This is a genomic window from Terrabacter sp. LjRoot27, from assembly GCF_964254175.1.
In the GTDB taxonomy this organism is placed as follows: domain Bacteria; phylum Actinomycetota; class Actinomycetes; order Actinomycetales; family Dermatophilaceae; genus Terrabacter.
Window position 1 is genome coordinate 3,690,510 of the sequence record NZ_CAXUSS020000001.1, and the last position, 113,904, is coordinate 3,804,413.

General features: G+C 72.6%; 105 protein-coding genes and 1 tRNA gene (1 of these 106 cut by a window edge). 48 read left to right on the forward strand and 58 right to left on the reverse strand.

Annotated features, from left to right (window positions below; translation table 11 throughout):
- The first annotated feature begins 66 nt into the window (after positions 1–66).
- The 7 genes from ACSQ2D_RS17015 (at position 67) to ACSQ2D_RS17045 (ending at position 8,567) form a co-directional block, all read left to right on the forward strand.
- Positions 67–987 carry a hypothetical protein gene (locus tag ACSQ2D_RS17015; RefSeq protein ID WP_435987105.1) on the forward strand — a complete coding sequence of 307 codons (921 nt, stop codon included), beginning with the start codon at positions 67–69 and terminating at the stop codon, positions 985–987.
- Positions 988–1,252: 265 nt separating this feature from the next.
- Positions 1,253–3,871: an ATP-dependent Clp protease ATP-binding subunit gene (locus tag ACSQ2D_RS17020; RefSeq protein WP_435987106.1), complete on the forward strand. Its 2,619-nt coding sequence runs from the start codon at positions 1,253–1,255 to the stop codon at positions 3,869–3,871.
- Positions 3,872–4,037: 166 nt separating this feature from the next.
- Positions 4,038–4,985 carry an ABC transporter ATP-binding protein gene (locus ACSQ2D_RS17025; protein ID WP_435987107.1) on the forward strand — a complete coding sequence of 316 codons (948 nt, stop codon included), beginning with the start codon at positions 4,038–4,040 and terminating at the stop codon, positions 4,983–4,985.
- Positions 4,982–6,316: an FtsX-like permease family protein gene (locus ACSQ2D_RS17030; protein WP_435987108.1), complete on the forward strand. Its 1,335-nt coding sequence runs from the start codon at positions 4,982–4,984 to the stop codon at positions 6,314–6,316. The genes ACSQ2D_RS17025 and ACSQ2D_RS17030 overlap by 4 nt, the downstream gene beginning before the upstream one ends.
- Before the next feature lie 145 nt (positions 6,317–6,461).
- The gene (locus ACSQ2D_RS17035; RefSeq protein ID WP_435987109.1) at positions 6,462–6,749 is read left to right on the forward strand and encodes a hypothetical protein; all 288 of its coding nucleotides are present in this window, start codon (positions 6,462–6,464) and stop codon (positions 6,747–6,749) included.
- A gap of 136 nt (positions 6,750–6,885) precedes the next feature.
- The gene (locus ACSQ2D_RS17040; RefSeq protein ID WP_435987110.1) at positions 6,886–8,064 is read left to right on the forward strand and encodes an LCP family protein; all 1,179 of its coding nucleotides are present in this window, start codon (positions 6,886–6,888) and stop codon (positions 8,062–8,064) included.
- On the forward strand, positions 8,061–8,567 hold the full coding sequence (locus ACSQ2D_RS17045) for an amino-acid N-acetyltransferase (RefSeq protein WP_435987111.1): 507 nt from the start codon (positions 8,061–8,063) through the stop codon (positions 8,565–8,567). The genes ACSQ2D_RS17040 and ACSQ2D_RS17045 overlap by 4 nt, the downstream gene beginning before the upstream one ends.
- A gap of 296 nt (positions 8,568–8,863) precedes the next feature.
- Here ACSQ2D_RS17045 and ACSQ2D_RS17050 read toward each other — a convergent pair whose 3' ends face one another.
- The 3 genes from ACSQ2D_RS17050 to ACSQ2D_RS17060 are packed head-to-tail and all read right to left on the reverse strand — an operon-like array spanning position 8,864 to position 11,320.
- A complete protein-coding gene (locus ACSQ2D_RS17050; RefSeq protein WP_435987112.1) occupies positions 8,864–9,796 on the reverse strand; it encodes an ABC transporter ATP-binding protein in 933 nt (310 codons plus the stop codon).
- Complete coding sequence (locus ACSQ2D_RS17055; RefSeq protein ID WP_435987113.1) at positions 9,793–10,608, reverse strand: ABC transporter permease; 816 nt, start codon at positions 10,606–10,608, stop codon at positions 9,793–9,795. The genes ACSQ2D_RS17050 and ACSQ2D_RS17055 overlap by 4 nt, the downstream gene beginning before the upstream one ends.
- A complete protein-coding gene (locus tag ACSQ2D_RS17060) occupies positions 10,601–11,320 on the reverse strand; it encodes an ABC transporter permease (RefSeq protein ID WP_435987114.1) in 720 nt (239 codons plus the stop codon). The genes ACSQ2D_RS17055 and ACSQ2D_RS17060 overlap by 8 nt, the downstream gene beginning before the upstream one ends.
- Here ACSQ2D_RS17060 and ACSQ2D_RS17065 point away from each other — a divergent pair.
- Positions 11,292–11,888, forward strand: a complete 597-nt coding sequence (locus ACSQ2D_RS17065) for a PPOX class F420-dependent oxidoreductase (RefSeq protein ID WP_435987115.1) — start codon at positions 11,292–11,294, stop codon at positions 11,886–11,888. The two genes, ACSQ2D_RS17060 and ACSQ2D_RS17065, sit on opposite strands and share 29 nt — an antisense overlap.
- A gap of 247 nt (positions 11,889–12,135) precedes the next feature.
- Here ACSQ2D_RS17065 and ACSQ2D_RS17070 read toward each other — a convergent pair whose 3' ends face one another.
- From ACSQ2D_RS17070 to radA, 3 genes are read right to left on the reverse strand one after another with little or no spacing between them, the layout of a single operon-like run.
- Positions 12,136–13,029, reverse strand: a complete 894-nt coding sequence (locus ACSQ2D_RS17070; protein WP_435987116.1) for an A/G-specific adenine glycosylase — start codon at positions 13,027–13,029, stop codon at positions 12,136–12,138.
- Between the two features lie 26 nt (positions 13,030–13,055).
- The gene (disA, locus tag ACSQ2D_RS17075; protein WP_256793399.1) at positions 13,056–14,132 is read right to left on the reverse strand and encodes a DNA integrity scanning diadenylate cyclase DisA; all 1,077 of its coding nucleotides are present in this window, start codon (positions 14,130–14,132) and stop codon (positions 13,056–13,058) included.
- A 55-nt stretch (positions 14,133–14,187) separates the two neighbouring features.
- Complete coding sequence (gene radA, locus ACSQ2D_RS17080) at positions 14,188–15,603, reverse strand: DNA repair protein RadA (RefSeq protein WP_435987117.1); 1,416 nt, start codon at positions 15,601–15,603, stop codon at positions 14,188–14,190.
- 83 nt (positions 15,604–15,686) lie between these two features.
- Here radA and ACSQ2D_RS17085 point away from each other — a divergent pair, with 83 nt between their 5' ends.
- A complete protein-coding gene (locus ACSQ2D_RS17085; protein WP_435987118.1) occupies positions 15,687–15,893 on the forward strand; it encodes a hypothetical protein in 207 nt (68 codons plus the stop codon).
- A 220-nt stretch (positions 15,894–16,113) separates the two neighbouring features.
- Positions 16,114–16,446: a histone-like nucleoid-structuring protein Lsr2 gene (locus tag ACSQ2D_RS17090; protein WP_435987119.1), complete on the forward strand. Its 333-nt coding sequence runs from the start codon at positions 16,114–16,116 to the stop codon at positions 16,444–16,446.
- Positions 16,447–16,597: 151 nt separating this feature from the next.
- On the opposite strand, the gene ligD (ACSQ2D_RS17095) is transcribed toward ACSQ2D_RS17090, so the two are convergent.
- Positions 16,598–17,482 (reverse strand): non-homologous end-joining DNA ligase, encoded by an 885-nt coding sequence (gene ligD / locus ACSQ2D_RS17095; RefSeq protein ID WP_435987120.1) that lies wholly within the window; start codon positions 17,480–17,482, stop codon positions 16,598–16,600.
- Positions 17,482–18,429, reverse strand: a complete 948-nt coding sequence (gene ligD, locus ACSQ2D_RS17100) for a non-homologous end-joining DNA ligase (protein ID WP_435987121.1) — start codon at positions 18,427–18,429, stop codon at positions 17,482–17,484. Before ligD (ACSQ2D_RS17100) ends, ligD (ACSQ2D_RS17095) begins: the two co-directional genes overlap by 1 nt.
- A gap of 18 nt (positions 18,430–18,447) precedes the next feature.
- Here ligD (ACSQ2D_RS17100) and ACSQ2D_RS17105 point away from each other — a divergent pair, with 18 nt between their 5' ends.
- The 3 genes from ACSQ2D_RS17105 to ACSQ2D_RS17115 all read left to right on the forward strand — a co-directional run bounded on the left by ACSQ2D_RS17105 (position 18,448) and on the right by ACSQ2D_RS17115 (position 21,684).
- Positions 18,448–19,419: a Ku protein gene (locus tag ACSQ2D_RS17105; RefSeq protein WP_435987122.1), complete on the forward strand. Its 972-nt coding sequence runs from the start codon at positions 18,448–18,450 to the stop codon at positions 19,417–19,419.
- A 93-nt stretch (positions 19,420–19,512) separates the two neighbouring features.
- The gene (locus tag ACSQ2D_RS17110) at positions 19,513–20,739 is read left to right on the forward strand and encodes an acetyl-CoA hydrolase/transferase family protein (protein ID WP_435987123.1); all 1,227 of its coding nucleotides are present in this window, start codon (positions 19,513–19,515) and stop codon (positions 20,737–20,739) included.
- A gap of 180 nt (positions 20,740–20,919) precedes the next feature.
- Entirely contained in the window at positions 20,920–21,684 is a 765-nt protein-coding gene (locus ACSQ2D_RS17115; RefSeq protein WP_435987124.1) for an SDR family oxidoreductase, read from the forward strand.
- A gap of 112 nt (positions 21,685–21,796) precedes the next feature.
- Here ACSQ2D_RS17115 and ACSQ2D_RS17120 read toward each other — a convergent pair whose 3' ends face one another.
- The 6 genes from ACSQ2D_RS17120 to ACSQ2D_RS17145 form a co-directional block, all read right to left on the reverse strand.
- Positions 21,797–22,594, reverse strand: a complete 798-nt coding sequence (locus ACSQ2D_RS17120; protein WP_435987125.1) for a sugar phosphate isomerase/epimerase family protein — start codon at positions 22,592–22,594, stop codon at positions 21,797–21,799.
- A gap of 70 nt (positions 22,595–22,664) precedes the next feature.
- Positions 22,665–23,594 (reverse strand): Ppx/GppA phosphatase family protein, encoded by a 930-nt coding sequence (locus ACSQ2D_RS17125; RefSeq protein ID WP_435987126.1) that lies wholly within the window; start codon positions 23,592–23,594, stop codon positions 22,665–22,667.
- A 186-nt stretch (positions 23,595–23,780) separates the two neighbouring features.
- Positions 23,781–24,515 carry an ABC transporter permease gene (locus ACSQ2D_RS17130; RefSeq protein WP_435987127.1) on the reverse strand — a complete coding sequence of 245 codons (735 nt, stop codon included), beginning with the start codon at positions 24,513–24,515 and terminating at the stop codon, positions 23,781–23,783.
- On the reverse strand, positions 24,512–25,273 hold the full coding sequence (locus ACSQ2D_RS17135) for an ABC transporter ATP-binding protein (RefSeq protein ID WP_435987128.1): 762 nt from the start codon (positions 25,271–25,273) through the stop codon (positions 24,512–24,514). Before ACSQ2D_RS17135 ends, ACSQ2D_RS17130 begins: the two co-directional genes overlap by 4 nt.
- A gap of 10 nt (positions 25,274–25,283) precedes the next feature.
- The gene (locus ACSQ2D_RS17140; protein WP_435987129.1) at positions 25,284–25,910 is read right to left on the reverse strand and encodes a TetR family transcriptional regulator; all 627 of its coding nucleotides are present in this window, start codon (positions 25,908–25,910) and stop codon (positions 25,284–25,286) included.
- A gap of 62 nt (positions 25,911–25,972) precedes the next feature.
- Positions 25,973–27,316 (reverse strand): ankyrin repeat domain-containing protein, encoded by a 1,344-nt coding sequence (locus tag ACSQ2D_RS17145; RefSeq protein ID WP_435987130.1) that lies wholly within the window; start codon positions 27,314–27,316, stop codon positions 25,973–25,975.
- 252 nt (positions 27,317–27,568) lie between these two features.
- Between ACSQ2D_RS17145 and ACSQ2D_RS17150 the strand changes: the two genes are divergently transcribed.
- The 3 genes from ACSQ2D_RS17150 to ACSQ2D_RS17160 all read left to right on the forward strand — a co-directional run bounded on the left by ACSQ2D_RS17150 (position 27,569) and on the right by ACSQ2D_RS17160 (position 30,382).
- Positions 27,569–28,369, forward strand: a complete 801-nt coding sequence (locus tag ACSQ2D_RS17150) for a hypothetical protein (protein WP_435987131.1) — start codon at positions 27,569–27,571, stop codon at positions 28,367–28,369.
- Complete coding sequence (locus ACSQ2D_RS17155) at positions 28,366–29,064, forward strand: class I SAM-dependent methyltransferase (protein WP_435987132.1); 699 nt, start codon at positions 28,366–28,368, stop codon at positions 29,062–29,064. Before ACSQ2D_RS17150 ends, ACSQ2D_RS17155 begins: the two co-directional genes overlap by 4 nt.
- A 199-nt stretch (positions 29,065–29,263) precedes the next feature.
- Positions 29,264–30,382, forward strand: a complete 1,119-nt coding sequence (locus tag ACSQ2D_RS17160; protein ID WP_435987133.1) for a flavin-containing monooxygenase — start codon at positions 29,264–29,266, stop codon at positions 30,380–30,382.
- 72 nt (positions 30,383–30,454) lie between these two features.
- Here ACSQ2D_RS17160 and ACSQ2D_RS17165 read toward each other — a convergent pair whose 3' ends face one another.
- The 6 genes from ACSQ2D_RS17165 to ACSQ2D_RS17190 all read right to left on the reverse strand — a co-directional run bounded on the left by ACSQ2D_RS17165 (position 30,455) and on the right by ACSQ2D_RS17190 (position 37,253).
- Entirely contained in the window at positions 30,455–32,095 is a 1,641-nt protein-coding gene (locus ACSQ2D_RS17165; RefSeq protein ID WP_435987134.1) for a LuxR C-terminal-related transcriptional regulator, read from the reverse strand.
- Positions 32,096–32,232: 137 nt separating this feature from the next.
- The gene (gene nadC / locus ACSQ2D_RS17170; protein WP_435987135.1) at positions 32,233–33,117 is read right to left on the reverse strand and encodes a carboxylating nicotinate-nucleotide diphosphorylase; all 885 of its coding nucleotides are present in this window, start codon (positions 33,115–33,117) and stop codon (positions 32,233–32,235) included.
- On the reverse strand, positions 33,114–34,937 hold the full coding sequence (locus ACSQ2D_RS17175; RefSeq protein ID WP_435987136.1) for an L-aspartate oxidase: 1,824 nt from the start codon (positions 34,935–34,937) through the stop codon (positions 33,114–33,116). Before ACSQ2D_RS17175 ends, nadC begins: the two co-directional genes overlap by 4 nt.
- Before the next feature lie 12 nt (positions 34,938–34,949).
- Positions 34,950–35,384 carry an aspartate 1-decarboxylase gene (panD, locus tag ACSQ2D_RS17180; protein WP_435987137.1) on the reverse strand — a complete coding sequence of 145 codons (435 nt, stop codon included), beginning with the start codon at positions 35,382–35,384 and terminating at the stop codon, positions 34,950–34,952.
- Between the two features lie 37 nt (positions 35,385–35,421).
- On the reverse strand, positions 35,422–36,348 hold the full coding sequence (gene panC, locus ACSQ2D_RS17185; RefSeq protein ID WP_435987138.1) for a pantoate--beta-alanine ligase: 927 nt from the start codon (positions 36,346–36,348) through the stop codon (positions 35,422–35,424).
- Positions 36,345–37,253, reverse strand: coding sequence for a Rossmann-like and DUF2520 domain-containing protein (locus ACSQ2D_RS17190; RefSeq protein WP_435987139.1), 909 nt, complete (start codon positions 37,251–37,253; stop codon positions 36,345–36,347). The genes panC and ACSQ2D_RS17190 overlap by 4 nt, the downstream gene beginning before the upstream one ends.
- 23 nt (positions 37,254–37,276) lie before the next feature.
- Between ACSQ2D_RS17190 and ACSQ2D_RS17195 the strand changes: the two genes are divergently transcribed.
- Both ACSQ2D_RS17195 and ACSQ2D_RS17200 read left to right on the forward strand, forming a co-directional pair.
- Positions 37,277–38,299, forward strand: coding sequence for an SAM-dependent methyltransferase (locus tag ACSQ2D_RS17195; RefSeq protein ID WP_435987140.1), 1,023 nt, complete (start codon positions 37,277–37,279; stop codon positions 38,297–38,299).
- 5 nt (positions 38,300–38,304) lie between these two features.
- Positions 38,305–38,838: a copper resistance CopC family protein gene (locus tag ACSQ2D_RS17200; protein WP_435987141.1), complete on the forward strand. Its 534-nt coding sequence runs from the start codon at positions 38,305–38,307 to the stop codon at positions 38,836–38,838.
- Positions 38,839–38,856: 18 nt separating this feature from the next.
- Here the strand turns inward: ACSQ2D_RS17200 and ACSQ2D_RS17205 are convergent, their stop codons facing one another.
- Positions 38,857–39,276: a VOC family protein gene (locus ACSQ2D_RS17205; protein ID WP_435987142.1), complete on the reverse strand. Its 420-nt coding sequence runs from the start codon at positions 39,274–39,276 to the stop codon at positions 38,857–38,859.
- A gap of 12 nt (positions 39,277–39,288) precedes the next feature.
- Positions 39,289–40,515, reverse strand: a complete 1,227-nt coding sequence (locus ACSQ2D_RS17210) for a cytochrome P450 (RefSeq protein WP_435987143.1) — start codon at positions 40,513–40,515, stop codon at positions 39,289–39,291.
- 81 nt (positions 40,516–40,596) lie between these two features.
- Here ACSQ2D_RS17210 and ACSQ2D_RS17215 point away from each other — a divergent pair, with 81 nt between their 5' ends.
- On the forward strand, positions 40,597–41,784 hold the full coding sequence (locus ACSQ2D_RS17215; protein WP_435987144.1) for an NADH-quinone oxidoreductase subunit D: 1,188 nt from the start codon (positions 40,597–40,599) through the stop codon (positions 41,782–41,784).
- 8 nt (positions 41,785–41,792) lie between these two features.
- Positions 41,793–42,020, forward strand: coding sequence for a hypothetical protein (locus ACSQ2D_RS17220; protein WP_435987145.1), 228 nt, complete (start codon positions 41,793–41,795; stop codon positions 42,018–42,020).
- A gap of 106 nt (positions 42,021–42,126) precedes the next feature.
- Here the strand turns inward: ACSQ2D_RS17220 and ACSQ2D_RS17225 are convergent, their stop codons facing one another.
- From ACSQ2D_RS17225 to ftsH, 5 genes are read right to left on the reverse strand one after another with little or no spacing between them, the layout of a single operon-like run.
- A complete protein-coding gene (locus tag ACSQ2D_RS17225; protein WP_435987146.1) occupies positions 42,127–42,606 on the reverse strand; it encodes a DUF3180 domain-containing protein in 480 nt (159 codons plus the stop codon).
- The gene (folK, locus tag ACSQ2D_RS17230) at positions 42,603–43,490 is read right to left on the reverse strand and encodes a 2-amino-4-hydroxy-6-hydroxymethyldihydropteridine diphosphokinase (RefSeq protein ID WP_435987147.1); all 888 of its coding nucleotides are present in this window, start codon (positions 43,488–43,490) and stop codon (positions 42,603–42,605) included. Before folK ends, ACSQ2D_RS17225 begins: the two co-directional genes overlap by 4 nt.
- Entirely contained in the window at positions 43,487–44,404 is a 918-nt protein-coding gene (folP, locus tag ACSQ2D_RS17235) for a dihydropteroate synthase (RefSeq protein ID WP_435987148.1), read from the reverse strand. The genes folK and folP overlap by 4 nt, the downstream gene beginning before the upstream one ends.
- 46 nt (positions 44,405–44,450) lie before the next feature.
- Positions 44,451–45,023, reverse strand: a complete 573-nt coding sequence (folE, locus tag ACSQ2D_RS17240; protein ID WP_435987149.1) for a GTP cyclohydrolase I FolE — start codon at positions 45,021–45,023, stop codon at positions 44,451–44,453.
- 3 nt (positions 45,024–45,026) lie between these two features.
- Entirely contained in the window at positions 45,027–47,129 is a 2,103-nt protein-coding gene (ftsH, locus tag ACSQ2D_RS17245; protein WP_435987150.1) for an ATP-dependent zinc metalloprotease FtsH, read from the reverse strand.
- 372 nt (positions 47,130–47,501) lie between these two features.
- Between ftsH and ACSQ2D_RS17250 the strand changes: the two genes are divergently transcribed.
- Entirely contained in the window at positions 47,502–49,640 is a 2,139-nt protein-coding gene (locus ACSQ2D_RS17250) for a GTP-binding protein (RefSeq protein WP_435987871.1), read from the forward strand.
- Positions 49,641–49,769: 129 nt separating this feature from the next.
- On the opposite strand, the gene ACSQ2D_RS17255 is transcribed toward ACSQ2D_RS17250, so the two are convergent.
- The 5 genes from ACSQ2D_RS17255 to ACSQ2D_RS17275 all read right to left on the reverse strand — a co-directional run bounded on the left by ACSQ2D_RS17255 (position 49,770) and on the right by ACSQ2D_RS17275 (position 55,381).
- A complete protein-coding gene (locus tag ACSQ2D_RS17255) occupies positions 49,770–50,594 on the reverse strand; it encodes a DUF1028 domain-containing protein (protein WP_435987151.1) in 825 nt (274 codons plus the stop codon).
- Positions 50,595–50,609: 15 nt separating this feature from the next.
- Positions 50,610–51,161 (reverse strand): hypoxanthine phosphoribosyltransferase, encoded by a 552-nt coding sequence (hpt, locus tag ACSQ2D_RS17260; protein ID WP_020145118.1) that lies wholly within the window; start codon positions 51,159–51,161, stop codon positions 50,610–50,612.
- Between the two features lie 350 nt (positions 51,162–51,511).
- Positions 51,512–52,510, reverse strand: coding sequence for a tRNA lysidine(34) synthetase TilS (gene tilS / locus ACSQ2D_RS17265; RefSeq protein ID WP_435987152.1), 999 nt, complete (start codon positions 52,508–52,510; stop codon positions 51,512–51,514).
- 21 nt (positions 52,511–52,531) lie between these two features.
- Positions 52,532–53,638, reverse strand: a complete 1,107-nt coding sequence (locus ACSQ2D_RS17270) for a zinc-dependent metalloprotease (RefSeq protein WP_435987153.1) — start codon at positions 53,636–53,638, stop codon at positions 52,532–52,534.
- Between the two features lie 123 nt (positions 53,639–53,761).
- Positions 53,762–55,381 carry a D-alanyl-D-alanine carboxypeptidase/D-alanyl-D-alanine-endopeptidase gene (locus ACSQ2D_RS17275; RefSeq protein WP_435987154.1) on the reverse strand — a complete coding sequence of 540 codons (1,620 nt, stop codon included), beginning with the start codon at positions 55,379–55,381 and terminating at the stop codon, positions 53,762–53,764.
- 166 nt (positions 55,382–55,547) lie between these two features.
- Between ACSQ2D_RS17275 and ACSQ2D_RS17280 the strand changes: the two genes are divergently transcribed.
- Positions 55,548–56,066, forward strand: coding sequence for an inorganic diphosphatase (locus ACSQ2D_RS17280; RefSeq protein WP_435987155.1), 519 nt, complete (start codon positions 55,548–55,550; stop codon positions 56,064–56,066).
- A gap of 230 nt (positions 56,067–56,296) precedes the next feature.
- On the opposite strand, the gene ACSQ2D_RS17285 is transcribed toward ACSQ2D_RS17280, so the two are convergent.
- Positions 56,297–57,802, reverse strand: coding sequence for an MFS transporter (locus tag ACSQ2D_RS17285; protein WP_435987156.1), 1,506 nt, complete (start codon positions 57,800–57,802; stop codon positions 56,297–56,299).
- An 8-nt stretch (positions 57,803–57,810) separates the two neighbouring features.
- Entirely contained in the window at positions 57,811–58,050 is a 240-nt protein-coding gene (locus ACSQ2D_RS17290; protein WP_435987157.1) for a hypothetical protein, read from the reverse strand.
- 231 nt (positions 58,051–58,281) lie between these two features.
- Here ACSQ2D_RS17290 and ACSQ2D_RS17295 point away from each other — a divergent pair, with 231 nt between their 5' ends.
- From ACSQ2D_RS17295 to ACSQ2D_RS17310, 4 genes are all read left to right on the forward strand, one after another.
- Complete coding sequence (locus tag ACSQ2D_RS17295) at positions 58,282–58,830, forward strand: TetR/AcrR family transcriptional regulator (RefSeq protein WP_435987158.1); 549 nt, start codon at positions 58,282–58,284, stop codon at positions 58,828–58,830.
- A 17-nt stretch (positions 58,831–58,847) separates the two neighbouring features.
- Positions 58,848–59,783 (forward strand): LLM class F420-dependent oxidoreductase, encoded by a 936-nt coding sequence (locus tag ACSQ2D_RS17300; protein WP_435987159.1) that lies wholly within the window; start codon positions 58,848–58,850, stop codon positions 59,781–59,783.
- A gap of 115 nt (positions 59,784–59,898) precedes the next feature.
- Positions 59,899–60,360 carry a MarR family winged helix-turn-helix transcriptional regulator gene (locus ACSQ2D_RS17305; RefSeq protein WP_435987160.1) on the forward strand — a complete coding sequence of 154 codons (462 nt, stop codon included), beginning with the start codon at positions 59,899–59,901 and terminating at the stop codon, positions 60,358–60,360.
- Positions 60,357–61,583 (forward strand): MFS transporter, encoded by a 1,227-nt coding sequence (locus ACSQ2D_RS17310; protein WP_435987161.1) that lies wholly within the window; start codon positions 60,357–60,359, stop codon positions 61,581–61,583. The genes ACSQ2D_RS17305 and ACSQ2D_RS17310 overlap by 4 nt, the downstream gene beginning before the upstream one ends.
- Positions 61,584–61,666: 83 nt before the next feature.
- Here the strand turns inward: ACSQ2D_RS17310 and ACSQ2D_RS17315 are convergent, their stop codons facing one another.
- The 3 genes from ACSQ2D_RS17315 to ACSQ2D_RS17325 form a co-directional block, all read right to left on the reverse strand.
- The gene (locus ACSQ2D_RS17315; RefSeq protein WP_435987162.1) at positions 61,667–62,029 is read right to left on the reverse strand and encodes a hypothetical protein; all 363 of its coding nucleotides are present in this window, start codon (positions 62,027–62,029) and stop codon (positions 61,667–61,669) included.
- 93 nt (positions 62,030–62,122) lie between these two features.
- Positions 62,123–63,454, reverse strand: coding sequence for an MFS transporter (locus ACSQ2D_RS17320; protein ID WP_435987163.1), 1,332 nt, complete (start codon positions 63,452–63,454; stop codon positions 62,123–62,125).
- Between the two features lie 16 nt (positions 63,455–63,470).
- A complete protein-coding gene (locus ACSQ2D_RS17325) occupies positions 63,471–64,919 on the reverse strand; it encodes an NAD-dependent malic enzyme (RefSeq protein ID WP_435987164.1) in 1,449 nt (482 codons plus the stop codon).
- Between the two features lie 181 nt (positions 64,920–65,100).
- Here ACSQ2D_RS17325 and ACSQ2D_RS17330 point away from each other — a divergent pair, with 181 nt between their 5' ends.
- A complete protein-coding gene (locus ACSQ2D_RS17330; protein WP_435987165.1) occupies positions 65,101–67,572 on the forward strand; it encodes an HAD-IC family P-type ATPase in 2,472 nt (823 codons plus the stop codon).
- A gap of 162 nt (positions 67,573–67,734) precedes the next feature.
- Positions 67,735–68,973 carry an MFS transporter gene (locus tag ACSQ2D_RS17335; protein WP_435987166.1) on the forward strand — a complete coding sequence of 413 codons (1,239 nt, stop codon included), beginning with the start codon at positions 67,735–67,737 and terminating at the stop codon, positions 68,971–68,973.
- Positions 68,974–69,105: 132 nt separating this feature from the next.
- Here ACSQ2D_RS17335 and ACSQ2D_RS17340 read toward each other — a convergent pair whose 3' ends face one another.
- The 3 genes from ACSQ2D_RS17340 to ACSQ2D_RS17350 all read right to left on the reverse strand — a co-directional run bounded on the left by ACSQ2D_RS17340 (position 69,106) and on the right by ACSQ2D_RS17350 (position 71,153).
- Positions 69,106–69,582, reverse strand: coding sequence for a GNAT family N-acetyltransferase (locus tag ACSQ2D_RS17340; RefSeq protein WP_435987167.1), 477 nt, complete (start codon positions 69,580–69,582; stop codon positions 69,106–69,108).
- Complete coding sequence (locus ACSQ2D_RS17345; protein WP_435987168.1) at positions 69,579–70,709, reverse strand: hypothetical protein; 1,131 nt, start codon at positions 70,707–70,709, stop codon at positions 69,579–69,581. The genes ACSQ2D_RS17340 and ACSQ2D_RS17345 overlap by 4 nt, the downstream gene beginning before the upstream one ends.
- A 370-nt stretch (positions 70,710–71,079) precedes the next feature.
- Positions 71,080–71,153 (reverse strand) — tRNA-Thr (locus ACSQ2D_RS17350).
- Between the two features lie 247 nt (positions 71,154–71,400).
- Here ACSQ2D_RS17350 and ACSQ2D_RS17355 point away from each other — a divergent pair.
- Complete coding sequence (locus ACSQ2D_RS17355) at positions 71,401–72,327, forward strand: NADP-dependent oxidoreductase (RefSeq protein WP_435987872.1); 927 nt, start codon at positions 71,401–71,403, stop codon at positions 72,325–72,327.
- A gap of 152 nt (positions 72,328–72,479) precedes the next feature.
- Here ACSQ2D_RS17355 and ACSQ2D_RS17360 read toward each other — a convergent pair whose 3' ends face one another.
- From ACSQ2D_RS17360 to ACSQ2D_RS17390, 7 genes are all read right to left on the reverse strand, one after another.
- Positions 72,480–74,234, reverse strand: a complete 1,755-nt coding sequence (locus ACSQ2D_RS17360; RefSeq protein ID WP_435987169.1) for an alpha/beta hydrolase — start codon at positions 74,232–74,234, stop codon at positions 72,480–72,482.
- Entirely contained in the window at positions 74,165–75,976 is a 1,812-nt protein-coding gene (locus ACSQ2D_RS17365; RefSeq protein ID WP_435987170.1) for an alpha/beta hydrolase, read from the reverse strand. Before ACSQ2D_RS17365 ends, ACSQ2D_RS17360 begins: the two co-directional genes overlap by 70 nt.
- Positions 75,970–77,526 (reverse strand): alpha/beta hydrolase, encoded by a 1,557-nt coding sequence (locus ACSQ2D_RS17370; protein WP_435987171.1) that lies wholly within the window; start codon positions 77,524–77,526, stop codon positions 75,970–75,972. Before ACSQ2D_RS17370 ends, ACSQ2D_RS17365 begins: the two co-directional genes overlap by 7 nt.
- Positions 77,527–77,721: 195 nt before the next feature.
- Positions 77,722–78,882, reverse strand: coding sequence for a DNA polymerase III subunit delta' (locus ACSQ2D_RS17375; protein ID WP_435987172.1), 1,161 nt, complete (start codon positions 78,880–78,882; stop codon positions 77,722–77,724).
- Positions 78,879–79,538 carry a dTMP kinase gene (gene tmk / locus ACSQ2D_RS17380; protein ID WP_435987173.1) on the reverse strand — a complete coding sequence of 220 codons (660 nt, stop codon included), beginning with the start codon at positions 79,536–79,538 and terminating at the stop codon, positions 78,879–78,881. The genes ACSQ2D_RS17375 and tmk overlap by 4 nt, the downstream gene beginning before the upstream one ends.
- 168 nt (positions 79,539–79,706) lie before the next feature.
- Complete coding sequence (locus ACSQ2D_RS17385) at positions 79,707–80,741, reverse strand: aspartate-semialdehyde dehydrogenase (protein WP_435987174.1); 1,035 nt, start codon at positions 80,739–80,741, stop codon at positions 79,707–79,709.
- 71 nt (positions 80,742–80,812) lie between these two features.
- Entirely contained in the window at positions 80,813–81,601 is a 789-nt protein-coding gene (locus ACSQ2D_RS17390; protein WP_435987175.1) for a MerR family transcriptional regulator, read from the reverse strand.
- Positions 81,602–81,786: 185 nt separating this feature from the next.
- Between ACSQ2D_RS17390 and ACSQ2D_RS17395 the strand changes: the two genes are divergently transcribed.
- The 9 genes from ACSQ2D_RS17395 to ACSQ2D_RS17435 all read left to right on the forward strand — a co-directional run bounded on the left by ACSQ2D_RS17395 (position 81,787) and on the right by ACSQ2D_RS17435 (position 89,992).
- Complete coding sequence (locus tag ACSQ2D_RS17395) at positions 81,787–82,761, forward strand: LysR family transcriptional regulator (RefSeq protein WP_435987176.1); 975 nt, start codon at positions 81,787–81,789, stop codon at positions 82,759–82,761.
- Positions 82,762–82,812: 51 nt separating this feature from the next.
- A complete protein-coding gene (gene ddaH / locus ACSQ2D_RS17400) occupies positions 82,813–83,583 on the forward strand; it encodes a dimethylargininase (RefSeq protein ID WP_435987177.1) in 771 nt (256 codons plus the stop codon).
- A gap of 72 nt (positions 83,584–83,655) precedes the next feature.
- Positions 83,656–84,495, forward strand: coding sequence for a TspO/MBR family protein (locus tag ACSQ2D_RS17405; RefSeq protein WP_435987178.1), 840 nt, complete (start codon positions 83,656–83,658; stop codon positions 84,493–84,495).
- A gap of 168 nt (positions 84,496–84,663) precedes the next feature.
- Positions 84,664–85,911 (forward strand): NAD(P)/FAD-dependent oxidoreductase, encoded by a 1,248-nt coding sequence (locus ACSQ2D_RS17410; protein WP_435987179.1) that lies wholly within the window; start codon positions 84,664–84,666, stop codon positions 85,909–85,911.
- Positions 85,912–86,029: 118 nt separating this feature from the next.
- The gene (locus ACSQ2D_RS17415; RefSeq protein ID WP_435987180.1) at positions 86,030–86,740 is read left to right on the forward strand and encodes a fasciclin domain-containing protein; all 711 of its coding nucleotides are present in this window, start codon (positions 86,030–86,032) and stop codon (positions 86,738–86,740) included.
- Positions 86,741–86,860: 120 nt separating this feature from the next.
- Positions 86,861–87,682, forward strand: a complete 822-nt coding sequence (locus ACSQ2D_RS17420; RefSeq protein ID WP_435987181.1) for a DUF4397 domain-containing protein — start codon at positions 86,861–86,863, stop codon at positions 87,680–87,682.
- A gap of 30 nt (positions 87,683–87,712) precedes the next feature.
- Complete coding sequence (locus tag ACSQ2D_RS17425) at positions 87,713–88,480, forward strand: sortase domain-containing protein (RefSeq protein WP_435987182.1); 768 nt, start codon at positions 87,713–87,715, stop codon at positions 88,478–88,480.
- Between the two features lie 23 nt (positions 88,481–88,503).
- Positions 88,504–89,076 carry an RNA polymerase sigma factor gene (locus ACSQ2D_RS17430; protein ID WP_435987183.1) on the forward strand — a complete coding sequence of 191 codons (573 nt, stop codon included), beginning with the start codon at positions 88,504–88,506 and terminating at the stop codon, positions 89,074–89,076.
- Entirely contained in the window at positions 89,060–89,992 is a 933-nt protein-coding gene (locus ACSQ2D_RS17435; RefSeq protein ID WP_435987184.1) for an anti-sigma factor domain-containing protein, read from the forward strand. The genes ACSQ2D_RS17430 and ACSQ2D_RS17435 overlap by 17 nt, the downstream gene beginning before the upstream one ends.
- Positions 89,993–89,995: 3 nt before the next feature.
- Here ACSQ2D_RS17435 and ACSQ2D_RS17440 read toward each other — a convergent pair whose 3' ends face one another.
- On the reverse strand, positions 89,996–90,568 hold the full coding sequence (locus tag ACSQ2D_RS17440) for a MarR family winged helix-turn-helix transcriptional regulator (protein ID WP_435987185.1): 573 nt from the start codon (positions 90,566–90,568) through the stop codon (positions 89,996–89,998).
- A 63-nt stretch (positions 90,569–90,631) separates the two neighbouring features.
- Between ACSQ2D_RS17440 and ACSQ2D_RS17445 the strand changes: the two genes are divergently transcribed.
- Together ACSQ2D_RS17445 and ACSQ2D_RS17450 are read left to right on the forward strand one after the other, a co-directional pair.
- On the forward strand, positions 90,632–92,758 hold the full coding sequence (locus ACSQ2D_RS17445) for an MMPL family transporter (protein ID WP_435987186.1): 2,127 nt from the start codon (positions 90,632–90,634) through the stop codon (positions 92,756–92,758).
- 108 nt (positions 92,759–92,866) lie between these two features.
- Positions 92,867–92,998, forward strand: coding sequence for a hypothetical protein (locus tag ACSQ2D_RS17450; protein WP_435987187.1), 132 nt, complete (start codon positions 92,867–92,869; stop codon positions 92,996–92,998).
- A gap of 139 nt (positions 92,999–93,137) precedes the next feature.
- On the opposite strand, the gene ACSQ2D_RS17455 is transcribed toward ACSQ2D_RS17450, so the two are convergent.
- Positions 93,138–94,736 (reverse strand): MFS transporter, encoded by a 1,599-nt coding sequence (locus ACSQ2D_RS17455; protein WP_435987188.1) that lies wholly within the window; start codon positions 94,734–94,736, stop codon positions 93,138–93,140.
- 102 nt (positions 94,737–94,838) lie between these two features.
- Between ACSQ2D_RS17455 and ACSQ2D_RS17460 the strand changes: the two genes are divergently transcribed.
- Positions 94,839–95,576, forward strand: a complete 738-nt coding sequence (locus ACSQ2D_RS17460; protein WP_435987189.1) for a TetR/AcrR family transcriptional regulator — start codon at positions 94,839–94,841, stop codon at positions 95,574–95,576.
- Positions 95,577–95,706: 130 nt separating this feature from the next.
- On the opposite strand, the gene ACSQ2D_RS17465 is transcribed toward ACSQ2D_RS17460, so the two are convergent.
- Both ACSQ2D_RS17465 and ACSQ2D_RS17470 read right to left on the reverse strand, forming a co-directional pair.
- Positions 95,707–96,306, reverse strand: a complete 600-nt coding sequence (locus tag ACSQ2D_RS17465) for a GNAT family N-acetyltransferase (RefSeq protein WP_435987190.1) — start codon at positions 96,304–96,306, stop codon at positions 95,707–95,709.
- Complete coding sequence (locus ACSQ2D_RS17470) at positions 96,306–97,736, reverse strand: serine hydrolase domain-containing protein (protein ID WP_435987191.1); 1,431 nt, start codon at positions 97,734–97,736, stop codon at positions 96,306–96,308. The genes ACSQ2D_RS17465 and ACSQ2D_RS17470 overlap by 1 nt, the downstream gene beginning before the upstream one ends.
- A gap of 168 nt (positions 97,737–97,904) precedes the next feature.
- Between ACSQ2D_RS17470 and ACSQ2D_RS17475 the strand changes: the two genes are divergently transcribed.
- Positions 97,905–100,127, forward strand: coding sequence for an NADP-dependent isocitrate dehydrogenase (locus tag ACSQ2D_RS17475; RefSeq protein WP_435987192.1), 2,223 nt, complete (start codon positions 97,905–97,907; stop codon positions 100,125–100,127).
- 145 nt (positions 100,128–100,272) lie between these two features.
- On the opposite strand, the gene ACSQ2D_RS17480 is transcribed toward ACSQ2D_RS17475, so the two are convergent.
- The gene (locus tag ACSQ2D_RS17480; RefSeq protein ID WP_435987193.1) at positions 100,273–100,977 is read right to left on the reverse strand and encodes a FadR/GntR family transcriptional regulator; all 705 of its coding nucleotides are present in this window, start codon (positions 100,975–100,977) and stop codon (positions 100,273–100,275) included.
- 159 nt (positions 100,978–101,136) lie between these two features.
- Between ACSQ2D_RS17480 and ACSQ2D_RS17485 the strand changes: the two genes are divergently transcribed.
- Positions 101,137–101,667: a gluconokinase gene (locus ACSQ2D_RS17485; RefSeq protein WP_435987194.1), complete on the forward strand. Its 531-nt coding sequence runs from the start codon at positions 101,137–101,139 to the stop codon at positions 101,665–101,667.
- The gene (locus ACSQ2D_RS17490; RefSeq protein WP_435987195.1) at positions 101,664–103,058 is read left to right on the forward strand and encodes a GntP family permease; all 1,395 of its coding nucleotides are present in this window, start codon (positions 101,664–101,666) and stop codon (positions 103,056–103,058) included. Before ACSQ2D_RS17485 ends, ACSQ2D_RS17490 begins: the two co-directional genes overlap by 4 nt.
- Positions 103,059–103,187: 129 nt before the next feature.
- Here the strand turns inward: ACSQ2D_RS17490 and ACSQ2D_RS17495 are convergent, their stop codons facing one another.
- The 6 genes from ACSQ2D_RS17495 to ACSQ2D_RS17520 form a co-directional block, all read right to left on the reverse strand.
- On the reverse strand, positions 103,188–104,402 hold the full coding sequence (locus tag ACSQ2D_RS17495; RefSeq protein WP_435987196.1) for an acyl-CoA dehydrogenase family protein: 1,215 nt from the start codon (positions 104,400–104,402) through the stop codon (positions 103,188–103,190).
- Positions 104,403–104,411: 9 nt separating this feature from the next.
- On the reverse strand, positions 104,412–104,879 hold the full coding sequence (locus tag ACSQ2D_RS17500; protein WP_435987197.1) for an SCP2 sterol-binding domain-containing protein: 468 nt from the start codon (positions 104,877–104,879) through the stop codon (positions 104,412–104,414).
- A 55-nt stretch (positions 104,880–104,934) separates the two neighbouring features.
- Positions 104,935–105,726, reverse strand: a complete 792-nt coding sequence (locus tag ACSQ2D_RS17505) for a PIG-L deacetylase family protein (RefSeq protein ID WP_435987198.1) — start codon at positions 105,724–105,726, stop codon at positions 104,935–104,937.
- Between the two features lie 12 nt (positions 105,727–105,738).
- Positions 105,739–106,203: an N-acetyltransferase family protein gene (locus tag ACSQ2D_RS17510; RefSeq protein WP_435987199.1), complete on the reverse strand. Its 465-nt coding sequence runs from the start codon at positions 106,201–106,203 to the stop codon at positions 105,739–105,741.
- A 234-nt stretch (positions 106,204–106,437) separates the two neighbouring features.
- Entirely contained in the window at positions 106,438–109,215 is a 2,778-nt protein-coding gene (gene topA / locus ACSQ2D_RS17515) for a type I DNA topoisomerase (protein ID WP_435987200.1), read from the reverse strand.
- 206 nt (positions 109,216–109,421) lie between these two features.
- A complete protein-coding gene (locus tag ACSQ2D_RS17520) occupies positions 109,422–109,880 on the reverse strand; it encodes a GyrI-like domain-containing protein (RefSeq protein WP_435987201.1) in 459 nt (152 codons plus the stop codon).
- Positions 109,881–110,032: 152 nt separating this feature from the next.
- Here ACSQ2D_RS17520 and ACSQ2D_RS17525 point away from each other — a divergent pair, with 152 nt between their 5' ends.
- From ACSQ2D_RS17525 to ACSQ2D_RS17540, 4 genes are all read left to right on the forward strand, one after another.
- Complete coding sequence (locus ACSQ2D_RS17525; protein WP_435987202.1) at positions 110,033–110,812, forward strand: dioxygenase family protein; 780 nt, start codon at positions 110,033–110,035, stop codon at positions 110,810–110,812.
- A 322-nt stretch (positions 110,813–111,134) separates the two neighbouring features.
- The gene (locus tag ACSQ2D_RS17530) at positions 111,135–112,394 is read left to right on the forward strand and encodes a toxic anion resistance protein (protein WP_435987203.1); all 1,260 of its coding nucleotides are present in this window, start codon (positions 111,135–111,137) and stop codon (positions 112,392–112,394) included.
- A 203-nt stretch (positions 112,395–112,597) separates the two neighbouring features.
- Positions 112,598–113,167 carry a hypothetical protein gene (locus ACSQ2D_RS17535; RefSeq protein ID WP_435987204.1) on the forward strand — a complete coding sequence of 190 codons (570 nt, stop codon included), beginning with the start codon at positions 112,598–112,600 and terminating at the stop codon, positions 113,165–113,167.
- 50 nt (positions 113,168–113,217) lie between these two features.
- On the forward strand, positions 113,218–113,904 hold the start of the coding sequence (locus ACSQ2D_RS17540) for an AAA family ATPase (protein ID WP_435987205.1). The gene runs 999 nt beyond the window's last position; 687 of the gene's 1,686 nt are visible here — the first part of the coding sequence; its start codon is at positions 113,218–113,220; the stop codon falls past the right edge of the window.

Here is a 113,904-nt window from a genome sequence, read left to right on the forward strand (position 1 = left end):
CCCTCAAACCGTTGGGGCTGTGGAGAGCGCGAGCAGGGGCCCCGGCTCCTGGGAGATGGTCGGGCCATGACCCTGAACGAGGGACGGCCGTTTCTCCGGTCCGAGGCGAGGCACCTGTCGGACGGCCGGCTGCGCCGCGACTACCGCCCGCTCTTCCACGGGGTCTACGTCAGGCGCCGGAGCCCGGTCGGGGACATCGAGCTGGCCGAGGCCGCCCTGAAGGTGGCCGAGCCGGGCAGCTATGTCTCACACCACACGGCTGCCCGGCTGCTCGGTGCCGTGGTGCCCGACGATCCCGACGTCCACGTCACCTCCCGGCGTCACCGGGTCAGGGGGGAAGGCCTCGCCGGCCACCGGGCGAAGGCGGTGCAGCAGGTCGTGCCGTGGCGCGGGATCCGGATGACGTCACCAGTGCAGACCTTCCTCGACCTCGCCCACTGCCTGGCGCTCGTCGACCTCGTCGTCCTCGGGGACTCGCTCGTGCGACGGAAGCGCACGTCACCCGAGCAGCTCGTGTCGGCGACCCGCGACCATCGGGGCCCGTTCTCCCGTTTGGCCCGTCGTGCAGCGGCGCTCGTCCGGGCGGGCGTCGACTCGCCGATGGAGACCCGACTGCGGCTGCTCATCGTCCTCGCCGGACTTCCCGAGCCAGAGGTGGACCACCGGGTGCACGACGAGGCCGGCACGCTGCTGCGGCGCTACGACCTCGCCTACCTCCCCTTCCGACTGATCATCGAGTACGACGGCCGGCAGCATGCGGAGTCCGACGAGCAGTGGCTCACCGACATCGCGCGCGACGAGGCGTTGGACGACGACCGCATCCGCCGGCTCGTGATCGTGTCCCGGGACGTCTACTCGTCCCCAGCGAACACGCTGGCGAGGATCACGCGGGCCATGCGCCAAGCAGGTATGCCGGTGCCCCGGCTCCGGGACGAATGGCGCCGACACTTCCCGAGCAGACCCGGCGACCTCGCCGTCCCGGCCTGACCCGACCTCGGCGACCCGCCCGACACGGGTGCGAAACGCGCCCGCAACAGTGCGGGCGGACACTGGACGGGTACGACACGGCATACGCAAGGATCACGACACGCCTCACGGCATCTGTCCGCTCACGGCGAACAGCGGCCGAACCTGAGCCGATCACGCTCAGGATGGGGAACAGGAGGGACACCACCGGCGTTGGTCGGGGTGTGCTCGTCCACAGCGGGCACGGATAGCATCGAGATGTCTCTCGATCAGTCAGGAGAAGAACATGTTCGAACGGTTCACCGACAGGGCCCGAAGGGTGGTTGTCCTCGCGCAGGAGGAAGCTCGCCTGCTCAACCACAACTACATCGGGACCGAGCACATCCTCCTGGGTCTGATCCACGAAGGCGAAGGCGTCGCCGCGAAGGCCCTCGAATCGCTCGACATCTCGCTCGAAGCGGTCCGGGCCCAGGTCCAGGAGATCATCGGCCAGGGGCAGCAGGCCCCGACCGGCCACATCCCCTTCACGCCCCGCGCGAAGAAGGTCCTCGAGTACTCGCTCCGCGAGGCTCTCCAGCTCGGCCACAGCTACATCGGCACCGAGCACATCCTGCTCGGCCTGATCCGCGAGGGCGAGGGCGTCGCCGCCCAGGTCCTCGTCAAGCTCGGCGCGGAGCTCAACAAGGTCCGTCAGCAGGTCATCCAGCTGCTCTCCGGCTACCAGGGCGGGCAGAGCGGCGAGAAGGCCGGCGCCGGCGTCGGCCAGAGCCAGGCCGAGGGCACGCCCGCGGGCTCCCTCGTCCTCGACCAGTTCGGTCGCAACCTCACGCAGGCTGCCCGCGAGGGCAAGCTCGACCCGGTCATCGGACGTGAGAAGGAGATCGAGCGGGTCATGCAGGTGCTGAGCCGCCGCACCAAGAACAACCCCGTCCTCATCGGCGAGCCCGGCGTCGGCAAGACCGCCGTCGTCGAGGGTCTCGCCCAGGACATCGTCAAGGGCGAGGTGCCCGAGACGCTCAAGGACAAGCAGCTCTACACCCTCGACCTCGGCTCGCTCGTGGCCGGCAGCCGCTACCGCGGTGACTTCGAGGAGCGGCTCAAGAAGGTCCTCAAGGAGATCCGCACCCGCGGCGACATCATCATCTTCATCGACGAGATCCACACGCTCGTCGGTGCGGGTGCCGCCGAGGGCGCCATCGACGCCGCGTCGATCCTCAAGCCGATGCTCGCCCGTGGCGAGCTGCAGACGATCGGTGCGACGACGCTCGACGAGTACCGCAAGCACATCGAGAAGGACTCGGCCCTCGAGCGGCGCTTCCAGCCGATCCAGGTGCAGGAGCCGACGCTGCCGCACGCCATCGAGATCCTCAAGGGTCTGCGTGACCGCTACGAGGCCCACCACCGCGTGACGATCACCGACGGCGCGCTCGTCGCGGCCGCCAACATGGCCGACCGCTACGTCAACGACCGCTTCCTGCCCGACAAGGCCATCGACCTCATCGACGAGGCCGGCGCGCGACTGCGCATCCGCCGGATGACGGCTCCGCCGGACCTGCGTGAGTTCGACGAGAAGATCGCCGCGCTCGTGCGCGAGAAGGAGTCGGCCATCGACGGCCAGGACTTCGAGCGTGCGGCCCGCGTCCGCGACGACGAGAAGCGCCTGCGCCAGGAGAAGGCCGCCCGTGAGGCCCAGTGGAAGTCGGGCGACATGGACGTCGTGGCCGAGGTCGACGAGGAGCTCATCGCCGAGGTCCTGGCTGCGAGCACCGGCATCCCGGTGTTCAAGCTGACCGAGGAGGAGTCCAGCCGCCTGCTCCACATGGAGGACGAGCTGCACAAGCGCATCGTCGGCATGGACGACGCCGTCAAGGCGCTGTCCCAGGCGATCCGCCGCACCCGTGCAGGCCTGAAGGACCCGCGCCGCCCCGGTGGCTCGTTCATCTTCGCCGGCCCCACCGGTGTCGGTAAGACCGAGCTCGCCAAGACGCTCGCCGAGTTCCTCTTCGGCAGCGAGGACGCGCTGATCCAGCTCGACATGTCCGAGTACTCCGAGAAGCACACGGTGAGCCGTCTCTTCGGTTCGCCCCCCGGCTACGTCGGTTACGAGGAGGGCGGCCAGCTCACCGAGAAGGTGCGCCGCAAGCCGTTCTCCGTCGTGCTCTTCGACGAGGTCGAGAAGGCCCACCCGGAGATCTTCAACTCGCTGCTGCAGGTGCTCGAGGACGGCCGCCTCACCGACTCGCAGGGTCGGATGGTCGACTTCAAGAACACCGTCATCATCATGACGACCAACCTCGGCACGAGGGACATCTCCAAGGCCAACATGGGCTTCTCGGCCGGACCCGACAGCCGTTCGGACTACGAGCGGATGAAGGCGAAGGTCACCGACGAGCTCAAGCAGCACTTCCGGCCCGAGTTCCTCAACCGTGTCGACGACACCATCGTGTTCCCGCACCTCAACCGGGCAGAGATCACGCAGATCGTCGACCTCGAGATCGCCAAGCTCGACAAGCGGCTCAAGGACAAGGACATGGGCATCGAGCTCACGCCCGCGGCCAAGGACCTGCTCGCCAAGAAGGGCTACGACCCCGTGCTCGGTGCGCGCCCGCTGCGCCGCACCATCCAGCGCGAGATCGAGGACGCCCTGTCCGAGAAGATCCTCTTCGCCGAGTTCGGCTCCGGCCAGTACATCCGGATCGACACGGAGGGCGAGGGCAAGGAGGAGAAGTTCACCTTCTCCGACATGGCCCACCCGGACGCCGCACGCCGACCGGCCGACGACCTCCCGGAGCTTCCCGAGGGCGCGGCCCTCGACGAGGCGCTCGGGGTCAACATCACGGCCGGACCGCCCGTGCCCGACGACCAGGTCTACCCCGACGCGGGGCTGACCGGCACGGAGCGCTGACCCCGGCGATCCACCAGCACGGCCGAAGGGGCCGGGGACATCACGTCCCCGGCCCCTTCGTCGTACGCCCTCGTCCCAGCCGTCATACCGGGGTCGTATGCCGCCCAGCCCGGGAGGCGACCACGGCCCGATGTGCGACCCGGCCCGCCGCGGCGAGGGTGGGTCCATGAGCTACTACGACCCAGCCCGTATGCCGGCCGGCGCGCCTGAGCGCCTCGCCTCTCCCCCCGCCTCCCCCGCCGCCTCCCCCGCCTCCCCCGCCGCGCCCGTCGCCCCGGTTGCCGCCGTCGCTCCCACGCGTCCGCCGCTTGCGGCGTCGGCCGACCCGGCGCGCGACCTCGTCGCCCGGGACGTCGTCATGACCTACGGCCGCTCCGGGGCGTCCGCCGGGCCTCCCGCCCTCGGCGGCGTCGACCTGACGATCCGCGGCGGCGAGAGCCTGGCCGTCATGGGCCCGTCGGGCTCGGGCAAGACGACGCTGCTGCACGTCCTCGCCGGCATCCTGCGACCCACCGGCGGCCAGGTGCTGTGGCGCGGCCGGGACATCGCGCGGATGTCGGACCGCGAGCGCACCGTGCTGCGTCGTGAGGACTTCGGCTTCGTCTTCCAGCAGGGCATGCTGCTGCCCGAGCTGCCGGCGATCGAGAACGTCGCCCTGCCGCTCATGCTCGGGGGCGTCAGGCGCTCGGAGGCGACGGCTCGGGCAGCCACGCTCTTCCCCCCGCTCGGCCTGTCGGGGCTGGAGAAGCGCCGTCCCGGTGAGCTCTCGGGCGGCCAGGCGCAGCGCGTCGCCATCGCCCGCGCGCTCGTGGCCCGCCCCGGTGTCGTCTTCGCCGACGAGCCGACCGGTGCGCTCGACCAGACGACGAGCGCCGAGGTGATGCACCACCTCACGCAGCTCGCGGCCCACACCGGCGCCTCGCTCGTCGTCGTGACCCACGACGAGAACGTCGCCCGGTGGTGCCACGGCATCGTCCGGGTCCGCGACGGCCGGATCGCGGCCAGCGCCGACGCCGACGCCGACGCCGACGCCGACGCCGACGCCGCCGCCGACGCCGCGGCCGACCAGCGCCACGCCGGCCCGGTGCAGGCACCCACGGCGGTGGTCCGGTGAGGTCCGCGACGGTGCTGTGGTGGCGCCTGCGTCGCGCGGGCGCCGCGGACAACCGGGTGCCCGGGATCCTCGCGGTCGTCTCGTTCGCCGTGTCGACGGCGGCACTGCTCGTCTGCGTCGCGGGGCTGCGCGCGTTCGAGGCACGCAACCCGCTCCCGCCCGGAGGGCTCGAGGGTCGGCTGACCGAAGAAGCGGCGCTCGGCAACCTCTACGTGACGCTCGCCTGGATCGCGACGACCTGCATGGTCATCCCGATCCTCACCCTCGGCGGGGTCGCGGCGCGTCTCGCCATCGCGCGGCGCGACCAGCGTCTGGCCGCGCTGCGGCTCGCCGGGGCCACGTCGGGGCAGGTCACCCTCATGACCCTGGCCGAGGCTGCGGCCCAGGCCGTCGTCGGCGCGCTGACCGGTGTCGTCGTCTACCTCGCGGCGCTGCCCCTCGTGGCCCGGCTCAGCTTCCAGGGCCGCCCGTTCGAGCTGAGCGAGCTCGTGCTCCCGCTGTGGCAGACGCTCGCCGTGGTCGCCGCCGTCGTCGTCGTGGCGGTCGTGTCCGGGGCGTCGAGCCTCGCGCGGGTGGCGATCAGCCCGCTCGGTGTCGCGGCCCGCACGAGCCCGAAGCGCCTCAGCGTCCTGCGGGTGCTCGTCGCGCTGGCCGCCGGCGCCGCGTGGGTCCTCGTCATCACCCCGATGAAGGAGCCGCAGCGGATGACGATCGTGCTCGTGCTCGGCGCCATGATCCTCGCCGTCAACGCGGTCGGGCCCTGGGTCGTCATGGTCGCCGGCCGCGTCGCGGCCCGGCTGGCCCCGACCGCCGCGACGCTGCTCGCGGCTCGGCGCATCGCCGACGACCCGAAGAGCACGTGGCGGGCGGTGGGCGCCCTCGGCCTCGCCGTCGTCGTCGTGGGCTTCACGAGCCTCGCGCAGGTCGAGGACCCGACGACCCCGCTCGAGCGCTACCTCGCCGACGACCTCGGCACGGGCGCCCTCGTCACCCTCGTCATCATCACCATCGTGGGCGCGACGTCGACCGGTGTCGTCCAGGCCGCTCGGGTGCTCGACCAGCGGGAGCAGTACCGCTCCCTGGCCCTCGCGGGCACGAGCGAGCGGTCGCTGCACCGGGCCCGCGCGCTCGAGGTGGCCTTGCCGCTGACGATGACGATCGCCCTGGCTGCGGGCTTCGTCCTCGTGCTCATGCTGCCGTTCACGAGCGCCCTCGACAGCGGCCTCGTCGTGCGATTCGTCGTCACGTCGGCCGTCGCCGGCGCCGTCGTGCTCGCCTCGGTGCTCGCCTCGCGGTCCCTCGTCCGGACGGCGGCCCGGGTGTCGTCCTGACCCTGGACGCGGCCGTTGCAGGAAGGTGCAGAACCGAGCAGGAGCGAGACCGCATCGAACATGCTGCCGTCGTAGCGCTGCTCGGGTCACCTCGGGCACGCGCGGCCGGCACCACGCCGGCCACTCACACAGATAGGGGAACTTTGTGAAGAAGATGCTCATCTCGCTGGCCTGCGCCGGCGTCGCCGCGGCCGGACTCGCGGTCGCCACTCCGACGAGCGCCTCCGCCGGCGACTGCGTCGTCGTCCAGGGCGGCAACTCCGTCACCGTCCACTGCTACCCGAGCGCCCCGGGCACCCAGTACCGCATCGTCGTGGCCTGCCCCGACGGACTGCGCTGGTCGCGCTGGGAGGACCAGGCGCCCTGGTACGTCGACAAGTCCATCACCATGCAGTGCACGAACATCCGCCTGCACGACATCCAGTACCGCTGACGCGGGCGGGCGACCTGCCCGGCCCGTGGACGACGAGCAGCCCCGACGCGCGAGCGTCGGGGCTGCTCTGCTGCGCCACCCGGACCACCTGCCGGGCGTCCGGTTGGCCGCACGACCGGTCCTCTAGGGTTGCAGCGTGATCCTCGGCAGCCCGCGCACCCGCTCCGCCACGGCCGCAGTGCTCGTGGTGGCGGCCCTCGGTGCCTGCACGTCCGAGGCACCGACGCCGTCCGGCTCGCCGTCGGGTTCAGCCCCCTCCAGCAGTGCGGGATCGGTCTCCCCGACCGACGGGGTCCGGGTCACCGGAGCGCCGGCACCGCTCGCCGCGCTCGTCGGGACCGTGTATGCCGGAGGCGACCTCACGCGTACGTCCTCCCCCTCCGCCGCGGCTGCGCTCAAGGCGCGCACCAAGGCGGCGGGACCCGTCGACGCCACGGCGAAGGTCGGGTCGTGGATGGGCACGCCCGTCGCCGTCGTCACCGCAGGCGACGACGTGACGCTCGCCGTCGGGCCGACGTGGAAGGTCGTGGGTGGCTGGTGGCCGTCGCTCGGCGTCGCGAAACCGAGCCTCGGCGGTGGCCCGCGCTGGGTCCTCGCCATCGGGTCGGACGCCCGGAAGGGACAGCCCCTCGAGGGCACCCGCGCCGACGTGCTCCAGGTCATCGGCATCGACGGGTCGGGTGGCGGCGGCGTCATGGGCATGGCCCGCGACCTGTGGGTCCCGCTGTCGACCGGCGGCAAGGGCAAGATCAACTCCGCCATGGTGTTCGGCGGCCCCCGCGCCCAGGTGAGCACCGTCAGGTCCGTGACCGGCCTGCCCGTCGAGGGCTATGTCGTGCTCGGGTTCAGCGGTTTCAAGAAGATCGTCGACGACCAGGGCGGGATCCCCATCGTCATCCCCAAGACCGTCGTCGCCTCGCACGCCAAGAACCTCGTCATCAAGGCCGGCGCCCAGACCCTGTCCGGTGCCGAGGCCCTCGCCTATGCCCGGGAGCGCAAGACCCTGCCCGACGGTGACTTCGGCAGGTCACGCCACCAGGGCGAGGTCATCCTCGCCGCCGCGATCAAGGCCAAGCTCGCCGGGCCGATCGCCATCCCGTCGGCGCTGTCGAGCTTCAGCAAGGTCGGTCGGAGCAACCTCTCAGCCGAGCAGATCCTCACCTTCACCGCGGGCCTGCACCAGCTGAGCCCGCTCAAGGTCGGCCGGGGTGTCGCCCAGGGGGCGTTCGGCTGGGCGGACCAGCAGTCGATCGTCGTCCTCGGCAGGCAGGCCCGTGGCCTCTTCGCCGAGTTCCGCGACGGGAACCTCTCGTGAGCGGCGGGACGCCCGTCATCCGGCGGGCGCGCACCTCCGACGTCCGCGCCATCCGGGCCCTCGTGGCGCCGCTGGCCGAGCGGCGGGTGCTCGTCAGCAAGGAGGCGGTGACCTACTTCGAGAGCCTCCAGGAGTTCCGCGTCGCCGACCTCGACGGACGCGTCGTCGGCTGCGGCGCCCTCCACGTCATGTGGGAGGACCTCGCCGAGATCCGCACCCTCGCCGTGGCGCCCGACCAGCTCGGGACCGGCCTCGGAGGGCGCCTGCTCGAGGCGCTCGTCGAGGACGCGCGCGAGATCGGCGTCGAGCGGCTCTTCTGCCTGACCTTCGAGACGGACTTCTTCGTCCGGCACGGCTTCGAGGTCATCGAGGGCCAGGCCGTCCCGATGGACGTCTACGCCGAGCTGCTGCGCTCCTACGACGAGGGCGTCGCCGAGTTCCTCGACCTCGAGCGGGTCAAGCCCAACACCCTCGGCAACACGCGGATGCTCCGCACCCTCTGACCCCGCCTCCTGAACCGTCGAAAGGCCACGAACCGGGTCCCGGTTCGTGGCCTTTCGACGGTCGGAGCGGCGCTCGAGCACCCCGCCGGGACGCCTCGACCTCACTCGAGTGGCCACCCCGCCCCACCCGTCACACGAAGGACGTGGCACCTGAGGTCACGGGGCCACTCGACGAGCCGGGACCGCATACGGCCGGGTGACTCGTGAGGTCACGAGGCCACTCGACGGGTGGGACGGCATACGCCCTGGGGCGCGTGAGGTCATGGGGCCACTCGACGGCGGAGGGAGTGGGCGCGTCAGGCTCGGCCGGAGGCGGCGTAGATGCGCCGCACGACGTCCTCGATGTCGGGCTCCTCGATCGTCAGGTCGCGCACCTCGTGGCGCGACGAGACGTGGGCGAGCACGGCCGCGACCGTCGTCGCCTCGGCGTCGAAGGAGAGCCGCTGGCGCAGGCCGTCGGACTCGCTCTCGACGAGGGTCGCTCCCGGGACGCCGCTGAGGTCGGGCGTCGGCTGCGCGAGGTCGATGACGAGGATGCGCTGCGCGCCGACCGTGCCGGCGAGACCGGTGAGCGTGCCGTCGAAGGCGAGCCGGCCGTGGTCGACGACGAGGACCCGGTCGCAGAGCCGCTCGATGTCGCCCATGTCGTGCGTCGTGAGGAGCAGCGTCGTGCCCTGCTCGCGACGCTCGGCGACGAGGAACTCGCGCAGTCGCTGCTTCGAGAGGACGTCGAGGCCGATCGTCGGCTCGTCGAGCACGAGCAGCTCCGGCGAGTGCAGCAGCGCCGCGGCGATCTCAGCGCGCATCCGCTGGCCGAGCGACAGCGACCGCACCGCCGTGCCGAGCTGCGGACCCATCTCGAGCTGCTCGACGAGCAGCTCGGTGCGCGCCCTCGTCGCCGCCTCGTCCATCCGGTGGATCGCCCCGAGGATCGCGAAGGAGTCGCGGAGCGGCAGGTCCCACCACAGCTGCGAGCGCTGGCCGAAGACGACCCCGACGCGGCGTGCGACCTCGACCCGCTGGCGCATCGGGTCGAGCCCGCACGTGCGCACGTGACCGGAGGTCGGCTTGAGGATGCCGGTCAGCATCTTGATCGTCGTCGACTTGCCGGCGCCGTTGGCCCCGATGTAGCCGACCGCCTCGCCGGGCTCGACCGAGAAGGTCATCCGGTCGACGGCACGCGTCTTCTTGAAGTCGCGCACGAGGTCGCGCGTCTCGATGATGCTCATCCGCCTGCTCCTTGGTAGTGACGGGTGCCGAGTCGCCAGCACGTCGCGGCGATGCCCCAGGCCAGCAGCCCGGCCACGGGGGTGAGCCACGCGAGCCAGGTGGGTGCGAGGGGGTCCTTCAGGTCGAGGATCGCGACGGCCGGGATGTAGGCGACGAAGGCCGTCGGCACGACGAACGTCCAGAAGATCCGGAGCGGGTCGGGGAAGACCTGCTGGCTCTGCTGGGCGCTGTAGGACCCGCCATAGGTGAAGGCGTTGGTGAACTCCGCACCGTCGACGAGGAAGAACTGGAGGCCGCCCGCGGCCGTGAACAGGGCCGAGAAGATCGCGGTGCCGCTCACCACGGTCAGCACGATGAGCGCCACGGTCGCCGGTGACCAGGCGATGTCGGCGGTCGTCAGGGCGACGCCGAGGGCGACCAGTGCCACGGACAGCCGACCGACCCTCCGCAGGGACAGGTCGCTCGTCATGAGCTGGGCGAGCAGCGGCAGCGGACGCACGTAGAACGCGTCGACCTGGCCGGCCCGGATGTAGCGCGGCAGCTGGTCGAGGTGACCGACGAACATGTCGGCGAGCGAGAACGCGAGGTTGGACAGGGCGAAGACGAGCAGCGCAGCCGTGAAGTCGAGACCGCCGAGCACGTCGACGTTGTGGAAGATCACCCACACCTCGGCGAACTCCGCGAGACCGACGCCGACCGTGCCGAGGATGTCGGTGACGAAGGATGCGCGGTACTGCATCTGGGCCCGGGCTCGGGACGCGAGCAGCACCCGGTAGGGGCGCAGCCGCTGGGCGAGGGTCACGTCAGCCACCCTGCACCTCCAGACGACGGCGGCCGGCGCGCAGCACGACCTGGCCGAGGACGAGCAGCACAGCGGCCCAGAAGACCTGCACCCCGACGGCCGACGCGATGTCGGCACCGACGACGCGTCCGGCGAGGATGTCGATGGGGTTCTGCAGCATCGACGGGAAGGGCGACCAGTTGGCGATGGTCCGCAGCCAGTCCGGGAACCACGGCACGGGCAGGTAGAGACCGCAGAGCAGGCCGCCGGTGATCATCCACAGCAGCGTGATGCCCCGGATCTCGACGAGCCAGAACGCGAGCAGGTTGATGACGAAGTTCCCGGAGAAGGCGACGACCACGGCGAGGACGACCGACACGGCCCCCGCAGCCCAGCTGACGGGCGAGGGCGGCCACGCCATGTCGAAGAGGAGGGCACCGAGCAGCAGCGCGGGGACCCCGCGGCCGACGAGGTTGATGCCTGCGCGCCCGAGATCGCCTGCGAGATAGGCAAGCTGCGGGTCGACCGGCCTCAGGAAGTCGACCGCGATGTCACCAGTGCGCACTCGGTCCTTGACCTCGGCGAAGCCCCAGAGGTTGACCGTGCCGAGCAGCGCCTGGCCCCACCAGACGAACGCGATGGTCGTCGGGGCGTCGTAGCCGCCGATGGCCGTGCCGGCCGACGCCAGCGCCGCGAGCAGGATCGAGGCGCGGATGAAGCCGAAGACGGAGTTCGTCGTCATCCCGGCGAGAAGGGCCAACCGGTACGTCGAGTGCCTCCTGAAGCCGGCTCGGACGAGCAGCCAGAAGGTCTTCACGACGCACGGACGAGGGCAGGCACAAGGGGCCACGCTACCGACGAGCCGGCCCATGATCAACGGGATGCGTGGCGACATGCCGGGCTCTCGTAGTCTGTCGCAGGTGGCCACCCTTCCCCGCGACCTCTCGCCCGAGGCCCTCGAGTTCATGTCGGTGCGTCACCTCGCGACGTTGACGACGCTCCGACCCGACGGCTCGCCCCACGTCGTGCCGGTCGGCTTCACGTGGGACCCGGCGACGTCGGTCGCGCGCGTCATCACCAGCCGCGGCAGCCGCAAGGCCCGCAACGCGCTCGCCGGGTGCGCGGCCGTGCTGTGCCAGGTCGACGGGCGCCACTGGCTCTCGCTCCAGGGCACCGCCCGCGTCCTCGACGACCCGGCCTCGGTCGCCGACGCCGAGCAGAGGTATGCCGCCCGCTACCGCGAGCCTCGCCCCAACCCCGAGCGCGTGGTGATCGCCATCGACGTGCGCTCCGTCCTCGGCAACGTCTGACCCAAGCGCGCCCCGCCCCACACGAGCGAGCCCCCCACCCCAGTCCAGGGAACGCCCCGTGCCGTTCGAGTGGCCGCTCGGTCCCACACGTCACACCCGTGCTGGGGACACGGGGCCACTCGACGATGGGAAGGCATCGACGGGTGGGGCCCGTGGGACGGAGGGACCACTCGAGTGGGGTTGCGCGCTCACGCGAGTGGGGTTGCGCGCTCACTCGACGGGGACGGTGGTCAGGCGCGGACGGTGGTCAGGCGGGGAGGCGGAACCGCTTGCGCGACAAGGGCTCCACGAGTCCGTCGGCGACGAGCGAGTCGAGGCAGCGCATCACCTGGTCCCGGTCGTCGGCGGAGTCCTCGAGGCGGGTGAGCGGCAGTGCCGCGTGGGCCTCGCGCAGCCGGCGCAGGAGCTCACCGCGGACCTGACGGTCGGTGCCGTGCCAGGACTGGCCCCGCCGCGGCGGTCCGTCGTAGGCCGGCCGACCGGCCAGGTTCCAGGCGCACAGGTCGGCGACGGGGCACTCGTCGCAGCGCGGACCCCGGGCGACGCAGACGAGGGCTCCGAGCTCCATGACGGCGACGTTCCACGTGTTCGCCGTCGCCTCGTCGGTCGGCATCGAGTCGGCGGCGAGCCGAGCCTCGGCCCGGTTGAGCGTGAGGTTCGGGAAGGCCTTGCCCTCGACGGTGCGGGCCAGCACGCGCCGGACGTTGGTGTCGACGACGACCTCGGGGATGCCGAAGGCGAAGCACGACACCGCCGCAGCCGTGTAGGCGCCGACCCCCGGCAGCGCCAGCAGCCCCTCGGGGGTGTCCGGCACCTCGCCGCCGTGACGCTCGACCATGACGCGTGCCGCCTCGTGCAGCCGGAGGGCCCGCCGGGGGTAGCCGAGCCGTCCCCAGGCGCGCACCGCCTCTCCCGGTGCAGCGGCCGCGAGGTCGGCCGGGGTCGGCCACCGCTCCATCCACTCGCGCCAGATCGGCTCGACCCGGGCCAGCGGGGTCTGCTGCGACATCACCTCGGAGAGGAAGACACCCCAGGGGCTGGCGTCGGGTGCCCGCCACGGCAGCTCCTTGCGCCCGGCCTCGGCGTACCAGGCGTTGACGCGCTCGTGGAGCAGCGACAGCGGGACCTCGCGGGACGGCATACGGCAGGAGACGGCGGCGGAGCCGGTCAGACGTAGCGCTCGAGGATGCTCGACTCGGCGAGCCGCGACAGTCCCTCGCGCACGGCGCGGGCGCGACCCTCGCCGACGCCCTCGACGAGCATGAGGTCCTCGATGCCGGCGGCGAGCAGGCGCTGGAGCGACTCGAAGTGCGACACGAGGCGGTCGACGATCGCGGTGGGCAGTCGCGGCACCTTGGTCAGGAGGCGGTAGCCCTGCGGAGACACGGGGGCATCGAGGCTGTCGCCGACGACCGAGAAGCCGACGGCGCGGGCACCCGCGGCGAGGTCGAGCAGCTCGACGGAGTTGAGGGCCTGGAGGTTGGCGAGCGCGTCACCGAGGGTGAGCCCCGACTTCGTCGCCGGCAGGTAGTCCCGGATGACGAGCTCGCGGTCGTTGCCGAGGCCGCCGACGAGCTCCTCGAGCTGCAGGCTCAGGAGGCGGCCGTCGGTGCCGAGCTCGACGACGTAGTCCTGGATCTCGGCCGAGATGCGCCGCACCATCTCGAGGCGCTGGAGCACCGCCGTGACGTCGCGGATGGTGACGAGGTCCTCGATCTCGAGCGCGGACAGGGTGCCGGTGACCTCGTCGAGGCGGGCCTTGTAGCGCTCGAGGGTCTGCAGGGCCTGGTCGGCGCGCGAGAGGGTCGTGGGCGAGCCCTCGATGACGTGCCGGAGGTCGCCGACGTAGAGCGCGACGACGCCCATCGACTGGCTGACGGAGATGACCGGGAAGCCGGTCTGCTTGGCGACCCGCTCGGCCGTGCGGTGGCGGGTGCCGGACTCGGTGGTCTCGATGCGGGAGTCGGGCACGAGCTGGGTCGCGGCGCGCAGGATGCGGGTGCCCTCACGGTCGAGCACGACGGCGCCGTCCATCTTGCAGAGCTCGCGCACGCGCGTCGCCGAGAACTCCATGTCGAGCACGAAGCCGCCGGTGCAGATCGAGTCGACGACGCGGTCGAAGCCGAGCACGATGAGGGCTCCGGTGCGTCCACGGAGGATGCGTTCGAGGCTGTCGCGCAGCTCCGTTCCGGGTGCCACGGCGGCGAGGGCCGCACGCAGCAGCAGCTCGTCGTTCCGGTCCATCACTTCCCTGTTCGCAATGGGGGCGCCGAGCGCGTCCACCCCGGTCGATCGCAGTCTAGACGGTGCCGACGGCCGGGGCGCTCGTTGACCGTCCACCGGCGAGGCGTCCCATCGCCTCGATGGCCCGCGGGACGTCGGCGACCTCGACGGCGCGGATCCCGGCGGGCACGGAGGAGTCGGAGAGGCTGCCCGCAGGCACGAGGGCATGGCGGAAACCGAGCCGGGCCGCCTCGGCGAGACGGCGGTCGAGACCGGTGACGCGTCGCACCTCGCCGGCCAGCCCGACCTCCCCGAAGGCGACGACGTCGCTGGCGAGCGGCTTGTCGATGACGGACGACGCGACGGCGCAGACGATGGCGAGGTCGGCGGCGGGCTCGGTGATGCGCACCCCTCCGACGGTGGCCGCGAAGATGTCGCGTGACCCGACCGGCGCCCCGGCCCGCTTGTCGAGGACGGCGATGATCATCGCGAGCCGCGAGGCGTCGAGACCGCTCGACGTGCGTCGCGGCGACGGCAGCGTGGACGGTGCGACGAGCGCCTGCACCTCGGCGACGAGCGGCCGGCGGCCCTCGAGCGTCACGGTGACGCAGGTGCCCGGCACCGCGTGGTCGCGCGTCGACAGGAAGAGCCCGCTCGGGTCGGCCAGCCCGGTGATGCCGACGTCGGACAGGTCGAAGCAGCCGACCTCGTCGGTGGGGCCGAAGCGGTTCTTGACGGCGCGCACGAGACGCAGCCGCGAGTGCCGGTCGCCCTCGAACTGGATGACGACGTCGACGAGGTGCTCGAGGACGCGGGGCCCGGCGATCGAGCCGTCCTTGGTCACGTGGCCGACGAGGAGCACGGCGATGCCGCGCGCCTTGGCCGCCGCGATGAGGGCGCCGGCCACCTCGCGGACCTGCGAGACGTTGCCGGCCTGGCCCTCGACGTCGGCACTCGCGATGGTCTGGACCGAGTCGACGACGAGCAGACCGGGCGAGCGCGCCTCGACGTGGCCGAGCACGGTCGCGAGGTCGGTCTCGGCGGCGAGGTAGAGCGTGTCGGCCATCGCCGAGATGCGCTCGGCGCGGGTGCGCACCTGCGCGGCCGACTCCTCGCCGCTGATGTAGAGGACCTCGGACCCCGACCTGGCCGCGCGGGCGGCGACGTCGAGCAGCAGGGTCGACTTGCCGACGCCGGGCTCACCGGCGACGAGGACGACGCCACCGGGCACGAGACCGCCGCCGAGGACGCGGTCGAACTCCGCCACGCCGGTCGGTCGGGCGGCCGCACGAGTCACGTCGACGTCGGCGATGCGCAGCGCGGGGGTGACGACGGAGGCCGCGGTGGTGCGGGCGGCCGTGGGCGCGCCCGTCTCGGCCACCGTGCCCCACGCCTGGCACTCGCCGCAGCGTCCGACCCACTTGGCGGTGGTCCACCCGCACTCACCGCAGCGGAAGCCGGGCGTGCGTCGGGTCGTCGTCCTCGTAGCCATGGCACGACCGTACGGCGGGGGTGCGACAGCACTCGTGAGGGGTGGCCGTGGCTCCGTGAGAAAATGTCGGCATGGAATCGGTCATGCCCTATGTGCTCGCCATCGTCCCGACGATCGGCGTGGGCGCGCTCTTCTACTTCGTCATCAAGAGCATCCTCGAGGGAGACCGTCGCGAGCGCCTCGCCCAGGCGCGGTGGGAGGCCGAGCACGACCGTCGCGAGGCTGCCGCGACGGACCCGTCGACGGCGGCGGCGCCGAGCGCCGACGCCGCTCCGACGAAAGAGCGCTGAGCGTCTGCGGGCCGAGCGTCGACAAAGGGCTCGCCACGGCAAAAACACGGCCTTTCCGTCATTCCAGCACGCGAGGGCACATCTCTTTCAGGACTCGAGCGGAGCCATTGTTTTGGATGGAAATGCATGTGCGGGTTCTTCGCGCTAAATTGATCCTGCCCGCGAGTCGCGTATTCGCGGAATCCCCTCCGAATAACGAACAAACTTCAGATGGAGAAACATGGCTCAGCGTGTCGAAGTGGTGTTGATCGATGACATCGACGGTGGAAAGGCTGCCGAGACGGTGACCTTCGCCCTCGATGGCGTCACCTATGAGATCGACCTGTCCGACAAGAACGCCCGCAAGCTTCGCGACGACCTCGCGACGTGGACCGGTCACGCACGTCGGGCGGGTTCGGCCAAGGCCGCCTCGCGTCGTCGCGCGGGTGCCGGCTCGGCCAAGCGGGGCGACCTCGGCGCGGTCCGCGAGTGGGCCCGCGCCAACGGCCACACCGTCTCGGACCGGGGCCGCATCTCGGCCGACGTCCAGGCGGCCTACGACAAGGCGCACTGACCGCGGTCAGCGGCGCAGCCAGAGGGCCCGGCACTCCACGTGCCGGGCCCTCTCGCGCGCCATGGGGACGCATGCCGTCGCGTCCTCGTGCGGCGACACCGCCCCACCCCCCGCCTCAGCGCCACACCGCGCATCTCCCTCACCGCAACGCTCAGCCGGTGATCTCCGCGGCCAGGTCACCGTCGCGCGCCACCCGGTCGAGCACCTCGTCGGCCGTCAGCTGCACGAGCTCGCCTCCCTCGGCACCCGACTCGATCTCGTCCCACGAGCGCGGTGCCGCGACCGTCGGACGGTCGCGCCCGCGCAGCGAGTAGGGGCAGACCGTCGTCTTGGCGGCGACGTTCTGGCTCCAGTCGAGGAAGATCTTGCCCGGCCGCAGCTCCTTGGCCATCTTCCACACGATGAGGTCCGGGTGGGCCTTGGTCAGCTCCTGCGCGAGCTGCTGGACGGTGTCGCGGATCTCGTCGCTCGTGTGCGCGCCGGGCAGGACGGCATACAGCTGGAGTCCCTTGCTGCCACTGGTCACCGGGATCGTGTCGAGCCCGATGCGGCCGAGGCGTTCGCGCACGACGAGCGCGACGCGGGCGCACTCGGGCAGGCCGGTGCCGGGACCGGGGTCGAGGTCGATGACGAGCCGGTCGGGATTCAGCGGCACGGCGTCGCGCCCCTCCCCCTCGTAGCGCCACTGGTGCACGTGCAGCTCGAGCGAGTTGAGGTTGGCGAAGAAGGTCAGCCCGGCGAGGTCGTCGATGAGCGGGAAGACGGGGTCGCGTCCCGCCCGCCGGATCCACGACGGCGTGCCCGCGGGGATGTTCTTCTCGAAGAACTGCATGTCACCGACACCGTGCGGGAAGCGAATCCGCGTCACGGCGCGGTCGCGCAGGTGCGGGAGGATCACGGGCGCGATGCGCGCGTAGTAGTCGATGACCTGGGCCTTGGTCGTGCCGGCCTTCGGGTACATCACCTTCTCGAGGCTCGACAGCTTCATCCGGCGGCCGTCGACCTCGACCGTGACCTTGGTCGGTTGGTAGGCCATCACTCACCGTCCCCGTGGTCGTCGACGTCACCGGGCGTGAGGTCGCTGCGCAGGCCCTTGTATGCCGGCTGGCGCAGGCTGCCCTGACCGCTGAGTCCCAGCGACTGCACGTCGGCGACGAGGACCGGGTGCACCCACGTCGCGCCGTTCGCGTCCTCGGCGGGAACCTCTGTGGCAAAAGGCGACTCGGCTGACGTGAGGGTCTGCAGGTCTCGCATCAGGGCCTGCCCCGTCTTGCCGGCGAGGCCGGAGCCGACGCGCCCCAGATAGCGCAGGCCGCCCGGCCCGGGGACGCCGACGAGGACAGCACCGAGGCGGCTGGAGACGGTGCCCGTGGCCTCCGGCCGCCACCCGCCGATGACGACGGAGACGGTGCCGCGGTGGGGCGACTTGAGCCAGTAGGGCGACCGGAGTCCGGGGACGTAGACGGAGTCGACGCGCTTGGAGACGATGCCCTCGAGGCCCTGCTCCTTCGTGGCGGCGTGGAGCGTCACCCCGTCGGCGAACGTCGGCGGCGTCTGCCAGCGCGCGGCCGAGAGCTCGAGGCGCTCGAGCGTGGCGCGCCGGTCGGTCCACGTGCGCGGCATGAGGTCGACGCCGTAGAGCCGCAGCAGGTCGAAGGTCATCAACGTGACGGGGGCCGCCTCGGCGAGCATCGCGGCCCGGCGCGCGTCGGTGACGTGGAAGCGCTCGGCCATCGCGGCGAACGACGGCACGCCGTCGCGCATCGAGACGATCTCGCCGTCGAGGAGCATGTCGGCGTACTCGTCGGCGAGCCCGCGCAGCTCGGGAAAGGCCACGGTGACGTCGCGTTCCGTGCGGGAGAAGAGGCGCATCTCGCCGTCCACGACGTCGGCCAGGACCCGCATGCCGTCCCACTTCACCTCGTGCTGCCAGCGGTCGCCGACCGGAATGGTCGTCGTGGGCGTCGCGAGCATGGGGCGCATGGGTGCATTCTTGTTCTCATGCGAGCCATCTGGAAAGGCGCCGTGTCGTTCGGCCTGGTCAATGTGCCGGTCCGACTCTTTTCGGCGACGGAGAACCACGACGTGCAGTTCCGGCAGGTCCACGAGAAGGACGGCGGCCGCATCAAGTACCAACGCGTCTGCTCGATCGACGGCGAGGAGGTGCCCTACTCCGACATCGCCAAGGGCTACGAGGCCGCCGACGGACAGATGGTCGTGCTGACCGACGAGGACCTCAAGAGCCTCCCGACGAGGTCGACGAAGGAGATCTCGATCGAGAAGTTCGTGCCGTCGGAGCAGATCGACCCGCTGCTCTTCGACAAGAGCTACTACCTCGAGCCCGACAAGACCGGCCTCAAGCCCTACGTGCTGCTCCGCGACGCGCTCGAGAAGGCCGACCGGATGGCGCTCGTCACCGTTTCGGTGCGCACCCGGATGACCCTCGCGGTGCTCCGGGTGCGCGACGGCGTCATCGTGCTCCAGACCCTGCTGTGGGCCGACGAGGTCCGGGCTCCCGAGTTCGAGTCGCTCTCGGAGGAGACGCACGCGACGGCCAAGGAGCTCGCCATGGCGTCCTCGCTCGTCGACTCGCTCTCGGGCGACTACGAGCCCGACGAGTTCGAGGACGACTACGCCGAGGCCGTGACGCAGCTCGTCGCGACGAAGATCGAGGGCGGCGACATCACCGAGACGCCCGAGGCCAAGGGTGAGGAGACCGAGGTCGTCGACCTGCTCGCGGCCCTGCAGCGCAGCGTCGACAAGGCCAAGGCCGCCAAGACCGGCGGCTCGTCCGGTGGTGCTGCCGCGGGTGGCTCGTCGGACGACGGCGCGGCGAAGAAGGCGGCGTCGTCGACGGCGAAGAAGGCGACGAAGAAGGCGACGACGACGAAGGCCGCGGCCAAGAAGACGACGGCGAAGAAGTCCACCGCCAAGACCGCGACGAAGAAGGCGGCCGCCAAGAAGGCCAGCTGACCCCGCGGGGGCCGGGTTCCCCGGCCGAGCGACGTTGGTCACGTCGGACGGCATACGCCCTCGTCGCGGCGCGCGCTGCGCGAGGATGAGGGAGTGCGGACGGCGACGATCGACGAGCTCACCCAGCGGCTTCGAACGCTCCCGGAGAACCCTCGTGCCGTCGTCAGCGGCAACATGGCGGTCCCGTGGGAGGCGGTCCGGGCGCTCGACGCGGCGCAGCCGACCTACGTGCTCCACGCGCTCAACGCGCCCGCCGGGCTGCCCGACCGTGAGGGCGTGACCGTCGAGACGTGCTTCGTCGGGCCCGGTATGCGGCGGCACCCCCGCCTGCGCTACGTGCCGTCGCGCCTGTCGCTCGTACCGCTGCTCTACGGCCGGGCCCTCCCGCCGGACGCCGTGCTGCTCCACTGCGCGCCGCCGCGCAACGGCCAGGTGAGCATGGGCCTCGAGGTCAACGTCCTGCCCGCCGCCCTCGAGGCGTGCCGCGCTCGTGGCGGCCTCGTCGTGGCCGTCGTCAACCCGCAGATGCCCTACACGTTCGGCGATGCGCAGGTGCCTCTCGAGCACGTGGACCTGCTCGTCGAGGTCGACGCGCCCATGCCTTCGCACGCCGCGACGGAGCCCGACCCCGAGAGTCGTCTCATCGGCGAGCGCGTCGCCGCCATGGTCAAGGACGGCGCGACGATGCAGCTCGGCATCGGCGCGGTGCCCGACGCGACGCTCTCGGCGCTCACCTCGCGCCGCGGGATCCGGATGTGGACGGAGATGTTCTCCGACGGGGTGCTCGCCCTCGACGAGGCCGGCGCCCTCGACCCGGACCACCCGCTCGTCACGTCGTTCAGCTTCGGCTCGACCGACCTCTACGCCTGGCTCGACGGGAACCCGCGGGTCCGGATGATGCGCACCGAGAAGACGAACGACCCCGGGCTCATCGCCTCGCAGCGACAGATGACCTCGGTCAACACGGCCCTCGAGGTCGACCTCTTCGGCCAGGCCAACGCCTCGCGGATCAACGCCCGGATCCACTCCGGCTTCGGCGGGCAGACCGACTTCATCGTCGGCGCCCTGCACTCCCCCGGCGGCCAGTCGTTCATCGCGCTGCGCTCGTGGCACCCCCGCGCCGACGTGTCGACGATCGTGCCGCTGCTCGACGAGCCGGTGACGAGCTTCCAGCAGAGCGCCATCGTCACCGAGCTGGGGGTCGCGCCGCTGTGGGGCCGCAGCGAGAAGGACCAGTGCCACGACATCATCGAGAACTGCGCCCACCCGCGCGTCCGCGACGACCTCTGGGAGGAGGCGCAGGCCCTGGGCCTCACCTGACCCCGCGCGCGCCCAAGGACGGCGTATGCCGCCCTCCCGCCCCCCCCCGCACGCACCCACCCTCCCCGTCGAGTGGCCCCGTCGTCCCACCTCCGCGGCATCCCACCCCGTCGAGTGGCCCCGTGGTCACGCCCCCGCCCAGCCCCTCGAGTGGGGGCGTGGGGCTCGTAGGGTGGCGGGATGAGCTCTGCGCCCACGTCCGACACCCCCGCATCCAACCTGGACGGGCGGCCGGTCGCCGTCGTCACCGGCGGCACGCGGGGCATCGGGCTCGCCCTGGCGCGGAACCTCTCCGACACGCACCACCTCGTCGTCGGCGGGCGCAGCGCCGACTCGGTCGCCGACGTCGTCGCGTCGCTCCCGTCGGCCGAGGGGCTCGTCGCCGACCTCGCCGACTGCTCGCCCGGAGGGTCGCTCGAGACCGCCCTCGAGGCCCTCGTCCCCCGCCTGTCCCGCGTCGACGTGCTCGTCCACTCGGCCGGGGTCCTGCGCAACGGGACCGTCGCCGACGCTCCCGTCAAGGACTGGCTCGACTCGATGACGGTCAACGTCGTCGCCGTCGCAGCGATCACGCGAGCCCTGCTGCCCGCGCTCCGCAGCGCCCACGGCCTCGTCATCACGGTCAACTCGGGCTCGGGCCTGACGGCGACCCCGGCCTCAGGCGCCTACTGCGCCTCGAAGTTCGCCCTGCGTGCCTTCAGCGACGTGCTGCGCCAGGAGGAGCGCGAGCACGGCGTCCGCGTCACCTCGCTGCACCCCGGTCGCGTCGACACCGACATGCAGCGCGAGCTCGTCGAGTTCGAGGGCGCGGAGTACGACTCGGGCTCCTACCTCGACGTCGCCTCGGTCGTCCGGGCCGCACGCCTGGCCATCGACGCCGGACCCGACGCGAGCGTCGACATGGTCTCGGTGCGCCCCCGCGGCTGGCGTCCCACGACCGCCTGAGCCGCCCACACCACCCCATCGTTGCGAGGCAACACACCGAGCAGGTCACGACCCACCGCGATCCGATGCCGCTGAGTTGCGACCTGCTCGGTGTGTTGCGGCTCGGGGGGCGTCAGATGCGGCTGGCGCCTCGGGTCGGGACGAGCGCGAGCCGGGCGAAGGCCAGCGCCTCGGCGAGGTCGACCTCGCGCTGGTCGCGACCCACCTTGCGCGTCGAGACCTCGACGACGACGTCGCCGCCCCATCCGCTGTCGGCGAGGTGCTCGAGCACGTCGCTGCACGGCTCGGCGCCGCGCCCCGGGACGAGGTGCTCGTCGAGGAAGGAGCCGAGGCCGTCGGCGAGGTGCAGGTGCGCGAGCCGGGACCCGAGCGACTGCGCCATGAGGAGCGCGTCCGAGCCCGCGGTCGCGGTGTGCGAGAGGTCGAGCGTCACGTTGTCGTAGGGCTGGCCGACCGGGTCCCAGTGCGGGAGGTAGGCCATGACCTCGCGGCGGGCCGTGCGCCAGGGGTACATGTTCTCCACCGCGAGCCTGATCCCCGACTCGCGCTCGCGCCGCGCCACCCCGTCGACGAACCCGGCGGCATACTCCCGCTGCCAGCGGAAGGGAGGGTGCAGGACGACGGTGCCGGCGCCGACCTCGAGCGCGAGGTCGATGGAGCGGTCGACCTTGCCCCATGGGTCGGCGCCCCAGACGCGCTGGGTCAGCAGCAGGGTCGGCGCGTGCACGGAGACGATGGGCAGCTCGTGCAGCTCCGACAGCGCCCGCAGCGCCCCGGCCTCCCGGGTGACCGGGTCGGTCCAGACCATGACCTCGATCGCGTCGTAGCCGAGCCGCGCGGCGGTCGCGAAGGCGGTCGCCGCGTTGTCGGGGTAGAGCGAGGCGGTCGACAGGCCGACCCGGATGGTCATGCGGCCATTCTGCGCCACGCACCCGGGGCGGGCCCGGGCCGGTCCCTGCGGGCGCCGTCGATCTACCGCATCACGACGTGAGGTGGTCGAGGCGACGGAGGATGAGGCCCTCACGCAGGGCCCACGGGCAGATGTCGAGCTGCTCGACCTGGAGCAGGTCGAGCGCGGCCTCGGCGACGAGCGCCCCGGCGTAGAGCTGGCGGGCCCGCCCTTCGGAGACGCCCGGCAGCTGCGAGCGCGCAGCCGTGTCGAGGAGCCCGACGCGGGCGACGATCGCGTGGAGGTCGTCGCGCGAGAGGGTCCGGGGCACGAACGGGCCGTCGGCGCGCGGCGCGGCACCGGCGATGCGCGCCAGTGAGCGCATCGTCTTGGAGGTGCCGACCGCGCGGTCGGGGCTGCCGGACGTCAGCAGCGGGCGCACCTGCTCGGCCAGGCTGGACCGGACGTGCGAGCGGAGCTCGCGAGCGGCCGCCTCCGTGGGCGGGTCGCCGGGCAGCCGCTCACGGGTCAGGCGTCCGGCGCCGAGGGGCAGGCTGAGGGCCACGTCGGGCTCCTCGTCGAGACCGCTCGCCAGCTCGAGCGAGCCGCCGCCGATGTCGACGACGAGCAGCCGCCCGCTCGACCAGCCGAACCAGCGACGCACGGCGAGGAAGGTCATCCGCGCCTCGTCCGCACCGCTCAGCGCCTCGAGCTCGACGCCGGTCTCGGTGCGCACGCGCTCGATGATCGCCTCGCCGTTCGGCGACTCGCGCAGCGCCGACGTCGCGAAGGCGAAGAGGTCGCTGACGCCCTGGTCCTCCGCGACGTCGAGGCACTCGCGGATGAAGGCGACGAGCCGGTCGGCCGTCGCGTCGCTGACCCGGCCGTCGGACTCGAGGCTCTCCGAGAGGCGCAGCTCGGTCTTGTGCGAGAAGGCAGGCAGCGGCTGCGCGCCGGGGTGTGCGTCGACGACGAGGAGGTGGACCGTGTTGGACCCGATGTCGATGACGCCCAGGCGCATGCCCCAACCCTAGTGCCGGGCAGGCCGGCGCCCGGGGCCCGCACCCTTCCCACCGAACGCGGCGTTCGACGGCGAACGCGCTGGCAGACCACTGAGTTCGCGACCGAACGCTGCGTTCGGTGGGCGGGGCGGGGCGGGGCTGCGTGGGGCTGGGCGGGGCGGGGCTGGGCGAAAGGGCGTATGCCGTCAGGCGGAGCGGCGGCTCAGCGTGAGCGAGGCGAGGGCGAGGGCTCCCGCGATGAAGGCCGCGACGATGCCGAGGTCGCCGAGCACCGCGGTCACGGGGTCGGCGTTGCTCGCGATCTCCTTCATCGCGTCGACGGCGTAGGACAGCGGCAGGACGTTGCTGACCCACTCGAGCACGGTGGGCAGCTGGTCGCGCGGGATGAGCAGCCCGCAGAGCAGGAACTGCGGCAGGATGAACGCCGGCATGAACTGCACGGCCTGGAACTCGGTGCGCGCGAAGCCGCTCGCGAGCAGTCCGAGCGCTGTGCCGAGGACCGCGTCGAAGACGGCCACGACGACGAGCAGCCACAGCGGTCCGGCGACGTCGAGACGGCACACCCACACGGCGAATCCCGTTGCGATCACGGCCTGCACGACGGCGAGCGCACCGAAGGCGACGGCATACCCGAGCATGAAGTCGCCCTTGCCCATGGGCGTGGTGAGCAGTCGCTCGAGGGTGCCCGACTGACGTTCACGCAAGGTCGCGACCGAGGTCACGATGAACATGACGATCATCGGGAAGACGCCGAGCAGGGCCGGCCCGATGGCGTCGAAGACGGGCGTGCCGTCGTAGATCCACGCGAGCAGGCCGAGCAGGACGCAGGGCACGACGATGATGAGCGCGATGGTGCGGTGGTCGGTGCGCACCTGGCGCAGGACGCGGCCGGAGGTGGCGGCGGTGAGACCGGCGTTCACGACGCGCTCCTCTCTCCGGACCGTGCGGTCTCGGCGTCGATGAGGGCGAGGAAGGCGGCGTCGGCGTCGACGGCGCCCGTCTGCTGGAGCAGCTCGGCGGGCGTGACGTCGGCGAGGACGCGACCCTCGCGCAGCAGGACGAGCCGGTCGCAGCGCGTCGCCTCGTCCATGACGTGGCTCGACACGACGAGCGAGTGGCCGCGCCCGGCGAGGTGGCGGAAGAGGTCCCAGAGGTCACGGCGCAGCACGGGGTCGAGACCGACGGTCGGCTCGTCGAGCACGAGCAGGCTGGGTCGACCGACGAGGGCGGCGGCGAGGGAGACGCGGGACTCCTGGCCGCCGGAGAGGTCCTGGACGAGCTGGTCGGCGTAGGACACGAGGTCGACCTCGGTGAGGGTGCGGTCGACGGCCTCGCGCAGCTCGGTGCCGCGCAGACCGATGGCCCGACCGAAGTAGGTGACGTTGTCGCGGACGCTGAGGTCGGCGTAGACGCTGGGGCTCTGCGTGACGTAGCCGACGCGGTCGCGCAGCACGGGCGAGCCCGCGGGGTGGCCGAGCACCGTGACGGTGCCCGACTCGACGATCTGCACGCCGACGATGCAGCGCATGAGCGTGGACTTGCCCGAGCCGGACGGGCCGAGCAGACCGACGACCTGGCCGCCGGGGATCTCGAGGTCGAGGCCCGGGATGACGCGACGCTTCCCGCGCACGACCTTGAGGCCGCTCACGGCGACCGCCGGGCCACTGTTATTCATCATGTGATGAAATCTACTCCCGCTCGGGCTCCCTGTCCACGAGATGGTGCTGGAGCACCGGGCCGATGCGCTCGACGAGCTCCTCGCGCGTCGCGTCGGCCAGCGCCGGCACCCGGATGACGTAGCGCGCCACGACGAGCCCGATCATCTGCGACGCGGCCAGGGCACCGCGCAGCTGAGGGTCGGCAGCCCCCGTGCTCGCGGCGATCCGCCCGAAGACCTCGCGCCCGAGGAACTCGCGCAGCATGCGCGCGGCCTCCTCGCTCGTCATGCTCGACCGGACGAGGGCCACGAGGGCGTCGCGGCGCTCCGGCGGCTCCCAGACCGTCAGGAAGGTCTCGACGATCCGCCAGCCGAGCCGGTCGACGTCGCCCGCGGTGATGCGAGCGATGAGCTCAGCCGGGTCGACCGGGACGTCGAGGGTGGCCGCGAAGAGCCCGGCCTTGCCCTCGAAGTAGTGGTGCACGAGCGCAGGGTCGACGCCGGCCTCACGGGCGATGCCTCGCATGCTCGCCTTGTCGTAACCCTTTGCTGCGAAAGACTTTCGCGCTGCTTCGACGATCGCCGCACGCGTGTCAGTGCCTCCGGGGCGACGGCCCCGGCCCTTCGGTGTCGCCTCGCTGCCGGCCCTCGTCGTCATGTGCTCACGCTAGCCCCGCCTGCCGGTGGCGCTGTCGCATGCCGGCCGACGGGGTCGCGTCGTCACGTGTCGTCTGCGTCGGGGCGCCCGGCGGCGGGCCCGGCGCGCCGGTCCCGCCGGCCTCGGATGAGCCGGGCCACGTCGTCGTCGTGGCGGGCCCACTCCGCCCAGCCCGCCGGCGTCGAGCCGTGGGCGTCGTCCTCCGCCAGGGGGTCGGCACCGGCGGCCAGCAGCGCCTCGACGAGCTCGACGTCCCCGAGGAACGCCGCCTGGTGCAGGGCCGTGCGCCCGTCGTGGCGGGCCTCGACGTCCGCCCCCGAGACCACGGCCGACCGGACGGCGTCGGGGGTGGGGGCCCGGTGGATCGGCGGGAGCTCGGTGCGCGACCCGTTCCGGGCGCCGGGCTCACGCTCCCCCCCGTCGAGGCCGTAGCGGGCGAGCAGGTCGAGCCGGGCGTCGAACCCGTGCGACACGGCCCAGCGCAGCTGACGGTCGATCATCTCGTCGACGGTCTCGCCCGCCGTGCCGGTGCGACGGGTCCAGACCTCGGAGGCAGGACGGCCGAGGCCGCGCTCGAGGAGCAGCTCGAGGTGGCTGTCGTCGCGGTTGAACATCCGGTTGTAGAGCGTCTGGCGGTCGTTGGGGTCGGCGCCCCGGTCGAGCAGCAGCTCGGCGAGCTCGTGCCAGTCAGGGTGCCTCGGCTGGCGGCCGCGCCCGCTCTCGCCCTCGCCGAAGACGCCGGTGAGCGCGGTGAAGGGCGTCGCGAGGCCGTGCCAGAGGTAGCCGCTGTCGGGGTCGGCACCGGCGTCGAGCAGCGTCCGTGCCGCGCCGAGCGGGTCCCGCTGCCGGATGCGAGAGTAGACGACGTAGAGCAGCGCTGGCCAGCGGAACGGGCCCACGTCGCGCGTGGCCGCTCCGGGGTCGGCCGCGAGGTGGGCCTGCAGCGCGTCGTCGTCGCCGGCGACCGCTGCGACGGCGACGTCGCGCGCGACGAGGCCGGGCTCCTCGGTGAGCAGCTGCTCGGCACGCGCCCACCGGGCGGGCTCGTCGTGCGCGGTGTACGTCAGGCAGGCCAAGGCCGGCACCAGTGACACCGGATCAGCCTGTGCTGCAGCGGATTCGGCTCGTGCAGCGACGTCGAGGGCCTCCATGTCGCGCGTCAGGTCCTGCGACGTGCGGAGGTGGGCGAGCAGCTTCGTCCAGCTCGGGAAGCCGTACGTCCGTGCGACGACGAGCTGGGCGTCCGAGAGCGCGAGGGCCGCAGGGTCCTCGGGAGGTCCTTCGGGGTGGTACCGCGCCACTCGCTCGAGCGCTCCGGGTTCGCCGGACCGGACGGCGCGCTGTAGCCGACGCGCATCGCGGCGCAGGTGCTCGAGGTCGGGGTTGGCGGGCAGGGACAGGGCCATGACGGCCTCCTCTCGTCGTGCCCGCGTGCGCTCGTCGGGCCGAAAGGAGGTCGGACCGCGTACGAAAGTGCCCCAGGGAGGCTGAGCCCCTTCCCGCGCACCGGAGGCGACCTGGACGCCAGCGCCAGCGTACGCCCGCGCTCCCTCGCGAGGGAGCACACGGCATACGCAGTCAGTCGCCCGACGCGACGCACCATCCAGGGGGTGGGCGTCCTCGGCGCGGTGGAAACGTCGGCGGCATAGGGTGAGCCGGTGGCTGAAGCACCTCTGGACCTCCCCCGTGTCTGGGTCGAGTTCACCGACCCCGCCGACACGAACCAGCGCTACCGCTGTGACCTGACGTGGCTCACGAGCAGCTGGACGTGCATCTTCGGCAGCGGCTGCCAGGGCATCTACGCCGGCCGGCCCGACGACGGGTGCTGCACCCTCGGCGCCCACTTCACCGAGAAGGACGACTGGAAGCGCGTCGCCAAGGCTGTCGAGGACCTCGGCGAGGACGAGTGGGAGTACCACTCCGTCGGGCGCGCCACGGGCAGCAAGGACGACTGGACCGAGAAGGAGGACGGCGCGCGCAAGACGAAGGTCGTCGACGGCGCGTGCATCTTCCTCAACCGACCCGGCTTCCCCGCGGGCGCCGGGTGCGCGCTGCACCAGCACGCGGTCCTCACGGGGGTCGAGCCGCACACCCTCAAGCCCGACGTGTGCTGGCAGCTGCCGATCCGGCGCACCTTCCGCACCGTGGAGCTGCCCGACGACACGAGCTACCTCGAGGTGACGATCACCGAGTACGACCGCCGCGGCTGGGGGCCCGGCGGCCACGACCTCGACTGGTACTGCTCCGGCAACCCCGAGGCGCACGTCGGCCGCGAGCCGGTCTACCGCTCCAACGCGCCCGAGCTGACCGAGCTCATGGGGCCGCTCGCCTACGCCGAGCTCGCCATCCGGGCCGAGGCGCACCTCGCCCAGGTCAAGGCCGTCCGCGCGCGAGGCGTGCGCAAGCTGCTGCCGCTGCTCGTGCACCCCGCCACGATCGAGGCGCAGCGGAACACATGAGCGACGAGTCCGGGATCATCCCCTCCCCCAACATCTGGGAGACGCCCGACGTCTACGAGGTCGAGAACCGCGGCGTCGACCGCGCCCACGTCATCGAGGACGCGATGCGCGCCGTGCTCGACTGGTCGGGTCTCGACGTCGTCGACATCGGGTGCGGCACGGGCTACCACCTGCCGTTCTTCGCCCGCGACGCGCGTTCGGTCGTCGGCGTCGAGCCGCACCCGCCGCTCGCTTCCCTTGCCGCACAACGCATCTCAGGTATGCCGTCCGTCTCGGTCCGCGAGGAGGGCGCCGCCGCCATCGGGGTGCCCGACGGGTCGTTCGACGTGGCGCACGCGCGCTGGGCGTACTTCTTCGGGCCAGGGTGCGAGCCGGGGCTCGACGAGCTCGACCGCGTCATGCGGCCGGGCGGTGCGGCGTTCGTCGTCGACAACGACGCGACCCGCTCGACCTTCGGCCAGTGGTTCCGCCGGGCGCTGCCGGGCTACGACCCGCGCGCCGTCGAGCGCTTCTGGGAGCGCCGGGGCTGGCAGCGCGAGCGCCTCGACATCCGCTGGGACTTCGACACGCGCGAGGACTTCGAGGCCGTCGTCGGCATCGAGTTCGCCCCCGAGCACGCCGACCTCATCCTCGCCGAGCACCCCGACGCGACCGGCGTCGACTACGCCGTCAACCTCTGGCACCGCCGCTACTGACCCTCGGCGGGTGCGCGCTCGCTCCCTCCGCTGGCTGCTGCTCCCTCCGGCCGGCCGGCCGCGCGCTCGACCTGCACCCCGCCGAGGGGCCGCCGTGGTCATTTCTGCCCACGCCCGTCCCCGCGGATGGGCATCGCGGCCGACGCGGCGACCGGCCCGCCCTTCCTACCGTCGAGACATCGACCACCGGGAGGACACCATGGAGACCATCGAGACCGTCATCATCGGCGCGGGGCAGGCGGGGCTCGCCACGGCGCACGAGCTCGTCGGGCGCGGACACGAGTGCGTGCTCCTCGAGCGCAACGAGACCGTCGGGGACGGCTGGCGCCAGCAGTACGACTCGCTCCGGCTCTACTCCTCGGTCCGGCACGACTCCCTGCCCGGGATGCCGTTCCCGGGTGACCCGCGGTCGTTCCCCGGCAAGGACGAGGTCGCGGCCTACCTCCAGTCGTATGCCGCCCACTTCCGTCTGCCCGTCCGGCTCGGCGTGCGCGTGGAGCGGCTCGCGGGCGCACCCGAGGGTGACGGCTTCGTCGTCACGACCGACCGCGGCAGGATCGCCTGTCGCAACGTCGTCGTCGCGACGGGGACCTTCGGCCGGGCCCCGCACGTGCCGTCCTTCGCGGCCGACCTCGACCCGTCGATCCTCCAGCTGCACTCGGGCCAGTACCGCCGGCCCAGCCAGCTGCGCGACGGGGCCGTGCTCGTCGTCGGGGCCTCGCACTCGGGCTGCGACATCGCCCACGAGCTCGCCGAGGGTCGGCGCACCGTGCTGGCGGGGCGCGACTGCGGCCAGATCCCGGTGCGCTGGGACACGCCGGCGGTGCACGTGGCCTTCCCCTTCCTGCTCTTCGCGTGGCGTCACGTGCTGACGCGCCGCACACCGGTCGGCCGACGGATGATGTCCGAGATCCGCCACCACGGCGGACCGATGCTCCGGGTCAAGCGCGAGGACCTCGCGGCGCGCGGTGTCGAGCGACACGTGCAGCGCGTCGCCGGCGTGACCGACGGACGCCCGACCCTCGACGACGGGACCGTCCTCGACGTCGCCAACATCGTCTGGGCCACCGGGTTCGAGCAGCGCTTCGACTGGATCGACCTCCCGGTGATCGGTGACGACGGCTGGCCGCGCGAGTACCGCGGCGTGTCGACCGACGTGCCCGGCCTCTTCTTCTGCGGCCTCGCCTTCCAGTACGCGTTCGCCTCGATGGTGCTGCCCGGCGTCGGCCGCGACGCCGCACACGTCGCGAGCCACATCGCGAAGCGGTCGGCTGGTGCATCCGCGACGCGGTCCGAGGCGGAGGCGACCGCCGGCTGAGCCGCGCGGGGAGGGACGGTGCCGGACCTGTCGTGCGTCTCGACCGGTCCGGCACCTCGCGGTTGGGCGCGGTCAGGGCTGACGGCGTACGAGATCGTGCTCGAAGGCGAAAGCCGCTGCGGCCGTGCGGCTTCCGACGCCGAGCTTGGTGAAGATGTTGCTCAGGTGACGGGCCACGGTTCGGTCGCTCAGCACGAGTGCCGCCGCGATCTGGGCGTTGCTCCGGCCCTCGGCGACGAGGCCGAGCACCTCGACCTCTCGCTCCGTGAGGCCCGCGGGACGGGTCCCGGGTGAGCCCAGCCGGTCGAGGGCGTCGACGTCCGGTCGGGCCCCGAGCGACACGAGCACCTCGCGTGCCGACGCCAGCGACCGCCGGGCCGACTCGCCGTCGCCGAGCGCGAGCAGCGCCCGACCGCTGGCGGCTTGGGCCAGCGCCGCCTCGTGGGGCACGTCGAGGCGCACCCAGGCCTGGTGCGCCTTGCGCAGGTAGGGCAGGGCACCCGCCGGGTCGCCGGCAGCCAGCTCGACCCGGCCCCACGCCGTGGCCGCCGTCGCGGTGAGCACCTCGGACCCGAAGGACTCCGCGAGGCTCTCGAGCTCGCGCGCGCACTGGCGAGCCGCGTCGACGTCGTTCGCCGCGAGCAGCACCTCGACGGCGGCCGGCAGGACCCGGCTGCGTCGCACCGCCGGCCCCGGCTCGCCGAGGAGCCGGCGCACCGCCGCCCCGGCGGCAGCCGTCCGCCCCCGGGCCAGCCAGAGCAGGGCCGATCCCGGCTGGGGGTCGTAGCCGTGCTCCGCGCTCAGCTGGTAGGCCTCCTCTGCTCCCTCGAGGTCCCCACGCAGGCGGAGCACGTCGCCGCGCTCGCAGGCGGCCTGGCCGACGGCGTCGGTGGCGCTCGCGAGCCGGTAGCGCTCGATGGCGGCCGTGAGCTCGTCGAGCGCGGCGTCCCACGCGCCGTGGGCCCGCATCACCTGGGCGCGGTGCAGGCTGCACTGGCCGGTGAAGGTCACGAGGCCGGGCTGGTCGGTGCACCAGCGGTGCAGCAGCTGCGTCCACTCGACGACGCGGCGCAGGTCGGAGACCTCCTGGCAGCCCTCGATGGCGGTGCAGTAGACGTGCCCGAGCATGACCGGCGCCAGGGTCCGGGTCGTCGCCTCGAGCATCGACTCGTCGAGGAGGGAGAGCCCGTCGGTGACGCGGTCGCCGTAGATGGCCATCCGTCCCTGCGCGCACAGCCCGGTCGACAGCAGGCCGGCGTCGTCATGGCGACGGCCGGCCTCGGTCGCCTCGACCGCGCACGCGTGGGCCTCCCCGAAGCGCCCCGCACCGAGGTGGGTGAACATCCGCGCGAACGCGACGTAGCCGGACTCCAGGCTGCCGTCGGGCAGGGCCTCGACGAGGCGCTCGCCGCGACCGAGCCACGCGCCGGCCGCGGAGTGGTCGCCGCTCGTGCGGCCGATCATCGACAGGTGGAAGGCGCAGCGGGCCGCACCGGCGGTGTCGCCCTCGGCCACGCGCGCGTCGAAGGCGCGCCGGTAGCGGTCGACGGCGTCAGCCATCCGGCCGAGCAGGTGGGCTGCGGCGGCAGCGGACTCGAGGTCGGCAGCCGGGAGCCGGTCGACGTCGACGGCAGACCAGCGGTCCAGGGCCGCGGACCACTCACCGCGCTCGAACTCGGCTCTGGCGCGGACCAGCTCGTCGACGACACCCACGGCACCCTCCTGCCTCGCAGGCTACGCCCGCCGCCCCCGTCCCCGCCCCGCACCTCACACCGTCGAAAGGCCACAAACCGGGCCCGGTTTGTGGCCTTTCGACGGTTGGGGGGCCCGGTTTGTGGCCTTTCGACGGTTCAGTCGGTGAGGTCGAGGGCGATGTCGACGATGGGCGAGCTGTGGGTCAGACCACCGACCGACACGAAGTCGACGCCGGTCGCGGCGTACTCCCCCACGACCTCGAGCGTCAGCCCGCCGGTCGCCTCGATCTCGACGGGCTCGCCGGCACCGCGGAGCAGCTCGACGGTCTCGCGCAGCACGTCGACCGTCATGTTGTCGCACATGATGAAGCGCGCCCCGGCGTCGTAGGCCTCCTGCGCCTCGGCCGGCGTCGTCACCTCGACCTGCACGTCGACCTCGGGGAAGCGGTCGCGCACGAGCGCGTACGCCGCCGCCACCGAGCCGGCCGCGAGCTTGTGGTTGTCCTTGATCATCGCGACGTCGTAGAGGCCCATGCGCTTGTTGGTGCCGCCGCCGCAGCGCACGGCGTACTTCTCGAGCCAGCGCATGCCCGGCGTCGTCTTGCGCGTGTCGAGCACCATGGTCGACGTGCCCTCGAGCGCGTCGGCCCACTGGCGCGTGTGCGTGGCCACGCCGGACAGCCGGCTCATGATGTTGAGGATGTTCCGCTCGGCCACGAGGATCACCTGGGTCGGTCCCGTCAGCCGGGCGATGACGTCGCCGCGCTCGAGCCGCGACCCGTCGTCGCCCACGACCTCGACCGTCGGCACCTCGCCGCCGACCTTCTCGGCGACCGCCGCCAGCACGAGCCCGATGACCGGCACGCCGGCGACGACGCCGGGTCCGCGAGCGACGATCTCGGCGGTGCGCGTCTGGTCCGCGGGGATCGTCGCCAGCGTCGTCACGTCGACGCCCTCGGGACCGAGGTCCTCACGCAGCGCGACCGTGACGAGCTCTCGCGCCCACTCGTGCGGGAACCCGCTCAGCCCGTCGCCACTCACTGCGTCTCCTTCGTCTCAGCCGATTCCGTATGCCGCACAGCCGCTTTCGCGGTCACCGCACCGTCCGCGCGGTCCTCGTCGAGCACGTCGAGCGGCACCGAGCCGTCGAGGTCGAGACCGTCGAGGTTGGCGCGTGGGACCGGCACGACCATCGCTTCGAGCACACCGGACCCGGAGCGCCGGAGGTGCACGTGGTGCAGGAAGTGCGCGTCGTCGCGGGCCGGGAAGTCCTCGCGCACGTGGCCGCCCCGGGTCTCGTCACGCAGCGCGGCGGCATACGTGAGCGCTCGTCCGAGGTGGAGCAGGTTGGTCGTCTCCCAGCTCTTGGGTCCACCCTGCTTGTCGGCGTCGTCGGTGACGGCACGGCTCGCGAGCGTGGCCAGGGTCTCCTGCGTGGCCGCGAGCGAGGCTGCCGAGCGCACCGTCCCGGACCCTGCGGTCATGGCGCGCTGCACGTCGAGGCGGCGCTTGCCGCGGATCAGCTCCGGCTCACCGCCCGGTGCGACGGGCGTCGTCTCGGGGAGCTCGCCGGCGCCGAGCCGGGCCGTGAGGTCGTCGGCGATGCGGCGGGCGAAGACGAGCCCCTCGAGGAGCGAGTTGCTCGCGAGCCGGTTGGCGCCGTGGACGCCGGTGCACGAGGTCTCGCCGCACGCGTAGAGGCCCTCGAGCGTGGAGCGTCCACGCAGGTCGGTGCGCACGCCCCCGCTCGCGTAGTGCTGCGCCGGGGCGACGGGGAGCAGCTGCGTCGCCGGGTCGAAGCCGAGCTCGCGGCAGCGCTGGACGATGGACGGGAAGCGCTGCTCGAGGAACTCGGCGCCGAGGTGGCGGCAGTCGAGGTAGACGTGGTCGGTGCCGGTCTCGCGCATCCGGGCGATGATGGCGCGGGCCACGACGTCGCGGGGCGCGAGGTCGGCGAGCGGGTGCTGGCCCTGCATGAAGCGCTCGCCCGCCTCGTCGACGAGGAAGGCACCCTCGCCGCGCACGGCCTCGGAGATGAGCGGCTGCTGTCCGCGCGAGCCCTCGCCGAGCCAGAGCACCGTAGGGTGGAACTGGACGAACTCGAGGTCGGCGAGCACGGCACCGGCCCGCAGCGCGGCGGCCATGCCGTCGCCGGTCGCCACGGACGGGTTCGTCGTCGAGGCGTAGATCTGGCCGAGGCCGCCGGTCGCGAGCACGACGGCCCGCGCATGCGCGGCGCCGACACCGTCGACCTGACCCTCGCCGATGACGTGGAGCGTGACCCCGCAGACGCGCTCGTCCGCATCGGTGAGCAGGTCGACGACGAGCGCGTGCTCGATGACCTCGATGCCGGGGTCGTCACGGACCCGGTCGAGCGCGGCGATGAGGGCCCGGCTGATCTCGCGGCCCGTCGCGTCGCCGCCGGCGTGGAGGATGCGGTCGCGGTGGTGGCCACCCTCGCGGGTCAGCGAGAGCCCACCGGTGTCGCCGCGGTCGAACTCCGCCCCGAGCGCGATGAGGTCCCAGACGGCGTCGGTGCCCTCGTGCACGAGCGCCTCCACGGCGTCGACGTCACAGAGGCCGACACCCGCGACGAGGGTGTCGTGGATGTGCTCGGCGGCGCTGTCCTCCGGCGACATCACGGCGGCGATGCCACCCTGCGCCCACGCCGTCGAGCCCTCGTCGAGGACCGTCTTCGTCACGAGGAGCACGCGGTCGACCCTGCGCCGCAGCCGGAGGGCCGTCGTGAGGCCGGCGACGCCGGAGCCGACGACGATGACGTCGGCGGTGGCCGTCCAGCCGGGCGCGGGCGCGCGCAGCCGCCGGGGGACGGTCACGTCGGGGAGCCCGCTCTGCGGCATACGGCTGGCCTCTCAGTCCTGGTACTCGTGGTGGCGCCCGGTGACGGCGGAGGTCATGAGACCGAAGCCGTCGGGCACGTCACCTGCATCGTGCCCCACCTCGACGACGCGGTTGTGGTCGTCGACGAAGACGACCTGCGGCTCGAAGGTGCGTGCCTCGGCATCGTCCATCGCGGCGTAGGCGATGATGATGACCGTGTCACCGGGCGAGATGAGCCGGGCTGCCGCGCCGTTGATGCAGACGATGCCCGTGCCGCGCTCGCCCTCGATCGCGTACGTCGTGAGGCGGTTGCCGTTGTCGACGTCGACGACGTCGACCTGCTGACCCGGCCACAGGTCGGCGGCGTCGAGCAGGTCGCGGTCGATGGTCAGGGAGCCGACGTAGTGCAGGTCGGCCTGCGTCACCGTCGCTCGGTGGATCTTCGAGTGGAGCATGAAACGCTGCACGACAATGTCCTCGAAATAGTCTGTGGTGGAGGGGAGCTCAGGGCTGGGAGAAGGTCTCGAGCGCGCCGCCGCCGGGGCCGACGAGCACCGGCAGGTTGTCGATGAGACGGGTCGTACCCACTCGGCCCGCCACGGCGAGCAGCGCCTCGCCGCGGTACCACTCCGGCACGTCCTCGAGCGTGTCCGGGTGGACGAGCACGAGGTAGTCGACGAGGGCGAGAGGCTCGCGCACGAGCACGGCCCGGGCGGCCCGCCGGGCGGCCGACGGCCCCTCGGGTGCGGCATCGGCACCGGCCCGGAGCGCGGCCGAGAGGCACAGGGCCGTCTCGCGGTCGGAGTCGGTGAGGTAGGTGTTGCGGCTCGACATCGCGAGGCCGTCGGGCTCGCGGACGGTCGGCACCGCCACGACGCGCACCGGGAAGTCGAGGTCGCGGCACATCCGCCGGATGAGGAGCAGCTGCTGGGCGTCCTTCTGCCCGAAGTAGGCCGCGCTGCACCGGGTCAGGTGCATGAGCTTGCCGACGACGGTGAGCATGCCGTCGAAGTGGCCGGGTCGGGCCTGGCCCTCGAGGACGTCACCGAGCGGCCCGGCGGAGACGCGCACCCCGGGGTCGCCGTCGGGGTAGATGACGTCGGGCGTCGGGGCGAAGACGAGGTCGACGCCCGCGGCCGTGCAGATCTCGAGGTCGGCGTCGAAGGTGCGCGGGTAGCGCGAGAGGTCCTCCTTCGGCCCGAACTGGAGCGGGTTGAGGAAGATCGTCACGACGACGTGGCGGTGGCTCTTGCGCGCCTGGTGGATGAGGGTCGCGTGCCCCTCGTGCAGGGCGCCCATCGTCATGACGACGGCGACGTCGCCGTCATCGAGAGCCGCCCGGGCCTCGCGCAGCTCGTCCCTCGTGCGCGCCACGACGGGCGTCGTGGCGCGTGTGCCGGCGGTCGTGCCGGCGGCGGTGGTGTCAGTCACGGTCGGTCCTCCTCGTGCGCGAGCAGCTCGAGCAGCGGGCCGGCGTCGGAGGCGCGGAGGCGGCCGCTGAGCAGGGCCCGCTGCGCCGTCGCGCGGGCCAGGGCGAGGTAGGTCGGGCGGATGTCCGGGGCGACCTTGCGCAGCATCGCGACGTGCCCGGCCACGGTACCGGCATCGCCGCGCGCCACCGGACCGGTGAGGGCTGCGTCACCCCGGCGGAGGGTGTTGGACAGCGCGGCCGCCAGGAGCGGCTCGAGGACGCGCGCCGGGTCGTCGACGCCGGCCTCGCCGAGCAGCTGCATCGACTGGGCCACGAGCGTCACGAGGTGGTTCGAGCCGTGCGCGAGGGCCGCGTGGTAGGTGACGCGGTCCTCCTCGGCGATCCACACCGGGTCGCCGCCCATCTCGATGACGAGCGCCTCACCGAGGGGCCGCGCGAGGTCGAGCGTCGTCACGCCGAAGCAGCAGTCGTGGAGCCGGTCGAGGTCGAGCTCGGTGCCGGTGAACGTCATGGCCGGGTGGATCGCCAGGGGCACGATGTCGCTGTCGGCCGCCGCCTCGAAGACCGAGATGCCGTGTGCCCCCGACGTGTGCATGACGAGCTGCCCGGGCGTGAAGGTGCCGGTGGCGCTGAGCCCCGCGACGAGGTCGGCGAGCGCGTCGTCGGGCACGGCGAGGACGACGAGGTGCGCGCCGGAGACGACCTCGGGGATCGGCCTGACCGGCACCCCCGGCAGCAGGGTGGCCGCACGCTCGAGGCTCTCCTCGCTGACGGCCGAGACGCCGCTGACGACGTGTCCGGCCCGGGCGAGGGCGGCTCCGAGGACGGCCCCGACGCGACCGGCGCCCACGATGCCGACGTCGAAGCGCGCGGGACGCTCGTGCGGGGTGCTCACCCACGGCACGCTATCGCCTACAGTCGGCAGGCGTGGATCCCCTTCCCTGGCGCGAGGCGTGGCACGAGGCGTTGTATGCCGCCGGGCGGGGTTTCTACGTGGCGCGCGGTGGGCCGGCAGCCCACTTCACGACGGCCACGCACGGGCCGACCGGACGCGTGCTCGCCGAGGCCCTGCTGGCGCTGTGGGCCGCCGAGCACGGTCCAGCCCTCCCCTCGATCGTCGTCGACGTCGGTGCGGGCCGCGGCGAGCTCGCGACGCACCTCGTCGCCGCCCTCGAACACCTCGGGCCGAGGTGTGCCGTCGCACCGGGTCGCGCTGCATCACCTCCACCGCGGGTGGTGGCGGTGGACGTCGTCGACCGGCCGGAGGGGCTCGACGACCGGGTGGAGTGGCTCCGTTCCCCCGGTGGCGCAGCCCTGCCTCCGGAGCTCACCGGCCTGCGCGACGCCCTCGTCATCGCCCACGAGTGGCTCGACGTCGTGCCGTGCACGGTCGCCGAGGTCGACGCCGGCGGCACGGCGTGCGAGGTGCTCGTCGACCCCGGGACGGGCGTCGAGTCGCTCGGCCGCCCGCTCGGCGAGGCCGACCGGCTCTGGGCCGACGCCCACTGGCCCACGAGCACACCCGGTGACCGCCTCGAGATCGGCCTCGCCCGCGACGAGGCCTGGGCCGACCTCGTCTCACGCGTCGACGACGGCATGCTGCTCGCCGTGGACTACGGCCACACGGCGACGGCGCGTCCGCCCGAGGGGACGCTCACGGCATACGCGAGCGGTCATCTGACGACGCCCGTGCCCGACGGCTCGTGCGACGTGACGGCCCACGTCGCCATGGACACCCTCGACGCCGACGAGGTGCTCACGCAGCGCGAGGCGCTGCAGGCGCTCGGGCTGACGGGCGCCACGCCGCCGCACACGCTCGCGACCACCGACCCGCTCGGCTACCTCGCTGCCCTCGAACGGACGAGCACCGAGGCGCGGCTGCTCGCCCGGGACGGTTTCGGCGGCTTCCGGTGGGCGGTGAAGCGCGTCCCGGGGCACGACGTAACCTGAACGGCATGCGTCGTCTCGCCTCCACGCTGCTCGCCCTCGGACTCCTCGTCGCGCTGCCGAGCACGGCCTTCGCGCACGACGTCCTCGAGCGCACCAACCCGGCCGACGGCACGAGCGTCACGCAGCTGCCGGGCGCGGTCGTGCTCACCTTCTCCGAGGCCCCGCTCGCGATCGGCACCCAGGTCGTCGTCACCGGGCCGTCGGGACCCGTGTCGTCCGGCAGCCCGACGATCGAGGGCCGCGACGTCACGCAGGCCCTCGCGCCGAACGCACCCGGTGGCGACTACACCGTCTCCTACCGGGTCACCTCCGACGACGGCCACCCCGTCACGGGCACCTTCTCCTTCCACGCGACGATCGGGCTCGACGGGTCGACCGCGACGGCGGGCGCGACGGTGCACGTCAAGCCCGCCGCCGTCGCCGACGACGCGCAGGGCTCGCTCCTCGTGCCGATCCTGCTCACCATCGTCGGCACCGTCGTGCTGCTCGCGGTGGGCGGCTTCCTCGTCCTGCGTGGGCGCGGGACCGACCGCGCCTGACGCCTTCCGGCGAGCGGCTCAGTCGGGCTCCGGCCCCGACTCCGGCACGGGCTCGGGGAGCGGTTGGTTGAGGAACCAACGGTGCCCGAAGGGGTCGTGGAAGACGGCGAGACGGCCGATCGGCGGGTTGTCCTCGGGAGCCCGGTCGAGGGTCCCGCCCCCGTCCTGCACTCGGCGGCACAGGTCGTCGACGTCCGGCACGGTGAGGTGCAGCGTCACGGCGTTGCCGCGGGCGGGGTCCGGCGGGGCGACCCCGGCGGACTCGAACGCGTCGGACATCATCCACCGGGCGCCGCCGACGGCCAGCTCGCAGTGCCCGACGTGCCCGTCGTCCATGACGATCGGCTCGACGGTCACCTCCGCCCCGAGGTGCTCGCGGTACCACTCGATCGCAGCCCTCGAGTCGGCCACGCAGATGTAGGGCGTCAGCTCACCCATGTCGTTCTCCCGTCAGTCGGTGATCCGGTCAGGTCGTGCGCTCGGTGCGAGGACGAGCCGCTCGTAGCCCCGCAGCACGAACGTCGGTCGCCGCACCGCCTCGACGACCTCGAGCGGTCCCAGCCGCTCGAGCAGTGCGCGGGTCGAGATCTGCAGCTCCATCCGGGCCAGCGGCGCCCCGAGGCAGAAGTGGATGCCGGCGCCGAAGGCGAGGTGCGGGTTGGGCTCCCGCGACGCGTCGAAGCGGTCGGGGTCGGCGAAGACGGCAGGGTCGCGGTTGGCGGCGCCGAGCAGGGCCGCGACCTTCTGGCCGTGCCGGACCGTCACGCCGTGCAGCTCGACGTCGGCGGTGGCGGTGCGCTCGAAGAGGTGCAGCGGTGAGTCGTGCCGGAGCATCTCCTCGACGAGGCGCTCGACGGCAGCCGGGTCGTCGAGGCGGGCGATCACCGCGTCGCGCTGTCCGGCATCGGCGAGGAGCAAGGCGAGACCGTTGCCGAAGCCGTTGACGCTCGCCTCGTGCCCGGCGTTGAGCAGCAGCACGACGGTCGCGACGAGCTCGCGCGGCGAGAGGCGGTCGCCACCGTCCCGCTCCTGGACCAGAGAGGTCAGCAGGTCGTCGCCGGGGGCGGAGGCGCGCTCGGTCGCGAGCTCCTCGACGTAGGAGGCGAACTCCTCGCACGCGCGCTGGGCGTCGCGCTGGGCCTCGTCGTCCGGGTCGACCTCGTACATCCGGACGATGGCCTGCGACCAGTCGCGCAGCCGCTTCCAGTCCGAGGTCGGCGCGCCGAGCAGCTCGCAGATGACGAGGACCGGCAGCGGTTCGGCGTAGGTGGCGATGACGTCGACGCGGCCGTCGCGGTCGAGACTGCGCACGACGTCGTCGAGCAGGCCGGCCGCGATCTCCTCGACCCGTGGACGCAGCCGCGCCACGTGACCACGCCCGAAGGCTCCGGCGACGAGTCGGCGCAGGCGCGTGTGCTTCGGCGGCTCCGAGTCGAGGATCGAGTCGGCGTGCAACCAGTCGAACGTCGTCCACGCGTCGTCACCCTCGGAGCGCGGACGGAGGATCCGCCCGAGCCGCCGGTCGCGCAGGACGTCGTTGGCGGCCGCGTGGGTCGTCGTGACCCACAGGCCCAGGCCCTCGTGCCACAGGACGGGCGCCTGCTCACGGGCAGCGGCGAGCGCCCCGTAGGGCTCGGCCACGAAGGCGGGGTCGCGCAGGTCGAACACGTCGGTCACCCCCACACTCTGCCCGACCGGGCGTGCCCCCGGGAGGGCCACACGGCATACGACCACGGCGTGGGCCGTAGGCTCGGGCCCATGACGGAGACCACCGCCTCGTCGCCGAGCCAGCGTCAGGCCCTGACCGTCGGCATCGGCGCGGGCGGGCTCGCGACCGCCGACATGGTGCTCAACATCGGGCCGCAGCACCCCGCGACGCACGGCGTCCTCCGGCTGCGCATCGTCGTCGACGGCGAGCGGATCATCAGTGCCGAGCCGATCGTCGGCTACATGCACCGTGGCGCCGAGAAGCTCTTCGAGGTCCGCGACTACCGCCAGATCATCGTCCTCGCCAACCGGCACGACTGGCTGAGCGCCTTCTCCAACGAGCTCGGCGTCGTGCTCGGCGTCGAGCAGATGCTCGGCATGGAGGTGCCCGAGCGGGCCGTCTGGGCGCGCACCGCCCTCGCCGAGCTCAACCGGGTGCTCAACCACCTGATGTTCCTCGGCTCCTACCCCCTCGAGCTCGGCGCCATCACGCCGGTCTTCCACGCGTTCCGCGAGCGCGAGGAGCTCCAGGCGGTCATGGAGGAGGTCTCGGGCGGGCGCATGCACTACATGTTCAACCGCGTCGGTGGCCTCAAGGAGGACCTCCCGGCCGGCTGGATGGGCCGCGTCGACAAGGCGATCGCCAACGTGCGCAAGCGGCTCCCCGATCTCGAGCGGCTCATCGTCGGCAACGAGATCCTCGAGGCCCGCACGCGCGGGGTCGGGGTGCTGCCGCTGTCGACCGTCCAGGCGTACGGCGTCTCCGGCCCCATCGCGCGCGCCAGCGGGCTCGACGTCGACCTGCGCCGCGACGCGCCCTACCTCGCCTACGGGGAGCTCTTCGGCGACAAGGGCCCCGGTCGCGTCGTGACCCGGACGGCCGGCGACTGCCTGTCGCGCCTCGAGGTGCTCCTCGAGCAGGTGCACGTGTCGCTCGACCTCGCGCAGGCCTGCCTCGACCGCCTCGTCCAGCTGCCGCAGGGGCCGATCAACGTCAAGCTCCCCAAGGTGCTCAAGGTGCCCGAGGGAGAGATCTACTGCGCGACCGAGAACCCCCTCGGCTTCAACGGCTACTACCTCGTCTCCCGCGGCGAGAAGACCCCGTGGCGGCTCAAGCTCCGGTCGGCGTCGTTCAACAACGTCAGCGTGCTGAGCGAGATGCTGCCCGGCCAGCTCATCGCCGACATGGTCGCGATCCTCGGCTCGATGTTCTTCGTCGTCGGGGACGTCGACAAGTGAGGGGTCGTATGCCGTCCGCCCGGGTCTCGCGCGCCACCGTCCTGCGTGCCGTCGCCGTCACCGTCATCACCGCGACGGTCACGCTCGCGGCAGCCTGCTCCGACGAGGACACCGTCGACACGATCCCGCCGCCCTGGCCCACGCGGACGACGACGCCGGACGGGCCGCCCCAGCCGCCGTCGGTCGACACCACGCCGGCGCCCACCTCGACGATCACCGTCGCCGGCACCACCTGACCCGGCGACCCCGACGAACGGCAGATGGTGCTGCATCTGGTGGTGTCATCACCCCACCAGATGCAGCACCATGACGCACACCATCGAACGGGCCGCGACGCGAGGATCAGACCGGCGGCTGGTCGTCGTCCTCGTCGTCGCGGGGGCGCAGTCGGCACCAGCTCTGCACGAGCATGCCGGTCACCGCGAGGAGCAGCGCCACGACGGCGTGCAGCACGAACGGCAGGATGCGCCCGCGCTGGGAGTCGACGTCGGCGTCGGGCAGCAGGACGAGCGCGTTGGCGAGGTACCAGCCGACGAGGACCGACCCGGTCAGGGCCCCGGCCTGGCCGAGCACGAGCGTGCGGGCGGCGCGGAGCGGCGTGATGGCGGGGTTGGGCGAGCCGTCGCGGACCTTGCGCACCTGCCAGCCGGCGAGGACCAGCCCGCCGGTCAGGAAGAGCATCGCGGCGGCGCCGACCCATCCCGGCTCGGGCACGGCGCTGCCGCCGGACATCATCCAGCGCAGCGCGAGCCACGCGACCACGGTCATGGCGAGTCCCGCGAGCACGAGGGTCGTGACGCGGATACCGGAGTGGGGTCTCACTGCTGCTCCCATCGGGGACCGGGACGAACGCCCGATCGGTCGAGGTCGGCCAGGAGGTCGGCCACCGGTCGTATGCCGTCACGGCCCTCGGAGACGCGCAGCGTGGCTCGCGGGTCGGCGTCCAGCCACGGCACGAGGACGAACGCGCGCTCGTGGGCGCGCGGATGGGGCAGGGTCAGCTGCGGGTCGTCACTGACGACCTCGCGGTGTCCACCGGGAAGGCCGTACTGGACGAGGTCGAGATCGAGCGTCCTTGCGCCCCAGCGGATCTCGCGGGTGCGCCCATGCAGTGACTCGATGCGGTGGAGCTCGACGAGCAGGTCGCGCGGATGCAGCAGCGACCGGGCGGTGACGACGGCGTTGAGGTACTCGGGCTGCTCGGGACCACCGACGGGGTCGGTGGCGACGATGTCGGAGACCGAGGTCACGGTGAGCCCCGGCAACGCCGTGAGAGCGGCGACCGCGTCGGTCAGCGTCTGTCCGCGGTCGCCGAGGTTGGTGCCCAGGGCTATGACGACGTGGGCGGCGTTCCTCCGCTCGACGCAGACCTGGACATCGGTGAACGGGTGACCGACCGGCGCCTCGGGCTTGTGCACGACGACCTCGACGGACTCGACGAGGTCGTAGCGCAGGACGTCGTCCGCGATGACCTCGGCGAGGCGCTCGATGAGGTCGAAGGACGGCCCCGTGATCCGGGCGACGACGTCGTCGGCCACCTCTGCGTAGTTGACGGTGGCTCCGAGGGCGTCGGTGCGCCCGGCCGGCGCGAGGTCGCAGACCATCGTCACGTCGACGAGGAAGGTCTGTCCGTCGCGCTTCTCGACGTCGAGGACGCCGTGGTTGCCGCGGGCCGAGACGCCCTGCAGCACGATGCGGTCGGTCATCGGTCGAGGCCCTCGCTCAGGTCGTCGGTCAGGTCGTCGGTCGGGTCGTCGGGGACGTGCTCGAGCGCGGCCTGGACGACGGTGAGTGCACGCACCGTCGAGGCGACGTCGTGGACGCGGACGCACCAGAGCCCTGCCATCGCGGCCATGACCGACGTGGCGGTCGTCTCGACGTCACGCTCGGCGGCAGGCCGGGGGGCCTCGCCCTCGTCGCGTCCCAGGCGCCCGAGGAAGGTCTTGCGCGAGGCGCCGAGCAGGATCGGCTGGCCGAGGTCGTGGAGGGCGGGCAGCGCCGCCATGAGGGCCCAGTTGTGGTCGGCGTTCTTGGCGAAGCCGAGACCGGGGTCGAGGACGAGGTGCTCCTCGTCGATGCCACCCGCGAGGAGGGCGTCGCGCCGCTCCCCCAGCTCGCGCAGGACGTCCTCGACGACGTCGTCGTAGACGGCCCGCGACTGCATCTCGGTGCTGTGCCCGCGCCAGTGCATCGCGATGTAGGGCAGCCGGTTGGCGGCCACCCAGGGGACCATCTCGGGGTCGGCCAGACCACCTGAGACGTCGTTGACGATCGAGGCGCCGGCGTCGACGGCGGCCCGCGCGACCGACGCACGCATCGTGTCGACGGAGACCACGGCCCCCTCGGCGGCCAAGGCCGTCACGACGGGGACGACGCGGCGCAGCTCCTCCTCGACCGACGGGCGCTCGGCCCCCGGACGGGTGGACTCGCCGCCCACGTCGACGATGTCGGCGCCGGCGGCGTGCACGTCACGCCCGTGCGCGATGGCGGCGTCCTGCTCGAACCACTCCCCGCCGTCGGAGAAGGAGTCGGGCGTGACGTTGACGACCCCCATGACGAGCGTGCGGTCACGCACGCCGAGCAGGGACGTCGCGTCGAGGTCGGGGCGGCGCGCGGTCATGGGCGCCATTGTGTCGTGGCCGGTGGTGCGGGTGTCGGGCCGTCGGTCACTTGTTGCCCTCGAGCATGAGCGCCATGGCCTCTGCTCGAGTGGCCGGGTCGCGCAGCTGGCCGCGCACCGCCGAGGTGATGGTGCTCGCGCCGGGCTTGCGGATGCCTCGCATCGACATGCAGAGGTGCTCGGCCTGGACCACGACGATGACGCCCTGCACGTCGAGGTGCTCGACGAGCGCGTCGGCGATCTGAGACGTGAGCCGCTCCTGCACCTGGGGGCGGCGGGCGAAGACCTCGACGAGCCGGGCGAGCTTGGACAGCCCGGTGACCCGGCCGTCCTTGCTCGGGATGTAGCCGACGTGCGCCACCCCGTGGAAGGGCACGAGGTGGTGCTCACACGTGCTGTAGAGCTCGATGTCCCGCACGATGACGAGCTCCTGGTGGTCGATCTCGAACGTCGTGCCGAGCACGTCGGCCGCCGTCATGTCGAGCCCGGCGTAGATCTCGGAGAACGAGCGGGCCACCCGGCCCGGGGTGTCGAGCAGACCCTCACGGTCGGGGTCCTCACCGATGGCGAGGAGCAGCTCCCGCACGGCCGCCTCGGCGCGCGGCTGGTCGATCGCCACGCCTCAGCCCTTCTCGTCGGGGTTGACCGGACGGTCGTCCGGCACCTCGATGACACGCTCCGCGGGGTGCTCCTCGGCGAGGGGGTGCGCCCCGACGGCGGCAGCCTCGTCGATCTTGTCCTTGATGACCTTGTCGGCCGGCACCGGCGGCGGCAGGTGGCCGTTCTGGCCGGAGCCGTTCTGGGCGGCGATCTCGGCCGGTGTCAGGACCGGCGGGCGGTCGCTGAGCTGACGGGTCTGGGACGAGAGCCAGGTCGGGCGGGCCGGCTGCTTGACGACCGGCTTGAAGAGCTCGGCGAGCTCGTGGACGTTGAGCGTCTCCTTCTCGAGCAGCTCGAGGACGAGGTGGTCGAGCAGGTCGCGGTTGGCGTTGAGCGCGGCGTAGGCCTCGTCGTGGGCCGTGTCGATGAGCGAGCGGACCTCCTCGTCGACGATGCGGGCGACGTCCTCGGAGTAGTCGCGCTGGTGGCCCATGTCGCGACCGAGGAAGACCTCACCGGTGCTCTGGCCGAGCTTGATGGCTCCGACGCGCTCGGACATGCCGAACTCGGTGACCATCTTGCGGGCCATGCCCGTGGCCTTCTCGATGTCGTTGCTCGCGCCCGTCGTCGGCTCGTGGAAGACGATCTCCTCGGCGACGCGCCCGCCGAGGGCGTACGCGAGCTGGTCGAGGATCTCGTTGCGGGTCGTGGAGTACTTGTCGTCCAGCGGCATGACCATCGTGTAGCCGAGGGCACGACCACGCGGGAGGATCGTCACCTTCGTGACGGGGTCGGTGTGGTTGAGCGCCGCGGCGACGAGGGCGTGACCACCCTCGTGGTAGGCCGTGATCTTGCGCTCCTTGGCCGACATGATGCGGGTGCGCTTCTGCGGTCCGGCGATGACGCGGTCGATGGCCTCGTCGAGGGCCTCGTTGTCGATGACCTTCTTGTCGCTGCGGGCGGTCAGCAGCGCGGCCTCGTTGAGCACGTTGGCGAGGTCGGCACCGGTGAAGCCGGGCGTGCGGCGGGCCACGGCCAGCAGGTCGACGTCGGCCGTGACGGGCTTGCCCTGGGCGTGCACCTCGAGGATGCGGTGGCGGCCGATCATGTCGGGCGCGTCGACGGCGATCTGGCGGTCGAAGCGGCCCGGACGCAGCAGCGCCGGGTCGAGGATGTCCGGACGGTTGGTCGCCGCGATGAGGATGACGTTGGTCTTGACGTCGAAGCCGTCCATCTCGACGAGGAGCTGGTTGAGGGTCTGCTCGCGCTCGTCGTGCCCGCCGCCCATGCCGGCACCACGGTGGCGTCCGACGGCGTCGATCTCGTCGACGAAGACGATGGCGGGGGCGTTGGCCTTGGCCTGCTCGAAGAGGTCGCGGACGCGGCTCGCGCCGACACCGACGAACATCTCGACGAAGTCGGATCCGGAGATCGAGTAGAACGGCACGCCCGCCTCACCCGCGACGGCGCGGGCCAGCAGCGTCTTGCCGGTACCGGGCTGCCCGTAGAGCAGCACGCCCTTGGGGATCTTGGCGCCGACGGCGAGGAACTTCGCGGGCTCCTGGAGGAACTCCTTGATCTCCTCGAGCTCCTCGATGGCCTCGTCGCAGCCGGCGACGTCGGCGAAGGTGACCTTCGGGGTGTCCTTGGTGGCGAGCTTGGCGCGTGACTTGCCGAACTGCATGACGCGGTTGCCGCCGCCCTGCATCTGGCCCATGAGGAACCAGAAGAGGCCGAGGATGATGATGATCGGCAGGATCGAGAAGAGGAGCGAGCCGAACCAGCTGGGCTCGTCGATCTGGTCGTCGACGCCCTTCGTCGGCGGCTTGGCGTTGAGCGCCTCGACGACGTCGGTGCCGCGGGCATCGACGTAGTAGGCGTAGACCGACTTCGCGTCCTTCACGGTGCCGTCGGGCGAGGTGTAGGGCGTCTTGAGGGTCAGCTCCATGCGCTCGTTGTTGAGCAGCTTGGCCGACTCGACGTTGCCGTCGGTGATCTGCTTCATGGCAGCCGAGGTGTCGATCCGGGGCGGGCCGGACTCGGAGAACATCATGCCGAAGACGAGCGCGCTGATGAGGACCAAGATCCACAACAGTGGTGTGCGCAGAATCCGCTTAGCGTCCATGTACGTGCGGGGCCTGTGGGGCCCCGGTCCTCCTGCTCGTCCGGTGAGTTTGTCCACCGGCACAACGTCCGGCGAACTACCAGTGTTCCGCATGCAGCGGACCCATGACCAACCAGCCCACGCAGGGTTCGACGTCCCGCCGGTGGGCGGACGCACCGCGCGCGTATGCCGCGTGCCGGGCTCCCGGCCCAAAACCGGTTGCCGCTCGCTCCCCCGCCTTGCTGCACTGGGGACGTCGACGGTCCCGTCGACGTCAGGCACGGCCGAGGAGAGAGGGCACCGGGATGCGCCGCAGCTTCATGTCACCCGAGCAGGTCACCCACACCCACGCACAGGACATGGAGCACCGTGGACACCCCACCCACCCCACCCGTGCGTCCCGGACGCACCCTCGGTCTCGGGATCCTCGCGCACGTTGACGCGGGCAAGACGAGCCTGACCGAGCGCCTGCTGCTGCACGCCGGCGTCATCGCCGAGCTCGGCAGCGTCGACGACGGCAGCACGCAGACCGACACCCTCGCTCTCGAGCGCGCCCGCGGGATCACGATCAAGGCCGCCGTGGTCTCCTTCGAGCTCGGCGAGCCGGACGACCCGGTCACCGTCAACCTCGTCGACACGCCCGGCCACTCGGACTTCATCGCGGAGGTCGAGCGCTCGCTCGCCGTGCTCGACGGAGCCGTGCTCGTCGTCTCGGCCGTCGAGGGCGTGCAGGCCCAGACCCGCGTCCTCATGCGGGCCCTGAAGCGCCTGCGGATCCCGACCGTGCTCTTCGTCAACAAGGTCGACCGCACCGGCGCCCGCACCGACGAGGTCATGCGCGAGGTCGTCGAGCGGCTCGCAGTCACGCCGGTGCCGCTCGGCCGGGTCGTCGACGAGGGCACCCGCGGCGCCACGGTCGTCCCGGACGGGCTCGCGGTCCTCGGGCTCGCGGACGGCGCCACGAGCGACCTCGACGGGACGGAGCCGGCCCGGGAGCGCCTCGTCGAGGCCCTGAGCCGGGCCGACGACCGCCTGCTCGCCGACTGGGTCGACGCGCCGCACCGCATCGACGGGAACCGGCTGAGTGCAGTTCTCGACGAGCAGACGCGCCGAGGACTCGCGTGCCCCGTCCTCCTCGGCTCGGCGATGACCGGAGTCGGGGTCGAGGACCTCGCCCGGGCCCTGCCGGACCTGCTGCCGGCGAGGACCCCCGACCCCGAGGCACCCCTCGCGGCCACCGTCTTCGCGATCCAGCGCGGCGACGCCGGCGAGAAGGCCGCCCTCGTCAGCGTCACCTCCGGCTCGCTGGCCGTGCGCGACCGGGTGGTCGTCCACGACGGTCGGACGGTGGGCACGGTGGGCACGATGGGCACCAACCGGGGCACACGGCATACGCCGTCGGTCCCCGGCGACGACGACGTGCGGTGCCGCGAGGAGCGGGTCACCGGGCTCTCGGTGCACGCGCGGGGCGCGGTGCGGCGGGTGGCGCGGGTGCCCGCCGGACGCATCGCGCGGGTCGTCGGCCTCGAGCGGGCCCGCATCGGCGACCTCGTCGGCGACGTCGCGCTGGCCAGGCCGCTCGTCCACGAGTTCTCGCCGCCGACGCTCGAGACCGTCGTCGAGGCGCGCGACCCCGCCGAGCGCGCGCTGCTGCACACGGCGCTGACCCGGCTCGCGGAGCAGGACCCGCTCATCGACCTGCGGCACGACGAGGTGCGCGGCGAGACCCACGTGTCGCTCTACGGAGAGGTGCAGAAGGAGGTCATCGGCGCGACGCTCGTGGCGGAGTACGCCGTGGCGGCGAGCTTCAGCACGACGACGGTCATCTGCCGCGAGCGCGTCACCGGGTCGGGGGCCGCGTTCGAGGTCATCGACGTGGCGCCGAACCCGTTCCTCGCGACCGTCGGGCTGCGCGTCGACCCCGGACCGCCGGGGAGCGGCGTGCGCGTCGCGCTCGAGGTGGAGCTCGGCTCGATGCCGGCGTCGTTCTTCACCGCCGTCGAGGACACCGTCCGCGCGACGCTCGGCCAGGGGCTGCACGGGTGGCTGGTCACGGACTGCGTCGTCACGATGACGCACTCGGGCTACTGGCCGCGGCAGAGCCACATGCACCAGAAGTTCGACGCGTCGATGTCGAGCACGGCCGGCGACTTCCGCGCCCTGACGCCGCTCGTGCTCATGGAGGCGCTGCGCCTCGCGGGCACCGCGGTCGAGGAGCCGGTGCACCGCTTCGACCTCGAGCTGCCGAGCGACGTGCTCGGCGCGGCCCTGACGATGCTCGGGCACGTGCGGGCGACGCCGCGCGAGACGACGGTGCTCGGACCGGTGACGCGGCTGCGGGGCGAGGTGCCGGCGGAGCGCCTGCACGAGCTGCAGCAGCGCGTGCCCGGCCTCACGAGCGGGCTCGGCGACCTCGTGACGGCGTTCGACGGCTACCGCCCCGTCGTGGGTCCGCCGCCGACGCGGTCACGCACCGACCTCGACCCGCTGCACCGCCGCGAGTACCTCCTCCGCCTGGCCGGCAAGCTCTGAGCCCCCGAGCTCCCCACCGAACGCCGCGTTCGGTGCCGAACTCAGTGTTCTGACGGTGCGTTCGAGGTCGAACGCGGCGTTCGGTCGCGCAGCGTGGGGTCGCGCAGCGTGGGGTCGCGCAGCGTGGGGTCAGTCGGTGGCGGCGCGGAGGGCCTCGAGGACCCGGCGGTCGATGCCGTCGGGGCTGAGGCGCGCCTCGTAGTTCGCGTTGCCCGCCCAGTCGGCGAGAGCCGTCGCGACGTCGGCGTCGGTGAACCCGGCCCGAGCCAGCCGCCCGCGCACCTCGTCGGCGAGCTCGCCCTCGAGCGGCGCGACGTCCTCGGGCTTGCCGAAGTACATCTCCCAGTCCGAGAGCAGGCGCCCCAGCTCGGTCACCGGGTCGGCGTGGTCGTCGACGCGCAGGTCGGCGAGCACCCCGCACGCGTCGTAGCCGGAACCCGGCTCGACGGCATACATGGCTGCGCTCTGGCGACCGCGCGAGTCGCCACCGGCGGCGTCGCCGGCCACGAGCGCGGCGAGCAGGCGGCGCGCGAGCGGCTCCCCCGCCGTGTCGTGCCACGCGCGCTCCATGGCCTCGACGACCTCGGGCCCGGTGAGGATGTTGCCCTGGATGGCGTAAGCCGTGTCGCCGTCGTCGCGTGCGACGCCGCCGGCCCAGTCGTTGCACTCCGAGCCCGTGAAGGTCGCGGCCGAGGCGAGCCCGACGACGCCGACCTGGCGGGTCTCGCGACCCTCGTCGAGCGCCGTCGCCGCGGAGAGCGCCTCGTCGGCGGGCTCGCCGTCAGCGAGGCGCCCGAGCAGCTCGTCGAGGTAGGCGACGCGGGCGAAGGACTGCGTCGCGACCGCGCCCACGCCGAGACGGGCGGCCGGGACGACCGCCCCGACGGCGAGGAACTTGCTCGCGACGGCGATGCCGTGCGCGTCACCCTGCCGGGCGACGATCGAGAAGGTCACCGGTGGCCCTCGCCCTCAGGCGTAGACGTGCGGGGCCAGGGTGCCGACGCAGCGCAGGTTGCGGTACTTCTCGGCGTAGTCGAGGCCGTAGCCGACGACGAACTCGTTGGGGATGTCGAAGCCGACGTACTTGACCGGGATGTCGACCTTGACGACGTCGGGCTTGCGCAGCAGCGTGCAGATCTCGACCGAGGCCGGCTTGCGCGACTCGAGGTTGGACTTGATCCACGAGAGCGTCAGGCCGGAGTCGATGATGTCCTCGACGATGAGCACGTGACGGCCGCTGATGTCGGTGTCGAGGTCCTTGAGGATGCGCACGACGCCGGACGACTTGGTGCCGGAGCCGTAGGACGAGACCGCCATCCAGTCCATCGGCGCGGTGCCGGGCAGGGCTCGCATGAGGTCGGCCATGACGACGACGGCACCCTTGAGGACTCCGACGAGGAGGAACTCCTTGCCCTCGTAGTCCCTCCAGATGTCGGCGGCGAGCTCGGAGAGGCGGGTCTGGATCTGCTCCTCGGTGAGCAGGACCTTGGCCAGGTCATCTCCCATGTGCTCGTGGTCCACGAAGGCTCCTCAGTGCGTTGCGGGGGTGGTGCAGGGTCGTGCGGGGCGGGTCCATTCAACCGCACGCGGGCGGGTGCCGTCCCCGCCGGGGAGGCGGGCCGCGCCGGCTCAGCCGAGCAGCCGCCCGAGCCACTCCTCCAGGCGGGCGTATGCCGTCTGCTCCGTCACGACGACGCCGTGGTCGCGCACGCCACGGCCCCCAAACCGTCGGGCGGTGGGGCGTCCGGACCCACTTTCGCGCGCCACGGCCCTCAAAGCGTCGGGTCGTGGGGCGTCCGGACCCACTTTCGCGCGCCACGGCCCCCAAACCGTCGGATCGTGACGTGGGGGCCCTCTGGCTCGGACCCCGCTCAGGCGTTGGCGGTCTGCCGCAGCGGGCTGAAGACGATGGCCCCACCGGTGCGCGCGACGGCGATGCCGCCCGGCACGTGGAGCGGGCCCTGGCCGTGCCACGAGGTGAGGAGCGCGTCGAGCGACTCGACGTGGGCGGCGCTGACGTCGGCGAGCGGTGCGCCGGCCTCGGCGGCCAGCAGCCGCCAGACGCGCGTGCGGATCGCCCGCGGCAGGGCGGCGAGCGCGTCGAGGTCGACGCCCTCACCGCCGGGGCCGGTCGGCAGGTCGGCGCGGGCCCGGACGGCCAGGCTCTCGAGGTAGTCGGCGTCCTCGCGCAGCAGGTCGGCGCTGCGGGCGAGCGCTGCCCCGAAGCCGGGGCCGAGGTCCGACTCGAGGGTCGCGAGCAGGCGGCGGGCACGGACCCGGCGGAACGAGTCGTCGCTGTTGTGGGGGTCGTCCCACGGGCTGATGCCGTAGGCCGCGCAGGCGGCGAGCGTCGTGGCGCGCGGCAGGGCGAGGAGGGGACGGACGAAGCGGTCGCGGCGCACCGGCATACCGCTGAGCGAGCGCGCGCCCGACCCGCGGGACAGCCCGAGCAGCACCTGCTCGGCCTGGTCGTCACGGGTGTGACCGATGAGCACCATGGTGGCGCCGACGCGGTCGGCGGCCGCCTCGATGGCGGCGTAGCGGGCCGACCGGGCGTCGGCCTCGAGGCCGGCGCCGCTCGTGCGCACGTCGGCACGGACGACCTCGACGGGGTCGAGGCCGATCTCGCGGCACAGCGCGGCAGCCTCCTCGGCGACCTCGGCGGAGCGCTCCTGGAGGCGGTGGTCGACGACGACGGCGCCGGCGCGCACGCCGGAGCGCGGTGCCTCGAAGGCCAGCGCGGCGGCGAGCGCCACGGAGTCGGGACCGCCCGAGCAGGCCACGAGGACGACACCGCCCTCGGGGACGTCGGCGAGGTGCTCACGCACCGCGAGCCGGGTGGCGGCGACGGCGGGGTCGGGACCGGGCATGTCTGCGGGACCTCGCATCGCTCAGCCGTGGACCCGACGCACCCAGGCGTCCGGATCGACGATCTCGGCCGCTCGCGGGAGCGTCTCGGGTGAGGTCCACACGGCGTTGAATCCGTCGCGGCCCACCTGGTCGGTGACGGCCCGCACGAAGACGGCACCGTCGCGGTACTGGCGCATCTTGGCCTCGAGGCCGAGGAGCTTGCGCAGCAGGCGGTCGATGCCGACCGAGCCGCTGCGGCGCTCGTCGAACTTGCGGCGGATCTCGCTGACGCTCGGGATCACCTGGGGCCCGACGGCGTCCATGACGACGTCGGCGTGGCCCTCGAGCAGGGACATGACGGCGGTGAGCTCGGCGATGCGAGCCTTCTGCTCGGGGGTCGCGAAGAGCTGGCCGATGCCCTCGCCGGAGCTGAACACCTCGGGGAGGTTCTTCGTCAGCTGCTCGAAGCGCTTGGAGAGGTCCTCGGGGGTCGGCGCGAGGTCGACGGCGAGAGCCTGGGTGCGGGAGACCATGTGGTCGCGCAGCCAGGGCACCGCGGTGAACTGCACCCGGTGCGTCTCCTCGTGCATCGCGACCCAGCGCCGGAAGTCGGTGGGGTCGACCTCGAGACGTCGCTCGGTGGCGACGATGTTGGGGGCGACGAGGAGCAGCCGGGGCGTGCCGCCGGGGGCGAGGTCGTACTGCCCGAGCACCTTGCTCGACAGGAAGGCGAGCAGCCCGCCCATCTCGGCGCCGGTGACCTTGCCGCCGATCGCCGCGGCGGTCGCGCTCGTCGACGACTTCTTCGTCGCGTTGAGCTTGTCGACGACGGGGTCGAGCATCGACCTGAACGAGTCGACGTTGGCGCTGATCCAGCCGGCGCGGTCGACGACGAGGGGTGCCGGCGCGTCGGCGGGCGCCGTCAGCGCACTCGTCTCGGCGACCGGCGCCACGGCGGACGCGGCGGCCGCGCGCAGGTCGGCGACGATGGCCGCGGCCTCGTCGCTCGAGACCTGGGGACCCGGGTTCACGATCGCCCGTCCGGTCCGCTTGGCGAACTCGTAGTCGACGGACGCGGCCGGTGCACCACCCCCCGAGCCATCGGGACGTCCGGCGTCCACGGGGGTCGGGAGGGTCGTGTCGGTCATGCCAGCCCTTTCGGTGCCGTGACGGTGTCGACGTCGCGCGAGGTGTCTGGGAGGCCCAGCCGGCCACACGGAGAGGTCACGACCACCGTCGTGCACCAGGACCCCGAGCGGCCCACCGGCCCGTCAGCGGCACCCGCACGAGGCGATCGCCGCTACAAAACGGTCCAACGCCGCTCGCGCGTCGTTGGTTCCCACTCCGGCGACCATACCCACGAACACGAGGAGCCGACCGTCGTCGTCGACGACGCTCCCGGCGAGCGCGTTGGCGCCGGTCAGGGTGCCCGTCTTGGCCCGGGCACGGCCTGCCGCGTCGTGCTGGGCGCCGGTGAACCGGTCCGCCAGGGTGCCGGTGAGCCCACCGATCGGGAGGCCGTCGAGGGCCCGCCGCAGCACGGCGTGCTTCCCGTCGTAGCCGAGCACGAGCACGTCGGACAGGAGCGAGGCTCGGACGCGGTTCTCGCGGGAGAGACCGCTCGCGTCCGAGAGGGTCACGCCGGTCGTGTCGAGGCCGAGGGCCGCCACCTGCGAGACGACCCACGCGCCGACCCCAGCGAAGTCGGTGCCGGCGCCCGAGCGGTAGGCCGCCTGTCGGGCGAGGATCTCGGTGAGCGCGTTGTCGCTGTCGGTGAGAGCCAGGGCCAGCTGCTCGCGCACCGGCGCGGACTCGACGCTGCCCAGGACCGAACCCGGGCCGCTCGCCGGCGCGGTCGGCGTGCCGGTCGCGGCGGTCGGTGACGGCGCACCGTCGGCGGCCGTCGCCCCGTCCGACGCCGTCGCTCCGTCGGACGCCGTCGCCCCCTCGGACGATGTGGCGGACGGCCCGCCGGTGGTGCCAGGCGTCGGCATCGGCGAGCCGGGGACCCCCGGAGCCTGACCGCGCGCGGCCAGCGTCACGTCGACCCCGCGCGCCTCGAGCTGCCGGGCGAAGGCCGCCCGGGTGGAGGCGACGGGGTCGGCCGGGCCGGGCGCCCCGCCGCGAGCCCGCTGCGTCGACAGCCCGAGCATCGCCACGGCGCCGGTGATGCCGGAGCTGCGGAAGGTCGAGGCCCACGTCGGCGCCGTCGTCGGCCCGGCGGCATACGTCTCGTCGACGTAGAGCGTGACGTCGGTGGTGCCGCGGGCCTTGAGGGCCGTGGCGACCTGCTCGGCGAGGTCACGCAGGCCGGCGCGGCCCGCGACCGCGTCGGGGTCGCCCTTGCCGGGGCCCAGCAGAGAGTCGCCGCCGGCGACGAGGACGATCTCGTCGGGCGTGTCACCCTCGCGCACGACGGTGCGCAGCGTCTCGTCGGGCGCGAAGGTCTGGCCGATGGCCGCGGCGGAGAGCAGCTTGGTCGTCGAGGCCGGGATGCGCAGCTCGTCGCCGCCCTGGTCGAGCAGGACCTCCCCGGTCTGCCCGTCGCGCACGACGAGGGCCGAGTCGCGCAGCGCCGGCAGGGCGCGCACCGAGGCGAGGGCCTGCTCGATGCCCGCGGCCGTGGGGGCGGCGGTGTCGCCGGCCAGCGAGGGCAGCGGCGGCGCGACCGAGGTCGACAGGGTCGGCTGCGGGACCGAGGGCAGCGTCCGCGTCGCGACCGTCTCGGTGGGCGGGGGCGGCGGCAGCGGCTGGACCGTCAGCGCGCCGGGCGCGGCGTCGGCGACGTCGAGGACGGCATACCCGAGCAGGATCGCGACGACCGACCACGCCGCGGCCATGCCGTAGGTGAGGCGGGGACCGCGTCGCCCCGGCTGCGTCTCGTGCGCCATGGCGCGTCACCCCCTGTCCGTCGTCCGTCGCTGTTTCGCGCTGTTTCGCGCAGAGACCGCCCTTGCTGACACACTGTCGCGGACGATTCTGTCAGCCGCCGACGGGTGCTCCGGCACCCGAGCCGCACCCGAGACAGCACCCGAAGACCGTGAAGAAGGGGAAGACGTGGAGTTCGACGTCACCATCGAGATCCCGCGCGGACAGCGCAACAAGTACGAGGTCGACCACGAGACCGGTCGGATCCGTCTCGACCGCTACCTCTTCACGCCGATGGCCTACCCCGCCGACTACGGCTACATCGAGGACTCGCTCGGCGAGGACGGCGACCCCCTGGACGCTCTCGTGCTGCTGCCCGAGCCGGTCTTCCCCGGTGTCGTCGTCGAGGCCCGCCCGATCGGTGTCTTCCACATGACCGACGAGGCCGGCGGCGACGACAAGGTGCTGTGCGTGCCCGTCGACCCGCGCAACGTCGACGTCCAGGACATCAGCGACGTCAACGAGTTCACGCTCAAGGAGATCCAGCACTTCTTCGAGCGCTACAAGGACCTCGAGCCCGGCAAGCACGTCGAGGGCTCCGACTGGGGCAACCGGGAGGCCGCCGAGAAGATCATCGGCGAGGCCTTCGAGCGCGCCAAGGAACAGGGCACCTCGACCGCCCGCTGGGCGATGCCGCAGGGCCACTGAGCCTGCCGCTCCCCTCGGCTTCGCGCCGGCGTATGCCGTGTGCCCGACCCCCGCAGCCCAGCCGGGCCGCGGGGGTCGCGTCGTCTTCCGGCAGCGCCCGCGGTCCGTCGGGGCGTGGCTGCGGGCTCGACGGGCCTCCCGCTCGATGAGGCCGCAGATGGTGCTGCGTCCGGTGGGGTGATGACCCCGCCGGACGCAGCACCATGCGCCGTTTCACGCCGAGCGGGCCGTCAGCTCGCCTCGGCACCCTCCGCCGGGGCCGCGGCGGGCACGGCGGCCGTCTCGCGCGAGGGCTCGGCCGGCGCCGCCACGGCCGGCGCCGGGCGGGGACGGAGCACGAACGCCGCGACGAGCAGCGCCACGAGGGTGAAGGTCGCCGACGTGAGGAACGCCGGCTCGACGCCCGGCACGAGCTGGCCGGGGACCGCCTGCGACGCGTAGACGCTGACGATCGCGGCGAGGCCCACGGCGCCACCGAGCTGCTGCGCGGTCTGGAGCAGCCCGGAGACCGTGCCGGCCTGGGCGCGGTCGACGCCGCCGAGGACGACGACCGTGACCGGCATGAAGACGAGAGCGGCGGAGACGCCGTTGAGCACGAGCGCACCGAGGAGGTGGGCGGCATACGTGCTCGTCGTCGACATGGTGCTCAGCCACACGAAGCTCGCCGTGAGCCCCAGCGTGCCCACGAGGAGCATCGGCCGCGGCCCGACCTTGGCGACGAGGCGGGCGCTGACCCGCGACGTCGCGAAGATCGCGAGGCTGAGCGGGAGGAACGCGGCGCCGGTCGCGACCGGGCTGAAGCCGAGGACGAGCTGGAGGTACTGCGTCACGAGGAAGAACGTCGAGAACTGCGCGCCGACGACGAGCGCCATGAGCACGAGGGCTCCGCCGCGCGTGCGGTTGCGGACGAGGGCGAGCGGCAGCAGGGGCGAGCTGACCCGGCTCTCGGTGCGCACGAAGAGCGCGAGCAGGGCGAGTCCCACGACGAACGACGCGAGCGTCAGCGGCGCCGTCCACCCACGGTCGGCGGCGCTGATGAATCCGTGGACGACCGAGACCGAGCCGAGCGTGGCGGTGACCGCTCCGACGACGTCGAAGCGCCCGCGGACTCGGGGCGTCTCGGTGACGAAGCGGCGGGCGAGCACGAGCACGACGGCGCCGATGGGCACGTTGACGAAGAGGGTCCAGTGCCAGCTGACGAAGTCGGTGAGGATGCCGCCGAGGAGCAGGCCGATGGACGCGCCGGCCGACGAGACGGCCGTGAAGAGGGCGAGTCCGCGGTTGCGGGCTGCCTCGTTCGGGGCGCTCGTCGTCACGAGGGCGAGGACGCTCGGTGCGGCGAGCGCGGCGCCGACGCCCTGGAGGGTGCGCGCGGCGATGAGCCAGGCGGGCGACGTGGCGAGGCCACCGAGGAGGCTCGCGACGGTGAAGATCGCGAGGCCGATCTCGAAGCTGCGCAGTCGGCCGAAGACGTCGCCGAGACGGCCGCCGAGGAGCAGCAGACCGCCGAAGGCGAGGGTGTAGGCGTTGAGCACCCAGGAGAGGCCGGCGGGGGTGAACCCGAGGTCGGTCTGGATGTGCGGGAGCGCGACGTTCACGACGGTGGCGTCGAGCACGAGCATCAGCTGGGCGACGAGGACGACGCCGAGGCCGATGGCGCCGCGACGGGCGGCACGCTCGGCTGTGGAGCGCTGGGGTTGTCGGGTGACGGATGGTGCGGTGGTGGTGGTCGACATCTCTGACCTCAGGATTCGTGGTGCGAGGACGGGTGGCGCGAGCTCTCGTCGGTGAGGTCGCGGGCCATGGGGGTGAAGGAGGTGGCGCGGGTGCGGCGGCGGCGCTCGCCGGCGCCGGCACCCTGCGTGCCGTGGGAGCCCTCGGCTCCGTGGGTGCCCCGGGGCACGAGCGGCGCGCGGTGCGTGGTGGCGAGGTGCGACAGGTGGACGCGACGGGCCTGTCGGGTGGGCTGGATCGTGGTGGTCATGGGTGCCGGACTCCTCTGTGACGACGATCGGCGCTACGATTAGCGGAGAACCACTCCGGTTCTGCTTGGACCACCATACGGAGACTGTCTCCGTTTTTGCAAGGAGGATTTCTCGTGACGCCTGCCGGAACCGGCAAGGCGACGCTCGATCCGTCGCCGGAAATCGTTGGCAGCCAAGGGAACCCAGCCGACGCACCCGCTCAGGAGAGCGACGGGAAATCACCCCGCCCGATGCGTGCCGACGCGAGGCGCAACTACGACAAGATCCTCGCGACCGCCCGGATCGTCTTCACCGAGCGCGGCACCGACTCCTCGCTCGACGAGATCGCCAAGCGGGCCGGGGTCGGCCCGGGCACGCTCTACCGCCACTTCCCCACCCGTGAGGCGCTCGTCGACGCGCTCATGCAGGACTGGACCGACCGCGTGTCCGCCGACGCCGATGCCGCCATCGCCACCGGCCTACCGGCACGGGAGATGCTGCTCGGCTGGTTCGAGCACTTCATCGACCACATCACGCTGCACCGTGGCGCGGCCAGCAAGATCTGCGCCGCCATGGACGACCCCGCGTCCCCGATGTACCGCAAGTGCCGCGTCATGGGCGACGCCAACCGCCGCGTCATCGACCACCTCGCCGAGGATGGCGACCTGCGCCCGGGCGTCGACGCCGCCAACGTCATGCGCCTCGTCAGCGGCGTCGCGAGCGTCGCCGACACGAGCCACACCGACCTCGACGTGCGGCCCATGCTCGAGGTCGTCGTCGACGGGATTGTTCGCGGCTGACGCGTCGTTGCAGGGACATGACCGTCGACCTGCACCTCTTCACCGAGCCCCAACAGGGCGCCACCTACGGCGACCTGCTCGCCGTCGCCCGCGCCGCCGAGGACCTCGGTTTCAGCGGCTTCTTCCGCTCCGACCACTACCTCGCCATGGGCGGGGACGGCGGAGCCGGACCGACCGACGCCTGGACCACGCTCGCCGGCCTGGCGCGTGAGACCTCGACGATCCGCCTCGGCACGCTCGTCACGTCCGCGACCTTCCGCCTGCCCGGCCCGCTCGCGATCCAGGTCGCCGGCGTCGACCAGATGAGTGGTGGACGGGTGGAGCTGGGACTCGGCGCGGGCTGGTTCGAGGCCGAGCACACGGCATACGGCATCCCCTTCCCGCCGCTCGGCGAGCGCTTCGACCGCCTCGAGGAGCAGCTCGCGGTCATCACCGGACTCTGGACCACCGAGGCCGGGAAGACCTTCAGCCACAAGGGAACCCACTACCCCGTCGTCGACTCCCCCGCCCTCGCCAAGCCGGTGCAGGCCGGTGGCGTGCCGATCATCATCGGTGGCGGCGGCAAGCGGCGCACGCCGGCGCTCGCCGTGAGGTATGCCGCCGAGTTCAACGCGCCGTTCGTGTCGGCCACCGACGCGGGCCGGCTCTTCGAGCGGGTCCGTGGGGTGGCTCGCGAGGCGGGTCGGGAGCCCGGCTCGCTGAGGTGCTCGGCGGCGCAGGTCGTCTGCGTGGGCAGTGACGACGCGACGCTGCGACGCCGGGCCGGCGCCATCGGTCGCGACCTCGACGAGCTGCGCGACAACGGCCTCGCCGGCTCCCCCGACGAGGTCGTCGAGAAGCTCGCGGCGTTCGAGGCGGTCGGGGCCGAGCGGGTCTACCTCCAGGTCCTCGACCTGTCCGACCTCGACCACCTGTCCGACGTCGCGGACGGCGTGCTGCGCCAGCTCACCTGAACCACCAGGTCCTGAGCCACCCGGCGCCCGCCCCCCCCACTCGAGTGAGCGCCCCGCCCCACGGCGATGACGTCTGGACTTGATATGCATAGGTTGTCTATGTAAGTTGGGGCGAGTGACCGAACCGACCTCCCTGGGCAACGACCTGCTGCGCTCGGCCGCGCGACTCTCGCGCTGGGCCAGCCGGCACGCGTCGTTCGACGTGCCCTTCGCGCAGGCCCGGCTGCTCGCCCTGCTGGACGAGCTGGGGCCTTCCCGCGTCAGCGCCCTCGCGGCCGCCGATCACAGCAGCCAGCCGACGATCACGACCCAGCTCCAGCGCCTCGAGGCGTCCGGCTGGGTGCACCGCGCGTCCGACCCGGACGACGCGCGCGCCACCGTGATCTCCCTCAGCGACGAGGGCCTCGCCGCGCTCGAGAGCGTGCGCCGGGCCCGACTGGCCGTCCTGTCCCCCGCCCTCGACCAGCTCGACGGCCCGGCGCTCGCCCGCGTCCAGGTCGCCATCGACGTCATGGACGAGCTGCTCGCCGCGGCGGCGGACGCCCCTGTCCCGCACCCCACCCGAAAGGACGGATGACCACCACCATGTGGCGCCAACCCAAGACCGTCTGGTCGATCGCCTTCGCCTGCGTGATCTCCTTCATGGGCATCGGCCTCGTCGACCCCATCCTCAAGCCGATCGCCGACGAGCTCGGCGCCGGACCGTCACAGGTCTCGCTCCTCTTCACGAGCTACCTCGCCGTCATGGGCATCGCGATGCTCGGCACCGGCTGGGTCAGCAGCCGCGTCGGCGCGAAGCGCACCCTGCTGCTCGGCCTCGCGCTCATCATCGTCGGAGCGGCCTTCGCCGGGAGCCAGGACACCGTCGGCGGCATCGTCGCCTTCCGCGCCCTGTGGGGCCTCGGCAACGCCCTCTTCATCGCGACGGCCCTCGCGACGATCGTCAATGCGGCCTCCGGCTCGGTCAAGCAGGCGATCATCCTCTACGAGGCCGCCCTCGGTGTGGGCATCGCGACCGGCCCGCTGCTCGGCGGCTGGCTCGGCGGGATCTCGTGGCGCTGGCCGTTCTACGGCGTCGCCGTCCTCATGGCCGTCGCCTTCATCGCGACCCTGACGACGCTGCCGAAGACCCCGCCGGCCGAGAACCCGACGACGATCACGGCGCCCCTGCGCGCCCTGGGCCACCGCGGCCTGCTCACCGTGGGCATCACGGCGCTGCTCTACAACTTCGGCTTCTTCACGCTGCTCGCCTTCACGCCGTTCCCGCTCGCCATGGGCGCGCACGAGATCGGGTTCATCTTCTTCGGCTGGGGCGTCCTGCTCGCCATCACGTCGGTCTTCGTCGCCCCGATGGTCCAGCGCCGCTTCGGCACGATGGCCGGCATCGTCGGTGCACTGCTCGGCTTCGCCGTCATCCTCGCGGCCATGGCGCTCTGGACCGAGAACAAGACCGTCCTCGTCGTCGGCGTCATCCTCGCCGGCGCCTTCCTCGGCGTGAACAACACCCTGATCACCGAGACGGTCATGAAGGTCTCCCCCGCCCCGCGCGCAGTGGCCTCGGCGGCATACTCCTTCGTCCGCTTCAGCGGCGGAGCGGTCGCCCCGTGGCTCGCCGGCAACCTCGGCGAGAAGTCGATCCACCTGCCCTTCTGGGTCGGCTCGGTCGCCGTCGTGCTGGCCGTCCTAGTGCTCCTCACGGCCCGCCGGATCATCAGCGCACTCGACGAGGCGCCGGGGCACGGCGCCGAGGAGGTCACGTCGCGGACCGAGGCCGAGGCCCTCACCGTCGGCGACGCCTGACCCCGACCGCCTCCACCCGTCGAAAGGCCACGAACCGGGCCGCGCCCGCAGGGCGAAGACCCGGTTCGTGGCCTTTCGACGGTTCAGCGCAGGAGGTCGGTGAGGTCGGTGTCACCGCGCCGACGGCGACCGCCGCGGATGTCGTAGGACTCGAGCAGCAGCTCGGCCAGCTCCCGTCGGTCGAGGCGGTCGAGACGCGCCCACATCGTGACGCGGTAGCGGAAGCTGTCGACCCGCACGAACGTGTCGCGCCGGTCGGCGAGCGCCTGCTCGGTGTCCATCTCCCCGGTCCACACCTGGACGAGCTCGCGCCCGTCGTCGTCCCAGCGCAGACGAGCGAACGTATGCCGTCCGGCGTGCCAGGCGGGCGAGCCCTCGTGGGCGATCCCGAGCACCGCACCCGGCAGCCGCCCGGCCAGGGTGTCCACGTCCGCCCACGTCGCCATCGCTCCTCCTCCCGAGCAGGCTAGACCGATCAGCGTGGCCACTCGACGGGTCAGCGCCCACAGAACGTGGCCTCTCGACGGTTGGAGGCGGGGTCAGTGGAAGGTGACGGAGCGGCCGGCCTGCATGGCGGCGTACGCGTCGGGGTCGGCCTCGAGCGCGGCCCGCCTCGCCTTGTGCCGGTAGCGCAGGATCTGCACGATCCCGAGCGCCCACACGGGGTACTGCACCGTCATGGCGACCCGGAAGGCGTCGACGTCCCACGTCGAGGGTCCGGCGGGTGCCACCCGGTCGAGGACGACACCGACGAGCGCCACCGCCGTCAGCGTCGCGATGAACCCACCGGTGTTGACGATCCCCGACGCGCTGCCGATGCGGGTCGGCGGGTTGAAGGTGCGGGCCAGGTCGAAGCCGATCATCGAGCCGGGGCCGCCGATGGCGATGAGCACGACGAGGACGACGAGCATCCAGACCGGCGCCCGTCCCGGCCAGAGCAGCACGACCGTCCACGCGACGATCGCGGCGGCGACGATCCACAGCACGAGGGTGCTGCGCGAGAACGGGTAGCGCATCGTCAGCGTGCCGATGACGGGGCTCGACACGACCGTCGTGACGACCATGAGCATGAGCAGCACGCTGGCCGTCGACGCCGAGACTCCTTGTCCTGCGACGAGGAACGGGAAGCCCCAGAGCATCGTGAACATGTTGGCGGCGAACTGCGACGTGAAGTGCGACCACAGCCCGAGCCGGGTCCCGGGCACGAGCCATGCGGCGCGCAGGGTGCGCGCGATGGCCCTCAGCCTCAGCTCGTCGCGGTGGTGGTCGACGTAGGGGCTGTCCTTGACGACGACGACGAGCGCGACCCCGGTGAGCACGCCGACCGACGCCGCGACGGCATACGACGGGGTCCAGCCGAAGTGGTCGAGCGCGGCCGCGAGCGGCCCGGCGGCGGCGAAGGCCCCGAGCTGGCCGAGCACACCGGTCAGCTGCGTCACCATCGGCGTGCGTCGGGGCGAGAACCACAAGGCGACGAGCCGCAGCACCGAGATGAAGACCATGGCGTCGCCCATGCCGAGCAGCACCCGGCAGAGCAGCGCGGCCGGGAAGGCGTGGACGAACGCGAAGCCGAACTGGGCCAGCGTCAGCAGGGTGAGCCCGACCCCGAGCATCCGCTTGCTGCCGTAGCGGTCGAGCAGCGCCCCGACCGGCAGCTGCATCGCCGCGTAGACGAAGACCTGGACGATCGTGAAGGTCGACAGCTGCGAGCTGCTGATGCCGAAGCGGTCGGCGGCCTCGAGCCCGGCGACCCCGAGCGAGGTGCGGTGGAAGACGGCGAGGACGTAGACCGAGATGGCGGCCGCCCACACCGCCCAGGCGCGGCGGCCGTCGAGCGGGTACCGCTGTCCGGGATGGGTCGAGCTCGTCATCCGGTGTGCTGGCTCCTCAGTTGGCGCCGGTCATCGGGATGCTCTTCGCGGGGGCCTTGGGCACGCAGTCGACGATCGCCTTGGCGACGGTCTTGCTCATGTCCGGCTGGAAGACGCTCGGGATGATGTAGTTCGGGTTGAGCTGCTCGTCGGTGACGACCGAGGCGATGGCGTCGGCGGCCTTGATGAGCATCTCGGTCGTCACGTCGGTCGCGCGGGCGTCGAGCAGGCCGCGGAAGACGCCGGGGAACGCGAGCACGTTGTTGATCTGGTTCGGGTAGTCGCTGCGGCCCGAGGCGACGACGGTGGCGCGCTGCGTCGCCTCGTAGATGTCGACCTCGGGGTCGGGGTTGGCGAGCGCGAAGACGATGCGCTGGTCGGCCATCTCGTCGATCCACTCCGGGTGGAGGATGCGCGGTGCGCTGACGCCGATGAAGACGTCGGCGCCCTGGAGGCCGTCGCGCAGGGTGCCGGTGAGGCCGCGCGGGTTCGTCTTGCCGGCGAGCTCGCGCCACGCCGGGGTCAGCGACTCGTCGTCCTTGTTGAGCAGGCCCGGGCGGTCGGAGACGGTGACGTCGACCGCGCCGGCCGCGAGCAGCAGTTGGACGATCGCGGAACCGGCCGCGCCTCCACCGGAGACGACGATGCGGGCGTCGGGCAGCTTCTTGTCGATGCAGCGCAGCGCGTTCTTGAGGGCGGCGAGCACGACGATGGCCGTGCCGTGCTGGTCGTCGTGGAAGACGGGGATCGAGAGACGCTCGCGCAGCTTGGCCTCGACCTCGAAGCAGCGCGGCGCGGCGATGTCCTCGAGGTTGATGCCGCCGAAGCCGGGGGCGATGAGCTCGACGGTGCGCACGATCTCGTCGACGTCGGTCGTGTCGATGCAGATCGGCCACGCGTCGATGTCGGCGAAGCGCTTGAAGAGCGCCGCCTTGCCCTCCATGACGGGCAGCGCCGCCATCGGGCCGATGTTGCCGAGGCCGAGCACGGCCGAGCCGTCCGTGACGACGGCGACGGAGTTGCCCTTGATCGTCAGGCGCGGCACGTCCTCGGGGTGCTCGAAGAGCGCCTGGCTCACGCGACCGACGCCGGGCGTGTAGGCCATGGCGAGGTCCTGGCGGTTGCGGAGGTTGACCTTGGACTCGACGGAGATCTTGCCGCCGAGGTGCATGAGGAAGACGCGGTCGGACACCTTGTGGACGCGGACGCCCTCGAGCGTCTCCACGGCGTCGACGACCTCGGTCGAGTGCTCGGCGTTGCTGGCGGAGCAGGTGAGGTCGATGACGAGACGGTCGGGGTGCGAGTCGACGATGTCGAGGGCCGTCGTGATGCCGCCGCTCTCGGCGACCTTGACGGCCAGCGCTCCGATGACGGCCGGGTCGGTGCCCGCGTGGATCCGCATCGTGATCGAGTAGGAGGCAGTGGTGGCGCGGGCACGTTGGATCGACTCAGTCACGCCCCACATCGTCCCACGATCCGAGAAGCGCCCCGGACGCCGTCCGAGGACCGATCAGTAACTTTTGTCCGCCCAGCGCCGACCTGCGCGTCCACCGACCGCGTATGCCGTCCGGCCCGGTCCCGACGTCGTGGCGCGCGAGCGCGCGTCCCACCTCGAACTCGCGCACCCGGCATACGACAATGGGCCGGTGACGACACACGGGGCGACGGACGGCACGACACCCGGTGGGGTGACCCTGACGCGGGCCGACGGCCTGACGAGCGCCGAGGTGGCAGAACGCGTCTCGCGTGGCGCCGTCAACGAGCTGACCGAGCGGACGTCGCGCTCCATCGGCGAGATCGTGCGCGCCAACGTGCTGACGCGCTTCAACGCGATCCTCGGTGCGCTCTTCGTCCTCGTCATGGTGGCGGGCTCGTTCGCCGACGGGCTCTTCGGGATCGTCCTCGTCGTCAACTCGGCCATCGGCATCGTCCAGGAGTACCTCGCGAAGCGGAAGCTCGACCGGCTCGCCCTGCTCAACGCGCCGACCACGCGCGTCGTGCGCGACGGCGAGGTGCGGGTCGTGCCGACGACCGAGGTGGTGCAGGACGACCTCATCGAGCTGCGCACGGGCGACGAGGTCCCTGCCGACGGCACGCTCATCGCGAGCGCCGGGCTCGAGCTCAACGAGGCCAACCTCACCGGCGAGTCCGACCCCGTCCCGCACGGCGAGGGCGACGACATCATGTCGGGCACGAGCGTCGTCGCCGGCTCGGGCCGCTTCCACGCGAGCCAGGTCGGGGCCGCCGCGTACGTCAACCGGATCGCTGCTGACGCAAGGAAGTTCACGCGCACGCGCTCGGAGATCCAGGACTCGATCAACACCCTGCTGACCTATATCACGTGGGTGATCGTCGGCGCCCTGCCCATCGCCATCTGGTCGCAGTGGCGCACCGTCGGCGACCAGGGCTGGCGCGAGGTCGTCATCCGGTCGGCGGCCGGCGTCGTCGGTCTCGTGCCCGAGGGTCTCGTGCTCCTCACGTCGGTCGCGTTCCTCCTGTCGGCGGTCCAGCTGACGCGTCGCAACGTGCTCGTGCAGCAGCTCCCGGCCGTCGAGGGCCTGGCGCGTGTCGACGTCGTGTGCCTCGACAAGACGGGGACGCTCACGGCGGGCGAGATCGTCTTCGAGGACGCCCACACCCTCGACGGCCAGGACTCCGACGAGATCCGCTGCGCACTGGGCGCGCTCGCCGACGACCCGAACGCCAACGGCACGCTGACGGCCGTGGCCGCCGTCGTCGAGGCGCCGGGCTGGGAGCGCACGCAGACGATCCCGTTCAGCTCCTCGCGCAAGTGGAGCGCGGCGTGCTTCGCCGATCGCTCGACGTGGGTGCTCGGCGCGCCGGAGGTGCTGCTCGCCGCCGACCCGCAGCCGTCGCCGCCGGAGGTCATCGAGGCGATCCGGGCGCAGGTCGCCGTGCTCGCCGACTCCGGGCGGCGCGTCGTGCTGCTCGCCCGGAGCGAGGAGCACCTCACGGACCCCACGCTGCCGGCCGACATCACCCCGGCCGCCCTCGTGACGCTCACCGAGCAGGTGCGCCCCGACGCGAAGGCGACCCTCGACTACTTCGCCGAGCAGGGCGTCGCCATCAAGGTCATCTCGGGCGACAACCCCGTCACCGTCGCCGCCGTGGCCCGCACCGTCGGGCTCGACGTCGGCGAGCCCGTCGACGCGCGCACGCTTCCCGACGACGAGGACGCCCTGCGCGCGGCCCTCGCGACGCACACGGTCTTCGGTCGCGTCACCCCGGAGCAGAAGCGGGCCTTCGTGCACGCGCTCCAGGCCGACGGCCACGTCGTCGCGATGACCGGTGACGGCGTCAACGACGCGCTCGCCCTCAAGGACGCCGACATCGGCGTGGCCATGGGCAACGGTGCGCAGGCCACCAAGGCGGTCGCCGAGCTCGTCCTGCTCGACGGGAGGTTCTCGCACCTGCCCGACGTGCTCGCCGAGGGACGCCGCGTCATCGGCAACGTCGAGCGCGTCGCCAACCTCTTCCTCGCAAAGAACGCGATGAGCCTCGTCGCGATCCTCGCCGCCGCCGTCATCGCCGTGCCGTTCCCCTTCCTGCCGCGGCACCTGACGCTCGTGTCGGCGGTGACCATCGGCATCCCGGCGTTCTTCCTCGCCCTCGGCCCGAACAAGCGCCGCTACCTCTCCGGCTTCCTCGGACGCATCCTGCGCTTCGCCGTGCCGTCCGGCGCCGTCGCGGGCGTCGCCGTCATCACGTCCTACCTGCTCGCCGGCAGCGGCTACGGCGTGCCGCCGGACGAGTTCTCGAGCCGGTGCGCCGTCGAGGCCGGCGCCAAGACGGTGGCCGACGTCGCGTGCTGGCAGCCGGGCAGCGGCGCGACGATCACGCTGCTCACGGTCTTCTTCTGGATCCTCATCGTGCTGGCCCGTCCCTTCCGCCTGTGGAAGGCCGTCCTCGTCGCCGCGATGGTCGGGCTCGCCGTCACGGCGTTCGTCTGGCCGTTCGCCGCCACCTTCTTCAACCTCGACGCGCCGCTGCCGCTCGTGTGGCAGTCGCTCGCCGTCGGTGCCGTCGGCGCGGGCATCGTCGAGGCGATCTACCGGCTCTCGCCGTCGGTGCGCCAGGCCCACCACATGCGCGACTGAGGCACCCGGGCGTCGGTGCCCGGTCGCTCGCGGTGAGCAGCGACCGGGCCACCGCTCACGACGCCCTACACTCGAGGTGCACAGGGATCTGGCGTGACCTGTTGGGCGGGTAGGCACGCACCCGTTGTCGCGCACCCCGCGACCAGATCCGGAGCTGCACTCGTGTCACCCATCGACTCCTACCGCCACCTGTTCGGCCTCACGGGCCGCACCTACATCGTCGTCGCGTTCCTGGCCCGTATGCCGCTCGCGATGAGCCAGCTGGGCACCCTCCTGCTCGTGTCGTCCGCCACCGGCAGCTACGGCGCGGGCGGCTTCTGCGCCGGCGCCCTCGCCGTGGCCAACGCCGTCGGAGCGCCCTTCTGGGGGGCCCGCGCCGACCGGCTCGGCCAGCGCCGGGTCGTCGCCTTCCAGTCGCTCGCGGGGGCAGCCGGCCTCGTCGGCATCCTCCTCGTCGTCGACGCCGGACTCCCCTGGGGCGTGGCTGCCGTCGCCAGCGCGGTCGCGGGTCTGCTGCTGCCGCAGATCGGTCCGCTCGCGCGCGTGCGCTGGCGCCCGATCACGGCCGAGACCGGGCCGCGCCAGCACCGACTCGTCGACGCCGCCTTCTCCTACGAGGGCGCGGCCGACGAGGCCTCCTTCGTCCTCGGCCCGGCGCTCGTCGGCCTCGGCGTCTCGGTGGCGAGCCCGACGGCGGCGCTCGCGCTCGCCGCCGCGGGCCTCGCGGTCTTCGGCACGTGGTTCGCCCTGCACGAGACCGCGGCGGTCACGCATGCGGCGACGGCGCAGACGACCGGCCCCGTCGGACGACTGATGACCCCTGCCGTCGTCGTGCTGTGTGCCGCGCAGCTGCTCGTCGGCACCGTCTTCGGATCGGTCCAGACCGGCACGTCCGTCCTCGCGACGGCCGCGGGCTCCCCCGGCCTGACGGGCTACTTCCACGCCCTGCTCGGCGTCGGCAGCGTCATCGCCGGTCTCGCCGTCGCGGGGCTGCCCGCCCGGTTCGCGCTGTCGGCGCGGCTGCGGTGGTTCGCCGTCGGGCTGCTCGTCCTCTCGGCCCCGCTGCTCCTCGTCGGGTCGCTGCCCGCTCTCGTCCCCGTCCTGCTCGTGCTCGGCCTCACCGTCGCGCCGTACATGATCACGACGTTCACCCTGGGCGAGCGCGTCACGCCGCCGTCCCGCACCGGGGCCGCGATGACGGCGCTCGCCGCGGCCACCGGGCTCGGCTACGCCCTCGGTGCCGCCCTCGCCGGGCGCCTCGCCGACTGGGGCGGACACACGCCGGCGTATGCCGTCACGGTCGGTGCCGGCGCCGCTGCCGTCCTCGTGTCGTGGGGTTGCCGACGGGTCCTCGAGCACGCCCGGCCCCACGAGCCGGCCGAGCCCGCCCCGACGTCCTGAGCGGAGGCCGGGGGGGTGCACGGTCGCACCTCGAGTGCGGGCTCGACCACCTCGGCGCCATGGCCCCGAAACCGACGCGACCAGCGCCGAACCCGACCATTCCGGTGCCGCGGCCCCAGGACGCCGGGAGCGTCAGCGGTCGAGGCGGAGGCGCATCGCGGGCCACGCGGTCCGCGTGAAGCCGAGCTCCTCGTAGAGCTGCGACCCCTCCCCCGTCGCGAAGAGCTCGACGACCGTCGCGTCCGTCTCGTCGCGCAGCCAGTCGAGCACGCCGACGACGCACGCACGGGCCAGCCCCTGTCGCCGCGCCTCGGGCCTGGTCGCGACGTTGTTGACGAGGCCCCAGACGCCGTTCGGGTTGACCGGCGACGGGGTCTCGAAGCGCAGCCCGGCCATCGCCCCGGCGACGACCTCGCCGTCGGCGTCCTCGGCGACGACGACACAGGCTCGGCCGCCCTCGAGCTCGCGCTCGAACCATGCCGTGGCCGCTTCCTGCCAGCCCGGGTCGTCGACGCCAGACACACCCATCGCGGAGAACATCAGGGCCCGCAGCCCCACCACGGCCGCGGCGTCGGCGGCGGTCGCCCGCCGGGTCGTCCACGCGCTCATCGGAACCCACCACCCGTGAATGCCGGGGCGAGCGGCACGTCGACGGCGGCATACGTCGTCTCCACGGCGCGGGACAGCGCCAGCGCGACGTCGGCGAGCTCGGGCAGCGCACGCCCGGCCGCCGCGGTGCGCAGGAAGCGGAGCACGCGATCGGGCATGCGGGGCATCGGCTTGACCGGGTTGACGCGCTGCGGCGCCCCGTCGACGAGGCCCGTGAGGCACCAGCTGCCGGCCAGCCAGGCCCACGCCTCCGTGGCGAGCTCGAGGTCGTGGTCGAAGTCGACCCCGAGCACGTCGGGCCACGACACGGCGACCTCGCCCCGCCACCGAGCGAGCGCCACCTCCGCCGCGCCGGCGTCGAGCGACCACGCGCACCAGCACGTCGGCCACGGCACCCTGAGGTAGGCCGCGTCCCACGCGATCGGCCGCCAGAGCGCGAACTCGAAGTCGAGCAGGACGAGGCCGCCGTCGCGGACGAGGTTGTTGTCGGGGCACATGTCCGCCGCGGAGAGGCTGAGCGCGTCGACCCGGAAGCGGTCGGGCACCGTCGCGAGCACGTCGAACGTGCCGTCGGGCACCGCGACGTCGAGCGCCGCGGCGAGCCGCCCCCACGTCGCGACGGAGTCCGTCAGCTGACCCGGGAGGTGGTCGAGGTCGACCGGACCCGTCGACCGGGCCAGCACCCCGGCCTCGAAGGCATCGCGCACGTCGTGCCCGGCCCGGTGCAGCCCCGCGAGGGCCGTGGCCCAGCCGGACAGCGTGGCCGCGGCCCGGTCGGCGTCACCACAGAGCAGCGCGTCGGCCAGGTGCGTGCCCTCGCCGAGGTCGTCCATGACGACGAGGCTCGGCTCGGCGCACTCCGCCACGAGCGTCGGCGTCTGCGCGACGCCCGCCAGCGCCTCGAGCGCGGACGCCTCCCGGGCGTACGCCTCCCGTCCCTCCTCGCTGAGGTAGCGCTTGAGCACGAACGAGCGGCCCGACGCGTCGGCGGCTCGCACGACGAGGGTGCGGCGGCTGCCGGGGAAGGGCTCGCCCACGGCTCGCAACGGGCCGCCGACAAGACCGGCAGCGACCCCGAGGGTCTCGGCCAGGAGGTCCCGGTCCACGTCCGTCGGGGTCGCGCTCACCGGGTCACTGTGCCAGATCGCCCGCGGCCACGGGCCCGGCGGGCGACCGCGGCCGGTCCCGCAACGGCAAGCTCCGCAAAAGCCCCACGCGCCACCATTCCGAACTTTCTCGGCACAAAATTCCCGAAAACCCGTACATGCGGCCACAGCTTCATTACTGTCACACCTGTAACACCCCCACGGCTGGCACGCACCCCCCCATCCGCACCAGCCTCGAAGGAGCCCGTCCTGCGCGCGCAGGTGGGCTCCTTCGTCATTTCCGGGAGTATGCCGTCACGGCGGGGCTCCGGGGTCGGCGCGCCGACGGACGTCGGGACACGGAGAAGGCCCCGCCTCCTGCGACGAACGCAGGTGACGGGGCCTTGAGCCGAGCCGCTTATCGGAATCGAACCGATGACCTATTCATTACGAGTGAATCGCTCTGGCCGACTGAGCTAAAGCGGCTGGTCGTGAGGCCGCGACGAGCGCGACCGGACACGGAGGTTGAGTATACGCACGACCCCTGCCGGAGAAAAATCGTGTCCCGGCCACGGCTCCGACCCCACGCCACCCGCCCGGATCGGGCCCGTCCCGCCGGTCGGGAATGCCACGCCGCGTCCTTCGCCTTGACCTTGGGGAGACCGTGAAACCCACCGGCGAGGACCCCAGGAGGACCCCCCAGATGACCGACTCGAACGCCTCGACCCCGACGATGCGCGCCATGACCTACGACACCTACGGCGGCCCCGAGGTGCTCGCCCTCACCGAGCAGCCGCGGCCCAAGGTCGGGCCGGGTGAGGTGCTCGTCCGGGTGCGTTCGGCATCGGTCAACCCGGTCGACTGGAAGCTCATGTCCGGCGGCCTCGACGCGGTCATGGACGTGCGGTTCCCCGTCGTCCCGGGCTGGGACGTGGCCGGGGTCGTCGAGGCGGTGGGCTTCGACACCCCTGAGTTCTCCCCCGGCGACGAGGTGCTCGCCTACGCCCGCAAGGACTACGTCCACGGCGGCACGTTCGCCGAGCTCGTCAGCGTGCCGGTGCGCGCCGTCGCCGCCAAGCCCGCGTCGATGTCGTGGGACGAGGCGGCCGGCCTGCCGCTCGCGGGACTCACCGCCCTGCGCCTGCTCACGCGCCTCGAGGTCGGCGCGGGCGACACCGTGCTCGTGCACGCCGCCGCCGGAGGCGTCGGCTCCCTGGCCGTGCAGATCGCCCGCTCGCTCGGCGCCCGGGTCATCGGGACGGCGTCGGAGCGCAACCACGACCGCCTGCGCGAGCTCGGCGCGGAGCCGGTGACCTACGGCGACGGCGTCGTCGAGCGGGTCCGCGCCCTCGCCCCGGACGGCGTCGACGTCGTCGCGGACTTCGTCGGTGGCGTGCTCGACGTCACGACGGCGGTGCTCGCCGACGGCGGACGGCACGCCTCGATCGCCGACGGGTCGGTCGCCGAGTCCGGCGGTCACTACATCTGGGTGCGACCGGACGGCGCCGAGCTGGCCCGCCTGACCGCGCTGCACGAGCGCGGCGAGCTGACGGTGCCGGTCGCGCGCACCTTCGCGCTGGAGGAGCTGGCGGACGCGTTCCGGCTCAACCAGGAGGGTCACACCGCCGGCAAGATCGTCGTCCGGGTCTCGACCGACTGACCGGGCCCCTCAGACCCGGCCGACCGAGCCGACCGAGCCGACCGAGCCGACCGAGCCGACCGAGCCGACCGAGCCGACCGGCATACGCCATCACGACGTCGAGTGGGCACCTTCTCCACGCGGAGGGTGCCCGCTCGACGTGTGGCGGGGCGTCAGGCGTCGCAGAGCTCGCCGTTGCGGGGCGCGAGTCCCCGCGCGAGGTAGTCGTCGACGATCGCGTCGGCACAGTCGTTGCCGTTGGCGTAGACCCCGTGACCGTCCGCGTCGACGAGCACGAAGCGGGATCCGAAGATGCCGCGACCCATCTCGCGCGTGCCGTCCGGCGGGGTGGTCAGGTCGCGCTCGTTGGCCAGGACGAGCACCGGCGAGGTGGCGTCGACCGTGAGGATGAGGTTGGTCCGCTGCGTGCCCACCCATCCCTCGCACGAGTCCGTCGCCACGCCGTAGAGGTGCGCGTAGACGGGGTGGTCGTCGAGCACGGCGGGACTCGGCTCCGTCTGCGACGTCGCGTCCAGCGGCCAGTCCGCGCAGTGGATCGGCAGGTGGCTCGCCTCGTAGCCACCGACGTACGAGCCGTCGTCGTCGCGCATGACGGAGTCCATCGCGGTCCACACGAGGTCCGTGCCGTCCCCGTCCTCGAGCGCGACGTGGAGCGCGTCCTCGACGTCCTCCCAGGAGTCCGGGTAGAGGAGCACCGCGTTGATCGCCGTCACGGCCCAGCCCTCGGTGAGGCGCGGAATGCCCTCGGCGTCGCTCGGCAGCGGCGTGCGGTCGAGCCGGTCGAGGAACGCGAGGAGCCGGGTGCGAGCGGTGTCGACGTCGTCCCCGAGGGCGCACTCACCCTGGTCGACGCAGTCCTCGAGGAAGGCGTCGAGCCCGTCCTCGACCGTCGTCGCCTCCTCCTCGGCCCAGGCGTCGACGTCGTCCTGCGACGCCGAGTCCGACGCGAAGTAGTCGGGTGAGACGGCCGAGTCGATGACCATGAGCCCGATCCGGTCGGGGAACTGTGCGCCGTAGAGCGCCCCGATGAGGGTGCCGTAGCTGATGCCGTAGTAGTTCAGGTGGGCGTCACCGACGGCCTCGCGCATGATGTCGAGGTCACGGGCCACCTGCTCGGAGCCCATGTTGCGGGCGAGCGCGCCTCCCCGGGCCAGACACCCCTTGAGCCGCGCCGTCCGCGTCGACACGGCTGCGGCCTTCTCGGCATTGGTGTCCGGGGTGGGGTCGGCGGCATACATCGCGTCGAGGTCCGTGCCGCGCAGGCACGCGAAGCCACCCGAGGCGCCGATGCCGCGGGGGTCGAAGCCGACGACGTCCCACACCTCGCGCACGTCGTCGGAGAAGAAGTCGCGGGCCTCCATCGCGAACTCGAGGCCCGAGGCGCCGGGACCGCCCGGGTTGATGAAGAGGGTGCCCTTGCGCCCCGTGGGGTTGCCCGCAGGCACCTTGCGCAGGGCGATCTCGACCGCCTCCCCGCGCGGGGCGAGGTAGTCGACGGGGACGCGCACCGTGCCGCACCGGTCGGCATCGGAGCCCTGGCCGTCGCCGGTGTCGTCGCACGGCCCCCAGCTGATCGTCTGGTCGTAGAAGACGTCGAGACCCTGAGCGGGCTTCGACGTCGGCGTGCCGAGCTCGACCCGGTCGCGCGGCGGCCCGTCGCCGTCCGCCCCGGCGGCGCGATCGGGGTCCGGGCTCGACGAACCGGGAGCCGGTGAGCCCGACGTGCCGGCGCTCGTGGCACCAGAGCCCCCGGAACCGGTCCCGTGGGACGGGGACGCGGCGAGCAGAACGAGTGTCGCGAGGACCGCGACGGAGACGAAGGGCGCGAGCAGCCGGCTCAGCAGGTCGTGCCGTCGGCCGGCGCCGTTCCCCTGAGCAGGTACCCGTCCACGGCGGAGTCCACGCACGAGTTGCCAGCGTAGTAGGTGCCGTGCCCGTCGTGGTCCGAAGTGAGCAGAATGCCCGAGGCGAGGTCCTTGGCGAGCTGCTTCGTGCCGCCGATGGGCGTCGCAGGGTCGCGCTCGTTGCCGATGACGAGGATGGGGTCGGCGCCGACCGCGAGGGTCGTGCCCTTGGGCGTGCGCCCCGCCGTCGGCCACGTGCGGCAGTTGTCGTAGAGCTCGCCCGTCATCCGGGCCCACAGCGGGTGGGCGGCCTGGGCCTTCTGCTGCTCCGCCGCCAGGCTCGGGTCGGCGCTCGAGCGCGGCCAGTCCGCGCAGCGGACGGGGATCATCGCCTGCAGGTAGGTGCTCGGGGCGTAGTCGCCGGTGATGCCGCGCTCGACGACCGACATGCCCTTGGCGAGCAGGATGTCGCCCTTTCCGGCGAACGCCTGGGCGAGGCCCTTGTTCAGCGTCGGCCACGACGTGTCGGAGTAGAGGCACATGAAGATCGAGAAGCCGACCCAGCCCTCGCCGATCCGGGTCAGACCCGGCTTGGTCGTCGTCAGGCCGTTCGTCTCGACGCTGTCGAGCAGGTCGACGATCTTCTGTCGGGCACCCGCCTTGTCGCTGCCGAGCGCGCAGTCGGGCCGGGCGACGCACCAGTCGATGAAGGCGTCGATGGAGGACTCGAAGCCCTGGATGTCGTAGGTCATCTCCTGCTGCTCGGACTGGTTCGGCGACATCGCCGAGTCGAGCACCATCCGGCCGACCTTCTTCGGGAACGTGTCGGCGTAGACGGCGCCGAGGAACGTGCCGTAGGAGCCGCCGAAGAAGTTGAGCTTCTCGTCGCCGAGGAGCACGCGCATGACGTCCATGTCGCGCGCGACCTCGGCCGTGCTCATGTGCCTCGCCCGGTCGCCGCCGCGCGCCGCGCAGCGCTTCGTCACGCCGTCGACGTCGGCGAGCAGCGTCGAGCGCTCGGCCGCCGAGTCGGGCGTCGGGTCGGCGCTGAAGAGGTCGTCCATGTCGGAGTCCGTCAGGCACCGCACGGGGCTGGACGCCCCGATCCCCCGCGGGTCGAAGCCCACGACGTCGTATGCCGCTCGCACCGCGGGCGAGAAGACGAACGACGCGTACTGGGCGTACTCCACCCCGGACCCGCCGGGGCCGCCGGGGTTGATGACGAGCGAGCCGAGCCGCTCGGACGGCCGGGTCGCCGGGGCCTTGCGCAGCGCGAGGCTGAAGCGGTCGCCGGTCGGCTTGGCGTAGTCGACGGGCACCTCCATCGTGGCGCACTGGTGCTTGGCGTTGTCGGCGCACGGCGACCAGTCGAGCTTCTGGGTGTAGTAGTCGGCGAGAGCCGCCGGGTAGTCCTGGGTCAGCGTCCGGCTGGGCGACGGGGTCGCGGGAGCCGAGCCCGTCGCGCTCGGGGTCGGCGCGCCGGCCGCGGTGACCCGCGGCTGCGCGACGGTCGGCGGGTTGCCGATGCGCCAGGCGGCGAGGACGACGGCCGCGACCACGGCGACCACGGCGACGGCCGCGAGCACCGTGCGCAGCGACGACCGCGGGGGCCTGCCGACTCCGGACCCTCCGGGCGCCCCGGACGCACCGAATCCCCCGGACCCACCGGATCCCCCGGACCCACCGGACCCGACCGGCTCACGGCTCCCGGCACCCGGCGCGGGCGCCGGGTAGGAGGGCGGCAGGGCGGCATACCCCGTCGGTGCGTCGGGAAGGTCGTCGGGACGCGGGTCCTCGTTCAGCACTTCAGTCCGTCCTTGGGGACGCGCCCCTGCACGTAGAAGGCGTCGATGGCGCTGTCGACGCAGGTGTTGCTCCGACCGTAGGCGGTGTGGCCGTCGCCGTCGTACGACACGAGCACGGCGTTGTCGAGCTGGTCGCGCAGGCGCTTCGACCACTCGTAGATGGTCGCGGGGTCACGGGTCGTGCCGACGACGACGATGGGGTCGCTGCCGGGCGCGCTGATCGTGTGCGGGCCGACGGCGGACGTCACCGGCCAGACGCCGCACGGCAGGGCGCCCCAGGCGAGGTTGGCCCCCCAGGTCGGCGCCTTGGCGGAGAAGTCCTTCGCGTACGTCTCGTAGTCCGACAGCTCGGGGCTGTCGGGCCGGTCGAGGCAGTTGACGGCGTAGATCGACTCCATGAGGTTGCCGTCGTAGCCGCCCCCGGGGCGCCGGTCGGCATAGGCGTCGGCGAGCTGCATGAGGCTCTGGCCGTTGCCGGCCTTCGCCTCCTTGAGGGCCTCGGTGAGGATGCTCCACGCGCCCTGGTCGTAGAGCGCGACGGCGACACCGAGCCGGGCCCAGCCCTCGGTGAGGAGCGGCGCGCTGGGGTCGCCCGTCGGCAGCGGCTGGCGGTCGACCTCGCGGAAGAAGTCGTCGAGGCCCTTGAGCGCGGCCTCGGGCGTCGTGCCGAGCGGGCAGTCCTCGGTGACGCAGTCCTCGACGTAGGCCTGCGTCGCGATCTGGAAGCCGCGGGCCTGCCCCTCGCCGAGCTCGGCGCTCGTCAGGTCGGGCGGCACGACCCCGTCGAGGACGACGCGACCGACGCGCTGGGGGAAGAGGTCGGCGTAGGTGGCGCCGAGGAACGTGCCGTAGGACTTGCCGAGGTAGTTCAGCTGCGGGTCGCCGACCGCGGCCCGGAGGATGTCCATGTCGCGCGCGGCGTCGGCGGTCGAGAGGTGCTTGACGAGGTCGGGGTTGTCCTTCTGGCAGCCGTCGGCCATGGCCTTGGCCTGGGTCAGGAGGGCCTGCTCCTCGGCGGCGTCGTCGGGCGTCGGGTCGGCCGAGAGGAAGCGGTCGAGGGCCTTGTCGTCGAGGCAGTCGATCGGGTCGGAGCTCGCGACGCCGCGCGGGTCGAAGCCGACGAGGTCGTAGTAGCGGCGCACCTCGGGTCCGCCGATCGTCTCGGCACCACCGCGGACGTAGTCGATCCCGGACGCGCCGGGACCGCCCGGGTTGACGAGGAGCGAGCCGAGGCGCTTGGCCTGGTCGCGGGCCTTGACCCGGGCGACCTTGATCGTCAGGTCCTTCGCCGGGTCGGGGGCGGCGTGGTCGAGCGGGACCCGCAGGTCGGCGCACTCGAGGCTGCCGCACTTCTTCCAGTCGAGCTTCTGGGCGTAGTAGGGGGCGAGCGCCTCGGAGGGCGCCGCCGTGGCGGCCGGGAGCCCCGTCTTCGAGCCGGGTCCGACCGGTGGCTCGCTCGTCGTCGTGCAGGCCGCCGCAGCCAGCACCAGCGCCAGGGTCGCCGCCGTGGCGGTGAGGGCGCGGGAGATGGCGGCAGGGCGTGTCGTCATGCCCGAAACCGTAACCGGTCGACCTGTAGACGGCCGCCTCGGAGGACCGGTCGTGACCGCATCGAGGCCGTAGGCGGTGTCGGCCGGACCGTCAGCGGCGCGGGCTCCCGCACGGCCCACCCGTCCCGACGTACTGAACGAGTCCGAAGGGGCCCGGACGACGCATGAAGAACCTCACACGCCCCCGGCCCCGTGTCAGATGCCGAGGTCGCGCGGGACGCGGAGCTGCAGGGCCATCGCCTCGAGCGCGAGCAGCGGCGACACGTTGGCGTTGATGCGGTCGCGGGCCTCGTTGATGGCGTCCATGGCGGCGAGCAGCTGCTCGGGACTGAAGACCCCGGCGAGCGCCCGCACCTTGTCGACGGCGTCGGGGTTGACGAGGTCGACGTCGGAGCGCAGGCGCAGCACGAGGGCGTCGCGGTAGATCGAGGTGAGGTCGATGAGGGCGCGGTCGACGACGTCACGGGCCGAGCGGGTGGCGCGCGTCTTCTGCTCGCGCTCGAGGGCTGCGAGCTGCGAGCGGATGTGCGGTGGCTGGGTGCGCGCGCTCGGGTCGGCGCCGAGCGTCTCCATGAGGTGCGCGCGCTCGGCGGCGTCGCGCTCGGCGCTCGAGGCGGTCGACTCCTCGTCGGCGATCTGGGCGAGGTCGGCGGCCGCGCCGATGGCGTCGCCGACGCCGAGGATCTTCGTCGCCATGGCGATGACGTCACGGCGGCGGATGCGGGCCTGCTCGTCGCGGGCCAGACGGCGCGCGAGGCCGACGTGCGACTGGGCGGCGCGGGCGGCATACAACGCCATGGCGGGGTCGACCCCGTCGCGGCGCTGGAGCAGCTCGGCGACGGCCTCGACGGGGGGTGTGCGCAGCCGCACGTGCCGCGAGCGCGAGCGGATCGTGACGATGACGTCCTCGAGGCTCGGGGCGCAGAGCATCCAGACGGTGCGCGGCGTCGGCTCCTCGAGGGCCTTGAGCAGCGCGTCGGCCGGCGCGTCGGTGTAGGCGGTGAGGCGGTCGGCGTCCTCGATGATGATGATGCGCCAGCGGCCGACCGACGGGCGCAGCGCGGCCTCCTGGACGAGCGCCCGGGCCTCGGCGACCTTGATCGAGAGCCCCTCGGTGGCGACGACCTTGACGTCGGCGTGGCTGCCGTCGAGGGCCGTGCGGCACTCACGGCACTGGCCGCAGCCGCCGTCGGGGCACTGGAGGGCCGCGGCGAACGCCCGGGCGGCCGTCGAGCGGCCCGAGCCGGGCGGACCGGTGAAGAGCCACGCGTGCGTCATCGCCGACTCGTCGCTGACGGCGCGCGACAGCGTCTCGATGGTGGGCTCCTGGCCGACGAGGTCGGCCCAGACGGTCACCGTCGGGCCGCCGTGACGCGGTCGACGCCGTCGACGACGCCGGCCTGGATCCGCTCGACCGTCTGGCTCGCGTCGAGGACGAGGTAGCGCTCGGGGTCGGCGGAGGCGAGCTCGAGGTAGCCGCGGCGGACCGCGGCGTGGAAGGCGTCGGCCTCGGACTCGAGCCGGTCGTGCACGTCCCCACGGCGGGCGCGCCCCACCTCGGGCGAGACGTCGAGGACGATCGTCAGGTCCGGCAGCAGGCCGCCGACGGCCCAGTGCTGCAGGGCGGTGATCTCGTCGCGGCCGAGCTCGCGACCGGCGCCCTGGTAGGTGATCGAGCTGTCGACGTAGCGGTCGGTGACGACGACGGCGCCGCGCGCCAGCGCCGGCTTGATGAGCTGCTCGACGTGGTGGGCCTTGTCGGCCGCGAAGAGCAGCGCCTCGGCCCGCGCCGCGACGTGGTCACCGTGCAGCACGAGCTCGCGGATCTGCGCGCCGAGCGGCGTGCCACCGGGCTGGCGGGTCACGACGACCTCGTGCCCCCGCTGCTCGAGCGCCTCGGTGAGCAGGCGCACCTGGGTCGACTTGCCCGCGCCGTCGCCGCCCTCGAAGCACACGAAGAGCCCGGGGGCGGTGCCCACTCGATGGGTCGCGGCCGCGAGGTTCTCCGTCACCCTCCGACCCTATGCGACCGTGCGGACAGTCGCGCCCACGACCGCGGGAGCCTCCTCCCCTCATGCGCCGAACGCCGCGTTCGGTCTCGAACGCCGTGTCAGAACACTGAGTTCGAGACCGAACGCGGCGTTCGGTCGAGGGAGTGGGGGGTCGCCGGCGATCACGCCTCAGCGACGGGCGATGAGCTGCTCCGCGATCTGGACCGCGTTGAGGGCCGCGCCCTTGCGGAGGTTGTCGCCGACGACGAAGAGCACGAGGCCCTTGCCCTCGGGCGCCGCCTGGTCGGCGCGCACCCGTCCGACGAAGACCTCGTCGCGGCCGGCGGCCTCGAGCGGGTTGGGCACGTCGGTGACGATGACGCCGGGGGCGTTCTTGAGCAGGTCGAGCGCCTCCTCCGGCGAGATGTCCTCGGCGAACTCGGCGTGGATCGCGAGGCTGTGCCCGGTGAAGACCGGCACGCGCACGCACGTGCCCGAGACCCGCAGGTCGGGGGCGTGCAGGATCTTGCGCGACTCGTTGCGCAGCTTCTGCTCCTCGTCGGTCTCGAGGGAGCCGTCGTCGACGACCGACCCCGCGAGGGGCACGACGTTGAAGCCGACGGGGACGGCATACAGCTGGGCCTCCGGGACGGCCACCGCGCGCCCGTCGAGGGCGAGCCCGGTGGGGTCGCCCGCGGCATACGCGCCCTTGAGCTGGCGGTCGAGCTCCTGGACGCCGACGCCGCCGGAGCCGCTGACGGCCTGGTAGCTCGACACGTGCAGGCGCACGAGGCCCGCCTTGTCGTGGAGCGGCTTGAGCACCGGCATCGCGGCCATCGTCGTGCAGTTGGGGTTGGCGACGATGCCCTTGGGGATGTCGTCGAGGTCGGCGGCGTTGACCTCGGAGACGACGAGAGGGACCTCGGGGTCCTTGCGCCACGCGCTCGAGTTGTCGACGACGGTGGCGCCGGCCGCGGCGACCTGGGGCGCGAGCTCGCGGCTCGCGGCGCCGCCGTTGGAGAAGAGGGCGATGTCGATGCCGGAGAAGTCGGCCGTCGCCGAGTCCTCGACCGTGACGTCCTCGCCCTTGAAGGGCAGCGTCGTGCCGGCCGAGCGCGCGGACGCGAAGAACCGCACCTGCGTGACCGGGAAGTCCCGCTCCTCGAGAAGGGCACGCATGACGCCGCCCACCTGACCCGTTGCACCGAAGACACCAACTCGCATGGGCCAAGGTTACGGCGGGGGAGGTCGCCCTCCCCCGCCGCGTTCACCTGTCGGTCAGGCGTGACCCGTGCTCAGTCGCCGGCCGCGTGGCGGTCGGCGTTGGCGTGGATCGCGTCGTGGACGTATGCCGCGAGGCCGGGTGCGATGTCCTCGTACGTCTTCGTGAACCGCGGGTCGGCGACGTACATGTCGGCGAGGCCCCGGTGGAAGGCGTGGTCGAGGTCGTAGAAGCGGTCGTGGATGTGCCGGCGGTGCTGCTCGGCGGCGTCCATCGCCACCTCGCTCGTCGCCGGCTCGCCGGACTGCAGGGCCGCGACGAAGGCCGCGTTGACGGCGTCGGCCTCCTGCTTGACCTGCTCCCAGTCGGCCTTGGTGTAGCGCTTGGTGCGCGACCGAGACTGCTTCCAGGCGTCGGTCTCGCCCCAGCGGTCCTCGGCCTCCTGCTCGTACTCGTCGGTGAAGCCGTCGCCGAAGAGCTCCTTGAGGTCCTCCGTCGTGGCGGGCTGGTCGTTCATCTCTCTCTCCAGTGCTCGGTCGATGGCCGACACGAGCTCCCGCAGCTCGTCCAGCCGGGTCATGACCGTCGCGCGCTGACGGCGCAGGTGGTCGGCCGCGTCCTCACCGCCGTCCAGCAGGGTCGCGATCTCGTCGAGCGGCAGCTCGAGCCGCCGGTAGACCACGACCTGCTGGAGGCGCGTGAGGTCCTCGTCGGTGTAGAGCCGGTAGCCCGCCCGCGAGCGCTCGCTCGGGACGAGCAGGCCGATCTCGTCGTAGTGGTGCAGCGTGCGCACCGTCACGTCGAAGAGGTCGGCGACCTGCCCCACCGTCCAGGTGGTCATCTCCTGCGTCCTTCCGGTCATGGGAGCGAGCGTGGCGCCTCACGTGACGTGAGGGTCAAGCCCATTGAAGCGCCGACGGGCGCCGGGGTGCGCCGAGAGGGGCCGAGAGGGGCCGAGTGGGCCCCTGGCGGATGCCGGGGGCCGGCGGTGCCGGGAGCCCGGACGTCCCGGGTGGCGCCGTCGGGCGTGCGGCCTACGCTCGATACGTGGAGCTCGAGGTCCGTCACCTGCGTGTCGTCGCAGTGGTCGCGCAGCAGGGCAGCATCCCCGCCGCCGCGGCCGCCCTCGGGGTGTCTGCGGCGACGCTGGGCTCTGAGGTGGGCCGCATCGAGCGCGCCCTCGGGTGCACCCTGTTCCGCCCGAGCGGCGACGGGGTCGTGTGCACGGCGATCGGCGAGCGCGTCGTGTCGCGGGCCCGCACCGTCATCGACGAGGTGGCGGCGCTGCGCGAGGACGTGCGCACCCACCGGGCGAGCGATGCGCCGCTGCGCATCACGTCGGACTCGATGCGCTACTTCACCTCGTTCGTCAGCCACGCCTACGCGACCGACATGCGGAGGCCGCTCATGCCCGTGCCCCCGCTGGCCGGCGGGACCACGACCGAGGCGATCAGCGACGGTCGGGTCGACGTCGCGGTGGTCATCGCGCTCGTGGCCGACCGGCGCGAGGAGCGGGCGCGGTCGATGATCGGCGAGCGCGTCATCGTCGAGCGCGAGCCGCTGCTCGTCGCGCTGTCGGCGTCGCACCCGCTGGCCGCGCAGCGGTGCGTCGACATCCGGGAGCTGGCCGGTGAGGACTGGATCCTGCCGCCGACCGAGGTCGACCCCGGGTCCGAGGCGACGAGCACCGTCCTCGCGCGTCTCGGCGTCACCCTCCGGTCGTCCTACGGGCCGCACGACCTCGGTCCGCTGTGGCCGGCGGTCGTCGCCGGCCGAGCCGTGTCCTTCGCCGTGCCCACGGCGTCCGCGCCCCCGGGCGGCGTGCTGCGGCCGCTCTGCGACCAGCCGATCACGGCGCGTCGGCTGCTGCGCTGGCGGCTCGGGGCGCTCGACGACGAGGACGTCGAGCGGTGCGTGCGCGCCGCCGGCTCGGCCTACCGGGAGCAGCTGACCCACACGGCGCAGACCCAGGGCTGGTGGCCGACGGCGCGCTCCGACGAGAAGCCGATCCTCGCGCCCTGACGAGTTCGTGCGGCCGCCGGCCGGTGGGCGCGGCGCCCCTAGAGTGAGCGCGTGCACCGTCGCCTCGCGCTCGTCCGCCGACCCTCCCCCCGACTCGCGGACGGGATCGTGACGCACATCGAGCGCTCGGGATCGGTCGACGCCGAGCTGGCACTGCGCCAGTGGCAGGAGTACGTCGACGTGCTCCGCCGGCGCGGCTGGTCGGTCGTCGAGGCGCCGCCGGTCGACGACTGCCCCGACGGCGTCTTCATCGAGGACCAGGTCGTCGTCCACGGCGACGTCGCGGTGCTGTGCCGGTCGGGCGCCCCCGAGCGACGCGGCGAGCGCGCCGGCGTGCGCGAGGCCGTCGAGGCCCACGGCTACCGGGTGGTCGAGGTCGAGGAGCCCGGCACGCTCGACGGCGGGGACGTGCTCAAGCACGGGCACGTCGTGTGGGTCGGCGTCGGTGGCCGCACGAACCTCGCCGGTGTCGAGCAGCTGCGGCGTGCGTGGGACGGACATCGCGTCGAGGTGGTCCCCGTGCCCGTGTCGAAGGTGCTGCACCTCAAGTCCGCCGTCACCGCCCTGCCCGACGGGACCGTCCTGGGCTACCCGTCGCTCGTCGACGACCTCAGCGCGTGGCCCCGGTTCCTCGCCGTCCCGGAGGAGTCCGGCGCCCACGTGGTGCTGCTCGGTGGCATGTCGGTGCTCATGTCGGCGTCCGCGCCGCGCACCGCGCAGCTGCTCGCCGCCCGCGGGCACGACGTGACGACCGTCGACATCTCCGAGTTCGAGAAGCTCGAGGGCTGCGTCACCTGCCTGTCGGTGCGCCTGCGCGGATAGACCGGGGGCCGCGCCACTCTGTTAGGGTCGCTAACTGGATGAGCAATCTCCCGAGCGACTGAGGTGATCGACATGCCCGGATCCACCACCCCGCCGGCGGCCGCCCTGACCAGCAGCGACCAGGCGCGTCGCGTGGCCGTCATCGCCGCCGAGATCTTCTGCGTCGTCGGCACGCTCTTCGGCATCGGCGTCCTCGGCACGCGCGTCGAGGAGTCCTCGGGAGGAGCCCTCGCCGCGACCGCGACCCTCGTCGCGCCCGCCGGCCCGGCCTTCTCGATCTGGACCGCGATCTACCTCGGCCTCCTCGCGTATGCCGTGTGGCAGGCCCTGCCTGCCAACGCCGTTCGCGAGCGGGTGCGCAGCACCGGGTGGCTCGCCGCCGCGTCGATGGTGCTCAACGCGACGTGGCTCCTCGTCACGCAGCAGGGCTGGATCTGGGCGAGCGTCGTCGTCATCGTCGCGCTCGCGCTGACCCTCGGCGTCCTCCTGCGCCGCCTGACCCGTGAGCCCGCCAGGTCGACATGGGAGCAGGTCGTCCTCGACGGCACGTTCGGCCTCTACCTCGGCTGGGTCGCCGTTGCGACGTGCGCCAACATCACTGCGGCACTGGTGGACTCGGGCGTGGACCTCGGCGCCACCGCCAACCAGGCGGCGGCGGTGGTCGTCCTGGCCGTCGCGGCCGGACTCGGCATCGTCTTCGCCCGTCGCCTCGGTGGCCGCTGGTCGGTCGCCGCCGCGATGGCCTGGGGGCTCGCCTGGATCGCCGTCGGCCGCCTCGGGGACGAGCCGAGCTCCGTCGTGACCGGCATCGCGGCGGTCGTCGCCGCCGTGGTCGTCGTCGTCGCCGCCGGGCGCTGGCACACCCGACGGCCGGCGACTCCGGAGACGTCGCGACGGCTGCGCACGGTCTGACGGGCCTCGGCGCCGCGCCGTCGGAACGGCGTGTCGCGACGGTCCGGCGGCGCGTCGCGAACCGGCCGGGAGCCCGCCTCGGATACGGCCCTCGCAGCCACCCCGCGACCGACCCGCGAGGTCTACGCTGCGACGGGGGCCGGACTCGAGCAGTGGGGTGATCCTTTCGTGGACGCTGACGTCGTCATCGTCGGGGCAGGGCTGGCAGGGCTGCGGTGCGCGCGACGACTCACCGAGCTCGGTCATGAGGTCGTCGTCCTCGAGTCGAGCGACGGGGTCGGCGGGCGCATCCGCACCGACGTCGTCGACGGCTTCCGGTGCGACCGCGGCTTCCAGGTGCTCAACCCCGCCTACCCGGCGGTGCGGCGGTGGGTCGACGTGTCGACCCTCGACCTCAAGCCCTTCGGGTCCGGTGTGCTGGTGCGGCGCACGAACGGCCTCCAGGTGCTCGCCGACCCGATGCGCGAGCCGCGGCTGCTCGCCCAGACGATGCGCAGCGGCTACCTCCACCCGCGCGAGCTGGCAGGCGTCACGCGGTGGACCGCTCGCGTCATTGCCGACCCGAAGACCGTTCTGGCACAGAAGGACTCGACCCTCGCCGACTCACTCGACGAGGCCGGTGTCACGGGTCGCCTCCGCCGTGAGGTGCTCGACCCCTTCCTCGCCGGCGTCCTCGTCGACAGCCACGGCGGCTCGTCCGCCAACTTCACGAAGCTGCTCGTGCGGATGTTCGCCCTGGGCCGGCCGGCGGTCCCGGCGACGGGCATGCAGGCCCTGCCCGAGCAGGTGGCCGGACCGCTCGGTGACCGCGTCCGCCTCAACAGCCACGTCGAGTCCATCACGCCGACGCACGGCGGCGTGGACGTCCGGGTCGACGGCCAGAGCCTGCGGGCCCGCGGGGCCGTCGTCGCCACCGACCCGATCGGCGCGGCCACCCTCACCACCCTGCCCGAGCCGCCGACCAAGGGCCTCGTGACGTGGTGGTTCGAGGCGCCGGAGCCGCCCCACTCGCTCCCCCTCGTGGCCGTCGACGGGCGCCGCCACGACTCCGCCCCACCCGGCCCGGTGTGGAACACCGCCGTCATGACGGCCGCGGCCCCGAGCTACGCCCCACCGACGAAGCACCTCGTCGAGGCGACGTGCCTGCTCGACCGTCCCGACGGCGACGCGTCCGAGGCCGACGTCCTGCGCCACGTCGGCGAGATCTACGGCTGCGACACGACGGACTGGCGCGTCGTCACGCGACACCGCGTCGACGCGGCGCTGCCCGCCATGACACCGCCGCTGGAGGTGCGGTCACCGGTCACGCTCGGCGACGGCGTCTTCGTCTGCGGCGACCACCGCGACACCGCGTCGATCCAGGGCGCGCTCGTCTCCGGCCAGCGCGCGGCCGAGGCGGTCAACGCGCACCTCTGACGCGGCACGCACCCACCGCGAGAAGAAAGTTCGCGGCAGGTGCATCCCTGCACGGCACGTCCTCGGAAGTAGGGGCAGACGGCACACGACGCCGTCGCTCCCGAAGAGAGGACAGACCGTGAAGAAGCGCCATCTCGTCCCCGTCGTCGCGGCCCTGGCCGGCGCCCTCGCCGTCCCTGCCGCTGTCGCAGCCCCTGCTGCACCGAGCGCACCGAGCGCATCGAGCGCACCGAGCGCATCGCGCGCCCAGGCATCGGTGGTCGCCGCGGCCACCCCGACCGGAACCACGAGCCTCGCCGACGTGCTGCTCGCGGACGGCAACCAGTTCGACGGCAACTGGTACGACTACGACATCGTCACCGAGGCGGTCCTCGCCGTCCTCGCGGCCAAGCCCGACAGCCCGGTGGGCCTGCTGACCCAGGGTGACGTCCCGCTGACGGCCTTCATCCCCAACGACCGGGCCTTCCAGGTCCTCGCCGCCGACCTGACGGGTCGCTGGTACGGCTCCGAGACGAAGGTCTTCGACGCGCTCGCCGGCGCCGTCGGCATCGACGCCCTGGAGCAGGTCCTGCTCTATCACGTCGTCCCCGGCGGCCCCGTCACCTCGTCACAGGCCCTCAGGTCCGACGGCGCGATGCTGGCGACGGCGCTCCCCGGCAAGAGCATCAAGGTCGACGTGCTGTCGCGCTGGCTCAAGCTCGTCCGCCTCGTCGACGGCGACCGCAACGATGCCGACCCGCTGCTCAACCCGCGGGCGCTCGACATCAACAAGGGCAACCGGCAGATCGCGCACGGCATCGTCCTCGTCCTGCGACCCGCCGACCTCTGACGCCCTCCGCGCGACCCCCGAGGTCCGCACCGCACACCACCGCTTCCCCTCCCGGATCCACCTCCACCCGAGCGCGGCCCCGTCGCACTCGAGCACTCACCCCTCTGGAAAGGAACGACCATGAAGTCGCTTCGCATCGCCGCCGCCACGACCCTCGCCCTCGCCCCGGCCGCCTTCCTCGCGGCCCCGGCCCACGCGGCCGACGCCACGGTCTCGATCCTCCACGCCGTGCCCGGCGCGACGGTCGACGTCTACGCCAACGGCAAGGCCCTCCTGACGGACTTCAAGCCGGGAACGCTGACCGATCCGTTGATGCTCCCCGAGGGCACCTACGACCTCAAGGTCACGCAGGCCGGCGCGGGCGCCGGTGGCGCAGCCGTCATCGAGGCCAACGACGTCAAGGTGCCGGGCGGCGCCAACGTCACCGTCGTCGCGCACCTGTCCGAGGCCGGCAAGCCGGTCCTCACGCCCTTCGTCAACGACACGTCCAAGATCGATGCCGGCAAGGCGCGGATCACCGTGCGCCACACGGCCGCCGCCCCCGCGGTCGACGTCCGCGCCAACGGCACGGCGGCCTTCAAGAACCTCACCAACCCGAACGAGGCCAAGGCCGACCTGCCGGCCGGCACGATCTCGGCCGACGTCGTCCTCGCGGGGACCGACACCGTCGCGATCGGCCCGGCCGACCTCGACCTCAAGGAGGGCACCAACACGATCGTGTACGCGTGGGGCAGCGCCGCCGACAAGAACCTCGAGCTCGCCGTCCAGACCCTCTCCGGCATGCACTCGGCCCCGGGTGGCGTCCCGGCCGGCGCTGGGGGCCAGGCCGCTGCGGCCCGGGAGTCCTCGGAGGTGGCTCGCTACGCCGCCGTCATCGGTGCCGCTGCCGCCGCGGGCGGGCTCGTCCTCGTGTCGCGCCGCCGCGCCGCCGGGGTCCGCTGACCCGCTACGCACCCGTCGCGAACGACCGAGATGAACCGCACCGTCGACCCCGGACCGGGTCGCTCCCGGGCCCGGGCGTCGAGCCCGTCCAGGGGGGTGGCCGCCGCGCTCGCGGCCGCCCTCCTGGCGGGCGTGGGCGTGGCGTGGCTGACGCGTGACTCGGACGCCGCCCTCCCAGCGGCGTCCGGGGCGGGCGTCACCAGCACCGCCGCACCCGCCGCCGGCGACCCCACGACCCCTGCCCCGCAACCGGGGGCGGCGGGGTCGCCGGGGTCGCCGGCCGGGACGGACGGCTCGGCCGGTCCGACACGACCGGGGGTCCGCCCGGCGACGCAGCAGGCGGGTCCGACCGCGGCGGCCCCCGACCGCCTGACGATCCGCCGTCTCGGCATCGACATGCGGGTCGTGCCGGTGGGCGTCGCCCGTGACGGCGAGATGGCGCTACCGGAGACGCCGGCGCAGGTGGGCTGGTACCGCTACGGCCCGCGGCCCGGCGACGACGCCGGGTCGACGGTCCTCGCGGCGCACCTCGACATGCCGGGCTACGGGATCGGCCCCATCGCTGCCGTCGAGGAGCTGCGCACGGGCGACGTCATCACGGTGCGGTCGGGCGAGGTGAGCAGGAGGTATGCCGTGACGTCGGTGACCCAGGTCCGCAAGACGACGCTCGACCTCGCCGCGCTCTTCGCCCGCGACGGACCTGCGCTGCTCCACGTCGTGACCTGCGGGGGCGACTTCGACCGCGAGCGGCGCCGCTACGACGAGAACGTCGTCGTGACCGCCGAGCCGCTCGCGTGAGCCGGACGTGGTTAGGTGGGTCCGTGCACGTGCACGACGACCCTGACGTCGAGTCCGCCGAGCTCGCCGTCCGGTTGGTCGGTGGGGACCGCGAGGCCCTCGCCGAGATGTACCGCCGCTGGTCCCCCCTCGTGCACACCATCGCCCTGCGCGCCCTCGGCACCAGGGAGGACGCCGAGGACGTCGTCCAGCAGGTGTTCGTCGCGGCCTGGCGGGGACGCGCCACCCTCCGACCCGACCGTGGGTCGCCGGCGGCGTGGCTCGTGGGCATCACGAAGCACCGCGTCGCCGACGTGCGCACGCAGCGCTACCGCAACCACCGCAACCTGCAGGCGCTCGCGTCCGAGGTGGTCACGGAGCCGACGACCACGCACGACTCCGACTGGGCCGAACGACTGCTCCTCGTGCACGAGCTGGAGCGCATGGGCGATCCGCGAGCGACCGTGCTCCGAATGGCTTTCATCGAGGACCGCACGCACGATGACATCGCCCGCACGCTGGAGATGCCCCTCGGCACCGTGAAGAGCCACGTCAGGCGGGGACTGCTCGAGCTGAGAGACCGACTCAAGGAGGTGGAACGTGTCGCATCCGACTGACGACGAGCTCGTCGACCTCGCCCTGGGCGAGACCGTCGACGCGAGTCGTTCTGCCCACGTCGAGGAGTGCGCCGTGTGCTCCGCGTCGGTGGAGCAGCTGCGCCGCACCCTGCGCCTCGCCTCAGGACCGCTGGCGTATGCCGGCTGGCAGGCTCCCGACGACGCCGTCTGGGCGCGCGTGACCGCCGAGATCGACGCCGAGCCCGACGCCCCGGTCGATGCCGGGCCGGCCCCCGCGACCATGGCGGGTCCCGACGCCGGACCTGACGCCGGACCCGCGCCCACTCCTCCGGAGACCTCCCGGCCTCGCGACGAGCGTCCGTCCGGGACGGACGCCGCTGACCGACCTGACCGACCTGACCGACCCGACCGACCCGCGAACCCGACCGTTCCCGCGGCGACGGCGGGGACGGCATACGCTCCCGAACCCGTCCCCGCGGACGCGACGGTCACGCCGATCACGGCGGGTGCCGCTCGTGCGACGCGCCGACGTGCCGCGGCATGGGGTGCCGCTCTCGTGGCGGCCAGCCTCGTCGTGGGACTGCTCGCGGGGCGGGCCATCTGGGCCCCGGACGACAGCGGGCGGGTCTCGCAGGTCGCCCTGGAGACCCTCGACACGCGCCAGCGGGAGGGCGAGGCCTCGGTCGTGCGCGCCGGGGACGGGCTCGACCTCAGCGTCGTGACCGACCGTCCGCTCGATGCCGGCGACGGCTACCTCGAGGTCTGGCTCCTCAACACCGACGGCAAGCGGATGGTCTCCGTCGGCGTGCTGCGTCCCGGCGAGTCGGGCACCTTCCCGATCAGCCAGGACCTCATCGACCAGGGCTACGTCGTCGTCGACGTCTCCAAGGAGCAGTTCGACGACAAGCCGGCGCACTCGGGCGACAGCCTGCTGAGGGGGCAGCTGCCGGCCTGAGCCTCAGGTCGTGAGGCTCTTCATCGCGGCGGTCGCGCCCCGCAGGTAGCGCTCGACGACGACACGGTCGTGGTCGGTCAGGGTCGCGTCGAGCGCGGCGAGGCTCTCGAACATCGGGGTCATCCGGGCGAGCACCTCGGCGCGCCCGCTGTCGGTGATGACGACCTCGGTGCGGCGGCCGTCGCCGGGGTGCGAGCGACGCTCGGCGTGCCCGTGGCCGACGAGGCGGTCGACGACGCCCGACGAGGCGGCCGACGTCACCCCGAGCACCTTGGCGAGGTCGACGGGACCGATGGGGCCGCGCATGAGGTGGCGGAGCGAGTGCAGCTCGGACGTGCTGAGTCCCGCCTTGCGGGCGACGACGGCAGGGACGGTCTCGGACACCTCGACGAGCTCCTGCAGGGCCGTGAGGGTGCCCGTCGTGCGCCACTCGGGCACACCGGGGACGAGCCCGACCTCGGGGCGCCCGTCTGTCCCGACGGGCTGCACCTCGTCGACAGCCGAGCCCCGCGGTGCACGGGCACGCTTCGGGGCCGGCTGTTTGCCGACGGTCTGTTTGCTGCTAATGTCACTCACCAACTTAGTAATCTTCTGAGTAACCCGTTGAACCATCTTATCTGGAGGTGTGGCGTGCGTTCGGTGACCGACAGGATCACGCGCAAGTGGTGGGCCGTGGCGATCGTCATCCTGGCCCTGGCCGGGGCGATGGGCGTCGTGAGCGCCGTGGGCGAGGCGCAGCGCACCTCGGCCTCGACCGACGCCCTGCCGATCGGGTCCGACAGCGCGGCGGCGCTCGAGCTGCGGGACCGGCTGCCGGAGGCCGAGGGCTCCACGGCCGTCGTCCTCTTCAGCAAGGAGTCGGGGACGTTGACCCCGGCCGACGTGACCGCCATCGAGGGACGCATGTCCGAGGTCCCCGGGGCGGGTCGGGCACCGCTCCAGCGCAGCGAGGACGGCACGGCCGCGCTCGCCGTCGTGCCCGTCGACGCCACGGACGCGACCGCCACGGCAGCCCTCGTGGGTGACATCCGCGAGGTCGTCAAGGCTGACCTGCCCGAGGGCGTCACGGCCCAGGTGACCGGCCCGGCCGCGGTCCAGGCCGACCTCGCCGCGGTCTTCGAGGGCGCCAACACGCGTCTGCTCATCGCCACCGCCTCCGTCGTCGCCCTGCTGCTCGTGCTGACCTACCGCAGCCCGATCCTCTGGATCTTCCCGCTCATCGTCGTCGGCGTCGCGGACCGACTCGCGGCCGTCGTCGCGACACACACGCTCGCGGCATTCTCCATCGTCTGGGACGAGTCGACCATCGGCATCCTCTCGGTCCTCGTCTTCGGCGCCGGCACCGACTACGCCCTGCTGCTCATCTCGCGCTACCGGGACGAGCTGCGCAGCCACGCCGACCGGCGCGAGGCCATGTCCGTGGCCCTGCGCCGCACGTCCGAGGCCGTCCTGTCGAGCGCCGTCACCGTCGTCATCGGCCTGCTGACCCTCCTGCTCTCGCTCTTCCCGGCGACGCGTGGTCTCGGTCTCGCGTGTGCCGTCGGCGTCGTCGTCGCCGCGGCCTTCGTCCTGCTCGTCCTCCCGGCTGCCCTCGTCCTCTTCGACCGCTGGATCTTCTGGCCCAAGGTGCCCCGCGAGGGCGAGGCGGCCCTGGCCGACGGCCACTCGCTGTGGCGCCGCGTCGGCGACCGCGTCGCCGCCCACCCGAAGCGCATCATCAGCGTCACGCTCGTCGTGCTCGCCGTCATGGCGGCCGGCATCGCCGCGATCGACACCGGGCTCAAGCCCGCCGACCAGTTCCTCAGCAAGCCGGAGGCGATCGCCGCGAGCGAGCGCCTGGCCCAGTCCTTCCCGGCCGGCAGTGCCGACCCCGCCATCGTCGTCACGACGGCCGACCCGGAGGCCGTGACGGCCGCGGTGCAGGACGTCCCCGGCATCGCCGGCGCCCGCACCGTCAAGCAGGCGGACGGGGTGGCAGAGGTCGACGCCGTCATCGCGGCGGCGCCCGGATCGGACGAGGCGGCCGACACCGTGCGGGCCCTGCGCGCAGCCCTCACGTCGCTCCCGCAGAGCCACGTCGCCGGCACCGAGGCCGTGGCCCTCGACCAGGCGGAGGCGTCGTCGCGCGACCGGCTCGTCATCTTCCCGATCGTGCTCGCCCTCGTGCTGCTGGCCCTGGGCCTGCTGCTCCGCTCGGTCGTCGCACCGCTCGTCCTCGTCGCGACCGTCGTCGCCACCTTCCTCGCGAGCGTCGGGGCGTCGTGGTGGATCTTCACGAAGGTCTTCGGCTTCTCGGGCCTCGACGACAGCGCCCCGCTCTTCGCCTTCGTCTTCCTCGTGGCGCTCGGCGTCGACTACAACATCTTCCTCGTGACGAGGGCACGCGAGGAGTCGCGCCTGCACGGGTCGCGCCAGGGGATGCTGCGGGGCCTGGCCGCCACGGGCGGCGTCATCACGAGCGCGGGCATCCTGCTCGCCGCGGTCTTCGCGGTGCTCGGCGTCCTGCCGCTCGTCGTGCTGGCCCAGATCGGGGTCATCATCTGCGTCGGCGTCCTGCTCGACACCCTCGTCGTGCGCACGCTCCTCGTCCCGGCCATCGCGGTCGTCCTCGGTGACCGGTTCTGGTGGCCGCGCCGAACGCACCCGACCCCGTCGGGCCCGTCGAGCCCGTCGAGCCCGTCGAGCCCGTCGAGCCTGTCGACGACCGAGGACGCCGGCTCCGCCGCCGACGCAGACGTCTTCGCGAAAGTTGCGACGAACTCTTGACAGCGGGTGGAAGCGGCCGTTCAATCGGAGTGTCAAACATTTGACAAACCTTGGACATTCGGGGCGACCAAGGCCGTGACGCAGGGGACGCACGCAAGGAGTCGACCCATGACGACGTCCCCGACCGACGCCGGCCGCACCGCACCCGACGCGGCCGCGACCTCCGACACGGGGCCCTCACCCCGGGCCCGACAGCGCGGTCACCCACCTGCCGTCACCCACCTGCCGTCACCCACCTAGCCTGACCCGCTCCCGCCACCGCTGACCCCTCGACAGCTCGTGCGGCCGCGATCGACTCCCTCCCCGTCGATCGCGGCAGACCGTGGGCCACGCGCCGGACTCCCTTCCGGCGCGTGGCCCACACCTGCACGTCAGGGGGTCACCGCGACCGGAGCGTCCGAACGGACTCGAGGGGCACGGCCGTCACCCCGATCACGGCAGGTGCGTCGGCGGCGGGTGCGCCCGGCCGGTGCCGCGGGAGCGCGGCGAGCGCGACGACCGCACCGACGAGAAGCACGCCTGCCGCGACGACGTCGCTGACGTGCATCCCGTCGACGTATGCCGTCCGGGCAGCCTCGAGAACCGCCCGACCCGGCGCTCCGCCGAGCCGCTCGGAGACGACCCCCGCCTCGCCCAGCGTCTGCAGCGCTGCGTCGTGGGCTGCGGGCGGCAGTCCCGCGGGCAGCAGGACATCGAGCCGCGCGGCATACACGGCGCCGAGGATGCTGCCGAGGACCGCCATCCCCAGGGCTCCACCGAGCTCGCCCGCCGTCTCGACGAGGGCCGACACCGAGCCGGCGCGCTCGGCCGGTGCCACGCCGATCGCGTACTCCGTCACGAGCGTGGCGACGGACACGAGTCCCATGGCCACGAGCGAGGCACAGACCAGGGCGACCCAGATGGACGACTCGACCCCGGCCGACCTCATGGCGGCGAACCCGGCTGCGGCCACGACGAAGCCGCCCGCCATGACGACCGGGCGTCCGACCCTGAGCGACAGCGCGGCGGCCGTGGGCGCCGCCACCCCGACGGCGAGGGAGGGCAGCAGGCTCCACAGTGCGGCCGAGAGCGGGCTGTAGCCGAGGACCGACTGGAGGTACTGCGTCATGAGCACGGCGTTGCCCATGACCCCGAACATCGCGACCACCTGCACGGCGATCGAGCCCCCGAAGCCGCGGTGGGCGAAGAGGCGCGGGTCGACCATCGGCACGTCGATGCGGGACTGGCGGCGCACGAAGATCACTCCCGCGCCCAGCCCGACGACGGCATACGGCAGCAGGGCCGGCGACCACCCGTCCGCCACGAGCTGCTTGAGCACGTGGATGACGGGGAGGATGGCGAGGAGGGAGAGCACCGCACTGACGACGTCGACCCGGCTCGTCACCGAACGGGACTCGGGCAGCAGGAACGGCGCCACGACGAGCAGCGCGACCATGACGGGCACGTTGACGAGGAAGACCGAGCCCCACCAGAAGTGCTCGAGCAGCACCCCGGAGACGACGGGGCCGATGCCGACACCACCGGCCATGACCGCCGACCAGACCCCGACCGCCTTCGCGCGTTCGCCGTCGTCGGCGAAGAGGGTGCGGATGATCGCGAGGGTGCTCGGCATGAGCATCGCCCCGCCCACCCCGAGCAGGGCGCGGGCGGCGATGAGCCAGCCCGCGCTCGGGGCGTAGGCCGCGAGGACCGACGCGGCGCCGAACGCGAGCGCACCGACGAGCAGGAGCCGACGCCGGCCGAAGCGGTCGGCCAGGCCGCCCATCGTCAGCAGCAGGCCGGCGAGCACGAAGCCGTAGACGTCGAACATCCAGAGCAGCTGGGTCGCGCTCGGCGACAGCGACTCCGCGATGTGCGGCACGGCGAAGAAGAGGACGGAGACGTCCATCGAGACGATGAGCAGAGGCAGGCAGAGGACGGCGAGCGCGGTCCATTCGCGGCGACCCGCTCGCGGGGACGTGCTGACGGACGAGGACACGAGGGACCCTCACAATCTGCGTATGTCGCATAGTGTTTATGTGGCACACGGAAAGTTACGCTGCATCTGCGTATGGCGCAAGCAGTTGGCTAGGATGGCTGCATGACCGACCTCCCCCGCTACCTCCAGCTCGTCTGGGGACGCGAGCCCGAGGGCCGCCGTGGCCCGAAGCCGGGTCGGAGCATCGCCGAGATCGGCGCCGCCGCCGTCGCCATCGCCGACGCGGAGGGCCTCGACGCCATCTCGATGAAGAGCGTCGCCCAGGCTGTCGGCTTCACGACGATGTCCCTCTACCGCTACGTCGACAGCAAGGACGAGCTGTGCGCCGTCATGGTCGACGTCGCCTACGGTGCGCCGGAGCTGCGGTACGCCGCCGACGAGGGATGGCGCGGACGGATCACCCGGTGGGCCACGCAGATCAGCGCCCGCCGCCTCGCCCACCCGTGGACCACCGAGGTCCGTCAGGTCGCACCACCGTTGACCCCCAACATGATCGGGTGGATGGAGTCAGGTCTCGAGGCTCTCGAGAGCCTGCCCCTGACGAGCCAGCAGCGGCTGTCCGCCCTGCTCGCCATCGACGGCTGGGGCCAGAACCACGTGCGCCAGACGATCCAGATGGGACTCACCGGCCCTGTCGACCCGGACAGCCCCCAGGGGGCCTACCTTGAGCTCATCGGTGCCCTCATCGACCCGGAGGCCTTCCCCCGGCTGGCGGCGGCCGGCCCCGAGGCCCTGGGTGACGACGACGACGACTTCTTCGACGAGGAGTTCGCCTACGGCCTGGGACTGCTCCTCGACGGCATCGAGGCGCTGGTCGCCCGGTCGCGCGGCACGACCTGACGCGCCATCCCACCGAACACCGCGCTCGGTGTCGAACTCAGTGGTGCACCAGCGCGTTCGGCACCGAACGCCGCGTTCGGTGACGGGTCGGTCGCGGACGGCATACGCCAGGAGCGGCGCAACCCTCCGCTCAGACCGGCCACTCCTCGCGGAGCAGGGCCCACGTGTTGTCGTCGAGCCAGGTGCCGTCCTTGCCCAGCGACTTCCCCCGGATCGTGGCCTCGTGCCGCATCCCGATGCGGCGCAGGACGCGGTTCGAGGCGATGTTGTCGGCGTAGGCGTCTGCGGTGATCCGGCGCAGCCCCAGGTCGTGGAAGCCGATGACGAGCAGCTCGGCGGCCGCCTCGGCCGCCAGCCCACGGCCCTGAGCGTCCGGGTGCAGCGCGTAGCCGATCGTCCCCTCCCACTCCCGGGACGGCGCGCGGCCGATGCTGTGGCACGGCTCGAGCCGGAGCATGACGTCACCGACGACACGCCCCGTGCGGCGCTCCTCGACGGCCAGCCCGAGCAGCGGCTCGTCGGCCCCCGGCCGGCCCCGCTCGATGCGCTGCGCGATCCGCTCGCGCACCTGCTCGCGCGTCAGGACGTCGTGGCTGAGGTGGACGACGACCTCGGGCAGGCGGCGGTAGGCGTGCACGGCGTCGACGTCGTCGAGCGTCAGTGGACGGAGCAGGAGGCGCTCGGTGGGACGCGGCCACACGAGCCGCGAGAGGTCGGGCGACGCAGGCACTAGCGCCAGCCGTCCTCGTCGACCCCGCCGGGCACGTCGGCGCTCGGGTCGTAGGGCGTACGCGTGAAGCGGAACGACGCGAGGTCGAGGTGCGAGGGCGTGCCGTCGGCGGCGCGCACGACCCGGAGCGGCTCGCCCGTGTAGTAGCCGTCGAGGCCCACCCAGGCGTCGGGCCCGTCGGCGGCGAAGCGTGAGCCACGGGCCTGGCCCGGCTCGCCGAGCACGAGGTGCTCGCCGACGGCCTTCGCCGTCGACACCGACGGGCCCCAGTGCCACGTGCCGACGAGCTCGAGCGCCGACGGGTCGCCGGCCGCGTGCCACGGCTCCGGCGACCGCGGTTCGCGCTCGACGAACGCCGAGAGCAGCTCGGGGGCGACGAGGCCCATGCCGCTCGTCGTGTTGGTGAGAATGACGACCCCGTCCCCGCTCTCGACGTCGACGCGCAGTCCCGCGAGGAAGCCGGGCATCGAACCGCCGTGGCCGGCATACCGCGTGCCCTCGACGTTCCACACCTGCCAGCCGAGCCCGTGTGCGGTGGTCCACGGCTGTCCGGGGTGGTCGTTGATCGTGTGCGGCTCGTACATCTCGGCGAGGGTGTCGGGCGAGAGGAGCTCACCCGTGTCACCGCCGGCGAAGGCGGCCCAGCGCGCGAGGTCGGACACCGTGGACCACAGCTGTCCGGCAGGGGCCATCGCCCCGGCGTCGTGCTCGGGCTCGGGCAGCAGGACGTCGGCGAAGGGGTGCACCGCGAGTCCCTGCGCGGCCCGGCCGCTGGGGCGCGTCGTCGTGCGGGACATGCCGAGCGGGTCGAGCAGGTCACGCCGGACCACGTCGAACCAGTCGGTGCCGTGCGCCCGCGCCACGAGCTCGCCGAGCGCCGCGAAGCCGACGTTCGTGTAGTGGAAGCGTCGACCGGCCCGGAAGCGCTGTCCCACAGGCGATCCCGCGACCGACCCTGCGAGCGACTCCCAGTCGCCACCCGGGGTGCGCTCCCACCACGGGCCGTTCGTCTCGGCCTGCACCCCGGCGCCGTGCGAGAGCAGCTGGGCGATCGTGGCTCCGCCGAACCGCGACCCGGGCACGTGGTCCTCGAACCGATCGAGCAGGTCGAGCCGGCCCGCGTCGCGCAAGCGCATCACGGCGACGGCGACGAAGGTCTTCGTGATGGAGCCCATCCGGTACTGCGTGTCGGTGTCGGCCGGCTCACCCCCGAGCCGCCCGTCGAGCGTCCCGATGGCGTCGGACCACACGAGCGCGCTGTCGCGCACGATGCCGGCGGCGACGGACGGCAGCCGGCCGCGACGCTGCTCGGTGGCGAGCAGGTGGTGGAGGTGGCGGGCGGTCGCCGGCTCGATCGGACCGGCGTCGATCCGGTCGGTCGAGCCGTCGGTGGCCGGGGCGTCGGCGTCGCTGCGCGGGTCGGTGCTCACCCGCTCCAGCCTAGGCCGGGGGTCTCTGGCGTGGCGCAGGCCACCCCGGCAGGATGGGACGGCGGCCCCACGGTCGCCCCGCATCGGATATCTTGACATCAAGATTTATTCGGGGATCCTCGAAGACCGGATCTCGGCACGAACAGCAACCCGAACGGAGCACCCGCGTTGGACTCGACAATCATCTACACGCACACGGACGAGGCACCGGCACTGGCCACGGCCTCGCTGCTGCCCATCGTCTCGGCCTTCGCCCACCAGGCCGGCGTCGAGGTCGAGACGCGTGACATCTCGCTCTCGGGTCGCATCATCGCCGCGTTCCCCGACGCCCTGACGCCCGAGCAGCGCACCGGCGACGCGCTCGCCGAGCTCGGCGCGCTCGCCAAGACGCCCGAGGCCAACATCATCAAGCTGCCCAACATCTCCGCGTCGATCCCGCAGCTCAAGGCCGCGGTCGCCGAGCTCCAGGCCGCGGGCTACGCCCTGCCCGACTACCCCGACAACCCGTCCACGGACGAGGAGAAGGCGGCCCGGGCGGCATACGACAAGATCAAGGGATCGGCGGTCAACCCCGTCCTGCGCGAAGGCAACTCGGACCGCCGCGCGCCCGCGTCGGTGAAGAACTACGCCCGCAAGCACCCCCACTCGATGGGAGCCTGGAGCGCAGACTCCAAGACCAACGTCGCGACGATGGGTGCCGACGACTTCCGCCACAACGAGACGTCCGTCGTCCTGCAGGCCGACGACACGCTGCGCGTCGAGCTCGTCGGCGCCGACGGGTCCACGACCGTGCTCAAGGAGTCGATCCCCGTCCTCGCCGGCGAGGTCGTCGACGCGACGTTCATGGACGTCGCGAAGCTGCGCGACTTCCTCTCCGAGCAGCTCCAGCGGGCCAAGGCGGAGGGCGTCCTCTTCTCGGTGCACCTCAAGGCCACGATGATGAAGGTCTCCGACCCGATCATCTTCGGCCACGTCGTGCGCGCCTTCTTCCCCGACGTCTTCGAGACGTATGCCGGCTCGCTCGCCTCCGTCGGCGCGTCCCCCAACGACGGGCTCGGCGCCGTGCTCAAGGCCGTCGAGGCCCTGCCCGCCGACGAGCGCGCCGAGGTCGAGGCCGCCGTGAAGCAGGGCTTCGAGGACGGTCCGGCGATCGCCATGGTCGACTCGAACAAGGGCATCACCAACCTCCACGTGCCGAGCGACGTCATCGTCGACGCGTCGATGCCGGCGATGATCCGCACGTCGGGTCACATGTGGAACCGCGAGGGCGGCGAGCAGGACACGCTCGCCGTGCTGCCCGACAGCTCGTACGCCGGCATCTACCAGGTCGTCCTCGACGACTGCCGCGTCAACGGCGCCTACGACCCGTCGACGATGGGCTCGGTCTCCAACGTCGGGCTCATGGCGCAGGCGGCCGAGGAGTACGGCAGCCACGACAAGACGTTCGAGATCCCGGCCGACGGCACCGTGCGCATCGTCGACTCCTCGGGTGCCACGCTGCTCGAGCACGCCGTCTCGGCGGGCGACATCTGGCGCGCCTGCCAGACCAAGGACGTGCCGATCCGCGACTGGGTCAAGCTCGCCGTCACCCGCGCCCGCGCCACGGGCACGCCGGCGATCTTCTGGCTCGACGCCGACCGCGCCCACGACGCGAACCTCATCACGAAGGTGAACGAGTACCTCACCGAGCACGACACCGACGGCCTCACGATCGAGATCATGAAGCCGACCGACGCGATCGCCTACTCCCTCGGGCGCATCCGCAAGGGCGAGGACACGATCTCGGTCACCGGCAACGTGCTGCGTGACTACCTCACCGACCTCTTCCCGATCCTCGAGCTCGGCACCTCGGCCAAGATGCTGTCCATCGTCCCGCTCATCAACGGTGGCGGCCTCTTCGAGACCGGCGCCGGCGGCTCGGCCCCCAAGCACGTGCAGCAGCTCGTCCAGGAGAACTACCTGCGCTGGGACAGCCTCGGCGAGTTCCTCGCCCTCGCCGTCAGCTTCGAGCACCTCGCCGACGTCACCGACAACGCCCGCGCCCGGGTGCTCGGCAAGACCCTCGACCGCGCGACCGGGACCCTGCTCGACGAGAACAAGGGCCCGGCCCGCAAGGTCGGCCAGATCGACAACCGCGGCAGCCATGTGTGGCTCGCGCTCTACTGGGCCCAGGAGCTCGCCAAGCAGACCGACGACGCCGCACTGGCCGAGACGTTCGGCCCGGTGGCCCAGACCCTCGCGGACACCATCGGCACGATCTCCCAGGAGCTCGTCGACGCCCAGGGCCACCCGGTCGACATCGGCGGCTACTACCGCCCCGACGCGGCCAAGGTCGCCTCGGTCATGCGCCCGTCGAAGACCTTCAACGAGATCATCGACGCCCTCGCCTGACCGCGTCGGCCGGCCCAGCGCCGTACGGAAGTGCCCACTCGACTCACGGAGTCGAGTGGGCACTTCCGTACGCCCGCGCACCCTCTCGAGTGGTCAGTTCCGTACGCCGGAGCGGGCATGTCGGAAGACGTATGCGTGCAGGACGCTAGGCGTCCGTCTCGCGCAGGGCGTCGCTGGCCTCGGTGATGATGGCCTGCATCGCCGCCGCCGCGGCGGCGCCGTCGCCTGACTGGACCGCCTCGGCGACGTCACCGTGCAGCCGCACCGCGAGGGGGTTGGGCGTGGCCGGCATCAGGTCGTGGTGCGTGCGACCGGCGAGCACCTCGCCGACGACGTCGGACAGCGCGGCGAGCATCTCGTTGCCGGAGGCGGCGAGCAGCGTCGAGTGGAAGAGCTGGTCGGCCACGAGGTAGGCCTCGAGGTCGCCGGACTTGGCGTGCACGGCCATCTGCATGACCGCGCCCATGAGGGCCCCGCACTGGTCGGGGGTGGCCCTGGCGGCAGCGAGCTCGGCCGCGACGGGCTCGACGCCGCGGCGCACGTCGCCGAGGGAGAGCAGCTGCTCCTCACGCCCCGGCCCGTCGAGGCGCCAGCGGATGACCCGCGGGTCGAAGACGTTCCACGAGGTGCTCGGCAGGACGCGGACGCCGACGCGCTTGCGGGCCTCGACCAGTCCCATCGAGTCGAGCACCCGGACGGCCTCGCGCACGACGGACCGGGACACCCCGTAGCGCTCGTCGAGCTGGTCGATGCGCAGGACCGTGCCCGGAGGGAGCTCACCGGTGGCGACCTGGCGGCCGAGGTCGTCGAGCACGCTCGCGTGCAGCGCGGGGCGACGTTCGGTGGGCACGGGGTCAGCCTGACACACGGCGGTCCTGCTCGAGCGCGCGCTGGGTTAAAACTGTTTTATTCGGCATCAGGGCTTGATAAGACGCTCTTGTTGCTGCACCCTAGGGGCCAGCGACTCGACGAAGACGTCGTTCGAGCCGGACGAAGGAGTCACGGAGACATGCAGCACCACCCACCTCCCCTGGTCGTCGTCATGGGGGTGTCCGGCTCGGGCAAGACCACCGTCGGCGCGGCCCTCGCACAGCGCCTGCGCGTCCCCTTCGCGGACGCCGACGACTTCCACCCCGCGGCCAACATCGCCAAGATGTCCGCCGGAGTGCCCCTCACCGACGACGACCGCGGGCCGTGGCTCGCGACGATCGCGACCTGGCTGGCCGACCACGCGGCAGGCGGTGGCGTGGCGAGCTGCTCGGCGCTCCGGCGCTCCTACCGCGACGTCCTCGCCGCGGCGGCGCCCCATGTCTTCTTCGTGCACCTGCACGGCGACCCTGACGTCATCGCCGCCCGCGTCGCCGGCCGGCCCGGGCACTTCATGCCTGCCGCCCTCGTCGAGTCGCAGTTCGCGACCCTCGAGCCCCTCGAGCCCGACGAGCGCGGGGCCGTCCTCGACGTCGACCAGGGCGTCGACGACCTCGTCACGCAGTCCCTCACCCTCCTCGATCCTCGCGACCCGGAAGCGACCCGCTCATGACCACCGACCTGCTCTCGCTCCTGCCCGTGTCGGCGCTCGCCGCCGACGACCTCCCAGCCATCCCGGCCGGCCGGCTGGTCCCCGCGGCCCTGCTCGGCATCGCCGTCCTCGTGGTGCTCATCGTGCGGTTCAAGCTGCACCCGTTCCTGTCCCTGACGCTGGGCTCGCTCACCGTCGGCGCCGTCGCCGGTGTCCCGATGGCCGACGTGCTCGACAGCTTCACCAAGGGCTTCGGCAGCACGGCTGCGGGTGTCGGCATCCTCATCGCCCTCGGCGCGATGTTCGGCAAGCTGCTCGCCGACTCCGGGGGCGCGGACGAGATCGTCGACACGATCATCGGGCGCAGCGGCCCACGGACCCTGCCGTGGGCGATGGCCGGCGTCGGCGCCATCATCGGCCTGCCGATGTTCTTCGAGATCGGCCTCGTCCTGCTGATGCCCGTCATCTTCCTCGTGGCGCGCCGCTCGGGGCTGTCGCTCATCCGTGTCGGCATCCCGGCACTCGCCGGACTCTCGGCCATGCACGGCCTCGTGCCGCCCCACCCCGGCCCGCTCGTCGCCATCGACGCCCTCAAGGCCGACCTCGGCGTGACCCTGGGCCTCGGCATCCTCGTCGCCATCCCGACGATCGCCGTGGCCGGCCCGTGGTTCGCACGCCTGGCGGCCCGCTGGGTCGACGTCCCCGCGCCCGAGCTCTTCGAGTCGCGTGAGTCCGAGACCGGACCGCGCCCGTCGTTCGCCATCACGCTCCTGACGGTCCTGACGCCGGTCGTCCTCATGATGGGCAAGGCGCTCGCCGACATCCTCTCCGCCGAGGGCACGGCCGCGCGCACCGTCCTCGACTTCCTCGGCACGCCCCTCATCGCGCTGCTCATCGCCGTCATCCTCGCGATGTTCACGCTCGGGCGCGGTGCCGGCATGGGCCTCAAGGAGGTCGGGTCGTCCCTCGAGGCCTCGCTCGGCCCGATCGCCGGCATCCTGCTCATCGTCGCCGCCGGTGGCGGTTTCAAGCAGACCCTCGTCGACACCGGCATCGGGCAGCTCGTCGCCGACTGGATCGCGCAGAGCGGCCTCTCCGTGCTGCTGCTCGCCTGGCTCGTCGCCGTGCTCATCCGCCTCGCGACGGGCTCCGCGACGGTCGCGACCGTCACGGCGTCCGGCATCCTGGCCCCGCTCGCGGCCGGGATGCCCACGACGCAGGTCTCGCTCATGGTGCTCGCCATCGGCGCCGGCTCGGTCTTCTTCTCGCACGTCAACGACGCGGGCTTCTGGCTCGTCAAGGAGTACTTCGGCCTCAAGGTCGGCGAGACGATCAAGTCCTGGTCGGTCATGGAGACGATCCTGTCGGTGACCGGCCTCGTCCTCGTGCTGCTCCTCGACCTCGTCGTCTAGCCACCGCACCCCGACCGCCGAGAGGCCACGTCTGGCCCCTCGGCACCGGTCGAAAGCCCAGCTCTCCTCGCGAGAGCTGGTCTTTCGACCGGTCGGGGGCGGCCGCGGATGGCCTCTCGACGGGTGGGGTCAGCGGATGCGGACGCCGCTGATGGCGCGCGCGATGACGAGGCGCTGGATCTCGGACGTGCCCTCGAAGATCGTGTAGATCTTCGCGTCGCGCGACCACCGCTCGACGGGGTGGTCGGTGACGTAGCCGGCCCCGCCGAGGATCTGCACGGCCTTGTCGGTGACGGCGACCGCGACCTCGCCGGCCTTGAGCTTGCTCATCGAGCCCTCGGCCGCCGTGAACGGCTGGTTGGTGCGGCCCATCCACGACGCGCGCCACACGAGCAGCCGGGCCGCGTCGATCTCGGTGCGCATGTCGGCGAGCGCGAACGCGATCGCCTGGTTCTCGATGATGGGCCGGCCGAAGGCGACGCGGTCCTTGGCGTAGTCGAGGGCGTACTCGTATGCCGCCCTGGCGATCCCGAGCGCCTGCGCCCCCACCGTGGGGCGGGAGATCTCGAACGTCCTCATCGCCGCCTGGCCGCTCGAGGACGTGCCCTCGCGGGCACGGGCGAGCCGCTCGTCGAGCTTGTCCTTGCCGCCGAGCAGGCACGAGCCGGGCACGCGGACGTCGTCGAGGAAGACGTCGGCCGTGTGCGAGGCGCGCAGGCCGAGCTTGCGCAGCTTCTTGGCACCCTCGAGTCCCTTCGTGCCGGGAGGGACGACGAAGGCCGCCTGCCCGCGCGACCCGAGCTCGGGGTCGACGACGGCCGTGACGACGTGGACGTTGGCGATGCCGCCGTTCGTGATGTAGGCCTTCTGGCCGTCCAGCACCCACTCGTCGGTGGCCTCGTCATAGCGGGCCCGGGTGCGCATGGCGCCGACGTCGGACCCGGCCTGGGGCTCGGTCGTCGCGAACGCCCCGAGCTTCGGGTCGTCGGCGTCGCCGTAGCACTGGGGCAGCCACTCGACCATCTGGTCTGGGGTGCCGGAGCCGTAGATCGCGGCGACGGCGAGGGTCGTGCCGAAGATCGACATGCCGATGCCGGCGTCACCCCAGAAGAGCTCCTCGTTGGCGAGGTTGATCGAGATGCCGGTCGGGTCGGACCAGCACTGGGCGAGGAACTCGAAGCCGTAGAGGCCGTTCCTCGCGGCCTCCTGGATGACCGGCCACGGCGTCTCCTCCCGCGCGTCCCACTCGGCCGCCGCGGGCCGCACGACGTCGGCGGCGAAGCCGTGCACCCAGTCGCGCAGCTCGGTCTGGTCGTCGCTCAGGGCGAGCGAGAACTCCACCACCGCGAGCCCTCAGACCTTGGGGATGTCGAAGAAGTTCGCGATGTTGGCCGCGAGCCCGAGGTCGCCCTTGGCCTTGATCTTGCCGGTCATGAACATCATCACCGGGTTGCCGCTCTTGGTGATGACCTTCGCGAAGTCGACGGGCGACATGGCGAGCGACAGCGTCGAGTCGCCGTCGTGGCCGGGCACCGTCGTGCACGTGCCGTCGGCGAAGCGCACGGTCCACTCGTCGGCGCCGCCGTCGGGGCGGCCGGTGATGCTCCAGTGCGTGGTCGCCGTCGTCGAGCCGGCGCGGTCGGGGCGGAAGAGCTCGGGCATGCGCCGGAAGATCGCGTCGACGATCGGGCCGCGGTTGCCGCTCTCCATCACCTCCTTGACGTCCTTGTCGGACATCTCCTTGACGATGCGGATGAACTCGCCGGGCTCGACGGCGGCGATCTGCTCGGCGGTGGCGGTCGTGAAGTCGATCTCGGGCATCGGGAGGTCCCTCCGGAGGAAACGGCGTTGTTACCGCGAGTAGGTTACCGGACGGTCACCCGTCGAGGAACCAACCGGCCACCATCCCGTCGGGACGGCCGGGCTCGATGTAGTGCTCCCACGCGAAGGCCACGGCGAACATCTCCGCGGGCATCTGGAGCATCCCCTGCGCGTCGGACTGGCTCGCGTGCGCCTTGAGCGCCGAGCGCTTGACCTCGAGGAACTCGCTGACGTCGCACGCCCAGTGCAGCTCGCTCTCGAGGCTGCCGAGGGGGTTGCCGTCGTCCATCGGCTGGCTCGGGTCCCACTCCGCCACGTCGAGACCCGCGGTGATCGCCGCCTCGTGCGAGCGGATCATCGCGTCGCGGTTCATCGACCCCTCGAGGTAGCGGGGCGTGCCGGCGATCTCGGCCGCACGCCTCGTGACCGCGTGCACCTTGACGTGGTCGGGGTGGCCGTAGCCGCCGTGCCAGTCGTAGCCGACGACGACGTCGGCCTCCTCCTCGCGCAGGACCGCGGCAAGGCGCTGCGCCGCCTCCTCGGTGTCGGCCCGGGCGAAGCTCTCCTCGTGGTCGTTCTGCGCCCACCCGGTCATGCCGGAGTCGGCGTAGCCGAGGAACTCGACGCGGTGGGTGCCGATGACGGCGTTGGACGCTGCGGCCTCGGCCCGGCGCCGCTGCACGACGGTCTCGCCGTCGGCGAGGTCGTCGGGCGCGTCGCCGTGGTCACCGTTGGTGGCGACGACGAGCACGACGCGGTGGCCTTCGCTGACGGCGCGCGCCATCGAGCCGGCGGACTGAGAGGCCTCGTCGTCGGGGTGGGCGTGGACGAAGACAACGGTTGACATGCCCTCAGCCTCTCACCGCGGGGTGACGCTGCGGCCAGGCTCCCCCACCGGCAGCGTGTAGACGACGTAGCCCTCGAACGCCGCGACCTCGTCGTACAGCCGTCGGGCGACGGCGTTGGACTCGTGGGTCTGCCAGTAGACGCTGCCGCAGCCCTGCTCGCGCGCCCAGTCGCGCACGGCACCGATGAGGGCGCTCGCGACGCCGCGACCACGCACCGCGGGGTCGGTGAAGAGGTCCTCGAGGTAGCACAGGTCGGGCTCGCTCGAGCTGGGGTGCACGAGGAAGTGGGTGATCCCGACGAGCTCGCTGTCCAGCCACGCGCCGAGGCCGTGCAGCCTTGTCCCAGAGGAGATCTCACGCCATGCCCTGTCGTATGCCGCCTGGTCGAGCTCGCGCTCGTAGAAGCTGATGTAGGCACGGAAGCGCTCTTCCCACCGCTCCCGGTCGGCGGGCTCCAGACGTCGGGTCTCGATCACGACCCGACGCTAGCGCGACGGCACCGTCCGCAGGGAGGGCCACCTCACGGCATACGCAGTGAGCCACTCGACGAGGTGGGGACACCCGGTCACGTGACGAAGCGGCCACTCGACGAGGTGCGGGCACTCGGTCCTGTGACGACGGGGCCACTCGACCAGGGGGTGGCCACGTGACGTGTGACGGGGCGGCCACTCGATGGTCGAGTGGCCGCCCCGTCACAGCGGTCGCGCGGTTCAGGCCTTCTTGGCGGCGGCCTTCTTCGTCGTGCGCGAGGTGGTCTTCTTCGCGGTCTTCTTCGCCGTCTTCTTCACGGCGCGCTTGCGGGTCGTCGGGCCCTTGGCGCGCTTCTCGGCGAGGAGCTCGTAGCCGCGCTCCGGGGTGATCGCCTCCGGGTCGTCGTCCTTGCGCAGCGTCGCGTTGGTCTCGCCGTCGGTGACGTAGGGACCGAAGCGGCCGTCCTTGACGACGACGGGCTTGCCGCTGACGGGGTCGGCACCGAGCTCCTTGAGCGGCGGGGCGGCCGCGGCGCGCCCGCGCTGCTTGGGCTGGGCGTAGATCGCGAGCGCCTCGTCGAGGGTGATGTCGAAGAGCTGCTGCTCGGTCGTCAGCGACCGCGAGTCGGTGCCCTTCTTGAGGTACGGGCCGTAGCGACCGTTCTGCGCGGTGATCTCGACACCCTCGGCGTCGACGCCGACGACGCGCGGCAGCGAGAGCAGCTTGAGCGCCGACTCGAGGTCGAGCGTCGCGAGCTCCATGTCCTTGAAGAGCGAGGCCGTGCGCGGCTTGACCTTGGCGGCCTTCTTGGCCTTGGGCTTGTCGGCGCCGTTCACCGCGGCGTCGTCGTCCTCGATGACCTCGGTGACGTAGGGCCCGTAGCGGCCGGCGCGCGCGATGATGTCGCGTCCGGTCTCGGGGTCCTTGCCGAGCACCTTGCCGTCGTCGGCGGCGACCTCGAGCAGCTCGCGCGCCTTCTCGGGGGTCATCTCGTCGGGCGCGATGTCGTCGGTGATCGTCGCGCGGCGCGGCGTCGCCGGCACCTCGGCGCCCTCGGCCACCTCGCCCGTCGCGAGGTCGACGCCGGCGGGCACGAGCTCCTCGACGTAGGGGCCGTAGCGGCCGACCCGCACGACCATGCCGTCGCCGATGGGGATCGTGCTGATCTCCTTGGCGTCGATCTCGCCGAGGTCCTCGACGAGGCTGCGCAGGCCCGCGGCCGAGCTGGCGTCCTCGCCGAAGTAGAAGCGCCCCAGCCACTCGACGCGGCCCTCGTCGCCGTTGGCGATGCGGTCGAGGTCCTCCTCCATCGAAGCGGTGAACTCGTAGTCGACGAGGTTGCCGAAGTGCTCCTCGAGCAGGCGCGTCACGGCGAAGGCGAGCCACGTCGGCACGAGGGCCTGGCCCTTGGTGAAGACGTAGCCGCGGTCCTGGATGGTGCCGATCGTCGAGGCGTACGTCGAGGGTCGGCCGATGCCGCGCTCCTCCATCGCCTTGACGAGCGTGGCCTCGGTGAAGCGCGCGGGCGGGCTCGTCTCGTGGCCGTCGGCCTCGGCGCGCACGACCTCGAGCGGGACCCCGGCGCTCAGCTTGGGCAGGCGTCGCTCCTCGGCGGCGGCGTCGGCGCGGGCGGCGGACTCGTCGTCACGGCCCTCCTCGTAGGCGGCGAGGAAGCCCTTGAAGGTGATGACGGTTCCGCTGGCGCTGAACTCGACGGACTGCGCGCCCTCGAGCGCGGTGTCGACGGCGAGCTTGACGGTGGCGGTCGACCCGCGGGCGTCGGCCATCTGCGAGGCGACGGTGCGCTTCCAGATCAGCTCGTAGAGCGCGAACTCCTCGCCGCGGAGCGAGCCCGCGACCTGGGCCGGCGAGCGGAAGCGGTCGCCGGCGGGGCGGATGGCCTCGTGGGCCTCCTGGGCGTTCTTGACCTTCTTCTCGTAGCGGCGCGGGCTGTCCGGGACGTACTCGGCGCCGTACATGTCACGGGCCTGGCTGCGCGCGGCGGTCATCGCGGCGTCCGACAGCGTCGTGCTGTCGGTACGCATGTAGGTGATGTAGCCGTTCTCGTAGAGCCGCTGCGCCACGCGCATCGCGTTCTTGCTGCTCATCCGCAGCTTGCGCGAGGCCTCCTGCTGGAGGGTCGAGGTCGTGAACGGCGCCGACGGGCGGCGGGTGTAGGGCTTCTCCTGGACGTCGGTGACGCGCGCGGTGAGCGGCAGGCAGGCCTCGGCGATGCGGGTCGCGAGCGCCTCGTCGAGGTGGACGACACCCTTGCCGGTCAGGCGGCCGTCGTCGGCGAAGTCGCGACCGGTGGCGACGCGGACGCCGTCGACGGACGAGAGGCGCGCCGTGAACTGCTGGCTCGCGCTGTCGGGCGTGAAGTCGCCCTCGACGTCCCAGTAGGAGGAGCGGACGAACGCCATGCGCTCGCGCTCGCGCTCGACGACCATGCGGGTCGCGACGGACTGGACGCGGCCGGCCGAGAGGCCCTGGCGGACCTTGCGCCACAGGACCGGGCTGACCTCGTAGCCGTAGAGGCGGTCGAGGATGCGGCGGGTCTCCTGCGCGTCGACCATCGCGGTGTCGATCTCGCGGGTGTCGTTGACGGCGCGCTGGATCGCCTCGCGGGTGATCTCGTGGAACACCATGCGCTTCACGGGGACCCGCGGCTTGAGCGCCTCGAGCAGGTGCCACGCGATGGCCTCGCCCTCGCGGTCCTCATCGGTGGCGAGGTAGAGCTCGCTGGCGTCCTTGAGGAGGCGCTTGAGCTCGGCGACCTTCTTCTTCTTGTCCGGGTCGACGACGTAGTACGGCTCGAAGCCGTTCTCGACGTCGACGGCGAACTTGCCGAACGGGCCCTTCTTCATGTCGGCCGGCAGCTCGGACGGGTTGGGCAGGTCACGGATGTGACCGACCGACGCCTCGACCTCGAAGTCGCCCCCGAGGTAGCCGGCGATGGTCTTCGCCTTGGCGGGCGACTCGACGATGACGAGCTTGCGGCCCTTGCCTGCGGCCATGGTGCACCTTCAACTTCCCGCATCTCACGTGCAGCGGATTCGTCGCTGCCCCGACGTGGACGCGGACCGACCGTAACAGCCCACGGCGAGTGCGGTCTCCCGGCATCCGCCGGAGAGGGCGTATGCCGTCCGCTCCCGTCCGCTCCCCACCCCCCTCCCCGACGGGCTCGTGCCGTCCCCCGCGTGGACCGGGAAGCGACGCGCGGTCAGGCCACGGCCCAGTGGATGACGGTGCGCCAGGTGGCCGGGTCGGGCTGGCGCTCGGGGTCGGTGAGGTAGCTCTCCCAGACGTCCGGACCCGGTCGCAGCCCGCGCTCCCCCATCCACCGCTGGAGCTCGCCGTAGGTCTCACCCATCGTGTCGAACGGACCGACGTGGACCACCTCGACGGCCCGGCCCGCGGGCAGCGTGCCGGGCTCGACGTCACCGGCCGCCGTGATCCGTGAGGCGACGGGGAAGCCGGCCTCGACGTCGACGGTGTCTCCGGGCATCCCGTGGTAGAGCCCGAAGGGTGGTCCGCTCGGCGGCACGCCCTGCGCCGACAGGGCGGCTGCGGTCGCTGCGAACGTGCGCGCGAAGAAGGCGGGCAGGTCGTCCATGGGCACCTGACCCCGGATGACGGCGGTGTCCTGCTCGGGGGTCTCGACGGTCTCGATCTGGTTCATGCCTCCAGCCTTCGACGGAGACGGCCCCGGCGACAGGGCCGAAAGGCCCTCCCCGATAACCCGGCGGACGGCATACGCCCTCGGGAATGATGACGAGCCGACGCTCGTTCCGCATGGTAGTTTAGACTTCAACAACTTCGGAAGGAACCACCATGTCCGCCCCCGTGCTCTACCTCAGCCACGGCGCACCGCCGCTCGCCGACGACGAGCGCTGGACGGCCGAGCTGGCCGGGTGGTCCGCCGACCTGCCGAAGCCGACGAACGTGCTCATGGTCTCCGCCCACTGGGAGGACGCGCCGACGACCCTCGGCTCGACGACCGGGGCCCCGCTCACCTACGACTTCTGGGGCTTCCCGCAGAAGTACTACGACGTGACCTACGACGCCCCCGCCGCGCCCACCCTCGCCGACGACGTGACGAAGCTGCTCACGTGGCCCGGTCACGAGGTGCACCGCGACGAGGACCGCGGCCTCGACCACGGCGCCTACGTCCCGCTCAAGGAGATGTTCCCCGACGCCGACGTGCCGGTGCTCCAGATGTCGATGCCGACCCTCGACCCGCGCGGCCTCTTCGAGATCGGCCGCCGACTCGCACCGCTGCGCGACCAGGGCACGATGATCGTCGGCTCGGGCTTCACCACCCACAACCTGCGCTGGTTCGACCCGCACGCCGGCGCCGACGGCCAGCCCCCGCGAGCCAGCGCGGAGTTCGACCACTGGGCCCAGGAGGCCATGAGGGCCCAGGACGTCGACAGCCTGCTCGACTTCCTCGACAAGGCCCCCGCCGCCCACGAGGCCCACCCGCGCACCGAGCACTTCGCGCCGCTCTTCGTCACCCTCGGTGCCGCCCACGAGTCCGGCGGCCTCGACAACAAGAGCGTCATCGACGGCTTCTGGTTCGGGTTGAGCAAGCGCTCCTGGCAGTTCGACTGAGCACCGGCGCGGAGGCGCCGCTCTCGCGGGAACCGGCGGGTAACCCCGTCCGTTCAACTGGGTGTGGGTGCCCCACGCACGCGGCCGCGGCTCGTAACCTCCCCTGACTCCGAGCCGCGGCCGCTCCCTCTCCGGAGGGGGTCTCCGCGCGACGGAACCCACGCGTTCGCCCACCCGTCGCAGGCGCACGGCACGTAGAGTGGCCGTACGCCCGAGGAGCGCGCCGCAGGCGTGTGTCGTGCGCCGTCCGCGGTGCCGACGGGCGAGGGACTTCGGTCGCGTCGCCGACGTGGCCGGCACGCGAGGGAAGGACCCGCTCCACATGACTGACCAGCCCGCCGCCCAGGCAGCCGCGCCCGCCCAGGTCGCCCCTCTCGAGCCGCCGCCCGGTGACGCGTTCATCCTCACCGCACCCGCGCCGACGGCCGCCGTCGCCGAGACCGCCGCGCCCAAGATGGCGCCGGCCGTCCCCGAGGCGGCCCTGCCCGGGCTCGACGCCAAGGTCGACACCTACCTCGACTCCCTGACCAAGGCCGCGGCCCGCTCGCCGGAGTGGGAGACCAAGGCCGCCGACGTGCGCACCATGGGCAACGACGAGGTCAAGTTCGCCGCCGAGTCGTCCAACCGGATGCTCCAGATGCCGGTCAAGGCGCTCAACGAGGGCGGCCTGTCCGGCAACTCCAAGGTCGGCAAGACCCTGCTCGACCTGCGGCGCACCGTCGAGGACCTCGACCCGGGCCAGGCCGCCGGCGCCAAGAAGTTCCTCGGCATGATCCCCTTCGGCGACAAGGTGACCGACTACTTCCGCAAATACCAGTCGGCGCAGAGCCACCTCAACGGCATCCTCCACTCGCTCCAGTCCGGCCAGGACGAGCTCGTCAAGGACAACGTCGCCCTCAACCTCGAGAAGAAGAACCTCTGGGAGTCGATGGGCCGGCTCAACCAGTACGTCTACGTCGCCGAGCGGCTCGACGCCAAGCTCGCCGCCCAGGTCGCGACCCTCGAGACGACCGACCCCGAGCGCGCCAAGGCGCTGCGCGAGGACGTCCTCTTCTACGTCCGCCAGAAGCACCAGGACCTGCTGACCCAGCTCGCGGTCTCGATCCAGAACTACCTCGCGATCGACATCATCATCAAGAACAACATCGAGCTCATCAAGGGCGTCGACCGCGCGACGACGACGACCGTCTCGGCCCTGCGCACCGCCGTCATCGTGGCCCAGGCGCTCAACAACCAGCAGCTCGTCCTCGACCAGATCACGGCCCTCAACACGACGACCTCCGGCATCATCGAGCGCACGTCGGAGGCGCTCAAGCAGAACTCGGCCCGCATCCAGGAGCAGTCGGCGAGCTCGACGCTCTCCATCGAGTCGCTGCAGAAGGCCTTCGCCAACATCTACGAGACGATGGACACCATCGACCAGTTCAAGGTGCGGGCGCTCGACAACATGGCCGCGACGATCGGCACCCTCGAGACCGAGGTCGCCAAGTCGCGCACCTACCTCGACCGCGTGTCCAAGCAGGACGCGCGCCGCGCCGAGAACTCCGCGCCCGGGCTGCTCGACCTCGGCTCCGGCCGGTGAGGTGGTTGCAGATGGCAAGCCCGACCGGGAGCCGGTGACGGGGCCGCGACGCGGGTGAGGTGAGGCGAGGTCGCCGTGGCGCGACCCGTGGAGCAGGATGTGCGTGGCCGGTCGACGGTCGACGCGCGCGACACACCAGAGGGGACAACGCAGTGGGGATCCGGTCGTGGTTCGGGTTGGACAGGCCCGAGGCACCCGAGCCCGTGCGCTCGGGGCCACCGACCACCGAGCAGCTCCTCGGGGCGCTCGACGCCATCGAGACACAGGCCCGCGAGGGCAAGGTGCCCGGCGTCGTGCTCTCGCGCCTGCTGCGCGTCACCCGCATCGTGCGTCAGACCCTGCCGCGCCTCGACAACCTCGGCCTCGGCAGCAGCCAGGGCTTCAGCGTCATGGCGACCGCCACCGACTACCTGCCCGTCGCCATCGGCAACTACCTGCGCCTCCCGCGCGACTGGGCCGACACCCGCCCCATCGCCGCGGGCAAGAGCTCGGTCATGCTTCTCGTCGACCAGCTCGACCTGCTCGGCACGACGATGGACAAGGTCTACGACGCCGTCTGCCGTGCCGACGCCGAGGCGATCATCGTGCACGGGGCCTTCCTCGAGCAGAAGTTCGGCCAGGCGTCCGGCGGTGGCGTCCTCGGCCTCGGGCCGGACCCCGTGCGGGTCGCCCCGCCGCCCGGGTCGGGCGATGCCGCGGACCCGGGAACCGCAGGCCCCTCCGGTGCCGTCAGCACGTCACCGTCCCCCCACCCGCTGGCCCCGCCGGAGTGATGCATGAACGCCGACCGCGAACGACGACCGAGCCGACCCGGGTGTGGACCATGACCACTGACGAGTCGCGCCTCGCCGAGAGCCTGGAGCAGCTGAGCGACGTCGCCGCGGAGGCCGGTCTCGACCCGGCCGCCGCCCGTGACGAGGGCCTGCGCGTCGCGGCAGCACTGGCCGAGTCCGTGCCCGGTGCCGCGCCCGCCTGGGCCGAGGTCGCACACCCCGGCCTGACCGACATCGCCCGCATCAACGAGGCGTTCTTCGACGCTGCCTCGTCCGGGCGCCGCTGGCGCGGCGCCCCGACCGACCTGCTCGAGGCCCTCGTCGCCTCCCGGCACGCCCTCGCCGCCGAGTACGCCGAGGCGCTGACCGAGGTGGCCTCGTCCGCCGTCATGCTCGGCACCGCGCCGATCTGGGTCATCGCCAACGCGTCGGCGGCCTCCGGTGCCTACCTCGCCGCCGCACGGCTCCCCTCGCAGCGCGTGCCCACGTTCCCGGGGGGCGACTCCGGCGCAGACCGCCGGCTCCACGTCGGCCTGCCCGGCATGGGTCTCGGCTCCCCCGACACGATGCGTCCGACCATCGCCGGCCCGATCGACCCCCGCCTGCTCGACCTCGTGCTGCCGGGCCAGCCTGCGGCGCCGGGCGACCCGGCCGGCCTGCCCGACCCCGGCGCGACGGCCACGGCCGCACCGCCCGACCCGCCGGCCGAGCCGGCGAAGCCCGCCGAGCCCGAGAAG

Coding starts and splice junctions, on each gene's coding strand:
- ACSQ2D_RS17295 (WP_435987158.1), top strand. CDS start 58,282: ATGCGTGCCGACGCGAGGCGCAACTACGACAAGATCCTCGCGACCGCC.
- ACSQ2D_RS17020 (WP_435987106.1), top strand. CDS start 1,253: ATGTTCGAACGGTTCACCGACAGGGCCCGAAGGGTGGTTGTCCTCGCG.
- ACSQ2D_RS17320 (WP_435987163.1), bottom strand. CDS start 63,454: ATGACGAGCTCGACCCATCCCGGACAGCGGTACCCGCTCGACGGCCGC.
- ACSQ2D_RS17025 (WP_435987107.1), top strand. CDS start 4,038: ATGAGCTACTACGACCCAGCCCGTATGCCGGCCGGCGCGCCTGAGCGC.
- ACSQ2D_RS17050 (WP_435987112.1), bottom strand. CDS start 9,796: ATGAGCATCATCGAGACGCGCGACCTCGTGCGCGACTTCAAGAAGACG.
- ACSQ2D_RS17140 (WP_435987129.1), bottom strand. CDS start 25,910: ATGACGACGAGGGCCGGCAGCGAGGCGACACCGAAGGGCCGGGGCCGT.
- ACSQ2D_RS17015 (WP_435987105.1), top strand. CDS start 67: ATGACCCTGAACGAGGGACGGCCGTTTCTCCGGTCCGAGGCGAGGCAC.
- ACSQ2D_RS17270 (WP_435987153.1), bottom strand. CDS start 53,638: ATGACCGACACGACCCTCCCGACCCCCGTGGACGCCGGACGTCCCGAT.
- ACSQ2D_RS17355 (WP_435987872.1), top strand. CDS start 71,401: ATGCGCGCCATGACCTACGACACCTACGGCGGCCCCGAGGTGCTCGCC.
- ACSQ2D_RS17420 (WP_435987181.1), top strand. CDS start 86,861: ATGAAGTCGCTTCGCATCGCCGCCGCCACGACCCTCGCCCTCGCCCCG.
- ACSQ2D_RS17460 (WP_435987189.1), top strand. CDS start 94,839: ATGACCGACCTCCCCCGCTACCTCCAGCTCGTCTGGGGACGCGAGCCC.
- ACSQ2D_RS17135 (WP_435987128.1), bottom strand. CDS start 25,273: ATGATGAATAACAGTGGCCCGGCGGTCGCCGTGAGCGGCCTCAAGGTC.
- ACSQ2D_RS17120 (WP_435987125.1), bottom strand. CDS start 22,594: ATGACCATCCGGGTCGGCCTGTCGACCGCCTCGCTCTACCCCGACAAC.
- ACSQ2D_RS17310 (WP_435987161.1), top strand. CDS start 60,357: ATGACCACCACCATGTGGCGCCAACCCAAGACCGTCTGGTCGATCGCC.
- ACSQ2D_RS17160 (WP_435987133.1), top strand. CDS start 29,264: ATGGAGACCATCGAGACCGTCATCATCGGCGCGGGGCAGGCGGGGCTC.
- ACSQ2D_RS17325 (WP_435987164.1), bottom strand. CDS start 64,919: ATGTGGGGCGTGACTGAGTCGATCCAACGTGCCCGCGCCACCACTGCC.
- ACSQ2D_RS17485 (WP_435987194.1), top strand. CDS start 101,137: ATGCAGCACCACCCACCTCCCCTGGTCGTCGTCATGGGGGTGTCCGGC.
- ACSQ2D_RS17340 (WP_435987167.1), bottom strand. CDS start 69,582: ATGAGCGCGTGGACGACCCGGCGGGCGACCGCCGCCGACGCCGCGGCC.
- ACSQ2D_RS17525 (WP_435987202.1), top strand. CDS start 110,033: ATGTCCGCCCCCGTGCTCTACCTCAGCCACGGCGCACCGCCGCTCGCC.
- ACSQ2D_RS17425 (WP_435987182.1), top strand. CDS start 87,713: ATGAACCGCACCGTCGACCCCGGACCGGGTCGCTCCCGGGCCCGGGCG.
- folK (WP_435987147.1), bottom strand. CDS start 43,490: ATGACCGACCGCATCGTGCTGCAGGGCGTCTCGGCCCGCGGCAACCAC.
- ACSQ2D_RS17290 (WP_435987157.1), bottom strand. CDS start 58,050: ATGACCACCACGATCCAGCCCACCCGACAGGCCCGTCGCGTCCACCTG.
- ACSQ2D_RS17105 (WP_435987122.1), top strand. CDS start 18,448: ATGCGAGCCATCTGGAAAGGCGCCGTGTCGTTCGGCCTGGTCAATGTG.
- ACSQ2D_RS17200 (WP_435987141.1), top strand. CDS start 38,305: ATGCGTCGTCTCGCCTCCACGCTGCTCGCCCTCGGACTCCTCGTCGCG.
- ACSQ2D_RS17505 (WP_435987198.1), bottom strand. CDS start 105,726: ATGTCAACCGTTGTCTTCGTCCACGCCCACCCCGACGACGAGGCCTCT.
- ACSQ2D_RS17370 (WP_435987171.1), bottom strand. CDS start 77,526: ATGACGACACGCCCTGCCGCCATCTCCCGCGCCCTCACCGCCACGGCG.
- disA (WP_256793399.1), bottom strand. CDS start 14,132: ATGGACCGGAACGACGAGCTGCTGCTGCGTGCGGCCCTCGCCGCCGTG.
- ligD (WP_435987120.1), bottom strand. CDS start 17,482: ATGGCCTACCAACCGACCAAGGTCACGGTCGAGGTCGACGGCCGCCGG.
- ACSQ2D_RS17390 (WP_435987175.1), bottom strand. CDS start 81,601: ATGACCGGAAGGACGCAGGAGATGACCACCTGGACGGTGGGGCAGGTC.
- ACSQ2D_RS17115 (WP_435987124.1), top strand. CDS start 20,920: ATGAGCTCTGCGCCCACGTCCGACACCCCCGCATCCAACCTGGACGGG.
- ACSQ2D_RS17520 (WP_435987201.1), bottom strand. CDS start 109,880: ATGAACCAGATCGAGACCGTCGAGACCCCCGAGCAGGACACCGCCGTC.
- ACSQ2D_RS17220 (WP_435987145.1), top strand. CDS start 41,793: ATGCCGTCCGCCCGGGTCTCGCGCGCCACCGTCCTGCGTGCCGTCGCC.
- ACSQ2D_RS17145 (WP_435987130.1), bottom strand. CDS start 27,316: ATGGCCCTGTCCCTGCCCGCCAACCCCGACCTCGAGCACCTGCGCCGC.
- ACSQ2D_RS17530 (WP_435987203.1), top strand. CDS start 111,135: ATGACTGACCAGCCCGCCGCCCAGGCAGCCGCGCCCGCCCAGGTCGCC.
- ACSQ2D_RS17300 (WP_435987159.1), top strand. CDS start 58,848: ATGACCGTCGACCTGCACCTCTTCACCGAGCCCCAACAGGGCGCCACC.
- ACSQ2D_RS17490 (WP_435987195.1), top strand. CDS start 101,664: ATGACCACCGACCTGCTCTCGCTCCTGCCCGTGTCGGCGCTCGCCGCC.
- ACSQ2D_RS17125 (WP_435987126.1), bottom strand. CDS start 23,594: ATGCGCCTGGGCGTCATCGACATCGGGTCCAACACGGTCCACCTCCTC.
- ACSQ2D_RS17315 (WP_435987162.1), bottom strand. CDS start 62,029: ATGGCGACGTGGGCGGACGTGGACACCCTGGCCGGGCGGCTGCCGGGT.
- ACSQ2D_RS17065 (WP_435987115.1), top strand. CDS start 11,292: ATGAAGCCGAAGACGGAGTTCGTCGTCATCCCGGCGAGAAGGGCCAAC.
- ACSQ2D_RS17405 (WP_435987178.1), top strand. CDS start 83,656: ATGCCCGGATCCACCACCCCGCCGGCGGCCGCCCTGACCAGCAGCGAC.
- radA (WP_435987117.1), bottom strand. CDS start 15,603: ATGGCTACGAGGACGACGACCCGACGCACGCCCGGCTTCCGCTGCGGT.
- ACSQ2D_RS17060 (WP_435987114.1), bottom strand. CDS start 11,320: ATGACGACGAACTCCGTCTTCGGCTTCATCCGCGCCTCGATCCTGCTC.
- ACSQ2D_RS17385 (WP_435987174.1), bottom strand. CDS start 80,741: ATGCGAGTTGGTGTCTTCGGTGCAACGGGTCAGGTGGGCGGCGTCATG.
- ACSQ2D_RS17275 (WP_435987154.1), bottom strand. CDS start 55,381: ATGGCGCACGAGACGCAGCCGGGGCGACGCGGTCCCCGCCTCACCTAC.
- ACSQ2D_RS17085 (WP_435987118.1), top strand. CDS start 15,687: ATGCCCTATGTGCTCGCCATCGTCCCGACGATCGGCGTGGGCGCGCTC.
- topA (WP_435987200.1), bottom strand. CDS start 109,215: ATGGCCGCAGGCAAGGGCCGCAAGCTCGTCATCGTCGAGTCGCCCGCC.
- ACSQ2D_RS17285 (WP_435987156.1), bottom strand. CDS start 57,802: ATGTCGACCACCACCACCGCACCATCCGTCACCCGACAACCCCAGCGC.
- ACSQ2D_RS17070 (WP_435987116.1), bottom strand. CDS start 13,029: ATGCCGTCCCGCGAGGTCCCGCTGTCGCTGCTCCACGAGCGCGTCAAC.
- tilS (WP_435987152.1), bottom strand. CDS start 52,510: ATGCCCGGTCCCGACCCCGCCGTCGCCGCCACCCGGCTCGCGGTGCGT.
- ftsH (WP_435987150.1), bottom strand. CDS start 47,129: ATGGACGCTAAGCGGATTCTGCGCACACCACTGTTGTGGATCTTGGTC.
- folP (WP_435987148.1), bottom strand. CDS start 44,404: ATGACCGCGCGCCGCCCCGACCTCGACGCGACGTCCCTGCTCGGCGTG.
- ACSQ2D_RS17450 (WP_435987187.1), top strand. CDS start 92,867: ATGACGACGTCCCCGACCGACGCCGGCCGCACCGCACCCGACGCGGCC.
- ACSQ2D_RS17090 (WP_435987119.1), top strand. CDS start 16,114: ATGGCTCAGCGTGTCGAAGTGGTGTTGATCGATGACATCGACGGTGGA.
- ACSQ2D_RS17155 (WP_435987132.1), top strand. CDS start 28,366: ATGAGCGACGAGTCCGGGATCATCCCCTCCCCCAACATCTGGGAGACG.
- ACSQ2D_RS17175 (WP_435987136.1), bottom strand. CDS start 34,937: ATGCCGCAGAGCGGGCTCCCCGACGTGACCGTCCCCCGGCGGCTGCGC.
- ACSQ2D_RS17500 (WP_435987197.1), bottom strand. CDS start 104,879: ATGCCCGAGATCGACTTCACGACCGCCACCGCCGAGCAGATCGCCGCC.
- ACSQ2D_RS17215 (WP_435987144.1), top strand. CDS start 40,597: ATGACGGAGACCACCGCCTCGTCGCCGAGCCAGCGTCAGGCCCTGACC.
- ligD (WP_435987121.1), bottom strand. CDS start 18,429: ATGCGCCCCATGCTCGCGACGCCCACGACGACCATTCCGGTCGGCGAC.
- ACSQ2D_RS17205 (WP_435987142.1), bottom strand. CDS start 39,276: ATGGGTGAGCTGACGCCCTACATCTGCGTGGCCGACTCGAGGGCTGCG.